The sequence below is a fragment of the Bacillus sp. UMB0728 genome, assembly GCF_002858875.1.
Lineage (GTDB): Bacteria > Bacillota > Bacilli > Bacillales > Cytobacillaceae > Bacillus_AB > Bacillus_AB infantis.
Genome location: NZ_PKLA01000004.1, coordinates 172,123 through 287,465 on the forward strand (window position 1 = coordinate 172,123; position 115,343 = coordinate 287,465).

Below are 115,343 nucleotides of genomic sequence, written 5' to 3' on the forward strand. Positions count from 1 at the left end.
ACGCTCGGCCAGCTTGAAAAACTCGCCGGCAAAATAAACAGCCTGGAGCCGGACATCATCTTCTTTACAGGGGATCTGATGGATGAACCTAATAAATTCATGCAGGCAGAGCAGATTGTCTCAATCCTTGAGCAGCTTAATGCCCCTTTCGGCAAATTTGCCGTCTACGGCAACCATGACCACGGCGGTTACGGGTCCGATATCTATAAAAATATCATTGAAAAAAGCGGCTTCAGACTCCTCCTCAATGAGTCTCATCAAGTGAAGCTTGGAGAGAACAGCATTTATATAGCGGGAGTTGATGATGCCATGCTCGGAAGGCCCGATTTGAAAAAAACGGCAGGAAGCATTCCGGAAGGACACTACAGCATCCTCCTGTCACACGCTCCGGACCTGGCAGACAAGGCATATGAAAATTCCTTCCACTTTCAGCTGAGCGGCCACAGCCACGGAGGACAGGTTAAGATTCCGTTTTTTGGGGCACTGGTCACCCCGCCTTATGGACAAAAATACTATGAAGGCTTTTATACAATCGGCGACACAGACCCTTTGACTCTTTATGTCAATCGAGGGCTCGGCACTACAAGGCTTCCATTCAGATTTTTATCCAAGCCTGAGCTGACACTTTTCACCTTCCATTCCTCCTGAGAGCAGACATCTGCACTCAGGAGGAAAAATACAGCCGCTGGTGCATATGCTGTAATAAACCTGTGAATGGAGTGGCTGCTTATCTACCATACAGTAAGGCAAGGCGAAACCCTGACAAGCATCTCAATGGACTACCGCCGCCCGATTGCCCAGTTATTGGCCGCAAACCCGCAAATCAGCAACCCCAATCAGATTTATCAAGGGCAAAGAGTGATGATTCCCGGACTTCCTGAGCCTTCAGCAATCCCGTATTCAATAAGCATTACGTTATCCACCCGCCGCTTGTCTCTCCTTAAAAATGGAATCCTGCAAAAAACCTATCCTGTCGGCATAGGCAAGATGCTGACACAAACACCGCCAGGCGATTATGTAATTGTTAATCGCGAACCCAATCCTGGCGGTCCTTATGGCATCATGTGGCTTTCTTTATCAAAAGCAGGCTACGGGATCCATGGCACCAATAACCCTGCTTCCATCGGCAAGGCAGTCTCCAAAGGCTGTGTGCGGATGAATAACCAGGATGTACTGGAACTTTCCGGAATTGTACCAAATGGAACACGGGTTATGATTAGAAATTGAAAGAACCCCATCCTGCAAAGATTGGCAGGATGGGGTTTTCCATTTTGATTAGAAATATTGGCTGCCCGTAATCTTTCTATTAGTTTCTTCCTGCCGGATTTTCAAACAAATCAAAAAATAGGCTTTGTTAAACATTGCTGTTGATTTTGGGCTCATCGTGTGAAACTCTCGTTTGCGCGCATTTCTGCAGCCAGATATTCATCCTGCCGCCAAGAAATCTCGCTTTTTTGGCCGCAGGAAGAATATCTGGCTAAAAATGAGCCCAAAACCAACAAGGTACACTAACACAGCCAAAATATAAAAAAGCCTATTGTGATTTTCTTCCATCTAATGTATCATATTGATATATCAAGTCGATATATCAATATGATATGTGGAGGGATTATCTTGTCAACTGAACACAGCTTACTTGCAGTACTAAGCTTTTGGCCCAGCTCTGGCTATGATATTAAATCAGAATTTGAACATAAAGCAGCAGGGCTTTATTGGGGCATGAGCTATGGAAGCATTTATCCGAAGCTGAAAAAGCTGGAGGAAGAGGGCTATGTATACTCAATGGAAAAGGAGGAAAATGGACGGAATAAAAAATTGTATGAACTGACGGAAAAAGGGTGGCAGGAATTTGAAGAGTGGCTGTGCACCCCGCCAGCATACCCGGCAGTCAAAGATGAACTATTCATGAAAATGAGCACCTGGCACAAGGATATGGATACCCGCCATTTAATCAGCCATCTCGAGAAAAGAAAACGCGAATCCGAAGATATCCTTGGTTTCGTGAAAGAATGGCCAAGGAACGGGATTTCCTATGTCAGCAGTATAGGCATGCTGACGATCCGCTATGCAGAGATGCGGCTGGAGACGGAGCTGAGATGGATCGACGAGAGCATATCCATATTAAAAGCCGGGGAATTGCCCGAAGGCCAGGATCCAACCGGGGCAGAGAAAAAATTGCTGTCCAGGCGCAGGGAATCGCTCGGACTGAAATCGGAGGATGAATAAATGAAAAACGGCATTTTCTCCCCGTTGAAAGATAAAGCCTTCCGTTCCCTTTTTGGGGCGCAGGTCTTTTCCGATTTAGGTAATTGGCTGGATTTTGTGGCATTGCAGGTCATTGTTGTCTATTACTGGGGGCTTGGCGAATCTGCCATTGCTGCCGTTATCATCACTCTTGGTATTCCCTGGGTCTTGATCGGGCCGTTTGCAAGTGTGTTTGTTGACAGACTGCCAAAGAAAACTTTGATGATGGTTTGCATGTTTTGCAAAATTGTATTTGTCGCAGGACTTTTCTGGTCGCCAAATTTGTATGTACTGCTGCTGTTTGTCTTTTTAAAAGGGACTGCGGCTGCTCTTTATGACCCGGCAAGGCAAAGCATGATCCGGGCAATTGTGGCCGAAGATAAGCTGCCGGAGGCTGTGACGCTGAGCCAGCTGTCAGTGAATACCATGAAAATTGCCGGCCCTGCGCTTGGGGGCCTCCTCATGGCCGTATTCGGTACCAAGAGCCCGTTTCTGTTTGAAGCGGCCGGTTTTCTGGTCAGCATCCTCTTTTTGGCCTCGCTGCCGGCATCCAAAGGATTGCCTGCCGATGCAGAAACCGCAAAAAGGACCGGTGAGAAAGAGCAAAGCTTTTGGACAGATTTCGCAGCTGGCATCAGGCATATTGCCGGCACACGGCTATTGAAGATTTCTATTCTGCTGTCTTCTGCCGCATTTTTCATCATCTTCCTATATGATGGACTGTTTATCTTTGTCGCAAAAAATCTCGGATTCACGCAAGAAAGTTTCACCTTTTTGATCAGTGCTGTGGGCCTTGGGAGTGTTGCCGGGTCACTGGCGCTTGGAAAATGGACTTTCTGGAAAAAGGGTCCGATCCATTTAATGTCTGCTTCAGCATTTATCAGCGGACTTTTTATTATCCTGGTCGGATTGGGCAGCTTCGGCATCCTTGATCTCCCCCAAATAGTCTGGCTTGCAGGTGCCTTCCTGCTCGGCTTTTTCGGAGCAGGTGAAGCTGTTCCATATGGTTATGTGCTGCAGTCCGAAACACCGCAGAAAATGATGGGCAGGGTATCTGCTGCAGCCATGGGCCTGCAGACCTTCGCGATGCTGATTGCACCTGCTGCGGGAGCCCTTCTGGCCAAATTATGGGGTGTATCTTATGTTATGGCTGGTGCAGGAAGCGCCACTTGCCTAATGGGGGCTCTAGTGCTGCTCTACGTTCTTAAGAAGCTTAAAGCGTCAGCTCCGGAGAAATCAATCAGCCACTCCGTCTGATAATCTTTCCAAAAACCAGAAGGAAGAGGTATAATGAATTATATCTCTTCCTCTGGCAGTTTTATGGAAGACATGACTTTTAATCTGCGGAAAAAGCTGGTACAATGTTTTCTATTATGTTTAAAGATTAGAAAGGAGCCAAAACATTGAATTCGGACAAGAGTCAGACCCCCCGGCTGCATTCAACGGTTGAAAACCTCTCTCAAGCCATCTTCACTGTGAACCGCCATGCGAAAACAGCGACAAACCCTAAATTTTTATATAAACTGAAGCACGAAGCAATCCTGAAGCTGATTAAAAACGGAGATGCCCGTAAAATCGGCCTTCACTATTCCGGCAATCCAAGATACAGCCAGCAGCAATCAGACGTCCTGGTGGAGTGCGGGAGCTATACCTTCCACATCCCTCCTGCCAAAAAGGATTTCGAGGACCTTCCCCACCTCGGGAAGCTTGATTCCGCCGTGCGCAATCCAAAAACCCGGCTTCCACTCGGACAAGCAAAAAAACTCCTGTCTTCTTATACAGGATTAAAGGAAGAATCGGAAAATCAGCAGCATGATAAAAAGAAGAAATACCAAAAACCGGTATTCAAGAAACTGGGAGAAAGCTACTAAGAAAAGCGGAGGGCGCTTGTTCAGCCCCGACAAGCATAAGACGCTTCAGGATAGAAGGCGTTCTTTGCCTTCAATCCTGGAGTGGCTTATGACTCGAGGGGCTAGCGCCCGGAGCTGGACAAATCGAAAAGCGGAGGGCGCTTGTTCAGCCCCGACAAGCATAAGACGCTTCAGGATAGAAGGCGTTCTTTGCCTTCAATCCTGGAGTGGCTTATGACTCGAGGGGCTAGCGCCCGGAGCTGCAGAAAAGCGGAAAAACCTCGCTCAATAAAGGCACGGACCAAAAGCACCAAGTCCTGCACAAACAAAAAAGACATCCGCAGATGTCTTTTTTGTTTCCCATCATAATGCATGTTTATCGATCAATAAAACGAGCTCAGCAATCTCCGGCTTGCTCACCTGGGCATCTGCCCCTACCATTTGCCCCTTATGGCGCAGATCATCCGTAATCAGCGAAGAGAATATAATCACAGGCAGCTCCCCGAAGGACTGGCTTGATTTGATCCGCTTTGTTAAATGATGGCCGTCCATCTGCGGCATCTCTATATCCGTTATGACCAGCTGGACTTCTTCTTTGAGATTCTTTCCATCAATTTCCAGCTTCTGGAGATATTCGAGTACATCCCGCCCATTTTCGAAGAATTCCACGTATTGAAAGCCTGCTTCCGCCAGGGTATCATGCAGAAGCTTCCGGAGAAGGGGAGAATCTTCTGCAACAATAAGCCTCTTGGTGCTGCGCTCCCTATCACCAAGCTTTTGCACCATTTGGACATTGATTCCTGATTCAGGGTTGATATCGACGACTATTTTTTCAAAGTCGAGCAATAATACCATGCCGCCATTTATCTTAACGACCCCGATGATCTGGCTTTCAGCTCCCTGGTACAGTTCTGACGGCTTCTCAATTTTATCCCATGATATCCGATGGATCTGGGTAACATTCTGGACATGGAATACAACCTTCTGCTGGTTGAATTCTGCCACGATATATTTATCGGTTTCCGGACTCCCGCACGCGGCAAGCCCGAGAGCTTCCGCTACATTGATGACTGGAAGCACCTCTCCGCGCAGCTCAATGATTCCCTCTACATTTTTGTGTGAACGCGGAATTTGCACAACAGGAAGAGGATTGATGATTTCCTTCACCTTGATGACATTGATTCCGAATTTATTGCCTCCAACTGTAAACTCGACGATTTCAAGTTCATTTGTGCCGCTTTCCAGCAAAATACCATTATTAGATTCCATTTTAATCTCCTGCCCTCTTCAAAAAAACTGGTCTCATTCTTTATATCGGCAAGAAAACGTCTCAGTTTAGCATTCCGGATATCAACCCTGCTTTACCTCATCTGGCTGCTGGATCTTTGAATGGACAATAAGGCCGATGATAGTAAGAATCATGAGTGATCCAAGAGCCATACGGCTGGCAGTATCTCCCCAGTCCGCGAAAATGAGTGTGATGCTGCCGTACAGGAAAGGGCCGATGATGGAGGAAACCTTCCCGGAAAAAGCAAACAGCCCAAAGAACTGGCCTCTTTTGTCCTCGGGTGTCAGCTCAACAATATAGGTCCTCGTTGTCACCCACATGGCTCCCAGGGAAATGCCAAACATGCTGCCGGCTGCCCAGAACATCGCTTCGTTGACAGCAAAAGTGGCTATGATAAGTGCTGCCAGAAGCAATATGCCGACATATTTGACAGCCTTGTTCGCTCCCTTTGCTTTCGTGATATACCCGAAAACAAATGAACCGATGATGCTTGATAAGGTGGACACCAGATATAGCAGGATGAATTGGCCGGTGGAAAAGCCAATGATTGCCTTTGCATAGATAGCCATCATGGCAATGGTTGTAGCTATCGCATCATTCAAAAAGAAATAAGCAATCATGAAGGTAAAGACCGGTTTATACAGCTTCATCTCTTTAAAAGTCTGATAGATTTCCCTGTATCCCGACAAAAAAGATTCTTTCTTTAATTTAGCCGCAGGCTTCGGATTATCTTTTACAAAAAAGAATAGCGGCAGGGAAAATACAAGGAATAAAATCCCGGTAGGAATGAAGGCTTCATGAAAATTGTCATCTCCTATAAAAGGATAGACAGTGAGCCCTACTAAAGTACCGATATAGCCGACAGCAACACCAAAGCCGGAAATGAGAGGGATATTCTCCTTGGTCCCTATATCCGTAATCATAGAATCATAGAAAACCAGGCTGGAATGGAAGAAGAACTTGGCTATCACAAAGGAAACCACTACAAGCGCCAGGGACATTGGCAGCCCGAATAGGGTACTGTCCATGCTGCTTCCTGCAAAAACTCCCATCAGGATGATGGCCGCCACGGAAATGAGCGTAAATATGACAATGTATTTCTTCTTTCTTCCGGTCCTATCGATCATGACACCGAACAGCGGTGAAAATAAAACTAAAAAGAAACTTGCTACTGCGTTTGAATAAGAGATAAAAGTGCTGGCAATCTGATCGAGCACTTCGCTCGTTCCGACCACTTCATCCAGATAAAACGGAAAGAAAATAGTATTGATATTGGATGAAAATATCGTATTGGCAAAATCGTATAAAGCCCAGGATATAACAGGAAGTGTGAAATACAGCTTCCATGGGCTTATGCCGCTTCCTGCCTTAGCTGTCTGCTTCTTTTCCAGTGCAGGCATCCTTACAACCCCTTTTTTCTTTTTTCATTTCTCTTTTTCTTTTCCCAGTTTCATTGTATACCTGCTTGACTTGCCGGTAAACAGGCTGCAGAGCCTCTTTCTCTTTTATCCCCCTCTCTCCACCCATCATATATTCAATCTCTTAGTACAAAATACCTTTCTTTTTACAATTAATTTACAAGGAAACGCAGCTCATATTAATTTAAGTTTTTCAATAATTATTCAGGACGAATATGGTATAATGACAGGAATTAATTTAAAGGTGGGGAACGATGAGGAGGAAGGAACAAAAAGAACAGACAAAACAGCTTTTATTTGACAGTGCGATCGAATTATTCAAAAAGCAGGGATTTCAAAATACGACCGTTCAGCAAATCAGCAATCATGCAGGGGTTGCCAAAGGGACATTCTTTAATTATTTCACATCCAAAGAAGCGGCGCTGCACGCAATTGGATCACATCAAATAGCTGTGCTGAAGGATTTTAAATCGGAATACGAATCCTGTACAAGCATCGAGGCGGCGTTTATGGCGCTCTTCAGCAAAATGGCAGCCGTCAATGAAGAATACGGCCCGAATCTGCTGCTATCTATTTTTCATATAATGACGGTTCAGAAAGACTTTCAGCATTCTGAGCTCAAAATGACCGGATTTTTCAAGGAGTTCCTGGCCAGCATGATTAAGGAAGGCCAGGAATCCAACGAGTTTTCCAGCTCCATAGATGCGGAGCCCTTTGCGCAGATGATTGTCAACTCTTTCTTCGGAACCCTTTTTCATTGGGTCCATCATTATGAGCAGGAATCACTGGAAGAACTGATGGCCGGCATGGCTGGGCTTTATCTTTTCAGATTGAAGAGCTCACACCATTAGCGAAGGGGCTGATCTCCTTTGGCTATTGGGAGGCTCAGCTGCTTCGGGCATTCAAGAACTGCTCCACCTGCTCTTTATGGTGCAGATCATGTTCAGCAAAATCAATGAAATATTCTCTTGCCGAAAGTTTATTGCCGCCAATGAAGAATTCCTTATCCAGGTCGCTTTCTTCCAGGCCTGCAAGCATTTGAATGATTCTGGCCCTCGTTTCGGCAAACCGGCGGAGAATCTCCTCTTTGGCGGTCCCGCTCAGGGCGTAAGCCTCTGCTTCATCATTGATCTTTTGAAAATCAGGAAAGCCGGGAAGCTTAGCCCCTTCTGCAAAGTACGGAAACCTTTCAGTTAAGGAATATTGATCCCAGAACAGCATATGGCTGACAATAGCAGCCGGCGGCCATTTACCCTCGGCTGTCGGTGCAAGCCATGCCTCATCACCCGCTTCTTCCAGAGAAAGAACCCATTCTGAAATACTTTCATTATGTTCTATCAAATCTTGTTTCTTCACCTGAGCTGCACCTCCTCTTACTAGTTAATACATTCATCAGGTTACTCATAAAATCCTTTTTCCCTAAAAAAAAGGCAGCAGCAATTGCTTGCGCCACCTTTTCCCCAGCATTATCATTCTCAATTTCTTACAACAACCGTGCCGGCAATCATATCATGCAGAGCCTGCTTTCTTTCCGTAAAAGCTGCCAAAATATAGCCAATCAGCAAAATTTGCGATAAAAAGGCTTGTGCCATATATCTGCCAAGCGCTCTCCAGAAAGTAATTCTGTTCCCTTGAAGGTCTGTTACTTTCAGGCCGACAAGCTTCTTCCCTAAAGTCGCCTGCCATTTAGATGCGTGCATTCCTGCAAAATATGCTACCGCGATTACAGTGCCGATCAGTAATGTCAGCAGCAGCGCCCCGAAGTAGCGGCTGATAAAGTCTATAGTCTCTGCCTCTGTCATCTCTCCGGATTCCATATAGGCCGGGTCAGTGAATGAGGACATGACTGAATCTGAGGTGCCGAGAAAGACGACAAAGATGATCGTTGTTATAATGCCGATTGGAATTCCCACTATGATGCCGTCAATCAGGTAGGCCCCGAATCTGAGCCAAAAACCCCCATACTCCTTTGGTTCTGAATAATTCTGTTTTTCAAATGCTGCCTCCACCAAAATACCTCCCTTACCATTATCAATTTCATGTTAAAGGTTTCCCTGCCAATATTCAATAGCTGTTTTTTCCTTAAATAAGCCATAATTGGAATATCGAACCACCACCTTTTACCCCGAAGCTAAATATCTGAAACAGCCTGCATGGTTACAATTCATTAAATCTGATAAAATATTGCTATTGAATACCACAGCTGGGCATCATCTTCTCTCCAGCACTTTCTGTAGGAGGTACATATTTTGGAACATTTGATCAATAAAAACGTGCAGCAAATTGAAATATCAGGCATCAGGAGATTCTTTAATATGGTTGCAGGGACGAAGGACATGATTTCCCTCACCATTGGACAGCCTGATTTCCCTACCCCTCTTCATGTCAGGGATGCTGCAATAAAAGCGATTGACAGCGGCTTTACATCCTACACCCATAATGCCGGTGATATTAGGCTGAGAGAAGCGGCTGCCTCTTTTGTCCGGCAAAAATACAAGATGGATTATAATGCTGAAAATGAAGTGATTGTGACAACTGGCGCCAGCGAAGCGATCGACATTGCGTTCCGAACCATTCTTGAGGAAGGAGCCGAAGTGATCCTCCCCGGGCCGGTCTATCCTGGGTACGAGCCGATTATAAGACTGTGCGGTGCCGTGCCGGTACACGCCGATATAAGGGACAGCCGGTTCCGGTTTACTGCAGAAGTTATCCGCAGGCATCTCAGCCCGAAGACCCGCTGCATTGTTTTGCCTTACCCCTCCAATCCGACCGGCGTCAGCCTCACCGATGAAGAATTGGCAGAAATAGCGGACCTTGTAAAAGGCAGGGACATTTTTATACTGGCCGACGAAATATACAGCGAGCTGAACTATGGCAGGCCTCATACATCGATTTCCTCCCTGCTTCGGGAGCAAACGATCGTCATTAACGGACTCTCTAAATCCCACTCCATGACAGGCTGGAGAATCGGCCTGCTGTTTGCGCCGGAAGCCATAGCAAAGCATATCCTCAAGGTCCACCAGTATAATGTTACCTGTGCTTCTTCCATCTCCCAGATGGCCGCCCTGGAGGCTCTGACAGAGGGAATCGATGATGCTGTTCCTATGAGGGAAGAGTATCTGTCAAGAAGGGATTATGTGTACGGCCGCCTGGTAAACATGGGACTGGACGTTGTCAAACCGGACGGCGCCTTCTACATTTTCGTCAAAATTCCGGAGAAAAATATTACTTCTTTTGATTTTTGCCTGAAGCTTGTAAACGAGGCAGGAGTCGCTTTCGTTCCCGGAAGTTCTTTTTCGGAGTTAGGAGAAGGTTATTTCCGCCTTTCCTTTGCCTATTCGAAGGATACGCTTAAAGAAGGGCTGGATAGGCTTGAAGCCTATCTTGGCAGGCTGGACAGGTAGAATTGGAGAAACCCGCAGTCCTTAGACTGCGGGTTTCTTGCTGCACCATCCTGGCCTTAAGTTTCTTTATTTGTTCCAATGCTTGTACAGGGCCTGTGTTCCGCTGTCTTCTTCCCCTTTTTCAGCAAGCTCCCTGTAGAGCGATTCCGAGAGAGCAAGTCCGGGAGTATCCATGCCCATTTTCCTTGCTTCTTCCAGGGCGATATTCATATCTTTCAGAAAATGCTTTATGTAAAATCCCGGCTCGAAGTTCCCTGCAATCATTCTTGGTGCCAGATTGGACAACGACCAGCTGCCGGCTGCCCCTGCAGAAATGCTTTTCAGCACTGTCTCTGGATCAAGCCCTGCCTTTTCTGCATAGACAATCGCTTCACTGACACCGATCATATTGGATGCAATGGCAATTTGATTGCACATCTTCGTATGCTGGCCCGCTCCAGCCGGTCCCTGGTGGACAATATTGCTTCCAAGCACCTCCAGCAAAGGAAGCAAAGTGTCAAAGTCATCCTTTTCCCCGCCTGCCATGATGGACAGCCTGCCTTCCCGCGCGCCGATATCGCCGCCTGAGACAGGTGCATCAATGGCTCTCAGCCCCTTCTGACGGGCTCTTTCAAAGATTTCTTTGGCTAAAGTCGGAGTAGATGTTGTCATATCAATCAAATATGTATGTTTTTTCCCATGAGCAATCAAGCCTTCTTCCCCAAGAAAAATCTCTTCCACATCCTTCGGGTAGCCGACCATTGTAATGATGATATCAGACGTTTCGGCTATCTTCCGGGGGGATTCTGCCCATTGGGCGCCCAGTTCCAAAAGCTCTTCCGCCTTGGACTTTGTTCTCGTATACACAGCCAGTGAATAGCCTGCCGCAATCAGGTTCTTAGCCATGCTATTCCCCATAACCCCTGTACCAATGAAGCCGATGGCTGTTTTTTCAGGTGACACCATTTTCATTCCCCTCTCTGCTTATATCTGCATTTAGATTGTAGCATATTGGCATAAAATCAGCTTTGCAGAAGCCCTGACACATTCTGTTCTGTTAAATGACAAAAGACCGGGCAATTCCTGCCCGGCCTATCCCCAATTTTATGCGCGTAAAGCTCTTTACCCGCTATATGGGACCGCAAACCCTAAAATTGTGTTGAAAAGTTAGTCAGATATGCTTCCGCAATGACTTTTTGATCATTATACACTTCGACCGATACAGCCTGATCCATGGAGACCATCCTTTCAATATCCGAGGAGAGCAAATCTTGCTTAAGAGGGATTGGTTCCATATAAACCATTTTCTCTTCGCCATTTTCTTCAGCTTCCATATACTCTCCATCATAAACAGATTCTGCGCCGTAAATGATTTCTTTTGTACCGAGCGCCTTTGCAAGCTTTTGGTTATGTATTAATACCTTTACCTTGAACAGCTCTTCCCCGCTTAAGATCTGGCTGTTAAGCTTAAAGCGGAACTGAAGCTCATTCTGGTTCGTCAAATAAGCTTCTGCATGCTTGTTTACAATCGCCTTGTCGTCTGCAGGCATGCAGCCTGGCAAGATGGCCGCAGACAATAGGAAGAGGAGCGGCATCAATAGTTTCATAAACACACCTCCTTGCCATTACCATTTCCTATAGTCTGCTGTCTTAAACGCTAATTTTTAAAAAAGGGAAATTCCGTCATTTCAGACCAATCAAAAAGCCGGGATTCTCTCCCGGCTTTTTCTTTAGATTGATTTAACCATGCCCCCATCCACAAGAAACGAACTTCCTGTCATATAGCTATTTGCATCCGAAGCCAGAAAAACGGCAACTTTTGCAAACTCTTCAGGAGTCCCATAGCGATTGAGCGGGATGGATTTTTCTGATTTCTCCTTCATCTCCTCAGGTGAGACACCCGCTTTTTCCCCATTCACCTGATCCAGATGCTTCACCCTGTCCGTGTCAATTCTCCCCGGAGCCAGTGTATTCACAAGGATGCCGTATGGAGCAAATTCCTGTGCCAAAGTCTTGGAAAGCCCGACTATCCCTGTCCTGAATGTATTGGAAAGCACAAGGCCAGGAATCGGCTCTTTAATGGAGGAAGAGGCAATATTGATGATTTTCCCGCCGTTTTTCTTCAAGTACGGCAGTGCTTCCCTTATATTTCGCACATATGAGAGCAGGTTCAGTTCGAAAGATTGGAACCATTCTTCATCTGAAAGAGTTTCAAAAGAGCCGGAAGGAGGGCCTCCTGCATTATTAACCAGGATATCGATTCCTCCAAAACGTTCAGCTGCAGCTTTCACCATATTCTTTATATCGTTTTCAGAAGTGACGTCTGCACGTATGAACTCTACCTCACCGCCCAGATTCTCAAGCTCTGACTTAACTTCCTTCAGCTTTCCCTCATCCCTGCTTGCCAGCATAACATTCGCGCCTTCTTGCAGAAGCGCCTTTGCGATTGCCTTTCCCAGCCCCTGGCTGGAAGCAGCGACAAGCGCTGTTTTTCCTTTTAGGTTCAATTCCATTAGTCAGCCTCCTGTACATGTAGTTATAGCAATATTATACAGAATATACAGGCAAATTACACAGATTGTGCATCAGGCATCCTGCCGGCACTCTGTCCGGCTCAATGGAGGACCCTGCTTAAAAAGGGGCTTTGTGAAATATACAGTTCATTCCTCTGTTTTTCTTTCAATTGGCGATATCTATCCTGAATAAAAAAGCTGATGATCATGCTAATCATTTTTATCAGCATCCTTCCGTTTCTTATGTTTTAATTATAAAAACCTGGAAACGGATGAGTAACAATCAAGAGGATGGATTTTTCTCATCCTCTGGTCTGAATGCTTTCTCCTCCTATGGCGGAGGTTTATGGACAAAAAAATACCGACTGGCATTGCCAGTCGGTCAGTAAGGGGGGAAAATGAGAATGATCAGCTTACTTACATCTTGCTTAAGTGCTTACTCTGCATATACCCCGTGATTATCCCGTTAAAACCTTTTTTTAAAAAAGTTTTTATTTTTGTGTGGCCTGCTTAACAGCTGCCACTACTTCCTCTGCAGTCCCCATCTGAAGCGCCTTTTCGGCAAGCTCTTTCATTTCTTCCGTTGACAGGCGAAGAATTTGCGAGCGTGCTTTCAGTATGGAAGTGGCACTCATGGAGAACTCGTCCAAACCGAGGCCGAGCAGAAGCGGAATGGCAGTCTCGTCCCCTGCCATCTCACCGCACATGCCAGCCCATTTGCCTTCTTTATGAGCTGCATCGATCACCATTTTTACAAGGCGCAGAATAGCCGGATTATATGGCTGGTATAAATAAGATACCCTTTCATTCATCCTGTCAGCTGCCATTGTATACTGAATCAGATCGTTCGTGCCGATGCTGAAGAAATCAACCTCTTTGGCAAACTGATCGGCAAGGACCGCAGTCGATGGAATTTCGACCATGATGCCAAGCTCAATCTTGTCAGCTGTTTTCACGCCTTCAGATGAAAGCTTTTGCTTTTCCTCTTCAAGGATTGCTTTCCCCTGGCGGAATTCATCCAGAGTGGCGATCATTGGGAACATGATCTTCAGATTGCCGTAAGAGCTCGCTCTAAGCAAGGCTCTCAGCTGCGTACGGAAGATATCCTGTTCTTCGAGGCAAAGGCGGATCGCACGGAAGCCTAGGAAAGGATTCATTTCCTTCGGCAGGTTCAGGTAAGGAAGCTCTTTATCCCCGCCGATATCCAGTGTACGGACAACAACAGGCTTTCCTTCCATCCCTTCAAGGACAGCTTTATAGGCTTCAAACTGCTCTTCCTCTGTCGGAAGCTGGTCCCTGCCCATATAAAGGAATTCTGTACGGTAGAGGCCTACAGCCTCACCGCCATTATTGATGACTCCTTTAAGGTCCTTAGGCGTTCCGATATTGGCTGCCAGTTCTACATGATGTCCGTCGGCAGAAACCGTCTTTTCGTTGACAAGCTTTGCCCATTCAGCTTTCTGAGCTTCAAAGGCAGCGTTTTGCTCTTTGTAGCTTTCAATCGCCTCAGGTGTAGGATTTACATGAACCTGGCCGGTAAGACCATCAACAATCACCATATCGCCATTCTGGATTTCCTCTGTAGCTGTCTTAGTGCCGACAACCGCAGGTATTTCCATTGAACGGGCCATGATGGCTGAATGGGACGTCCTTCCGCCGATATCAGTTGTAAACCCTTTAACAAACTGCCTGTTCAACTGCGCAGTATCAGATGGCGTCAAGTCTTCTGCAATGATGATCACTTCTTCGGCAATCATGCTAGGGTTGACGACCTGGACTCCAAGCAAATGGGAAAGCACACGCTTGGTGACATCGCGGATGTCTGCTGCGCGTTCCTTCATATACTCATTGTCCATTTGTTCGAACATGCTGACGAACATATCAGCTGTTTCCTTCAATGCCTGTTCAGCATTCACTTTTTCTGTCTTGATCTTGTCTTCGATGGGTGATATTAATTCCGGATCGCTGAGTACCAGGAGATGTGCATCAAAGATGGCCGCTTTATCTGCGCCCAGGTCTTTTTCCGCTTTCTCCCTGATGGCCTCAAGCTCTGATTTGGAAGTGGCCAAAGCCTGCTGAAAGCGGCCGACTTCATTGTCTGCATCCTCAACCGTCTTTTTGCTGAAAGACAGATCAGGTTCTACCAAACGGTATGCTTTAGCAATCGCAATGCCGCTTGAAGCTGCAATTCCCTGTAGAAAGCTCATTATTCAGCAAGTCCTTCTTTTGTTAGAGTGTCTTCAAGTGCTTTTACAGCCTCAGCTTCGTCGTTTCCTTCAGCAATGATTTTAATATCAGCGCCCTGGCCGACACCAAGAGACATAACACCCATGATTGACTTTAGGTTAACCTTTTTTTCTTTATATTCTAAATGCACATCAGAATCGAATTTGCTTGCAGTTTGAACCAATAATGTAGCTGGACGAGCATGGATTCCAGTTTCAGCCGTTACTTTGAATTGTTTTTCAACCATTGAGATCAGTCTCCTTTAGAATTAATTAATAATTATAGCAAGATGTATATGAGTTTGTTGCCTACTAACTTAATCTAACCGATTTATGCCAAAACGACTAAGCAGTTGCCGGAAACGCCCATAAAAGCCGCATCCCGTTCTAAATGGAACAGGCCAAAAGCGCCAGTACATATTGCAGTTATTTATCTACGCAATAGTATTTTTTCCATCTATGGTTTATTCATGTATGAAATTAAGTATAGTTTAGTCGCCTTTTTTTCAAGTCATCAGACAACCAACATCTCAAAAAAAAGAATAGCATTTCCTCCCGTCTTAGACAACGTTAATGCCTTATTTTTTAAGGATTTGCAGGTATTTTTTTTATGAAACGCTTTCATTTGCCATTGTTTTCTTTTCTTTACCCAAAAAGAGGATATTATAACTTACTCTCAGCTTATTAATGGCAGCCTCATATTCATATAGGGTGTTCCCTGTCCCATGGGACTGCAGCTTAGCGATTTCTTTTACGCATCTTGCAAGCAGTTCGGCTGCCTGCTTCAAATCCTTCGCCCTGAATTCAGTCCGGTCTTCGACCAGCTGCTCCAGTATTGAATCTGCAAGATCCACGATCCTGTTCAGACGTTCTTGTTTTGTTAATTCCATTCCGCCGCCTCCTCCGTGCTTTTTAGATTTATATGCCGGAGGCTTCTTTAGATGTTAGGATTTACGTCCTTTCAGCTGCTTTTTTTGGAAAATGCCAAGAAACCTCGCTGAAGATAGTTCCCCTTCCTTAACAAGATGCAAATGGATCCGCTTCAGATCTTTTTTCAATAAGGCAATCTCTTTTAGAAAAGCAGCAGCTTCAGCGGCATCAGCCAGCTTTTCTCCGTATCTTACTTTTTCATATATGCTGCTGGTAATGGGGTCAACATGCAGGCCGATCCTGTTCATCCACTCCGGAAAGCTTTCGGACTGCCTTCTGCCGAGCTGCAGTTTATCACTGTATGATTCGAGCTGGTATATCTCCCTCCTGACAGGGTCTAAAGGCGCCTCTGTCCGTTTTTTTCCGCGGTCCATGCCTCCATTACTGCCAGGCTCCCGCTCGACAGTGATATATGATTTCTCTTTATCCTGCATCGCATTTCCGGAAGTTTTCTTTCTTTTTTTATATAGATAGTACATGATAAAAATAAGACTGGCTGCAGCAGCTGCTGCCAGCACCATTTCAAATCCCTGGCCCTGTTCTTCCATTAAAGGCTGTTCCCTGCTCTCACCCAGCTGCTGATCCTGGCTTTCAGGCTCTTCATTTAAAGAAACGCTCCAGTCGCGTTTTTCGGCCCATTGGAAAAATGGGGATGCAGCTGCGCCAAAAAGATAAGCAACGCCCCTCATCATAGAAAAGAACAGCCCGGTGACAGCGGGAATAGCAGCCACAGCCGCCGCTCCAATTGCAAAAACCCCCAGCATGGCAAGTACAAAATCACGAATCAGAAGCCCTTTGTTTTTCCGGGAAGTTCCGGAGGCAGCCAATCTTGAAAAAAATCCTGCTACAATAATAATGGCTTCCTGCAGGACGACCATCCAAACCAACTTGCCAATCCATGTGCGATCCAGGAAAACAGCCGCCAGGATAACGGCAAAGCCTCCCGCGAAAACCAGCAGGAAGAGATTGCTGTCAGAACTTCCTTCAGGGTCTTTATAGGCAGCTTCTGTCCTCCAGAATACAAGTACCCCGAAACATAGCAGTGCGAACCAGGAGAAGCCCAGAAGGGTTCCAGCAATGAATATAAAAGGCAGTACAGCGGCAAAAAACAGCAGGCTCCCTCTGCTGCCGCCGGCATTCAGCAGGAAGAAATACAGCACGGCTGATGATGCCAGGAGAGAAAACGAATATAACACCGGCAGCATGTCGCCTGAGGGCATAAACACTGGGCAGAGCAGCATGCTTGCAAGAGCAGCCTCCGAAATGAGCGTCATATAGGGATGCCATTTGATTCCGGGCAATTAAATCACCTCTTTATGGATAGGTTTCGGAAACGGCTTTATCCAGGCTTTTTGCTCCAGCAGCTGCATTTCGAGCACTGTAAAACCTTTCTGTTCCAATTCTTTAAAATACTTATCTCCAGCCTGCTGCTTTAAGCCTCCATGGATAATATAAGGCTGCAGGGCAAAATGCCTTGTATAATGGGCAGCCATCTTGTCATATGGATACAGGACAGAATGATAGCCTGCAACCGCAAAGCTTTCCAGCACCTTCTGGAGATGCGCCTTTCCGGTCCCGGCGGGAATATATTGAAAAGGGACGGGTCCTGCTGTCCGGATATTCATGCAAACCGCAAAGGGAATCCCTTCTTTTACAGCTGTGTATGCAAGCTCGGCCGAACAGCTCAGAAGCTCCTCAAGCCTCGGAGTAATGGAGTATCCTTCGGAAAGATTCAGAGAAAGCAGCAGGCCTTTTTCAGAAACATTTTCATATACCTTGGTCTGGATGCTCCGGCTCCTTGCCGTTGCTTTCCAATGAATTTGATTGAAGCTGTCGGTGGGCACGTAATTCCTCGTGCCGGCAGGAGACAAAACATCCTGAAATAGTGTATGCCTGGCAGCCTCATTTCCTGGTTTTGCTGATACAAACTGTTCTTTGTTTTCTAAAGGCAGCCTTTTCGGATAGATGAGCGCTTCCTGGGCGATCATTGTCCTGTATTCCAGCACTGTCTCGCCAAAACCGAAGAAATGGGGAATCCGAAGCTCCATGCTGCGGATTTTCGCAAGCCCCCTCCTGCCGGCTGAAAATGGAATCCGGACTGAATATTCCCCTTTTCTTGGAAGAGTGAATGGGATGGATAGCTCGTACTTTGAAAATCTCGGGTGCTGAACCCCTTTCAAGGGGATTACAATATCATCGAAATAGACGTAGAGCCGTGCATTCAAAATGGGAAGTCCGTTATTTACAAAATCCAGCTCCCATTCATGATGCTCTTCAATAAACATCCGTTTCCTGACAGCTTTATTTTCAAATTCGACTCCTTCCCCCATTTTCTTCAAATAATAATTATTGGCAAGGAGGACACAAAAAAACAAACTGGACATCAGGAACAAAATTGCCGAGGTCAGATAAAGGCTAAGCAAAACCAGCAGCAGGGCAAGTGCAGACATAATCTGCAAGGACCTGTTTTCGACCGTATACTTTTTCCACTCCATTCTAGCGGGCACCTGCTTCAACAGGGACTTCAACGGAATCAATAACTTTTTTGATCACTTCTTCCTCTGTGCTTGTAAGGGATGCTTCGGCGGTAAGATAGATTCTATGTGCCAGCACATATGGAGCCATTTCCTTGATATCCTCCGGGACGGCATATTTTCTGCCTTTTATCAGTGCAGCACCGATTGCAGCCCTCAGCAGGGCAAGCGACCCCCTTGGGCTGACCCCAAGTTCGATGGCAGGGGTTTCCCTCGTTTTCCTGACAATTTCGAGCAGATAACCTTCAAGCTCTTCCGATATATGTATCTGTGCTGCTGCCTCCCTCAATAAAGCGAGTTCCTGCCGGCTTACAGCCTGTTTTACGGCAGCTGACTGCCTCCTTTTTCCCTTTATTATCATCCTTTCTTCTTCAAGGCTGGGATAGCCCAGTTTAACCCTCATGAAAAAGCGGTCAAGCTGTGCTGCCGGCAGCGGAAAGGTCCCTTGCTGCGACTCTGCCGGATTCTGCGTCGCAATGACCATAAAGGGTTCTTCCGCCCTGAATGTATGTCCGTCAATCGTTACCTGGCGTTCCTCCATGGCCTCAAGCAGGCTTGACTGTGTCCGCGGGGTAGCCCTGTTTATTTCATCAGCAAGTACAATATTGGCAAGGATGGGCCCTGGGCGGAACTCAAATTCATGGTTTTTCGGATTGAAAAATTGGATTCCTGTAATATCACTCGGAAGTACGTCCGGTGTAAATTGAATCCGCGAGAACTTTCCTCCAAATGTTTCAGCGAATGTTTTTGCCATGAGTGTCTTGCCTGTTCCAGGCACACTTTCAAGAAGCACATGGCCATTGAAGATGAGCGAAATCACCAGCAATTCTGCTTCTTTATCCCGGCCGACAATCACCTTTCCTATTTCTCTTTTCAGTTTTTCTATTTGATCAAGCATTTGCACACCTCTATTATTCTAATATTTTGTCTTTTTAAATATAACATGAAATTATACAAGCATAGCAAGTGATTGGAAGAAATAGACTCAGCAGAGAAAATGGTTGCAAAAAAGGCGGTCTGGTGATTCAATAAACTTACAAGATTTAACAAACAAATATATGAAGGTGATCATATGAGATATAAACGGGATGAGCCGTTCCGGTTTCAATTCCCTAAGCCGCTCCATGGGTCCTTCAGGATTATAAAAATTGACGATAAACCGGTTGAGGCAAGGCCAGGCACAGCGGAGATAATGGATTTGAGCCCGAACGGCCTGCGTTTCAAGGCTTCCATGGACCTTCCGGTAAGAGAAAAAAAGCTGCTGATGGAAATGTCTTTCATCATTAACGATTCTCTTATCACCATGACCGGTGAGCCGGTATGGCAAAAGCACGAATGGAATAGCAGCACCTATGGCTTCGTATCTGCAGAAGGCAGCGAAAAAAGCCTTGAGATTATCCAGCAGCTTAAAGAGTATGCCAGAAAGGCTGCCGGCTCTTACAAATCAAGATAAAAAACTCCAGCGCATTCTGCTGGAGTTTTTTTTACTGGAACTTTACGTTCATGCAACGGAAACATTATGAATCACCTATATGATGGAATAAACCACTTGAGGAGGCTTCATATGTTTTCCCATCTCTTAAGCTGCCTGATTTTCGTTGGGACTATTTTCATTTTCAGCATCCTGCTGCTGCGGAAAAACTAGAAGGAATCCTGCTATTCCTCGTACATCATTTTCCTGGTCATTCCCCCATCGACCACGATGTTTTCGCCCGTTACAAAATCGTTTTCCGGATCACAAAGGTAGAGGCAGCAGCGTGCTATATCAGACGGTTTACCTACTCTTCCTGAAAGATGCTGCTTATGGTCCTTTTCCCGCAATTCATCATAATGCTTTGTTTCAATCCAGCCCGGGCTGATGGAATTAACCCTGATTCCCTTGCCTGCCAAGGTTCTTGCCAAAGCGTGGGTAATGCTCGTGATCCCTCCCTTGGATGCAGAATAAGCCTCTGTGTCAGGCTCAGACATGGACGCCCGGGTCGAAGCCATATTTACGATTGAGCCTCCACTTTTCATCAGCTTCACTGCTTCCCTGCTGCAGAGGAAAACGCTCCGCAAATTAGTCTGGAGGATCTCATCCCATTCATCCAATGTCATCTCCGTAAATGAAATAAACTTTGAAATCCCGGCATTATTGATAAGGATGTCTATAGTTCCAAACTGAGCGGCTGTCTTTTCCATGGCAGTTATAACGCTTCTTTCATCTCTCACATCCGTATACACAAAAAAGGCTTCCCCGCCTTCGGATACCAGCTTCTCCTGAAGCTCAGCCCCTTCCTTTTCGGCTATATCTGCAATAACTACCTTTGCACCTTCTTCAGCAAATGACTTGGCAATGCCCTTGCCAATCCCATTTGCACCACCGGTTATGAACACTGTCCTGTCTTTAAACTTCATTGCTCCATCGACTCCCTTCCTATTTATATTGAGCCTTCAGCTGCGGGGCTCAGATAGATATTGATACAATACATCTCCGCCCCGCTGGCCAATGCCGCGGAAATGCTTAAAGTCCGGGCGGCTGACAAGCACCCTGCGAAACTCAAGGAAGTCTTCCTTTTTTACATAGTACTCCGCAAGTTCACCGTTTTTGAGCTTATCTAGCAATTCATTCACCAAGTTTTGTTCCAAGCCAATACCTCCTTTTCACATACTTACTGTATACCAAATTACTATAAGAATTTCCACGGAAATACTTGCAGAAGCACAGTTATGCAATACCCTTATGTTTCAATCCGAAAAATGGAAGTTTCAGTTAAAAATGTTCAAAATTCTTTACGAAATTCAAAAAGTAGTGCAAAATGTTAATAAGCTTTTAGAGAAGAAACAAACACGGGAGAGGGAGAGGATGTATGAAGAAAGCAGAAGTCGGAAACGTGATTGAATTCAGGGAAGGCTTGAAGGGCATAGTTGAAAAAGTGAACGAAAATTCGGTGATTGTCGATCTTACATACATGGATGACTATCGTGATCTTGAGTTGGAGCAAAGGACTGTTGTTAACCATAAAAACTATAAAGTCATTAAAGAATCGGTATTCTAATCGTAAAATGTAAGCGCTGCTATAATAAAAAGTAAATAAAACTCCGCTGCCAGGCGGAGTTTTTTTATTTGCCTGCAAGGCGGGCTATTTCATCCGAGTCATATATCATTGCAGCCTTGCGGGCTTCCTTATCACGGATTGCGGCCGCTGCCATCCCTTTTGCCACATCTAATGCCTTGATGGATTTATACTTTTGAAGCTTTCCCTTCATAAACGGCCCTGCCGCCCTTAAGAAAACCTCGCCGGCCTTTTCCCCCAGCCTGAACTCCGCCCTATCGCCGACAAGAAGGGACGGCCGGAAAATGTGGAGGCTGAAAGCATTCAGTGTCTTAAGCTGTTCTTCCATCTGTCCTTTTACCTTATTATAAAAAAACTTAGAATCCGGGTCTGCCCCCATTGACGATATAATCAGGAATCTGGCTGCACCTGCTTCTTGTGCAAGATGGGCCGCCTTTAAGGGATACTCTAAATCGGTTTCCCGAAAAGCGTCTTTACTTCCCGCCTTCTTAATCGTTGTGCCAATACAGCAGAAAATATCGTCAGCCATGAAGGCATCCCCCATCTCCTCCAGACTGCTGAAGCCCCCAATGTATACCGTCAGTTTAGGATGTTCTATGCTGAGCGGGCGTCTGCTGATCACTTTTATTTGTGAGTACTGGCCGCTGCCTAGGAGCAGCTCCAAAAGATGGCCCCCTGTCAAGCCGGTAGCGCCTAAAATTAGTGCTTTTCGCATCTTTTTCCCTCCTGTATGCTGTTACAAAACAGTTGTATGAACAAAAGTAGTAGCAGAGTACTTTCATTTTTTGATAAAATAGTGATTGGTTTGTTAGAACACCAATAAATTGTACGAGCCAACAGCTTACTTACTGATTATACAGCAGAAGAAGCATTGCACCGTAAACCCGCATTTATATTTTCCACCTGGCTGAAAGGAGATCATGAATGAAAATTGGCTCAATTGATATAAAACTGATCCTGGGGATCATGATTGCCCATTTGTTACTGTTTTTCACTTTTCAGGACAGGGCAGTATTTTGGTATATATTCACCGCTTCCATGCTGTTTCTGATCAGCTATTCAATTATGGCAGAAGAAGTGGAGGATGAGGCTTCTTTCCGATCTTACCTTTTCTTTGGAGCAGTTTCCGGGGTACTCCTCTATGGATTATTCTGGACAGGCCATTTCCTGATAGAGATTTTGAACCTGCCATTCGCAAGCCAAATCGGGAGATTGTACAGCCGGCTTTCCCCGGAAGTAATCTGGCAATATATCGTTCTGATCCTTGTCATCATTCCGGGCGAAGAAATTTTTTGGCGGGGTTTTGTCCAAAAACGCCTGCAAAGCTACATAAAACCAGGATGGGCAGTGATATCAGCTGCTTTGCTTTACGCCTCCGTCCATTTTTATTCCGGCTATCCGGTCCTTGCCCTTGCAGCATTTGCAGCCGGGCTGTTCTGGGGATATCTGTATGCCTGGAAGAAAAGCCTGCCCCTGGTCATTGTCTCTCATCTCATATTCGATCTATTGATTTTTATTATCTTGCCATTCAACTGATGAAATCAGCAAAATTTGTAACTTTCTGCAGATAACATCGTCTACTCTATTATAAAACTGCATGACATACAGGAGGAATGCCAAAATGAACACACTTCAAAAACTATTGCTGGCTACAGGGATCCTTTCACTTGCACTTGCCGGGTGCGGGACTACAGAGGACACAGGAAGTGAAGACAAGGGAACCAATACAGAAGAAACAGCGGGCACAACAGACGGCACCCAGGAAACCGGTGACAATTCAAATGGTGAAGACATAGTGCAGACGGATGATCAGTCTGAAGGAGAAGAAAACGAGGAGACAGCCAGCTCTGAAATGGAGCAGGAAAAATCCCTGTCATACCAGGTGAATGGAGAAACGATGGAAGAAACTGCAGTCCTTGAAAAAAGCGACAACCAGAATTATTCTATGTATGTCCTTCCTTCATACGCACTGACAGCTGAAGAGCCTAATAAAGATGTACTATATCTGACAGATAATGATCAAGTATTCATGAGGATTGAGCTGCTGCCGGAAGATACAGATTGGGAAATGGCTGAAGAGAACGCAAAATCCCAGCTGACAGCGGTAAGCAGTGAGGTGCAATCTGCGGAGGCTTCTGATGATGAATTCCTGCAGGATGCAATCATTTACGAAGCAGCTTCAGAAGAAGATAAAGCAGCGGTATACCTGATTAAAAACGGTGGACAGCCCCTAAAGCTGAGCATCTACACAAAAAATGATGCTGATCACACTGATGCATTTATTCAAATGGCAAAAACCATTTCAGCAGAGAAATAAGGAAAACAGGCCGATGAAACACCTCATCGGCCTGTTTTTTTTCATGCTTCTTTTTCTTCTGCAGGTTTTATCCAGAGCAGGACAATAAATAGAATGCTGACATATCCGAATATCGGATAAAGATAGGAAAGCAGTGTACTGTATTCTATCATGCTGATTAAACAGGTAATTAGATAAATTCCCCCGACCGACCAGATCGCCGGGATTGAAATATACTGCCTTATCTGCCTCTCCAGCCCGAAAATATTTCCTATTATTGAGGTGAAAATTTCTCCATAAATGACCAGTACAAACAGGCCGTAAAAACCGGATGCAAGATTTTTCATGATGACTGCCATTGGTATTTCATATACTTCCAGGTTAGGGAGCATTACAAGAGTCAGATGGCTTGATAAAAGGATGATGGTCAATGCCGCCCCTCCGATATACCCTCCCATCCTGATGGTCCGGTCATCTTTTATTTCAGCTGCAACAGGCACCAGCACCGCCTGTGCCAGGGCCAGATTGAGCGCGGTATAGGAAAATGGCGCGGCTACAGCTTTCCACCCATCCTCCGCAAACGGAATGAACAGCATCTGCTCCTTAAAGCCCGGGAGCTTTATAGAAATGAACATTAAGATAAAACTGAAGGCAATCATCATAGGCACTACAAACAAATTCACAGCAAACAGCCCTTTAATGCCGAGAATCATTACAACCACCGATAATATGATTGTTGCAAGCACCCCTGAGAGCTTGGACATTCCAAGCTGCTCCTGAAATACAGCTCCTGCGCCTGACAGCATGACAGCACATACGCCAAGGAGCATAATTAATGTCAGCACATTGATCACTTTTCCGAAATATCTGCCGAACAGATAATCATTCAGCTCCTGGTAGGACTTTGCATGTATCCGTGCTGAGATCCTCATCAGCTTTGTTCCCAGCATAATAAATATATATCCGCTCATCAGAATTCCGATCAGCCCGATAAACCCGAACCGGGTAAAAAACTCTACTATCTCCTTGCCTGTTGCAAAACCCGCCCCGACTACTGTACCAACATAGACAGCAGCAATCTGCAAGGCTCCAGTCCAATTTTTCACGAAACCGCCTCCTCCCCTTCATGTATATGACCGGCTTTTCCAACAAAGACGAGCTTTTCAAAACTATTCATTCCTTTGGCTTAAATTTCCAAGTCTTATTGCTTGAAAGTCAAATAAGGTCAAAGTATAATAAAATCAAAGTTAGTCAAAGATAGTCAAAGTCAACATATAGGAGGCATTGATTGATGAACTGTGAAAAATGTCAACAAAACCAGGCAACCATCCAATTAAGGTTTAATATAAATGGAAATAAAATAGAAACACATCTCTGCAGCAGCTGCTATCAGACCGAAAAGCAAAAAATGAACGCTTCCTTCGGTTACCAGAATCCCTTCGAGGCTTCCGGCATGGAAGACTTGTTCAAACAAATGGGCGCCGGTGAAGCTAGTGCCGGCAAGGGAATGAAACAGCAGCCAGGCAAAAAGCCAAACGGCTTTATTGAACAGTTTGGCAAGAACTTGAGCAATGCAGCCAATGCAGGCTTAATAGATCCTGTCATTGGCAGGGATGAAGAAATTGACCGTGTCATTGAAATACTCAATCGGAGAAATAAAAATAATCCAGTACTGATCGGAGAGCCCGGTGTCGGGAAAACTGCCATTGCAGAAGGATTGGCACTGAAAATATCTGAAAAGAAAGCACCCCGCAAACTGCTGAATAAAGAAGTTTATCTTCTTGATGTCGCTTCGCTTGTTGCCAATACCGGCATTCGCGGACAGTTTGAAGAACGGATGAAACAGCTTATCACAGAGCTGCAGGAAAGGAAAAATATTATCCTGTTCATTGATGAAATCCATCTTCTTGTCGGAGCAGGATCCGCCGAAGGCTCCATGGACGCAGGCAACATCCTGAAGCCTGCTCTTGCCCGCGGCGAACTTCAGGTAATCGGTGCGACAACTTTAAAAGAATATCGCCAGATTGAAAAAGACCCTGCGCTTGAAAGGCGTTTCCAGCCTGTTCACATTCAGGAGCCAACACAGGAACAAGCCTTAGAAATCCTGAAAGGCCTCCAGTCCAAATATGAGGACTTCCATGAAGTCACCTATTCGGAAGCGGCGCTGTCGGCATGCGTCACTCTATCAAGCAGATATATACAGGACAGATTTCTTCCGGATAAAGCCATAGATCTGCTGGATGAAGCAGGATCAAAAATCAATCTGACAGCAGAATATACACCAGGGGAAGAAATCGAGCAGAAGCTGGCTGAAATATCAGCTGCCAAAGAAGAAGTCCTGAAGAAAGAAGACTATGAAAAAGCGGCCAAGCTCCGTGAACAGGAAATCAAGCTTGAAATAGCATTGAACAATGATTCGGCAAAGAGGCCGGTAGTGGAAGCGGGACATATCCAGGAGATCATTGAAAGAAAGACCGGCATTCCGGTCGGCAAAATTCAGCAGGATGAACAATCCAAGATGAAGAACCTTGAAAAATCCCTTTCCGAAAAAGTGATCGGCCAGGAAGAAGCTGTTAAAAAGGTCGCAAAGGCAGTACGCAGAAGCAGAGCTGGATTAAAATCCAAAAACCGCCCAATCGGCTCTTTCTTATTTGTCGGACCAACCGGTGTTGGTAAGACCGAACTGACAAAAACACTTGCTGAAGAGCTCTTCGGCTCTAAAGACAGCATGATCAGGCTTGATATGAGCGAATATATGGAAAAACACAGCATTTCAAAAATTATCGGTTCCCCTCCGGGATATGTCGGCCATGATGAAGCAGGCCAGCTGACTGAGAAGGTGCGGAGGAATCCATACAGCATCATTCTGCTGGATGAGATAGAAAAAGCCCACCCTGACGTACAGCATATGTTCCTCCAGATTCTCGAAGACGGCCGCCTGACAGACAGCCAGGGAAGGACCGTCAGCTTTAAGGATTCTGTTATCATCATGACAAGCAACGCCGGTGCAGGACACAGGGAAATCAAGGTCGGTTTCGGCAGCAGCGAAGCTGTCAAGGAATCAGGAATTCTTGATTCTCTGGGCAGTTTCTTCAAGCCTGAGTTCCTGAACAGATTCGACAGCATCATAGAGTTCAAACAGCTTGAAAAAGACAGCCTGCTGAAAATTGTGCAGCTGATGCTGGAAGAGCTGAATACAGCACTCAAAGAACAGGATATGCTGCTGACTTTTACTGATGAAGCAGTTGAAAAACTGGCCGAGCTTGGCTATCATCCGGCGTTTGGAGCCCGTCCGCTTAGAAGGGCAATCCAGGAGCAGCTGGAAGACAAAATTGCGGACTTTATTCTGGAAGATCCATCATGCACACAGCTGCATGCAGACCTTTTGGATGGAAATATTGTGGTTACTGGAAAATAAAGATACAAATCAATTGCGAAAGGCATACAGAAGCTTAATACAGGCTTACTGTATGTCTTTTTCTGTTAGACATGAAAGTCGCTCAACAAAATCTGACAAATTGTGATAAAATTGGTTAATATACTAACCGAAAGGCACCCTAAGCATGAACAAAACAAGCCTGATAGAAAGCCGGAATCTGCTTTTGATACAGCTGCTCTGGCTGTTTTACATAATCGATACAGCTTTTTACACATTGGTCGATCAGCGCTATGATTTGCTGTGGCCGCCTGTCGGCCTTGGCTTTTGCCTGCTGCTCACCGGCCTCTATTATCTTAAGCCAAAGCCTCACTTCATGATGATTGTAATCCTGGCCAGTATATACAGTTATCTGTTTTACCTGAACCTGCAGCTTCCTTATCTGGTCAATTATATTTTTCTGGTGTTCGGGATCATTTTATCAGCCTTTTATCAGAGTTATCTTGCGCTTGGCATTTCCACCTCGCTGGCTGCTGCAGCCCTTATCATCCTGAATGCAGCAAATGGACATTTAATTGCAGAAATGTCCGGCCCTGAGGACCTGCCTTATATCCTCCTTTTTGCCCTGCTCACAAGCATTCTGCTGTTTTTCATGATCAAACACGCGAACAGGCTGTGGGAAAAAGCAGAGAGAAGCGAAATGGCTGCAAGGAAAGACCTGGAATCGACCAGATCCTATATCGACGCTTTTTTTGACAATACCAGCGATTCCATTGTAATTGCAGATGCAGAAAAAAGGATTCTAAGAATGAATAACAGTTTCTCCCTGCTGTTTCACTCCACAGCTCCAGAGCCTGGGGACAGCCTTGAAACCATCATAGCGGATGAAAATGGTAAAATCTCGGATATGCTGGATTCGGCGCTTCTTGGCCGCAGTATTTCCGGAGCTGAACTTTCCTTTCCGGGTGTCAGTGATGAGCCGAGCGTGCTAGAGGCGACCGTATCCCCTGTCTATAATGCTCAGCATAAAATTTTTGCAGTATCGATGGTCATAAGGGATGTTACTGAGAAGAAAAAGCTGGAAGAGTATCTGCGGAATTCTGAAAAACTGAAGGTCACCGGTGAAATGGCAGCGAGCGTCGCCCATGAAATTAAAAATCCATTAACCGTTATATCAGGATTTATACAAATGATTGGTGAAAAGGAGAATGACTATAGGCAATATATTTCAATCATCCATTCAGAACTGGAGCGGATGAACGGAATTATTAATGAATTTCTATATCTGTCCAAACCGCACACACCAAACATGAAGCCTCAGCCGCTGGAACCGCTGCTAAATGAAACAGCGCTCCTGTTTGAATCTGAGGCACATTATAAAAATGTGCACCTTTTGAAGGATATTCTTCCTGGATGCGGAACTGTCCTTTGCGACACCGGCAAGCTGAAGCAGGCATGCATCAATCTTGTCCAAAACAGCATCGACGCTATGCCGGAGGGCGGTGTTGTAAAGATCTCATGCAGACAGACCAGCACTGGTGAAGCAAGAATTTTAATCGAAGACAGCGGATGCGGAATGCCCGAAGAACTTTTGCAAAATATCAAAAAACCTTTTTTTACCACAAAGGAATCAGGTACTGGCCTCGGTCTGATGATTACAGAGCAGATTATCCAGCAGCATAAAGGCAGGCTCTCGATTACAAGCAGGATGGGCTCCGGCACAACAGCCGAAATCCATCTCCCCCTTTTTAAAGAAGATCTGGACAGCAGCCAGTAAAATAGTAATATCTGCAGGACAAAAGCGCAAGAGCCTTGATCACCTTTAGGAACGCAGACTAAGAACGCCAAGTCCTGTGGGCATGGCCAGCTTCCTGGGTGCCTCACGGAAAGGAATTCTTTGACTTTTTGGGAGGTTTGGTTTGTGATCCCGGCGCAGCTGCTGGACATTGATTAGGAATTGAAAATAATCCCCAGGATATACGATTTAAAATTTCCTGAACAGCAAGAAAGAGCCGGGGAATCCCCGGCTCATCTAATTTTACAGGCTTTTGTCATCTACAGAATTCAGCCAGCTTTCAATTTCACCAATCACGGATTCTACACAGCCTTCCTCGAATGGCGAAAGAAGATTGGCTTCCTTGACCAGCTCTGTGAAAGGAAGGCTTCCGCCTAATCCGCACAGCTTGACATAATCACTCCATGCCTCTTCCTGGTTTTCCCTTGAACGCTTCCAGAACTGGAAAGCGCAAATCTGTGCAAGTGTATAATCGATATAATAGAAAGGAGAATTAAAGATATGCCCCTGGCGCTGCCAGAAACCGCCATTCTCCAAATACTCATTTCCTTCATAGTCTTTATGCGGCTGATATTTCCTCTCAATTTCCCTCCAGGCCTGCTTACGTTCCTGCGGAGTAGCAGTGTGGTTTTCGTATATCCAATGCTGGAATTCGTCTACGCTTACGCCATAAGGAAGGAAAAGCAATGCAGAGCTCAGATGGGAAAACTTATACTTATCTGTATCTTCCTTAAAGAAATTTTCCATCCATGGCCATGTAAAGAACTCCATGCTCATGGAATGTATTTCCGCTGCTTCATATGTCGGCCAGTTGTATTCAGGAATTTCAAAATGGCTGCTGGAATATACCTGGAAAGCATGGCCGGCTTCATGTGTCAGCACATCGATATCACCTGAAGTGCCATTGAAATTGGAAAAGATGAAAGGTGCTTTATGGTTTTCAATATAGGTACAGTAGCCGCCTCCTGCTTTCCCCTTCTTCGCCACAAGATCCATCAGCTGATTTTCATTCATAAAAGAAAAGAATCTGCCTGTTTCTTCTGAGAGTTCGTCATACATTTTCTGGCCGTTTTCAATGATCCACTCAGGGCTTCCCTTCGGTGCTGCATTGCCCGTCTTATATTGGAAAGGCTCATCATAGTATTTTAATTCATCAAGTCCGATTCTTTCCTGCTGGCGCTGCTTTAGCTTTGTCGCGATCGGGACTATATGCTCTTTGACCTGTCTGCGGAATTTGGCGACCATTTCTGCATTATAATCCGTCCGGTACATTCTGTAGTAAGCCAGCTCTACAAAGTTATTATAGCCAAGCTTATGTGCGATTTCTGTCCTGACTTTTACAAGGTCGTCATAGATACGGTCAAGCTCCTCTTCATTATCAGCAAGGAATCCGAAACGTGCCTCCTGGGCCCTCTTTCTCATTTCCCTGTCGGTCGACTCAGTAAATGGCTCCATTTGGGCCAGTGTACGCTCTTCCCCTTCAAAATCGATCTTGGCGGAGGCCATCAGCTTCGTATATTCAGAAGATAGCTTATTCTCCTTCTGCATAAGTGGCAGGATTTCCGGCTTGAATACCTTCAGCTGGGCATCTGCCAGCGCAAAAAGCTGCTTACCCCATTTTCCTTCAAGTTCTGAACGAAACTTGGAATCTACCAGTTCTTTATAGTAATCTGTTACAAACCCTTCCAGCTGCGGCTGTACTTCATCCATATAGTCTTGTTCATTTTTATAAAATTCATCATTAGTATCAATTGAATGGCGGATATAGCATAAGTTGAACATTGTTCCGATATCGTTGCGAATCTGATTGATCTCTTTCATCGCTTCATTCTGTTCATCGGCACTTGCTGCCCCCCTGAACCTCTCCAGTGCAGCTTCAAATTTCCTTCCTGCTTCGTCCATGTCTGGACGGACATATGTATATTCACTGAATTTCATTCTTTTCCCCCCGAATAGCTTTATTTTAAAAAACCATACTAAAGATTCGACATCCAGCAGGAAAATCCTCCTAAAAAACAAAAAACACAGCAAGATCACTGTGCTTTGCTTTAAAATCTTCCGACAGATAAGCCGAGCTTCTTTAAAAGATCGATTGCTGTCTGCTTTTCTTCATTAGATAGTTCTGACATCAGTTCATGGATGAACTGCTCATGAGACGGAAAGATCTCCTCAATGAACGCTTTGCCTTTTTCTGTAATCTGGGCAAATGTCACGCGCCGGTCTGTCGGGCAGGCCACCCGGCGGAGGTACCCTTTTTCCTCAAGCTTGTCCACAACATAAGTAATACTGCCGCTTGCGAGCAGGATTTTGCCGCCGATTTGCTGCAGCGGCTGGTCTCCTTTGTGATAGAGCAGCTCAAGCACCGCAAATTCAGTCGGATTCAATCCGTATGTCTGAATCAGCTTATTGACATTCTCATTAACAGCCCTGCAGGCCCTTGATAAAACGATAAAAAGCTTTAATGATTGATTTACCTGTTCATTCCCCATTTTTAAACAGATCCTTTAACACGTTATTTTATCTCAAATTCAGCATTATTATAAGGAAGCTTGCCTCCTGTGTCAATTTTTGGGCTGCAATAAATGAGAATTGGCTGTAACCTTCCAGTTTGCATTCACTTCTGCCTTTACAGGCTGTTCTCTCCTGATATATTCAGCCAGCAGTTCTGTCATGTCCTTATGGATTTCCCGGATAACAGGTTTGTTCTTAAACATCCAGTAGCCGCCTCCTCCACCTGCACGGTAATGGTTCATGACCACCTCAAACACTTCATCCATTTTCATGGCCTCTCCTCTGTGCTCCAAAACAGTGACACGGCTTCCTTCAGGCTGGGATAGATTCAGTTCATATTCGATCCCTTCCCACATATCATAATTATAATGCTGCGGCTTAGGCTTTGAAAATGACGGATTGACGGCAATTTCCCCATCTTCACCGACCCTGAAGTAGGAGGCAGACCTTTCCAGTGCATCTTTAATGTCCTGGCCTGTTATCTGCAATACAGCAAGTGTGTTTGGATAAATATAATTGGTCATGATATCTCTCATGGTCACCGTGCTGCTGAACCCGGGTGCTCCTTCATTGAACAGGGCTGTACAGGATATCTTTGCCCCGGAAGCATCCATCTGGACGCGGTTAACCAGTTCAATCAATGGATGCTCCCTGATCCTGGCTTCCAGTGGATCTGTGATCAGCATACTTTCTGTCAGAGAGCCGATTTCTTCATCAAGCCACTTTTGCGTTTCATTTTCGTAAAAGCTTGCATCGTGGATGATTTCCTTATCACACTCACCTTCATTGCTGATCAAAGATGAGTCGAGGCCGGCGATTGTCCATTCATGACGGACCTTTTCAAAAGTCACTTCTACTTTGCCCAAATGGCTTCCATGGGCTCCCGGCATGATGACCGGCACCCCGTTCACCTCTTTGCCAGACAGCCTCCTATGCTGATGGCCGGTTATCAGCAGATCGATTTCCGGAAATTCCATGCAGATCCTGTAAGCTTCATTTTCTCCTGTTTCCTCCTCCGCTTTGGCGCCTGTTTCCCTATCCCGTTCAAAGCCTCCATGATAAGCGACCGCCAGGAAGTCGGGCTTTTCAGTTTCTTCTACATAAGGAATCCAGCGTGCAAGGGTCTCAATTGCAGAATCGAAGAAAAGTTCCTGGATATAGTCAGGCCTTTCCCAATTCGGGATATGGCTTGTTGTAATCCCCAGGACCGCAATCTTAAGCTCATTCATTTCCTTAATCATATAGGGCACTCCGAAATACGGCTCCTTCGTTGTCCGGTGCAGCACATTGGCGCTCAGCCAGGGGAAATTGGATTCGCTGGCTGCACTCTTGATCATTTCGATGCCATAATTGAATTCATGGTTGCCGATTACAGCAGCATCATACTCCAGCTTATTCAGGACCTGGACCATGGGATTGACACGGTGCTTTAAGAACCGGGAATAATGGTACATAAGCGGCGTGCCCTGGATCAGGTCGCCATTGTCCAGAAGGAGTGTATGGTCTGCCTTCGCCTTCTCCTGCCTGATCACTGATGCCAGTTTGGCAAGCCCCGCTGCTTGTTCTTTTCCCGTGCTGTAATCATAAGGATAGATGCTGCCATGCAAATCAGATGTAATCAGGAACGATACTATCTCTTTATTTTTCATCTAACTCCTCCCTTTAGTACCTATTTATCATTCTTGGCTGCTGTTAAACTTGAATTGTTCATAAGTGGTATAATAACAAATAAGCCCGCCCGGATACGAGGCGCTCTTCTCAATTATACAAATATCTATTGAGGTACATACAAATGAAAAAACCAAAGAACTATATTCTGTATCTCGCAGCCGTTATGATCCCTGCTGTCATTTCCAGCCTCTTTTATATGAACAAAGAGCTGGATCAGAATATCAGCGACCGCCAGGAAGCTGCCAGGTGGACGGCAGCCATCCACCAGCGGCATTGGGATGACTTTATCTCGGAAACCGTTTCTACCCTTGAGGTCCTTTCTATTGCGGCCTCTGCGGAAATGCAGGATCCTGCAAAAATCTCACCGCTGCTTCAGCGCATCCATCTGATGGATTCACGCTATGGGGGATTATATGTAGCCAATGCCGGCGGAGAAGTCATCGCAGGATCAAACTCTCTGTTTGACAACAAAAATATGCTCGAAAAAAATTATATACAGGAAGCGATGGATGCTAAGGATATCGTCATTTCCTCCAGGCAGGAAACGCTCGAAAACGGCCAGAAGGTTATTGGCCTGGCAGCGCCGGTGCTTAAAGAGAACCGGGAGATCGCCGGAATTGCCATAGCACAGATCAGGGTAGACCACATTGAAAATATATTGACCATGCTGACGCCCGATGCCAGGCTGGTCGTCTACAACCAGGAGGATGCGCCGATCATGAGCTTTAATATGGCCGGTTCCGATTCATTTGGCAATAAGCAGACAGTCATGATCCCGATCGAGAGACTCCCCTGGACGATCAAAACAGCAGTCCCTGACAGAGATAACGCAGCAATCTTTAAAGAGGCTGCGGGATTTATTGCAAGACTGCTGATCATCTTCCATATCATCTTCTTTTTTATCAAATATTTCATGCTTAAAAAGCAGGCGGCAGAGGAAAAGAAGAAAAACGAATTGCAGAAGCTTGAGCTGGTCGGCACCCTTGCAGCAAGTACAGCCCACGAAATCCGGAATCCTTTGACCGGAATAAAAGGGCTTGTCCAGCTTCTCAGTGAAAAATACACACATTCCGACGATCAGTACTTCTTTAAAGTGATTGACACGGAGATAAGCAGAATCAATGAAATTGTAAGTGAGTTTCTGATCCTGGGAAAACCTGCTGCCCTGAAATTGGAAAAAATCAATCTGAAAGAAATCATTTCTGACCTGATTCCCCTTTTCGAATCAGAAGCGTCCCTGGCAAATGTACAGTGCACCTACCATCTTCCGGATAACCCGGCGATTGCCGAGGGTACCCAGGATCAGCTGAAGCAGGTACTTCTCAATCTTGCAAAGAACGCTTTTGAAGCAATGCCGGACGGGGGACGGCTCTCCATCTCCCTGCACACCGGCGGCAAATGGCACAGTATCATACTGGAAGACACAGGCTCCGGCATCCGTGAGGAAGACCTTGAGAAGGTATTCACGCCATTTTTCACTTCAAAGGATATGGGAACTGGGCTAGGCCTTGTTGTATGCCAAAGGATCATTGAGTCCTTTGGAGGCAGCATCACCATCTCAAGCAGAGTGAATGAAGGCACAAAAGCTGAGATCCTGCTGCCTGTAAAAGACTAAGGTGTCAGGCCCAATTTATCAACACGTGTAAAGCAGAGCACCATACGGTGCTCTGCTTTACTCATTCAAGGGTGAAAATCGGCTGTTTGTCCTCGATCCTGCCCTTCAAATCAGCCATCATTGAAAGCAGTCCAGTGCTTCTATCCTCAGGCGCAATCTTTTTATGGAGGACAGTATAGAGGACAACATCCCTAAGCTTCAGAAACAGCGGGAGCTGATCAAGCCACCCGGGAGGAAGCTGCCTGATTTCCTCATATCCTGAAGCAAATTCCTTCAGAAATCCTGCTGCAAAAGCATTTTTCTCCTGCTGTGTTCCGTTTTTAAAGCGGTAAAGGACCGAGTAATACACCGGGATGGCTATATCTGAGGCAAACCAGTGATAGGCACAGTCATCAAAGTCAAACGGATAGACCTTTTTTCCATCAAAAAAGAAGTTGCCTGAATGAAGATCTGTATGTACAAGCCCAAAGCTGTCTTTTCCTGCAGGCAGCGTTTTAATCCTGCTGATGAGCTCCCTGCTGTTCGCAATGATTCTTGCATGCCCTTCTGCGGGAACATACCTTTCAGGGAAAAGGACATCTTCCTCATCCCAGCCCGGCCTTGCTCCAATTTCAGCATTTGCCTTATAATTGGCTGTTGCTTCATGCATCTGGGCAATGATCCTGCCCCATGACCTGAAAAGATCTTTGTCAAACTCTCTATCAGTTACTTTGATTGGCCTGCCCGGAGCTTTCGAAAACAGACAGGCGTAGAAACTGCTGCCATCCCTGCACCCGGCGGTTATGATCCTTTCTCCTGAAGCCATCATCACCTCAGGAACTTGAATACCCTCAGAGAATAAATGATTTAGCCAGTCAATCTCGGCTGCAATATTGTGAAAAGACCGATGCGATTGATGAGTCAGCCTGAGAATATAGGGCGTTCCACCCTTATTTACTTCATAAACAAAATTCTCAAAATCCCCAAGAAGTCTGCAATCCTCTTCAAGTCCAAAAGTATTCTTCATGTCTTTAAGGATGGAGCTGCCATCCAGCAATTCCTGAATATATTTTTCCATATTTGCCTCCAAAAATGACATCCTCCCAGATCCATTGTAAATGAATCATGGATAAATCTACTAAAATATATTATGCTATTTTATTATGTGTTATTTCAATCAAGAACTCTATCGGCAAATAAACACCAGGAGGGAATTCAATGGGACACCCTGCAGCAGTCCAAAAGCAAAAATATAACGAAGGTACAGCCTATAAAGTTTTATTCATCATCGGGCTCTGCCATCTGTTGAACGATACGATCCAGGCTGTAGTGCCTGCCATGTTTCCCATCCTCGAAAAGTCAATGGGGCTGACTTATACGGAGCTTGGATTCATTGCTTTTTCCCTTAACATCGTGTCTTCGCTCCTCCAGCCGGTTACTGGCATACTGACTGACCGTAAGCCGATGCCATTCGCTCTTCCAATTGGGCTGGCCATTTCACTGGCCGGGGTGCTCGGCCTCGCTTTGGCCGGGAATTTTCTTTCAATAGTATTGTCTGTTGTGCTGATTGGCCTTGGTTCAGCCATTTTCCATCCTGAAGGATCGCGCGTCGCTTATATGGCTGCAGGGACAAAAAGGGGACTGGCACAGTCAATTTATCAGGTGGGAGGCAATACAGGACAGGCACTTGCACCGCTCATTACAGCCCTCATTCTTGTGCCTCTGGGGCAAAGAGGAGCTTCCTGGTTTACATTGGCTGCAGCCCTCGCTTCCGGCCTTCTTGTTTATATCGCCTTCTGGTATTCAGGAAGACTGAAGGAGGAAAAGCAGCTGGGGCTGAAAAAATCCAGGGCCGGCAAAAATCGGCAAACTGCCCTAAAAAACAAAATAGTACTTTCACTGGCCGTCATCCTTTTCCTGATATTTACTCGTTCCTGGTATATATCAGCCATCACCAATTTCTACGCTTTTTACGCGATAACGGAGTATTCCTTCACGATTACGCAGGCACAAGTATTTTTATTTGCATTCCTGGCAGCAGGCGCTGCAGGAACATTCTTTGGCGGCCCATTATCTGACCGGTTTGGAAAAAAGAGAATCATTTTTGTCTCAATGGCTGCATCTGCACCATTTTCAATTCTGCTGCCGTATATGCCAAAAGAACTTGCTTTTATTTTTTTGCTGTTAACCGGCTTTATTCTGATGGCAAGCTTTTCGGTTACTGTAGTGTATGCGCAGGAGCTGGTGCCTGGAAAAATCGGCACCATGTCCGGTCTCACAGTGGGCCTGGCCTTCGGCATGGGAGCAATCGGTTCGGTTGCGCTCGGATGGCTCGCAGATATGATCGGCCTTCCCCTGACTTTGGCTGTCACTGGCTTCCTTCCTCTATTAGGCCTTTTATCGGCTGTGCTTCCATCAGACCGCCAGCTTGCAGAAATGCAGGCCGAAGATATATAAGATCAGCTATTATGCAGGCTGTCCGAACCCTGGTACCGGTTTGGACAGCCTTTTTCATATTCTTTTCAGCTGCACAATTATTTTACGGGGAACTTTTTTCCTTCTGCTGTATATATTAGTATTGCGCGTTAAGCCCATAAATACGGTTAGACCAGATTGCATGGTGCTCATCATGCTTCAAAGGAAAGGCGGGGAGCTTTATACCATGAGCGAGGTAATTATCGGGAGCGTACTGTCTGCCCTTTCAACAGGACTTGGGGCTTTGATCATACTGTTTATGCACGGGAGCATCACCCACAGCTGGAGAGACATCCTATTGGCTTTCACAGCAGGCATCATGATGGCAGCCTCCATGATGGGGCTTATTCCGGAAGCGCTGGCTGCGGGTGGATTTCTGCCGCTGGCTGCGGGTGTTTTCCTCGGAGTTCTCTCCTTGACGCTGCTGGAGAAGAATATCCCTCATATTGATCTTCAGCATTCGAAGAAAGGGCTCGAATTTGATGAAAAGGCAATGCTGATCATCGCAGCCATCACACTGCATAATATTCCTGAGGGGTTATCCGTAGGGGTCAGCTACGCTTCGAGCACAGAAGATACAGGCAATTTGATCGCCTTTGCCATTGGATTGCAAAATGCCCCTGAAGGATTCCTTGTGGCTTTATTTCTGGTAAACCAGAAAATAAACAAATTCAAGGCATTTATTATTGCCACCCTGACAGGTGCGATAGAGATCGTCACCGGGCTTCTCGGATTCTATCTTACATCATTTATCAGCATTCTTGTTCCCTATGGCCTTGCTTTCGCCGCAGGCGCCATGCTCTTCATTATTTATAAAGAGCTGATCCCTGAGAGCCATGGAGACGGAAACGAACGCACTGCCACTTATTCCTTCATCATAGGCTTGCTCTTCATGATCTTTCTGATCAATATTTTTTAACTGCAGGATAAAAATGAAGAGGGGCCCTTATAAAACAGGCCCCTCTTCAACGGATTTTGATCAGCCCCGGGAGATCCCGCCGCAGAGCCTATGCTTTTCCAAATGTTTATGCTGTGCTGTTTTCTTCTATGAGGAGAATAGCTGTGAAGTGTAATTTGCGAGTATTTTGGCTGAAGTAATAAGATACGCAATAATGTTTGGGCAGAACCCGGATAATCCTTTTTAGAGCTGACAACTGTCAAATCTGCCGCTTAGACTTTAGCAAGCTCCCTCGGCCAAAGGATCATCTCTTTATAGGGTCCCTTAACAGTTTCATGATTTCTGCTCTCTTTCTTCATGCTTTGCTGAAACTCCAGAATCAGCTTGTCAAGCTCCTGGCTGCAGCGGATCGTCGCCGCACTTGAAATTCCTTCTCTCTCTGCAATCTTAATCATCGCTTCCCTTTTCACCTGGATTTCTTTCATTAAATATTCATTTGACTGGCACAACTTTCTTTTCCTCCTAATCCGTGTCCCATTCCTTTTTTTATAATCCAATCATTCTATCTTCCCTCTTTAATTATGTCTCTCTTTATATAATAATAAAAACAGAGGCGATTTCCCCAGCTTCCCTTCTCTATTTGACATCATCTGCGGAATGCCAAGGAATAATAGGCCACTTGAAGCATTATTACAAGAATTTCTATAAAAGTAAATAGATTCGCAATATTAGACAAATTCTTCAAGAAAAAATGTTGTTTCACAATCCGAAATATATTGTTTCGACAAATTTCTTTTTATTTTGCAGATTTTATTCTGACGGTAAAGTAAAGAAAGCGGGAAAAGGAATGCAGCTAATTAACCATTTTTGTTTTTCTGTTTCAAATCTTGAGAGATCCATTTCTTTCTATCAGGAAGCATTCAACGCAAAATTGCTGATTTCCGGCAGGACAACTGCCTACTTTGATTTAGATGGGCTGTGGATAGCTTTAAATGAAGAAAAAGATATACCAAGAGGAGAAATAAAGGATTCTTATACTCACATTGCATTTCATGCAGAAGAAGGAGAATTGGCAGGGCTGGAAAAAAGGCTTATAAAAGCCGGGGCTGTCATTCTTTCAGGCAGAAGCAGGCATGAAAAAGACGGCCGGTCGATCTATTTTGAGGATCCGGATGGGCATAAATTCGAATATCACACCGGAACCCTGCAGGATCGTCTTGATTATTACCGCAAGGAAAAACCCTATATGACTTTTTATTGAGGGAACTCAAGAGACCATAATTACGATTAGCATTTAGTTTCGTACATAGTTTTTATTCTTGAATGGGGCGGTTGATTTCCGTTCCAGGCACTTCGCTTTCCGCGGGGCGGCGCTAAGCCTCCTCGTCGTGCCTCCTGCGGGGTCTCAGCTCTGCCGCTGCAATCCCGCAGGAGTCTACGTGCCTTCCACTCCAATCAACAGGGTTTATTAATTTTTTTGGATCTTCCCATTCTGATTTTAAACAGTTCTTTGATGAATTACCTGGATACTTCCTCAAACTGAGTATGTTGATTTCCGTTCCAGGCACTTCGCTTTCCGCGGGGCGGCGCTAAGCCTCCTCGTCGTGCCTCCTGCGGGGTCTCAGCTCTGCCGCTGCAATCAACAGGGTTTCAAACTTTTGGAGCAAATATTCTTAATCACATAGATATCATCTTCCCAAAAAGACAAAAAGGGACCGGTATTTTTCCCGATCCCTTTTTAACAGGCAGAACAGCTGCCTCTATTCTCTTTAATTAAGCTTCTGCGCCTTCTTTTTCATAGATTGGAACCCAGCCTTCAGAGGTAACAAAGATGCGTACGGCGACAACCTTGCGATCTTCCTGGAGGGTGAAATAATGCCTGATGTTTTCCGGCACAGAAATCAGGTCGCCCGGATCCAGGAATACTTCAAAAAAGCCGCCGTCTTTCCCCTGTATAATGAAAACGCCGTGCCCGCTGACAATAAAACGGACCTCATCGTCTGTGTGATGGTGCTCCTGCTGGAAATTCTTCAGCAGCTGGTCAAGATTCGGCGTGCTTTCAGACAGCGAAATAACGTCCTGCGCCTGGTAGCCCCTTCGTTCAGAGATATCCTTGATTTCAGCGGCAAAACTCTCAAGGATCCTTTCCTTCTCTTCATCTGAAAGATTATACTTTTCTCTCAGATCCACAGGCAGCTTTTGAATATCCCAGTTTTCATAAATGACTTCCTGGCTGTCAAGGAAAGAGGCCACCTCTTCCTGGTTCCTGATTTCTTCTCTTGTTTCCTGCAATACGATATAAGCCATCTTTATAGTCTCCCTTCAACTTTTATATAGCGGTTTGAATCTGCTTCAGCTGCAGCAGCTTCAGCTGATAACGGAATAAAAACTCTGAAGCCTCCAAAAGCTTTTTCGCTTCAAAAGGTGTTCGGCCCCATACTGTAATGCCATGGTTGCGGATCAGGACAGCACCCGAGTCGGCCAGTATATGCTCTGAAAAAGACTCAGCAAGCTTCGGTATATGGGCGTGATTAGGAATGATCGGGATCGTCAGGACTGCATCCTCATCCCACCTATCAAAAGCTTTGATAAGCTCCTGGCCTTTAAAAGCAACAGATCCTGCATCCCCGTACAATTCAGAAATCACATTATTGTCAACCGTATGGACGTGCAGGCTGCATCCCGCTTTGGTCCTTTTATAAATTTCTACATGGAGAAGCGTTTCTGCAGAGGGCTTCAGGCCGGTTTCATCTGCCGGCTTCCCATCATGGCCGACCAGCAGGAAATCCTCTTCTGTCCGCTTCCGCTTATCTTTCCCGCTTGCCGTAACGAGGAATTGCAGCGGTTCGGCAGCAACCTTAATCGCAAGGTTCCCGCTTGTTCCCATAAACCAGTCACGGCCTGCAAGTTCTTCCTTTATATCTGCCAGCTGGTCCCATTTTTCCTGGATGAGGCTCATAGTTTCACCCCTATCAATCTCTTTAATTCTGTAATGCAATCAAAAAAGTCGGTAAACGGCCTGTGATCCAGGCCAAACTCTCTGCTCTTCTGCAGCAGCAGATCTCTTGCCAGTACAAAATCTGCCTGCTTCGCGGCCTGCAGATCTGTAATGCTGTCGCCGATGACAATTTTATATAACCCTTCTTCGTCCCGCGATCTCATGATCGAAGGCTTGCAGCAGCCGCATCCGTTGTCACATTCTTCATCACATTCATGCGGCCAGTTGATTTTAATCATCTCCCCGCTGAAATCAGAATGATTGCAGTAGATGGCTTCAAAAGGGCCGAACTGTTCAAGCAGCGGGTGAATGAAAAAGTCGATGCCCCCGCTGACGATGTATAAAGGGATTTTTTCTGTTTTCAGATACGCAATGAACTCTTCAAATCCGTTTCTGATCTTTGCCTGACTGAGGACATCGGAAGTGATTTCCTCTTTCAGGCTGCTCGGTAAAAGCGCAAACATCTGACCGACGCCATCCTGAATGGAAATTTCTTCAGCAAGGACCTTGTCCTTCAGCGATTCCCACTCAGGCGGGGCGAAGTGCTTCATGATGCTGATGATATTATCTGATTCTGTTATCGTCCCGTCAAAGTCGCAGAACACTGCAATCCTATCCATGCTGCGCCACCTCTTTGCTTCCCCAGAGCGCTATTGCTTTTGCCAGCTCTGGAAACTCCTGCTGAGGCTGGTGCAAGGTTTTTCCTTCCAGCACAAGGCTGATTGCCTGCCGGAACGCTGCTCCCCCGCCTCTAGCACCATCAGGGTGGCCATGGACGCCGCCTCCGGCATTTATGACGCTGTCCATCCCGAAGTCCCTGACAAGCAAAGGGACCAGGCCAGGGTGAATCCCGGCTGAAGGAACAGGAAAGCTTTTTTTATAAATATCATCCTCTGTCAGCGCGGAACTGATGGATAATGCCTGGTTCCGCTCCAATGCCACCGAGCCATATGGCGACGGAAACAGGGATAAGTCTGCACCTGCCATCCTGGCCAGCTTTCCAAGCAGTAAGCTGTGGCTCAAGCCGTAAACAGGAGAAGAAGTCATTGCACCGCTCACTGCCGGGTGAGCCATGATCGGAAGGGCGATATCTCCATCCTCCCTTAATGCCTGAAGAACATCCAGTCCATAGGCAAAGGCATTGAACAGCAGCAAATCAGCGCCAAGCTCAGCCGCTTTTTTTGCTTTTTCCTTCAGCTCAAACGTACGGCCCGTAAGATTCACTGCGTAAAGTGTTCTGTGCCCTGTTTCTTCAAAAGCTTCCCTAAGAACCCTTTTGCCTTCTGTAATCCTCTCTGAGAAAGGGGCAAGCTCATTATCAAAGAAAATTTCATCGTCCTTAACGATATCAATTCCCCCGCGTGCCTGTTCCTTCAGCTGCTTCAGAAGATAATTGAGATCTCTCCCAATCACGCCTTTGAAGATGCTCATTAACAGCGGCCGTCCGTGAACACCAAGCTTATTGCGGATTCCTTCAATGCCAAAAAGCGGGCCCGGGAAATTCCGCTTGAAGCTCTCTGCTGCATCCAGGTCGAGAAGCTTAATTTTTCCATCGAGCGAAAGCTTTCCAAATACAGTTGTCAGAACAGCAGGCAGGTCGGCGCTGAAGTTTGCGGCCGGGTAGGCAATTTTAATCAGCGCAGCCCCATCATTTCCATCCTGCTCCCCATTTTCAACAGAAACGACTCTCCCTTTATGCTTCTTAAGCTGGTCCTTTTCTAAATCCGGCAGATCTGTCCACGATCCCACCGTCAATCCCAAGGCAATTTCCTCTGCCTTTTTCTCCAGATCACCGCTGGAACCATTCAGTAAATATGACGCGATAATTTCACTCATAATCCTGTTCCCCCTGCATTTATGTATGGTCATGCTGATCGCGGTTCTCTCACCTGCGAATAGTTACGATAATAAAATAGAATCAATAAAAAAGACCCCTTCAGAAAGAAGAGGTCAGAGCTGTGTCCAACATCTTCTCATCTATCAGCTCAAACGCTGCAAGAATTAGCACCGTGCTTTTTACAAAGTCGGTTGCCGGGCTTCATAGGGCTAGTCCCTCCGCCTGCTCTTGATAAGAAAACGAAATCTATGTGGAATTTAAAGTTTTCAGATAATCAATAATTCATTTGGATTATGACATGATTATTAAAACATGTCAATTGATTTTTCAAAAAATATTCAACTTTCCGATCCTTGCTGCTGCCTCTTTAAGCCTCTCTTCATCTGCAAGCAGACCTGCGCGGACATATCCTTCTCCATATTCGCCAAATCCGATGCCGGGAGCCACAACTACTTGCGCTTTTTCGAGCAGAACATCGGCAAATTGCTCAGACGTCCAGCCTTCCGGAACTTTCAGCCAGGCAAAAAATGATCCTTGCGGTGCTTTAACATCCCAGCCTATCTCCCTAAGGCCTTCAATAAAAGCTTTCCGCCTGGAAGCATAGACCTGCACCAGTTCATCCACACATGCCTGCGGCCCGGACAAAGCCTCTGCTGCCGCTTCCTGCACAGCACCAAAAAGGCTGACATACAGATGATCCTGCATAAGATTGATGGCTTCAATCACACTTTCATTCCCAGCCGCAAACCCCACTCTCCAGCCTGCCATATTGTAAGTTTTAGAGAGTGTATAAATTTCAATGCCTGTTTCCTTTGCCCCTTCCGTCTGCAGGAAGCTGACTGGCTTTTTGCTGTCAAAGCCAATTGCACCGTAGGCGAAATCATGAACAACGCAAATTTCATTTTCCGCTGCAAAGCGGACCGTTTCTTCGAAAAATTCCTTCGTAGCCGTGGCTCCGGTCGGATTATTCGGATAATTGAGGAACATCATCCTGGCTGATTCGATGTCCTGCTCAGAAAGCTCACCATAATCCGGCAGAAAATGATTCTCTTCTTTCAGGGGCATGACAGCCATAGAAGCTTTCGCAAGGGCCACTCCTGACCAATAATCAGGATACCCCGGGTCAGGAACAAGGATCGTTTCCCCTGGATTGAGAATACATTGAGGAATTTCAACCAGGCCAGCCTTCCCGCCGAATAAAATAGCTATTTCCTTTTCCGGATCAAGGTCCACACCGTATTCCCTTTTGTAAAATTCAGCTGCTGCAGCTTTCAGGCTGTGCTGACCGCGAAAAGGGGAATATTTATGATTAAGGGGATTTTCGGCTGCTTCCTGAAGTTTCCTGACGATATGCGGCGGTGTGGGCCTGTCAGGGTTTCCCTGGCCAAGATTGATGACATCATGCCCCTGCCCGGCATACCTGGCTGCTTTTTGCACCAATGTTGCAAAGAACTGCTTTGGCAGACTTTGCAACAGTTCAGATTGAGGAAATATTTTCATCACATAGTCACCTGCTTTACATGTGGATTAAATTTTTATTTGAAAAACCAATGACAAAGATATAACGTAAAAGGCAGGAAGTAAAGAAATATTCTAAAATTTTATCATTTTATCCTTTGCATACGGAGGTTTACCCTATGAAAATATCCTGCATCCAAATGGACATCTCCTTTGGCAGCCCTGAGAAAAATTACGAAAAAGCTGAAACGCTGATCGAGCGCGCAAGCAAAGACAATCCCGATATCATCGTGCTGCCTGAGCTGTGGACAACGGGCTATGATTTAACCCGACTGGAAGAAATCGGGGACAGGAACGCAGAATCAAGCATCCGGTTTTTGCAGACTATGGCCCATAAGCATCATGCTGCCTTCATTGGAGGAAGCATCGCAAATAAAACAGAGGATGGTGTTTTCAACACCCTGCTTGCAGTCAGCAGCACAGGTGAACTGCTGCACCAATACAGCAAGCTGCACCTTTTTCAACTGATGGATGAACATCTCCACCTGTCACCCGGGAGCGGGGATGCTTCTTTCAATCTGAATGGCCATCCCATGGCCGGCTTTATCTGCTACGATATCCGTTTTCCTGAATGGATCCGCAAGCATGCACTTGAAGGAGCAGAAGCCATTTTCGTCGTGGCTGAATGGCCCCTGCCCCGCCTCGCCCATTGGCGCGCGCTGCTGATTGCAAGAGCCATTGAAAATCAATGCTATGTGGTTGCCTGCAACAGGGCCGGATCTGATCCGGCCAATCAATTTGCCGGCCACTCCATCATCATCAATCCATGGGGCGAAGTCGTTGCAGAGGCTTCAGAGCACGAAGAAATCCTTTCAGCAGATCTCGACCTCAGGCTTGTAGAGGAAGTGAGGGCACGCATCCCGGTTTTTACTGACCGCAAACCGGAATTCTATTAGAATTTTTTAAATTTTTATTGACAGAAAACATATGCCGCTGTTACTATTTTTTCAAATGGCTGGCGGCAGCCGTTTATACAAACTTATATTCTCTTATCAAGAGCAGGCAGAGGGACTTGGCCCGATGATGCCCAGCAACCGACCGTAATTCCATCGTGAGATGGGGCGCAATCCTTGCGCCGGAGAATTCCTCCATAAGGCACGGTGCTAATTCCAGCAGAAAGCTTGGCTTTCTGGCAGATAAGAGGTGCGAAGCTCAATACTTCAAGCCTCTTTCAGCATGAGAAAGAGGCTTTTTTATGTCCTGATGGATAAATAAAGCCTCCAAATTCAGGAGGGAAAAATGATGACACTCGTAAAAAATAAATATGCTCCGCTGACAGAAAAAACAGCCGCGGAACTCGCTGTAAGCCTTGGCCAGTTTCCCGGAAATGCATCTTTAGCCACGGAAGAAATAGGCGACGGAAATCTTAACCTTGTCTTTAGGATCAAGGAAAACGGGACAGGAAAAAGCCTGATTATCAAGCAGGCTCTCCCTTTTGCCAAGGTAGTAGGCGAAAGCTGGCCGCTGACCTTGAAAAGGGCTGCTATTGAAGCAGAAGCGCTTAAACTTTTTAAAAAGCTTGCTCCGGATTTTGTGCCGGAAGTTTTCTACAATGATGAAGAGCTCGCGGTGACTGTGATGGAAGATCTTTCACACCTGGAGATCAGCCGTACAGGGCTGATCTCTGGAAAAGAATATCCGCTGCTTTCCGGCCATCTTGGAAACTACCTGGCAAGAACTTTGTTCTATACCTCGGACTACGGCCTTCTTCAGGCTGATAAGAAAAAGCTTGCCAAAGATTTTTACAACCCGGAGCTGTGCAAAATTACGGAAGACCTGATATTTGCAGATCCTTATTTCAATAGCCCGACCAATGATTTTGAAGAAGAGCTGAAAGGCGATGCAGAAGCCTTATGGGCTGATTCAGCATTGAAACTCGAGGCAGCGCGCCTCAGGAAAATTTTCTTAAATGAAGCGGAGGCGCTGCTTCACGGTGATTTGCATACAGGAAGCATCTTTGCTTCCGATGCGGAGACAAAAGTCATCGACCCGGAATTTGCTTTCTACGGCCCTGCAGGTTTTGATATCGGACAGGTGATTGCCAATCTGTTATTCCAGTCTATCGCCAATCCTGAGAAAACGAGACTTATAGATCATCATATTGAAACATTCTGGGGAACTTTCTCAGATGATTTCTCTCTTTTATGGCAGAAGGATAATAAAGATCCTTTTGCTGGAACAGAAGGTTTTCTATCCGCTGTGCTTCAGAAATATTGGGAAGATGCGGTTGGTTTTGCAGGCTGTGAGCTGATAAGAAGGACAATCGGACTGGCCCATGTTGCTGACCTTGACGGGATAGAAGACAAAAAGGCGCGCCTGGCTGCCAAGAGAGCTGCACTGGCTGCAGGGAGAAACCTGATCCTTCAGCGCAGGGAAATCGCAGATGCAAAGGATTTATGCAGGATTGTCAGCCTTGTTTCGGCAGGGTGAAAACAAGGTATTCCGCAGGTTCAGAAAAACCCAGTTTTTCTGCAAGCTTCTTACTTGCCAGATTGGCCGCGCTGCAATCCCAGCGCGGCTGCAGATTTTTTCCCAGGGCAGTTTTAATGAATCTCGCAGCAAGCATGGCTCCCAGCCCCTTTCCCCTGGCACTTTCTGCTATATGGATATCCATTTCGGCAAATTCATTGCTCCTGAATATAGAAACACATTCACCGGCTGCCTGCTCTCCCATCAGCACCCTGATGCCGAATCCGGATCTCAGAAAATGCTCAATGGATCCCCAGTATGTGCTGAAATAATCCATTCGGAACTCAGGATATTCACCTGCTGACTCCCTATCCAGCGGAAAAAAGGAGACTTCGCTGCTTTTGGTAGACAGTTTAGGAACCGGCGAAAAATTTTGAAAGGAATGGCGGTGATGCTTATTGAGCCTCTCTCCAAACTGGCCGGATATGAATTGATCCAGTTCGGCAGAGCCGGAAAAAAGTGTGAACCGCCTCCCATTTTTCTCTGCTTCATCCAATTTTCCTGCCAGCAGGTCAAATGACCCTTCTCCCGCTCGTCCCGCGGCATAGTGGATGCCGCTAGTGAGGGATATCAGCAGACTTCCTTGCCTCTCCTGTACCTCACCTGGTATAAGGCCATCAAGAACAGCCGAAGCAAAGACTGGGACAAAATCAGTTCCAGGTATATGCTCATACATATAGGCCATATCAAGCTACTCCGGCTTAGCCCACATTTCACGGGGGTTCAACTCATAAACGCTGTTTTCCCTGTACATGAAATGATTGACGATAAATTCTCTCCTGATCGTCGCATAGTCTTCATGGAATTTCTTTATATACTCATTAAGCTCTTTTTCAGGATATTTCTTTCCCATTTTCAGACCTGAAGCAATATGCTCAAAGATAAACAGCTTTTTCTTGCGCTGTGCCGGTATATTCTTGAGCTTCCCTTCTTTTGTGATGAAATTTTCGATAACCTTTTGTTTCTCATTATGCATTTCCAGCATTTCTTCCATCTCTCCTTCCTTTTTATCAAACAGGTTAATGAGAACCTCTGCCTGCTGTTTGATAACCGATTCATTCACGTAATAATAGATGGTGTTCTTATCACGGCGCTGATAGATGCTATTAATAGCTTTTAGCTTGTTTAAATGATGGGTGATCGTCGGGGGAGTAAGGCCCAATTTGCCTGCAATTGCCTGGCCATGCAGAGGCCCATTCGATAATAGTGCTATAATCCGTATTCTGGCAGGGTCGCCCATCGTTTTATGAAATGCCACCAGTCTGTCTAACTGCATGAGATCAGCCTCCAAATTTGATGTATGTCTAATTAGATTTATATCAAATTAGATTACAACAGTCAATTCTTTTGCAAAAAAAATGCATCATTCTGCTGAATGATACAAATTTGAACAATCGGTATTTCTTTTTTGCTATAAAGTAAAAATGCCGCCTGGATCCTGGTACCCGCCCCGCTTTATGGGGAGATCGATATGAAAAACGGTTCCTTCCCCCATTTTGCTTTCCACTTCAATATTACCTTCATGCTCTTCAATTATTTTATATGTGACCATTAAGCCCAGCCCGGTCCCCCGTTCTTTCGTTGTATAAAACGGCTCTCCCAGCTTTCGCAATTTTTCCGGCGGAATGCCGGATCCCTCATCCCTTATGGAAATCCGGATGCTGCCTGTCCTGTTTTTTTGAATGCAAATGGTAATGATTCCGCCCTTTGGCATCACTTCAATCGCATTCTTAATAATATTTATGAACACTTTCTTCAATTGGTTCGGCTCACAGAAGACCAGGGGAAGGTTCTTGGCATAATCTGTCCTGAACTGGACATTATGGAGAACTGCCTGGGCAGTCAGGAACTCAACTGTCTCTTTCATCAGCTGGATAATATCTTTCTCGACATACTGAATGGCCTGTGGCTTCGCCAGAATCAGGAATTCATTTATAATGGAGTCGATTCTCTGCAGTTCAGAGGTAATAATATTGAAGTACATGGAATTTCCGCTCCCTGCACTGTCTTCCAGAAGCTGAATGAACCCTTTCAAAGCTGTCATTGGATTTCTGATCTCATGGGCGATTCCCGCTGCTAATTGCCCAATCACATTCAGTGTATCAGACTTCTTCAGCTGGTCCTCCATCTCCAGCTTCTCTGTAATATCCTTAAAAGTCGTCAGGCTGAGCCCTGAGAAGACATTTTGCTTCAAAGAGAACTCAAAATGCATTTTTCTGCCGGATTTCAAAATATAAGAAATCGTCCCGTTGGATTGGCCGCTGCCTGACAGTTCCTCCAGATGCATGCGCAGCTCCTCTTCTGTTATATTACAATCATTCAGCAGCGCAAGCAGGGACTGTCCCACAATTTCATGCTGACTCATCTGCAGCATTCTTTCTCCTGAAGCATTGATATCGACAATGGTAAAGTTTTCATCCCACAGTATCAGCCCCTCCAGGGCACCTTCAAAAATGCTGCGGAATTTCCTTTCGCTTTCCCGCAGTTCTTCTTCCATTTTATGCCGCTCACTGACATTCCTGAAAATCGTCATATGATAGCCTTCAACGGCGTTCAGCTTAACGGTGAATTCCAGCAGCTTCTTTTGCCCATTTGGCATGAGAAAAAACAGCTCATTCCTTACCTGTCCCTCTTTGTACAGCTCCTCGAGAATTTGGAAATAGCTTTCATCCTTGTGAAGAACAAAATCATCCACCTTCCCGGCAAGAAGTTCATCATGGGTGCTTTCAAATATTCTGCATGCTGCCTGGTTTGCATTGATGATTGTCCCTTTATCCTTCCAGTAAACGATCCCATCGAGCGCTTCCACAAACAGGTCTTTATACAAGTCTTCATGTTTGCGGATTTTCTGCTCCAGCCGTCTCTTCTCTGTAACATCCCTGAATATGGACAAAAGGAGGCGGCTATCAGGAAGGCGGCTCGTTGTAAATTCAAAGTAGGCAAGGCTGCCGTTATTGGCCATCGGCAGAACACCTTTGACTTTTTCCTGGGACTGCAGCAGCTTTTTCTGCTTTTCCAGCTTAAAATGATAATCGACGGGAACCAGGTCATCCAGCCTAAGTCCCTCGAACTGTCCCTTCTCAGTACCTAAAAACCGAGACATGGCAGGATTAACCGCAATAATCTCCCGCTGTTCAGTATAGATGATCATTCCATCTGCTGCGGAATCAAAAACATGATTGGCTACTACAGACTTTCCCATTTGCTCTGCCGCCTGTTTCAGCCTTTCATTTTCCAGTTCAAGCACGGCTATCCTTTCCTCCATTTGTTTTCTTGCTATATCAGATAAAGCCCCCACCTATTTTCCTCCTCGAAGACATAGACTTGCCTGACATCTATCTTATACCTTTCCAACTGTGCTGGAAAATTCTATCGGCTTTTATGGCTTGTATACTACAACACTTACATTTTATTACTGTTGGGGTTAAAAAAAAACAATTTTTAGACAATTACCAGCAATTTTTTCCCTTTTCTGTTGAGACGAAACAGCTTAGACTCTATGAAAAACAGGCTGCGGCAAAAATGAGTTTTGCCTGCAGCCTGTTTTGTTCATTTATAGCCTGAATTTAGAAATCATCTCGTTCAGCTGATCTGCGAGCTCGGACAATGACTGGGCATTATCAGAAATTTCCTCCATCGAATGATTTGTCTGGCTGATGGAGGCACTCGTCTGTTCAATCCCTGCTGCAGATTCCTCGGAAACGGATGCAATATTTTCAATTGAGTCATTCATTACCGCAGAACTGCTTGAAATTTGTTCGAGGCTCCTGGAAATTTCATTGATGTTTTCAGACATCCTGTTGACAGACTGATAGATATTTTGGAATGTCTGGCCTGTATGCTCAATCTGGCCGGTCCCCTCTTCTACCTGCTCATATCCATGCTTAAGGGAAAGGACGACGTCATTGGATTCTGCCTGAATCCCTTTAACAATCCTGGTAATGTCTGACACAGAGAAAGATACCTGTTCAGCCAGTTTCCTTACCTCATCCGCCACCACGGCAAAGCCTCGACCATGCTCACCAGCCCTTGCAGCTTCAATGGCAGCATTAAGGGCAAGCAGATTGGTTTGGTTTGCTATATCATGGATAACCTGCACAAGCTTAGAGATTTGCTTAGTCTGCTCATCCAGTCCCTGCACCTTTTGTACAGAAGATTTCATGATCTCGTTGATGCGCAGCATTTGCTGCTGTGATTCTTTCATAAGCTCATCGCCATTTTTCGTCATATTCAGAACTTCGCCTGAATCTTTCCTGATGGCAGCGCCGCTCTTATTGGCATACTCAACTTTACCCAGATAATCTTCCATCATTTCAGCAAGGCTTGTTGCAGAATTGGCCTGCTCTTCTGCTCCACCTGAAAGCTCCTGCATGGTGGATGCTGCCTGCTGGCTTGCCGATCTGACTTCATTCGCCGAGATATTCAACTCCCCGCTTCTGTCAGTCACATAAGTGGACACGGCTGAAATCTCCTGTATCATAGCCTGAAGCTTTTCTTTCATGGAGTTAGAGGCACGGCTCAGCTCTGCGAGTTCATCCTCCCCTTCCATTTCCACCGATTCTACATTAAGATTTCCTGCTGCAACCTCATTCGATAAGGTGACAATCTGGCTCAGCTTGCCCGAGATCAGTCGCCCGATAAGGAGGATGCTCGCCACTCCCAGAACAGAAGAAACAACGACGGAGACAGCCAATACAATCATCGTCAGAATGGTTCCGGCTTTGGCTGATGCAACAGCACTTTTTTGGTCTTCCTTGAGAATGCTTCGCAGCTCGTCCAACTGGCCGACTGTTTCTGTGATAATATTATCCACCTGTAATTTGCCCAGGCGGTAGCCCCTGACATTCTGAAGCTTTACTTCAGGGATGATGACATCATTGAAAATCTTTGTTATCTGCTTGTCATTTTGATCAATCCGCTTATAGAGGCTTTTTGTCTCCTCATTCCTGAGTGAAGGCTGCACCTGTTTTTTGAGCTTGTCCATGCTTTCTTCAAGATCTTTGAAACTATTGAGGTGTTTAGGATTGGAATCAATGATGAAATTTCCGATAGTGCTTCCTTTATTATTGAACAGGGCTGCGATTTCTGTTGTCTGGATCGTCTTATCCCCTGTTTCTTCAACTGTATTCATCTTTACATTAACCATCGTCAGCAATACAAACGTAATGATGGTTGAAACGGCAAAAAGACCAATAGTAATGAATAGAGCCGCTCCATATTTCTGTCCCAGCTTAAGCTTTCTCCAGAACTTAGTATTCATCAGCTTTGCAGCCAAGGCGGGCCATTTCCTGCCTCTTTCTTTTTTTATCTTCGGCTTTTTGGCTTTAGCCTTTTTAACCCTTGCCTTTTTTTCCCCTTTCACATCTATTCCCCCTATTTCTTCTTCGCTGAACCAAACTATTGTCCTAATAAGCAGAAATAAAACTATGTAACTTTTAGACTATTAACATTCATTATAATATATAGATTTTTGATTTTGAAGAAATACTTTCCAAAGTTTCAGAAAAAACCGGCAGATTCCGTTTTAGAATTTACTGGTATGCCATCCTCTAATTAACACGGCACAACTGTTTAGCTGCATGTTAGGCTGGGTATTATAGATAAAAGTTTTATGGGGGTCTTTAATCAAGGAGGAGTTATGAAACAGCGAGACTATTACTTTGACAACGCCAAGTTCATTTTGATCTTTTTTGTTGTCTTTGGGCATTTGCTACGTTCCTTTATTGAAGATAATGAAACAATCTACACCCTGTACAAGGTCATCTATACCTTCCATATGCCGGCTTTCATTCTGGTTTCAGGATTTTTTGCAAGAGGGATATGGAAACAGGGATATGTGAAGAAAATTGCCAAAAAGCTGATTCTGCCTTATTTAATTTTCCAGGCAATTTATTCTGTGTTCTATTATTATCTTTATAACAAATCAACAATCTCTCTCGATCCTTTTACGCCGCACTGGTCACTATGGTTTCTGCTGAGCTTGTTCTGCTGGAATATCATGCTGCTTTTGTTCGCAAAATTCAAGCCTGCTTATTCCATCGGAGCTGCTATATTGATTGGGCTGCTGATCGGCTATGCTGACACGGTATCCAATTATTTAAGCTTATCCAGGACGTTTGTGTTCTTCCCGCTTTTCCTGATCGGATACTTTTTACGGAAAGAACAGCTATATATGCTATTCAGGCCAAAATTCAGGTTTGCTGCATTAGGCATCTTTGCGATCGTGTTCATCGGCTTCTATTTTTATCCGGATATCAATTATAAATGGCTGCTTGGATCAAAGCCATACGCTGAAATGGGCGCAGCTTCTTTTAAAGCATTGCTGACCAGGCTGTCCTTTTACATTCTCAGCCTCATCATGGTGTTTTCGTTCCTGGCTTTCGTACCAAGAAAAAAATATTTCTTTACGAATCTCGGCAAGAACACTTTATATGTCTATCTTCTGCATGGGTTCTTTGTGAGAATTTTCCGGGAGAGCGTGGTTCAGGATTACTTCCATGAGCCCGAGAATTTCCTGCTTTTAGCAGGGATATCCCTGATCCTTACGCTTATCCTTTCAAGCAGGATTGCAACTTCTTTTGCCCAGCCGCTTATAGAGCTTAACACCTCCAGGCTGAAGCAGCTTCAGCTGCGGGGAAAAACATGGCTGGAGTTTTATAGGAGAAAACTGTTAAGCTGATTGAAAGCCCGCCGGACGGCGGGCTTTTTACTTTGGGCAGCCCGGGGATCGGGAATCCCCGGGCTGGAAAAAAGAAGATTGCCTAAGCGGGTCAGATGATTTACAGCTACTTTTTTTGTCAACAATAACGTATAATAATAAGTTGTTCTGAACTGCACTACTCTTAAAGGAGTTCTACTATTATGAATATCGTTTGCACCACATTGAACGCTAAATATATCCATACCAATATTGCCATCAGGTATTTAAAATCTTACGCCGAGCCTGAGTATGACATTCAGCTGGCAGAGTACACCATTAAGGATCCTGTCATGAATATCGTGACCGATCTGATTAGAAAAAAACCGGATATTATCGGATTCAGCTGTTATATATGGAATATTGAAGAAACAATCAAGGTCATTAATATCATCAAAAAAATCGATCCTGCCATCCAGATTATTGCCGGAGGCCCTGAGGTTTCCTACGATGTGCCGGAATGGATGGGAAAGGTAGAAGCATTTGACTATATCGTCATCGGTGAAGGAGAAGAAACGTTTAAGCAGCTTCTTGCAGAGCTTGATGGTGATAAAAAAATGGAAAATGTCCATGGTATTGCCTACAGGGAAAATGGCCAGGTGAAGTTCAACCCGCAGCGAAATAAGCTGAATTTGCGCGAACTTCCATCCCCTTTCCGATTTGAAGAAGACAAAGCGCATCTTTCCAAACGCGTCACTTATATAGAAACGAGCAGAGGCTGCCCTTTCTCCTGCCAGTTCTGCCTTTCCTCCATTGAAGTTGGCGTCCGTTATTTTGACAGAGAGAAAATTAAAGAAGATATCAGATATTTAATGGATAATGGAGCTAAAACGATTAAGTTTGTGGACCGTACCTTCAATATCAGCAGAAGCTATGCGCTGGAGATGTTCCGTTTTCTGATTGATGAGCATCGGCCGGGGACTGTCTTTCAATTTGAGATCACTGCTGATATCATGAGGCCGGAAGTCATTGATTTTCTCAACAAGGAAGCCCCTCCTGGACTATTCCGTTTTGAGATCGGCGTCCAGTCGACAAATGATGCAACAAATGAATTGGTCATGAGAAAACAGAACTTTGCCAAATTGACAAGGACGGTTACAATGGTCAAAGACGGCGGAAAAATCGATCAGCATCTTGATTTGATTGCGGGTCTGCCTGAGGAAGATTATGAATCGTTTAAGAAGACCTTTAACGATGTGTTCGCCATGAGGCCAGAAGAGCTTCAGCTTGGTTTCCTAAAAATGCTGCGCGGAACAGGCCTGAGGCTGAGTGCAGAAAAGCACGGATACACTTATATGGATCATTCGCCATATGAAATCCTCGGCAATAATGTACTGCCATTTGAAGATATTATCAGGATCAAACAGGTTGAAGATGTTTTGGAAAAATACTGGAATGACCATCGCATGGACCATACTATTGAGTATTTGACTACCCGTTCGTTCCCGACCCCTTTTGACTTTTTCCAGGAGTTTGGAGGTTATTGGGAAGAGATGGGCTGGTCCAGGATCGGTCATCAGCTCGAAGATCTATTCCGCAGGCTGCAGCAATTCCTCGAATATAAGCAGCTGGAAGATCTAAGGGTCATTGAAGGCCTTATGAAATTGGACTATCTTGCAAACCAGAAGTATAAGCCTAGAAAACCATGGTGGGAAGCCGGCTATGAAAAGAGCGATCGATCCGCTATCTATCAGGAAATTGCAAGGAACCCAGCTTCATTGGGCAGCCAATTTGAAAATCTGCGCCTGAGCGAGAAGGACCTTCACAAACATACTCTTCTTGACCAGGTTGAATTTAATATCAGCGCGTATCTGGAAACGGGAGAAATTATACGGGAAGCTTCCAGTATCATCGCCTTTTTCGATGCTTCAAATGAACAGACACAAATTTTTTCTTGCACCAAAAATACACTTAAACCAGCTTAATTTCTGAAAAAAAGCCTGAAACTGCTGCAGTTTCAGGCTTTTTTGTTCAGAATGACCGTTTCAAGCCGTGTGCTGTGCTCATAGCCGGCTGAATTTAGGTTTTGTAACTGGCGCGGATCTATTATTTACCAATTGAAGCCTTTATTTGTTTAAAGATAAAGTTTTTTTAGTTATTTCCCGGATATTTTAATCATTTCCTGAATTTTTCTACCAAATCCTAAAAACCGGTCCAAATCGGCCGCACGGTCATCTCTTATTTACTGTTTCTTTCCTTCTGGTTCTTCTCCCTGAAGGCATCTGGATGTTCGTAGAATTTGCTTGCGTTCATGTCCCCAAATTCCAGGCCGAACTCAACATTGGAGGTCTCCTGCTTCAAGTCACCCTCAGGTTTCCTTTTCATCAGCCCCTCCCCTTTCTTCCCTGCTTGGAATTCCGGTTGGCTCCTTTAGCAGTCTCTTCCCCATGTGTAAACTCTGCGGAGAATTCTGATTCTGCAACATTTTTCTTCGGCGTTTTAGAATATTTTTCTACCGCATCATGTTCAGCTTTTCGCTTCGCCATATTGATTCCTCCTAAGTCATTGTTTCTCCTATATTTTCTTCGTTCCACCCCGAAAGAATTCTTTCTTGCTCTTTCCTTTATTTGCAGGTCCTGCTTCTTTATAAAATAGAAGCCAGCTTGAAAAAATAATACTTGTCCAGCTCTGTAGCCTAACCTCTTCGCATTAAAGAAAGGATGTGCACATAACAGATGAAAAAAGGGAAGCAGATTGGCATTGATGGCACACTGCCCCACCAAATATCCGCTCCCAGCTTAAAAGGGACGCATCTGAAGCTGGAAGAGCCATTCAAAAACTCTTTTGGGGTTACAATTGGCGACAGCTTCTACGCTTCAGAAAACTCCCCGCTGGAACAATGGACCGATGAAACCGACCCTGCTGTCATGTCAGGGGAACAATGGATCCACCCGACAAACGACATCGGCTGGAATACAGACGAAAACAGAGAACTACTCGAAAAAAAACAAAAACCCCAAAGCTCCCCCTTCATGCACCCAGAAAAAGACGTGAGCAGGGGAACGGACTAAACGAAGTGCGGAAGCGGCTTGCCCACTAAGGAACGCAGACTAAAAACCACGTACTGCGGCAACGTCTGCATAACCCACATCCCGTGGCTTATGATGACTCGAGGCCCGGGTTTTGGGGCTTTTGCCCAGATAAAAAAGCATATAACCATGGTTATATGCTTTTACCCAATGATGACTCTTTCCTTTGGATAATGATAGATTGACTTCTTTTCTTTTCCTCCAATGATGAATAAGAAGGAAGTCAGCCCAATTCTTCCAATGAACATCAGTATGATGATCACGCACTTCCCGACCGCTGACAGATCGGGGGTTATCCCCATCGACAATCCTGTCGTTCCGAAGGCCGAACACACTTCAAAAATAATAGCTGTCACGCTATGGGCCTCAGTCAGACTGAGCACAATAACTGCAAAGAAACACATGCCGACAGCTAAAATGGTGATGACCAGGGATTTTAATACATCATCCTGATGGACTTCCCTTTTAAATACTTTAATATCCCTGTTCCCATGGGCAAACTGATAAAGAAAGAGGACATTCAGGGCGAAAGTCGTGGTCCTGATCCCTCCACCGACCGAGCTTGGGGAAGCTCCGATGAACATTAGCCCGCTCAGAAGCAGCTGGGTAGACTCCGCAAAATCATTGACATTCAAAGTCGAAAGGCCTCCGCTCCTGGTTGTGGCAGATTGGAAGAAAGCATAAAAGAACGTTTTATGCCAGCTCATTCCGCTGAAGTAATGCCTTCCTTCCAGGAGGAGGATTAGAACCGTCCCAACCACCAGCAGCACGGCAAAGGTGGCGCTCGTCAGCTTTGTGAATAAGGAAAAGCGGAAGTTTTTATAATCTCTCCGGTCAAAAAGGTAATGCTTTACTTCTATCAGAACAGGAAAGCCGATTGCCCCAAGTGTGATCAGGATTATATGTATAAGCTGTACAAAATAATCATCCGCATAAGGGATCAAGGAAGCACCGGTAATATCAAAGCCTCCGTTTGTCGTAGCACTGACCGAAGCGAACAGGCCGTGCAGCATGGCTTCCTGGAATGTATCATAATAACTGAGGAAGTGCACACCCAGTATAAGTGCCCCCGCCGCTTCAATAATCAGGATCAGCTTCAGGATTTCCCTGATCAAATTGACCAGGCCCGACAGGTTCGACTGGTTATGGTCGACCATGATGAGCCGCCTTCCCCTTAAACCGATTTTCTTGCCTAGCAAGATCCAGAAAAAAGTACCCAGCGTCATGATGCCGATTCCCCCGAATTGCAGGACGAACATCAGCATAAAGACCCCGAAGGTACTGTATGTTTCAGATATATTTATAACTGAAAGCCCCGTTACACTAACGGCACTGACAGCCGTGAAGGCCGAATCGAGCCAGGAAACCTCAACACCGGGCTGATGGACTGCAGGAATGCGCAGCAGCAGCACCGAAATGGTGACAGCAAGCAAATAGTAGCCGGTGATAACCTGGGCAGGGGATAATTTATCCAGCCTTTCTTTTATTTCATCCCACATTATGATCTTTCCCTCCTAAATTGCCTATCCCCTATCATAAAGAAAAACAGAAGGGTTTAAAAGGATTATGAGGCTATTAGCGTGATTTTTTTTATTTTTATATAATTAAGTATAAAGATAATAATTATATCAACAAAATCAGGAGGCTCGATCATGCTTTTGCCAGCACTTGCCGAAAAGATCCTTCGCGAGGTCCGGGGGGTCTTGAAAGAAGAAATCATCGTGGTCAATACAGATGGAATAATCGTTTCAAGCACATCTCCAGATAGAGTTGGAGCCTTCCATGAAGGAGCACTCCAGTCTGTTAAAAAACGGGATAAAAGAATCATCACAGCAGATGATGAAAAAAAGCTGAAAGGCGTCAAAGCCGGGATCAATCTTCCTGTTTTCTTTCAAAAAGAAGTTGCCGCAGTGATTGGGATCACAGGCGACCCGGAAAAGGTAGCTCCTTACGGAGAAATTATTAGGAAAATGACAGAGCTTTTAATCAGCGAAAATTTCTACAGCGAACAGATTGACTGGCAGTCAAGGGCCCTTGAAGGCTTTGTCTTTGATTGGCTGCAGGAGCGGGGGCACGGCAGTTCTTTTATAGACAGGGCGCTTATGCTTAAGGTCGATACCAGGCTTGACCGGCTGGTGTTTATAGCAGAATTCCTCGAACCTGAAAAGATTCCTTCAAGGGAAATCTGGCAAAGGCTCCTATCCTGGCCAGAAAAAAACAGTAATGACCTTTTCATACGCTGGGGTCATGATCGAATTGTTGCGCTCTTCGCACATCATTCAGAAGAGCACATCCAAAGGCTTGAGGACAGAGTATCCAGGTATTACTGGTATCTCGACAGAAGTTCCGGTTCTCCGCTTTCTGGAGGGGCTGGGCAGCCGGCCGCTTCCTCTGCACTCTCCCGTTCCTTCAGGCAGGCGGAACGGGCTGTGAAGGCTGCAAAGAAAGCCAGGGGCCTGAGATTTGATAAAAATCTTACCTTGGAGATGCTGATGGATGAAATCAAGCCTGAAACCAAATTGGATTATATTAAAAGGACCATCGGACCCCTGCAGCAGCACCCCGACGTACTTGCAACACTGAAAGAGCTGTTCAGGCAGAACCATTCATTGAAAAAGACTGCTGAAAGCATGCATATACATATCAATACACTTCACTATCGCCTTAGGAAGATTGAGGATCTGACTGGGCTGGGCACGGGAAATGCACAGCAGCTGTTCATCCTTTATATGGCATGCCTGCTATTGGATGAACATACAAATGATCACTAATTAAGCGGATAATATTCGTATTAATATCTATAGAAATTCTAAATATCCTTCCATATAATGAAGCTAAAAGTACTGCCGGCAGAAGCCGGCTGCAACTGGAGGCTCCTGTTATGATACCGAAAGCTGCTAAAGAGAAATTGACAGCGATTGCAGGCATAGACCAATATGATGACTCTAATGCGGTGCGCCTGGTTTATTCCTATGATGCCACCCCGAATTTTCAATCCCTCCCTGATGCGGTCATTAGCCCGCGAAATACAGGCGAAGTATCTGAAATTGTAAAAGTATGCAGCGAGTATTCCATTCCCATCGTCCCAAGAGGCTCGGGCACAAATTTGTGCGCCGGCACATGCCCGACCGAGGGCGGGCTTGTTATTCTGTTCAAGCATATGAACAGAATTCTTGACCTTGATGAAGAGAATCTCGCCATTACTGTTCAGCCCGGGCTTGTCACACTTGACTTGATACGCGAAGCAGAAGCAAAAGGACTTTTTTATCCTCCTGATCCAAGTTCCATGAAAATATCTACAATCGGAGGAAATATAAATGAAAACTCCGGCGGATTGCGAGGCCTTAAATATGGTGTGACCAGAGATTATGTCATGGGCCTTGAAGTGGTCCTGGCCAATGGGGATGTCATCAGGACGGGAGGCAAGCTCGCAAAGGATGTGGCGGGCTATGACTTCACCCGTCTTTTCACAGGCTCTGAGGGTACACTTGGGATTATAACCGAAGCGACTTTGAAGCTGATCCCGATGCCGGAAACTAAAAAGACGATGCTTGCCCTTTACCAGGACCTTGAAGCAGCCGCGAAGACGGTTTCAAAAATCATAGCCAATAAAATCATCCCTGCAACATTAGAATTCCTGGATCAGCCGACACTCGAAGTTGTGGAAGAGTTCGCACAGATCGGACTGCCTACAGATGTCAAAGCAGTTTTGCTGATTGAGCAGGATGGACCTCGTGAAGTTGTCGAGCGTGACATGGCAAAGATGGAGAACATTTGCCGGGAAGAGAGTGCTGTTTCTGTCCAGGTGGCCAAAACGGCCTCCGAGGCAGAGGCGCTGACGGCTGCGAGAAGAGCCGCCCTTTCAGCCCTTGCAAGGCTCAAGCCCACCACCATTCTTGAAGATGCTACGGTCCCCCGCTCTGAAATTGCCAATATGGTAAGGAGCATCAATGAGATTGCCAGTAAATATGACCTGAAAATCTGTACTTTCGGCCATGCCGGAGATGGAAATCTCCATCCTACCTGTCCGACGGATGCAAGAAATAAAGAAGAGATGGAAAGGGTGGAAAATGCTTTTGCCGAGATTTTTGCAAAAGCCATCGAGCTTGGAGGAACTATAACGGGCGAGCATGGCGTGGGAGTCATGAAAGCCCCTTATCTTGAACTTAAATTGGGAAGCGAAGGCATTGCTGCCATGCAGGCCGTCAAAGCAGCCCTTGATCCGAAGAATATCATGAACCCGGGGAAAATATTTGCCAAAGACAGCAGGAAACGTGTGGTGGTATCTAAATGAGTACAGCAATTGAACGGCAAAAGATCCAAAGTGAGTTCAGCAGCAGGATGGATGAGGATGAAATGCTGAACTGCATGCGATGTGGTTTCTGCCTCCCCTCCTGCCCCACTTACATCACTTCAGGCTTTAAGGAGGAGCATTCTCCAAGAGGCCGAATCGCACTGATGAAAGCTGTAGCGGACGGGCTGATCGAGCCGGACAGCGATGTTGAGCGATCCCTGGATTTATGTCTTGGCTGCAGGGCATGTGAGCCAGTTTGTCCCTCAGGTGTTAATTATGGGCACCTTCTCGAGGAAGCAAGGGATATTATCAGCCAGAATAAAAAGTACTCACTCCCTGTCAAGGCGATCAGGAAGACTGTTTTCCATGGGCTGTTCCCGCATCAGGAAAGAATGACGGCAGCGGCCGGCCTCCTTTCCGTGTATCAGCGGACCGGCCTGCAAACCGCTGTTAGGAAAATCGGTTTTATGAAGCTCTTCCCTGACAGTCTTGCAGCAATGGAAAAAGTACTCCCTGCTGTCCCTTCCTACAAGGATATGAAGAAGCGTCCCGAAAAGCTGCCAGCTCATGGGAAGCCAGTGAAAAAGGCAGCATTTTTCTCCGGCTGCCTGATGGACACCATTTTCATGGGGACAAATGACGCGACCATGAAGCTGCTGCAGATGGCCGGCTGTGAAATCGTCATACCCAAATCACAGGCCTGCTGCGGGGCCCTTCATGGACACAGCGGGGAAAAAGAAAAAGCCAGGGAGCTGGCAAAACGGAACATCGCTGCCTTTGAGGATACGGGAGCAGATTATATCATAACCAATGCAGGCGGCTGCGGAGCTTTCCTTGTAGATTACGATCATCTCCTGAAAGATGAACCGGAATGGAAAATCCGCGCTGAGAGCTTTAGAAATAAGATCAAGGACATTTCCCAGATCCTATTTGAATTGGATTTCCATAAAAACCATAAGTTGACCCTTCCCCATCAGATTCTTACGTACCAGGATTCCTGCCACCTCCGCAATGTGATGAAAACGGCAGCTGCACCGCGCATGCTCCTGGGCTCTATCACCGGGGCAGAGTACCGGGAAATGAAAGATGCGGACAGGTGCTGCGGCTCAGCGGGAATTTATAATATTGTTGAATCGGAAATGTCCATGCAGATTCTTGATTACAAAATGAACCAGGCCAGAACAACAGAAGCGGCAGTCATTGTCACTTCAAATCCTGGCTGCCTTCTTCAGATGAAGCTTGGGATTGAGCGTGAAGGGGCGGCAGGCCATGTCAAGGCAGTCCATATTGCAGACCTGCTTTTAGAAGCAGCAGAATATGCCGCAGCCGGGGCACAGACAGCAAGATAACATTACCAAACATGAAAAAACTCCACAGCTCCATACTACTGATACAGGGCCTTAAGCTCTGCATCAATATGGAAGGAGCTGAAACTCAATATGGCAAGAAGCAGCAATAAACTGCTCGTTCCCGGCATTGAGCAGTATCTTGATCAAGTCAAATACGAAATTGCTCAGGAATTTGGCGTTAATCTGGGTTCAGATACAGTTTCCCGTTCAAACGGTTCTGTTGGCGGAGAGATTACAAAGCGCCTTGTACAACAAGCCCAATCCCAGCTTGCTGGACGGAACGAACAATAATAATAAAATATAAATGGCAAAAAATCCGGCTGCCTTCAGCCGGATTTTCCATTATTCCCTTTTTGCCCCTTATCATGTCCGTTATTGCCATTCCCCTGTCCATCTTTGCCGGGCGGAGGGGAACCTTTTTTATTGCCACTATTCTCCGGCTTTTCGTGCTTTTCATGCTTGTCATGTTCCTGTTTTCTTTGTTCTTCCTTTTTTTGTTTGTCCCGCTCCTTGTTTTCGTCCTGCCTTTTTTCAGGCTTTGCTTTGCGGGCATCATCTTTCCTGTCTGCTCCCTTATTCTTTCCTTCCGGCTTGGAAACAGGACGTTTTGGAACGTGAGACGAAGGCTTTATATCGCCTGCCCCCTTCTTATCTTTCGCCTTATCGGCGCTCCCGCTATTCTGCTGCTCTTGTTTCCTTTTAATACTTTCAGCTTTCTCCCTTGCAGCTTCTTCTTTTTCCCGTTCCCTTTCCTCCAGCTGCTGCTTCCTTTCTATTTCCTCTTCTTTAAATTTGCCGGCAGTCAGCCCTTTTTCTTTGGCCTTCTCCCGTTCACCTTCAGTTGCTTCGACCACTTTGACTTCAAGATTTTCTGCTTCTGCAGTTTCTTTGATGCTTTCAACCTGACTGTTCAGCTTCTTGCTTTCAGTGGAATCCTTGCTGACTTCTTTCTTCAGTACAGAAGCGATAATCATTTCTTCGTGCTCTCTCAGATATCCCTGCTGCTGGGCCAGACTAAGGATCTTCCGTGTTACATAGCCGGCGCTTTTTCCCTTCCAATCCTCCAAGAGACTAAGCAATTTCCTGCCCTCCTGATTATAAGATTGAAGCTCCACTACAGACAGTTCCTTGTCGACACCCAACTCGATGCTCGGGTTTACATCAATTGTCATATAGGCGTATACTTCGCTGTTGTTATTAAAAGGAATGACAAGAGATAGAACAAGAAGGCAGGCCATGGCGGCAGCGGCAATCAGTTTCTTTCTTGCCGCCAGGCGTGAAAAGAGCCCTTTCCCGTCTTTTTCTGCATTTCCAACAGGGCAGAAGTAGATTTCTTCCCCTATCTGATGATGTCCTTCTGTATTAAGGGCACGAAGAAATTCGCCTTCGGGAGTAAGCATCGTCATAAAACGTCCCTCAATTTCAAGGATGACCCCTTTTTTCACGTTTTCAGCACCCCTTTTATATACTCCTGTAAATACACATAATCTCCCATTAAAATAAGGGAAACAGCAATGATATACTTCCTGTTCCTTTCAATCGTTTTTCTGCTCACTGCTGCAGTGCCTTCCAGCTGCTTGATGGGAAGGCGCTTTTTTTCCTGCAAATAGGAAGCCAGCTCTTTGTCCCTGACAAGTGCCGATGCTATTTCCATCGCATTTTTCCGCGCATCTGCATGTTTTGGGGACTGATCTGCAATTTCAGCAAAAGTTAATCCATATTCTTTGAGAAGAGCTGTAAAGTGAATGATTTCATCCCGTCTAAGCTCTTGCTCTGTTTTTTTCACGAACTCTTCAATCGACAGCCTGTCTTCCACAAGACTGGCTGAAGCTTGTTCATCAGCACTTCCACTGCTGCCTTCAAAGCTGACATTCATATGCCTTGCCTGCTGCCTGATATAATCAATGACCCTTCGCTTGATTATGATTTCGGCAAATCCCAGGAGGGAACTGCCCTTCTCGGGACTGTATTTACGGACCGCTTCATCAAAGGCAATCAGCCCGATGCTGTACTCATCATCAGACTCATGGATATAGCGTCTGCAGACGGAGGATACGGTTTTTGCAATAAAAGGTTTGTATGACTCTATCAGTTCATTAAGCAGCCGGCTGTCGCCCTGCTGGATTTTTATTACGGTTTTTTCTAGTGTCTGTTTTTTCTTAGTGATGAATAAATAACCGAGCATATCCTCACCTCTCCACCAGCACATTATATCATATGCCAAATAACAGCCAGCAAGGGGAAGGATTGAAGAAAGAAATAAGGAATATTTTCACTGCTAACATAAAGCTTCGCCCGGAAAGAGGAGCTTTTGGGGGTGGTTTGGTGATTGCTCATGAACGGCGAAAACCTTTGCTGATTCAGCAAAGGTTTTTTATTGGCCCCCCTGTATGCATTTCACGCTGCTTTTCTTCGCAGGAACAATAGCAGGGCCCTTAGCGCAAAGCCCGCCACAAGCCCGGGAATAAGGAAAATCATCGGCAAAAAGACCGGGCCAAACAAGATGCCAAAAAGCTTGAGCCTCACCGAATACATAAGACCGACAGTTACAAAATAGGCTCCGAAGACAAAGGGGAGAAAAGACAATTCTTCCTGTGCAGGCATAGCTTCTTTATAAGCATCCCACATGGCAAACATATACAGACAAGGGTAAAACATCAGCCACTGATAATCAAGGACTGCAGCCGCCTTATCAATTTCCCACAGGAAACTGTGCATGATAGCCAGATTAAAGTTGCTGAAAACGTTGATGAGAACTTCAAGTGCCACAAAGAGAACACCTTTTACATAGTGACCCGTCAGCAGCTGGCTGAAACCGGGCAAAGCAATGCTCCAAAAAATGGCTTCTAGTTTTCCGACTTTTTTCATTCATTATCACCAGCTATATTTCTATAGTGGTATCATACACCAAAGATCTCTCTTTTATCACAAATACCTGAACTTGCTTCAAAATGCCTGCTAGGAGTACAGCTTATGCACCTGGAAACGCGGATCAGATTTATGCAGCCTGTAAAAAGAAACCATCGACGGGATGCCTTCCTTCAGATCAGGGCAGCGAATTCCTGATCCCTCCAGATCGGTCTGTGCTATTGAACAATCAAAGCGTCCCTGCCAGGTAAAGTAGTCAAGCGCTTCCTGCTCCACACCAAGGTAATTCCTCAGCTTTTTGATGCGCAGCGCCCCTCTGGCAGCACTCAGAGGGAAGCTGCCAGCCGGTCTTTTCCCGCAAAGCTCCACCATCAGCATTTCGTACAGATCGGAAACTTGATATGGATTCGGATCTGTAAGGTGGTAGGTCTTATCCCTCCCAACAGCTGATGTCCCAAGGAATACGGCTGCTTTAATGATATAATCCACCGGCACCAGATTGATAAAAGCTTCCCCTTTCCCGAGCATGGGCAGGAATGGCAGCCTGCTCAGGCGGTCCATAAAATTCAGAATAAAATACGGCCCGTCGAACTTGATGGTTTCCCCTGTTACAGAATGCCCCTTTACAATCCCGGGCCTTAAGATGGTAATCGGTATTTCACCTTTAGCTTTTTCAACAATGACTTCGGCAAGATATTTTGTTTCTTCATAATGGTTTTTGAACCCGGGCGGCTCTGTCAGCTCATCCTCCATCAGCAGCCCATCCCTTTTTCCAGCCACATAGGCAGTACTGAAATAGACGTATCTTTCAAGCATCTCCAACGTTCCTGCAAATTCTGTTACATGCCTCGTCCCTTCAACATTTACCTTATAAGCAATATCCTTAGGCACCGCCAAATCATAAATGGCGGCCAGATGAAAAAGATGGGTGATGCTTTCCCTGAGGAATGCTAAGTCCTGCTGGCCGATACCAAGACCAGCCCTGGTAATATCTCCAGTAATGATTGAAAAGCACTCGCGCCCTGCACCGGTCTCGCCGCAGATCTTCCTGATTTCATCCTTTGCGGCCGCTTCCATTTCCCACAGGCTTAAAACGCTGATATGTACATTCCCTTGCTCTTTATTAAGTACCTCCCTGACTAGCCGGGAGCATATAAAACCAGGAAACCCCGTGAAAAAATAATGCCTCTCCTTCATTGGACCGCCTCTTTCTATCATAGATTTACTCAAATTGTAACCGGTCATACCAGCTTCAAACAATATTTTTCTGATAATTCAAATATCTAACCCTGCAAAAAAGCCTCTCTCCAAAGAGAAAGGCTTTTCAGCGTTATGGAGTTTTTAAAAATTATTTGTCCTTTTGATCCTGGTCCTGCTGTTTTCTTTCGTCATCTTTTACTGCCCTCAGCAAATCCTCAAGCATGGCAGCCATATCTTCGCGGCTGTAATTTTTATTGCTTTCTGCAGGAACCTGCGGAACGTCACTTTGCCCTTTTGGATCTTCGTACCTTTCTTCAAGGAGATAGGCAGGAATCAAGTGGCCGTCAGGTGTGGCATACATCTTGTTGAGCTTCCTTGTATCTTTATCAAAGAAGCTGTAGACGACAGGGATGACGAACAGCGTCAGGAAGGTGCTGCTGATCAGGCCGCCGATTACCGTGATGCCCATCGGCTGGTTAATCTCAGCCCCCTCGCCAATCCCCAGCGCAAGCGGGATCAGTCCGAGGATCGTCGTAAGTGCTGTCATGAGGATAGGTCTTGCCCTGTCTTTTACAGAAACGACAATGCTGTCATAGGTTTTCATGCCGCTTGCCTTTTTCTGATTGATATAGTCAACAATGACTATCGCATTATTGACCACTATGCCGGAAAGGACTATGATGCCGATGATGGCAGTCAGGCTGACAGGAGTGCGTGTCGCGGTCAATGCAATCGCTACGCCAATGACCATCAGCGGAACTGTGAACATAATGACGAACGGATATTTCAGTGATTCGAATTGGGCCGCCATCACCAGATAGATAAAGACAACCGCCAGGATGAATGCCAGGAGCATATCATCAATGGAAGATTCCAGGAGCTCCCGGTCACCGCCGAAGACAATTTCTGTTTCTTCCGGCAAATCCAGATCAGCAATCTCATCATCAACCAGATTAGAAATAGCCCCGAGGTTTGTTGAGGTCTTATATTTCAGGGTAAACTGGACAGCGTCCTGCTGGTTGATCCGCTGTATATTGACCGGCCCTTCGCCTCTTTCAATAGCCGCTACCTGGTCCAGGGTTGTATAGCTTCCATCAGGCTTACGCAGCAGGAGTTTTTTTAAATTATCAAGATTTTGGGTAACTTCAGGATCATATTCTACGAAAACGCCATAAATATTGGAGCTCTCATCAATGATCTGGGTTGCCTGGTTTCCTCGTGTCACATCATTGACAATCATGGCAACCTGGGCAGGCGCCAGCCCTGCTGCCCTTGCCTTTTCCCGGTCGACCGTGATTTGGATTTCTTCTACCGTTTCCATCAGGTCTGTGGAAAGTTCGTTCACGTCATCAAGGTCTTTGAGTGAATTGTAAATTTTGTCTACCGATTCATTCAGCCGCTTTTCGTTTGTATCACGAACGCTGAACGAGAGAGTATTCGGCGCGGATCCTGCGGAAGACTGCAGATTGAATGAGACCTCTGCCGTGCTGTTGGCCTTCTCTGCCGCTCTCTCCAAGTCCCTCTTCACATCGTCGACAAATTCAAATGTAGAGCGGTCCCTCTCCTCCAGATCCTTCATTTTTACATAAAGCTCAGCCACATTCGGATTGCCGGAGCCTCTGAAAGAAGATTCCTGGGTTGTACCGATCAGGCTGACATATGTCTCAACATCGTCTTCTTCCTTCAGCTGCTCCTCAAGTGCAGCCATGACCTTTTCTGTTTCTGTAAGAGCTGAGCCATTTTCAAGATTGACCCTGACGCTGAAGAAACCTTCGTCCGAATTAGGAAGGAACTGTGTGCCGACCGTCGTGATCCCATATCCGCCTCCGGCGAGCAGGACCAGCATGATAATCAGGACAGCAAGCCTGTTGCGCAGAGCCCATTTGACAGAACGCTCAAGCCCCTTCATAATGGCCGACTCCTGGCGCTTTTCTTCCAGATTGGTTTTCGGCGCCTTCAGCAGCCTGCTGGCAAGCATCGGCACAACAGTCAAAGCAACGACAAGCGAAGCAAAAAGACTGAATGAAATGGTCAAAGCAAATTCAGTGAAAAGCTGGCCGATGATTCCTGTAATAAAAACGACAGGCAGGAACACTGCCACAGTGGTGAGGGTGGAGGCTGTAATTGCAGCACCTACTTCTCCTGCACCGTCTCTTGCCGCTTCTTTTGGATCTTTCCCCATCGATAGATGCCTGTAGATATTCTCAATCACAACGATTGAGTTATCAACGAGCATTCCGATCCCCAGCGCCAATCCGCCAAGGGTCATGATATTCAGGGTGAAATTTGAAAAGTACATCAGCACGAATGTGAAGATAACAGAATACGGGATGGCAATCCCGATGATCAGCGGGCTTTTGACATTTTTCAAAAAGAAAAACAGAACAAGCATCGCGAACAGGCCGCCTAAGAGAAGGGAAGTTGAGATATTACCGATCGCCTGCTGGATATAATCTCCCTGATCAAACAGAATATCAGACTCAATCCCCTCATATTGATCTTTTTCAAGCAGTTCGTCGAGCTGGCTGATGAACTCCTTCGACACCTCTGCAGTGTTTGAATCAGACTGCTGCAGGACGCTTAAGAGGACGGAAGGCTCCTGATTCGTCCTTGTTATCGTACGGTCGTCCTGGTTGACAAGCTGGACACTGGCCACATCCTGAAGGAGAACTTCATTTCCATTGGACGGATTTGCGGCTACCACAAGTTTTTTTAAGATATCAACTGAATCAATGCTGCTGATTACCCTGGTAGTCAGCTCCTTGCCGCCTGTTAAAATCGTATCCCCCGGAAGGGAAATATCGTTTGCCTGAATGGTATCTACGATATCAGACTGGCTGAGCCGGTATTCCCTCAGCTTGTCCTGGTCCAGTTCAACCCTTACTTCCTTAATACTGGTGCCGGAAAGGTTGACGCTGGCCACACCGTCTACCTTTGTGAGCTCCAGCTCCAGCTGTTCGGCAATGCTCCTTAATGATTCCTCATCGCTGTCAGAGCTCAAAGAAAGCTGGATGATCGGAAACTGGGAAGGATCAAATTTCAGGAAGCGCGGTTTATCTACATCGTCCGGCAGCGGAGTCTGATCCAGCCGCTGGATGATTTCCGACTGCACTTCGTCAATATCAGTCGTCCAGGAAAATTCCAGGAGTACAAGATTGGCGCTTTCCTGTGACGTTGCGGTCATTGTTTTTAAACCAGGAAGTGTAGCAAGACTCTGCTCCAAAGGTTTTGTCACCTTTTCAGATACCTCTTCCGGGCTTGCTCCCTGATAATTGGTCACTACAACACCGACAGGCGGATTTATGTCCGGTATCAGTTTCAAAGGAATGTTCAAAAGGGACACCACCCCTAAAACGAGAACCAGAACCATCGTAACAAGTGTAAAAATCGGCCTTCGGATCGAAAAATTGCTTATCTTCACTTATGCTGCTCCTTTCGTCTGCAGAGCCGGACACGGGCCGGCATTCAATATTGTGCAATAGTTTAACTATATAAGAGGGAAAAACGGGATGCAAGTATGGAGGAGCCTGTGAATATGTTGCCTCCACATAGGCTGTGTGACTGCCATTTTTCACGCCTGGTTATGTATCCAGATGCCCGGCGGGATACATGACTTCTTCTTTTCTCAGCCGTGTTATGTATCTCAGATGCTTGGTGGGATACATGACTTCTCTTTTCTAAGCCTGGTTATGTATCCCGGGTGCCCGGTGGGATACATGACTCCACTTTTCTCAGCCGTGTTATGTATCCCGGATCCTTGTTGGGATACATGACTCCACTTTTCTCAGCCGTGTTATGTATCCCGGATGCTTGTTGGGATACATGACTTCTCTTTTCTCAGCTGTGTTATGTATCCCGGATGCCTGTCGGGATACATGACTTCTCTTTTCTCAGCCTGGTTATGTATCCCGGATGCCCGGCGGGATACATGACTTCTCTTTTCTCAGCCGTGTTATGTATCCCGGATGCCTGTCGGGATACATGACTTCTCTTTTCTCAGCTGTGTTATGTATCCCGGATGCCTGTCGGGATACATGACTTCTCTTTTCTCAGCCGTGTTATGTATCCGAGATGCTTGGTGGGATACATGACTTTACTTTTTTCCGCCTGGCTATGTATCCCGGATGTCCGGTGGGATACATGACTTCTATTTTCTCAGCCGTGTTATGTATCCCGGATGCTTGTTGGGATACATGACTCGACTTTTCTCAGCCGTGTTATGTATCCCGGATGCTTGTTGAGATACATGACTCCACTTTTCTCAGCCGTGTTATGTATCCCAGATGCCTGTCGGGATACCATCTTTACCTTTTTCAAAGTCGAACCCTGTACCAGGGTTCAGCTAACGACATCGGGGATGTATGTTGGTTCTCCCAATAATGTTATGATAAAAAAAAAGAGAATGGATTGGAGGCTTAGATGATGGAATTTGATAATGGCCATTATTTTAAAAGCATTATACTCAGAAGAAATGATATTCCTTCATATTCCAGATATCCCTTTAGCCTTCCTGCCGTGAAAAACCTTGACAACCTGCCCCTTCATCCTGATGTAACCTTTATAGTCGGCGAGAATGGGATGGGAAAGTCCACTCTCCTGGAAGCTATTGCAATCGCAGCAGGCTTTAATCCGGAAGGAGGGTCGCTTAATTTCAGTTTTTCTACACATAACTCCCATTCGGAGCTCGAGCAGTACATCAGGCTTTCAAGGGGATCGGAGCGTCCTGAGGATGGTTTTTTTCTAAGAGCCGAGAGCTTTTACAATGTGGCTTCTTATATTGATGATCTTGATAAAGAGGACAATATGGATCGTCCGCCATTAAGAGACTCCTTTGGGGGTCTATCTCTTCATGAACAGTCGCACGGCGAGGCCTTTTTTGCCACCTTTCTGAATCGCTTCCGCGGAAAAGGGATTTATATTCTTGACGAGCCTGAAGCAGCCCTGTCTCCGCTCAGGCAGCTTTCGATGGTTTCGCGCATCCACGAACTGGCCAAAGACCGTTCTCAATTCATCATCGCAACCCACTCCCCCATCATCATGTCGTATCCTTCTGCCAAAATTATTGAGCTGACAGAAGAAGGGGTCCAGGAGGTCCGGCTTGAGGATACCGGCCACTATCAATTTATGAAGCAGTTTTTTGAAAACCGGGAGAGGATGCTGCACCATTTGCTGGAAGAATGAAAAGGGAAAAAGTAAGAGGAGCGGCGATTGCCGCTCCTCTTATTTTAAATCATTTGCCTGAAGCTTTCGTGATAGTTAACCCTGTCCATCCAAACAGCAAAGTGATGATTGGCGATAGCAGACAGAAAAAGGCGAAGGGCATATATTCGGCAGTCGGCACATTCAGCGCCCCTGTCAGGAATACCCCGCAAACACTCCAGGGAACAAGGGGATTGATGACTGTCCCTGCATCCTCAAGGACTCTGGAAAGATTCTTCAGATGCAGCCCGGCCTTTTTATAAGACTCTGTGAATGCATTTCCGGTGAGCAGGATGGACAGATACTGTTCGCCAAGGAGGAAGTTGATTCCGATGGCTGATGCAGCTGTGGCACTTATAAGCGCAGGTGCCTTTACAATCAGTCCTTTGATGCCTTCAAGAAGTGCCGGCAATATGCCGAGCTTGAATAGCAGTCCGCCCATTGAGAGGGCAAGGAGGACCAGTGATACCGAAAACAGCATGCTTTCAATTCCGCCCCTAGTCAGCAGCGAGTCGAGCTCCTCCATCCCGGTATTCGACTTGTAGCCGGAGTACAGTATATTCACCATGTCACTGAAACTGAAGCTTCCCTGAATAAATGGAGCCAGGATCAAGGCGGACAATGTACTGGCAGACAGGGTGAGAATAGCTGGAACCTTACTCACAGCCAGGACAGCGAGCACTGCAAAAGGGATTATAGACTGCCAGCTGACGAGATTAAGCTCCTCAAGGCTATTCTTGATTGCAGCGATTTTTCGGAAATCGGTCTCTGCTGCTGCCGGCGAAATGATAGCAAAGAGAATAATGGATATGACAAATGCCGGGATGGTCGTCCATGCCATATTTTTAATATGGTCAAACAGATCTACTTTTACTGTCATAGAAGCGAGATTGGTTGTATCTGATAAAGGTGACATTTTGTCTCCGAAGAACGCCCCTGATATAACGGCGCCTGCAGCAGCTGCTGTGCTAAGGTCGAGTGCAGCAGCCGCGCTGACAAAGGCCGCTCCAAGCGTTGCCGCTGTCGTCAGCGAGCTGCCGATGCTGATTCCGATGACTGCTGTCACCGCAAAGGCAATGGCAAAAAAATACTTCCCGCTTACTGCCGATAGCGCCAAATGGATAAAAGTCGGAATCGTACCGCTGGCCATCCAGCTGCTGATAAGCATTCCGATAAAAAAGAAGATAAACACAGCGCCCAATCCTGACCTTGCACCCTCAGCCATACCTTCCTCCAAATCTTTCATCCGAACCTTTTTTAAAAGTCCGTATATGAGCAGGGCAATGATTGCCCCTATAATCGGCACATGGGGAACCGCCCCTGCGCCTATAATTGAGAAACTGATTACTCCGAGCAAAAGCAGGGATATTACCACAGCCTCCGCTGTACTGATTTTGATAACCGCTTGATCCTGATGCATGGTACTTCCTCCTGTTGTATGACTGGCTCCGGTCGGCAGAATTTCATTATTGCGCTGAAGACAGCAAAAAAGCCCTCTCGCCGGCTAGGGACGGAGGAGCTCCGCGGTACCACCCTAATTGAAAGGCACATCGGCCTTCCCTCTCTTCACACATAATGCCTTTGAATCGATAGCTGTACTTCAAATCGGCGCCGCCCGGGCTTTCACCAGCCGCCCAGTCTCTATTTGCTGCATCCGGCGATTCTACTATTGTCTATCCGGCAAAACTATTATACTTAAACGCTTTTTAGCGTTAAAGCGTCTATTTGTAATACTACTATAATCTCAATCAGAAATTTTGTCAAATTTTCTTTTAGAAGCATGTGGCGGGGGAAGAAGTTGCTAATATAATTTGGGAGTTGCTAATATATCCAGAAAGTTGCTAGTATAATTGAAAACTTGCTAATAAAAGGAAAAATTTGCTAATATCCCGGAAAAGTTGCTAACAACCGAAAATTCATGCTGTCACAGCCCGCCAAAGCAGCCCCCTTGTTCAACAAATTCCTTCAGTATGAGCACAAACCTCCCAAATAATCCGGATCAGCAGCAGACATGATCGTCGTTACCATAAAAAAACAGGCCCTGAATCCCCAGGACCTGCCGCAAATCAAATTTCTTTTTCCAGAATCAGTTCATCCCTGAGCGGAATCCCGTCAATACCAAACACAGGAATCTCCGGTTTAATTTTTCGGGCTTCTTCCACGGCGTTCCGAAGCACCTTCATTAACTGATATCCCCTTTTCTGATAAAATCTCAAAGCATTCAAATTATCGTTGGTTGTTATCAGCGCCATTCTGCTGATGCCTTTTTGTTTTGCATCAGCTTCAGCAGCTTTCAGAAGTCCTGATCCGATCCCCTGTCCTTCCATGCCGGCATCCAGGGAGATGATTTCCCGACCCTCCGCACTGTCTGCAAAAGTAATAAGGCCCATGATATTATAAGCACTGTCTATGGCTGCGAACCCGGGGAGCTCATCACAATGATAGATGCCAGTGGAAATAACCATCTGAGGACTCCCCCAGTTTTCCTGGAAAAAGGCTGCTGCCTTTTCTTTATCAAGCTGGTCTGCGGGGATGATCCTCATTATGAATTCACCTGCAATGCGGACTCTATTTCCTTTGCAGGGCGCCCAATATAATAGCCCTGTGCAAGATCGGCGCCAATTGATCTGCAGAACTCCAGCTCTTCTTTCCTCTCGATTCCTTCTGCAAGGACAATGATACCAAGACCGTCTGCAATATTCATGACCTTGGACAGAAATTGCTGGCTTTCAGGCCTTTGGTCGCAGCGGTCGATGAAGCTTCTGTCTATTTTCAAATAGTCGGGCTGGAGTGCTTCAAGCATTTCGAGGGTTGAAAATCCGGCCCCGACATCATCGAGCGCCACTTTCATGCCTCTTTTTTTGTATGTATTCAACACCTTTTTTAAATGGTCAATATCACTGATTTTCTCAGTCTCCACTACTTCAAAAACAAGATCTGCCGGATCGATTTCATATTTCTCGACAATCTGGAATGTGTGCTGAAGACAGAAATCCGGATTGTAAATTGTAGAAGGAAGGAAATTGATAAAGCTCTTGATTCCCGGCGGGATGATATTTTTTCTTGCTTTGATTGCGGCTTCCCTCGCCTTTTGGTCAAGCATGGACATCAGGCCAGTTTCCTCGGCTGTCTTGAAAAGGATGCCAGGCGGTATTTGCTTGCTCCCTGCCGTTCTCAGCAAGGATTCATAGCCATAAATCCTGTCTCCCTCTTTCAGGTTTATAATCGGCTGCTGATAGCTGTGAAACTCACCATGCTGGATGGTATGGACCATTTCCCGATGGCTGACCCTGGAGAATAGTTCAGATGCATTCAGGAGCTGGGCAGGCTTAGTGCCATATTGTGAAATGCCCGCTTTTAATTTTTTGGCGCTATCCCCCAGTTGCCTGCATATGGCTTCAAGCTTCGTTTCAAGTTCATCAAGGCTTTGATAAGGAGCTTTGATCCAGCTCTCCTGTTTTTGCACGCCATTAACATTCTGGTGAAAGAGGAAGCCCTCTTCTGCCAGCTGGAAAGGCAGGCCGCACTGTGCGCATAGGTGTCGAATAACAGATCCCTTCTTCCTCGTCTTTTTACCTATTTTAGCAAACTATAACAGTTTCGTCATTTAATACGCTAGTCTCTTATACCCAGTAATAATGTAAAAAACGATTCCAGCACAGGAATCGTTTTTTTTTACATTATTGCTCCATATCCATCGGATTGTAAAGTTTTACATCCGGGTTTTTGTCCTGGAACCATCTCAGGGCAAAGTCATTTTCAAATAAGAACACTTTTTTGTCATATCGGTCTGTAACCAGAAGGCTCCGTGAACTGGAAAGACTCTCGTCCACATCTCCCTCAATCCATCGGGCAATCTTGCTTCCCTGCCCTTCCATCCTGACTTCCGCATTGTACTCATTTTTCATGCGGTGCTCAAAGACCTCGAATTGGAGCTGGCCGACTGCACCAAGAAGGTATTCATCTGTTTTAACTGTCTTGTACAGCTGAATGGCACCCTCCTGGACGAGCTGCTGGATCCCTTTGTGGAAGTGCTTCTGCTTCATCACATTCTTTGCAGTGACTCTTACAAACAGCTCAGGTGTGAACTGAGGCAGCTTTTCATATTGAAACTTGTTTTTTCCCACTGTCAGGGTATCGCCTATTTGGTACAGGCCTGGATCATACAATCCGATTATATCCCCGCTCACTGCCTCATCGACCGTACTGCGGTCATCTGCCATAAATTGTGTCGACTGGCTCAGCTTCAGCTGCTTGCCTGTACGAGGGATATTGATGGTCATCCCGCGCTCGAATTTGCCGGAGCAGATCCTGAGGAATGCTATCCGGTCACGGTGGGCAGGATTCATGTTTGCCTGGATCTTGAAGATAAAGCCTGAGAAATCCTCTGATAGCGGATCAATCTTACCTTCAGTGGAGTTGCGGGCCTGCGGAGACGGCGCAAAGTCCAGATAAGATTCAAGGAAGGTCTGTACACCGAAATTGGCCAGGGCGCTGCCGAAGAATACAGGCGTCAGCGTTCCATTTGCCACCTTCTCACGTGAAAATTCATTTCCTGCTTCATTCAGGAGCATGATTTCCTCAAGCGTCTGGTCGTAAAGGGAAGACTGCTTCATCGGGTGGTCCCCATCAATTTCACCATCTGCATTCAGGTCAAGGAAACGCTCAGACTCATCTACACGGAACTGTTCGATCCGGTTATGATGGCGGTCGTAGATACCGAGGAATTCCTTGCCCATCCCGATCGGCCAATTCATCGGATATGATTCGATTTCCATTACTTCTTCCAGCTCTGCAAGAAGCTCCAAAGGACTTTTCCCCTGGCGGTCAAGCTTGTTCATGAATGTAAAGATCGGTATGCCCCTCATCCGGCAGACTTTGAATAGTTTCAATGTCTGGGCTTCTATACCTTTGGCCGAATCAATGATCATGACGGCGCTGTCCACAGCCGTTAAGGTGCGGTATGTGTCTTCACTGAAATCCTGGTGCCCAGGAGTGTCCAGGATATTTACCCGGGCATCTTTATAGTCAAATTGCATCACACTTGATGTAACGGAGATGCCGCGCTGCTTTTCGATTTCCATCCAGTCGCTTGTGGCAAATTTGCCGGTTTTCTTTCCTTTAACGGTACCGGCATCGCGTATCGCTCCGCCAAACAGGAGCAGTTTTTCTGTTAACGTAGTCTTTCCGGCATCCGGGTGGGAAATGATCGCAAACGTGCGCCGTGAAAGAACTTCATCTGAAAAATTGTTAGACATGTTGTATTCCTCTCTTAATTAACTTCGTTTATTATCATAACATCTATCTTATCTTCCTGCAGGAAAGTTTGCAATCTGGGAAATCAACTTCCAGCATTCAGAATGGCTCTTCTGAACAAATTTTGCTACGATTTATTGAAAAGCACAAGCTGCCAGGCTGGACTGCAGACAGCCGGGACAGAAACGGGGGAAAAATGGATACCATTACACATACATTATTCGGGCTTGCCCTTTATGCTTCAGTTGATAAAAGCAGGCTTGAGAAAAAAGAAAAGGCCGCCTATTTGACAGCTGCTGTTGCGGCGAGCCAAATACCTGATATCGATGTGATTTCACAGCTATGGGATACACAGGGACTTTATCAGATGTGGCACAGGGGCATCACTCATTCTGTTTTCCTTACGCCGCTTTGGGCACTGCTGATTTACATGGCATGCCGCTGGATTTTCAAGGTAAAAGATCCCAAACTCTTTTTCCTGAGCTGGATAGCCGTCTTTATACATGATACGAGTGACCTGTTCAATGCATGGGGAACCGGTTATCTTGAGCCGTTTTCTGACAGAAGGATCACGTTCGGAACCATCCCGATTGTCGATCTTGTCTTCTGGGCAATTATCCTTGCGGCTTTTCTCCTCTCTGTCCGGAAAAGAAAAAAATGGAGGAAGCATATTTATTTCAGGGCGGCATGGGTGCTGATGCTCCTTCATCTGGCCAGCCAAAGCATCCAGGGATATATACTTTATGAGGAATACAGCAGCCAGGACAGCGAGGTTGCACTTTCAGCCGATTTTGTGCCATGGCAGTTTACCGTTATAACCAAAAATGGCCCGGAAGTCTCTCTTTATAAAGATGGATTATTTACCAGCAGGGAAAAGACTTATAGCCTTGTGTCTGCAGAGGATGCAGATATGGACAGGCTTTTCCAAGAAAACCCGAAAGCAAAGACTCTTTACGAATGGTCTCCATTTGTTGTGATAGTAGATGATGACGAACAGCTGGGGCTTTACGATCCCCGATTCTACATCAATGGCCAATCCTTCTTATTCGAAGCGATAAAAAAAGAAGCAGGGCAATAAAGAACAAAAGCGCAAGCGCCTTGATCACTTTAAGGAACGAAGACTAAGAACGCCGCGTCCTGTTGCAACATCTGCATGACCAGCTTCCTGGGGGCCTCAAGACGAACCTCCCGGAAAGGCGTTCTTTGCCTTTTTGGGAGGTTTGGCTTGTGACCTCGGCGCAGCTGCTGGACGTTGATCAAGAATTGATAGTTATCCACAAGACTTACCATTTATAATTTCGTTAACAACGAAAAAGTATGGGCAGAGAAAATAGAGCCCATACTTTTTTTAATGTCGGGCAAAATAGCACTAACTTGGATTCGTCTATTAACATAGAATGGAGTGCTATTATGAATTTCATCTGGGGAATTGCCGGAATACTGACCGTACTGGTCATCGCTTTGCTGCTTTCCAACAACAGGCGGGCAATCAATCCGCGTACAATCCTGGGAGGCCTTGCCATTCAGATCCTGTTTGCATTTGCGGTCCTCAAATGGGAAGCCGGACGCAAGGCACTTAACTGGCTGACTATGGGAGTCAACAGCATCATCAATTATGCCAATGAAGGCATTAACTTTCTATTTGGCGGCCTCTTTGCAGAAGGATCAGGCGTTACATATGTTTTCGCTTTTCAAGTATTGCCGATTGTTATTTTTTTCTCCGCCCTTATATCGGTCCTGTACTACTTGAAGATCATGCAGTTCATCATTAAAATCCTTGGCGGGGGATTATCCTGGCTTCTCGGCACCCGAAAGGCGGAATCCATGTCAGCAGCGGCAAATATTTTTGTAGGCCAGACAGAGGCGCCTCTCGTTATCCGCCCCTATATTGGCCAAATGACAAACTCTGAGCTGTTTGCCGTCATGACAGGAGGGCTCGCTTCTGTAGCTGGCTCAGTTCTTGTCGGCTATTCACTTTTGGGCGTACCGCTTGAATACCTTCTCGCGGCGAGCTTTATGGCTGCTCCGGCAGGGCTGATCATGGCTAAGATCATTTTTCCAGAAACAGAGAAGAAGGAAGAGCCAAAAGAATTGGAAATGGAAAATGACAGCGATTCGACGAATGTTATTGATGCAGCCGCAAAAGGTGCCAGTGTCGGCCTGCAGCTGGCTCTCAATATCGGTGCCATGCTTCTTGCGTTCATCGCACTCGTTGCACTGCTGAATGGTTTGCTTGGCTGGATCGGCAGCTGGTTCGGATTTGGGGAACTGACGCTTCAGCTCATTCTCGGCTATATCTTCTCCCCTCTTGCTTTTGCCATAGGAGTTCCATGGGCTGAGGCTGTGGAGGCAGGAAACTTCATCGGTCAAAAGCTGATCCTGAATGAATTTGTTGCTTATTCCTCCTTCGCTCCGGAAATTCCGGAGCTTACGGACAAGACCGTTGCCATCATCAGCTTTGCTCTCTGCGGTTTTGCCAATATCTCATCCCTTGCCATCCTTCTTGGCGGCCTGGGCAATCTTGCCCCAAACCGGAGGGCCGATATCGCCCGGCTTGGGATAAGATCCGTCATCGCAGGAGCGCTTGCATCGCTCCTCAGCGCTGCTATTGCAGGGATGCTCTTTTAATCCAATAAGGAAAAAGACAGGCCGGCAGCCTGTCTTTTTCTTATTTAGTCAAATGGAAAATGATCGATTCATATGGCCTTAATGTGATTTCCCTGATGTCGGAGGGTCCATCACCATAATTTGAAAGCAGCAGCTCTGCTGTATATTCATCAGCTATTTTCCTGTCAGGAAGTGTAAAGGCTGTCTCACTTCCATAGAAATTGTTAAGTACAAGGAGTTTTTCGTCCCTGCCATTCCGGAGGTACGCAAAAATTTCAGGATGGTCCTCCAGCAGCAGCTCATAATTCCCGTAAGTGATAATATCATATTCTTTGCGGAGGCCGATCAGCTTTTTATAATGATGGAAAATGGAATCAGGATCTTTTACCGCTTTTTCGGCGTTGATCTCCTGGTAATTGCCGGCAATGCCGATCCATGGAGTTCCATCCGTAAAGCCTGCATTTCTGCTGTCATTCCATTGGACAGGCGTCCTTGAGTTATCCCTCGATTTACTTTGGAGTATTTTAAGGATTTCTTCCTCAGGCACTCCTTCTTTTCTTTTAATTTCAAAGATATTCAAGGATTCTACATCCCGGTATTGGCTGATATTTTCAAAATAAGGATTGGTCATCCCAAACTCTTCGCCCTGATAGATATAAGGGGTTCCTTGCATCATATGAATGGCAGATGCAAGCATCTTGGCTGATTTATTGTGATATTCCCCATCATCTCCGTACCTTGATACAACACGGGGCTGATCATGGTTGCACCAGAACAGGGCATTCCAGCCGCCGCCTTTGTTCATCTCCACCTGCCATTTGGAGAGGATATTCTTCAGAGCAGAAAAATCGAAGTCTGCAAGCGCCCACTTCTCTCCGCCGGGATAATCTACCTTCAAGTGATGAAAATTGAAGGTCATGCTGAGCTCTTCCCGTTCCGAATTCGAATATTTCACGCAATGATCGATGCTTGTAGAAGACATTTCCCCTACAGTCATGCTGTCATGCTTTGAAAACACCTCGCGGTTCATTTCATGCATGTATTCATGGACTCGCGGCCCATCTGTATAGAACTTCCTGCCGTCCCCGGGCGGGAGCGATCCGTCGTCATCCGGGAACCGCTGATCTTTGGATATCAAGTTGATGACATCAAGGCGGAAGCCGTCCACTCCTTTGTCAAACCAGAAGTCCATCATATCGTACACTTCCTGGCGGAGCTTTTCATTTTCCCAATTCAGATCTGCCTGGGTTACATCGAACAGATGGAGATAGTACTGCCCTGTCTCCTCATCGAACTCCCACGCATTGCCGCCAAACTTGGATTCCCAGTTCGTCGGGGCGCTTCCATCCTCTTTAGGCTCCTTCCAGATATAAAAATCCCGGTAAGGATTATCTCTTGATTTCTTTGCTTCCTTGAACCAGTGATGATCTGTTGAGGTATGGTTTACAACGATATCCATGATGACTTTGATACCTCTGCTGTGCGCTTCGTTTAGCAGTGAATCAAACTCCTCCATAGTCCCGTATTCCTCGTGGATGCTGAAATAATCACTGATATCATAGCCGTTATCCCGCTGTGGAGACCGGTAGATCGGCGTAAGCCAGATAACATCAATGCCAAGCTCTTTTAAGTAATCCAGCTTTTCAATAATGCCCTGCAGATCACCCACGCCGCTGCCGGTTGTATCATTGAAGCTTTTCGGATAAATTTGATATACTGTCGCTTTCTTCCACCAAGGTTGTTTCATCTTCGCCACCTGCCATTTTATTTTTCGTTTAGTCTGCTTATTTTTCACCAATCAAGACAATCGCCTCATAAGGCTTAAGCTGCTGAGGCACTATGTCTTCCCTGCCTTCACTGCCATAGTTACCTGTCAGCCAGGAATATTTGATCTCTTTAAGCTCTTCAGGCAATGCCAGTTTCCGTGTATTTCCATAAAAATTACACAGCACTACAAGCACCTGACTGCCCAGGGTACGTGTGTATGCAAAAATCGCCGGATCTTCTTCCAATATCAGTTCATATTTTCCGTAGACTATAATGTCACGCTCTTTTCTGAGCCTGATCAGGTCCTGATAATAATAAAAGATGGAATTCTTATCTTCCAGGGCTTCCGCCGCATTTATATCACTGAAGTTCGGGTTAATGCCAATCCATGGAGTACCGGTTGTAAAACCGGCATTTTCCGAAGAATTCCATTGCATAGGGGTTCTGGCGTTGTCCCTTCCTTTTGCGTATATGCTTTCCATCGCTTTCCCTGCCGGCACTCCCGCTTCTGTCGATTCACGGAAATAATTAAGGGTTTCAATGTCCCGGTAATCTCCTATACCCGGAAATTCAACATTTGTCATCCCGATTTCTTCGCCCTGATACACATACGGGGTGCCCTTCATCATATGGAGCAGGGTAGCCAGCATCTTCGCCGATTCTTTGCGGTATTCCCCATCATTGCCGAATCTTGAAACAGATCTCGGCTGGTCATGGTTATTGAAATATAAAGAATTCCAGCCCGTTTCTTCAAGCTCGGTCTGCCATTTTGTCAGGCTTTTCTTCAGGTCTGAAAGGTCTAGCGGTTTAAGATCCCACTTTCCGCCCGGACCATTGTCGAGGCTTACATGCTCAAATTGGAATACCATATTCAGTTCATTCCTGTCTTCCCCTGTATAATCACGGGCCATTTCGGGCTTGACCCCAGGCATCTCTCCGACAGTCATAACATCATAATGCGAAAGGACTTTTTCGTTCATTTCCTGAAGATACTCATGGATTCTTGGCCCATTTCTATAATATTTGCTTCCTGATGCATATTTCTTGCCGGGTTTCACTTCATCATCCGGGAGGCCATCCTCCTTTGAGATGAAATTGATCACATCCATCCTGAAGCCATCAATCCCTTTATCGAGCCACCACTGCATCATATCATATACTTCCTGCCTCAGAGCCGGATTCTCCCAGTTCAAATCAGGCTGCTTCTTTGAGAACAAATGGAGGAAGTATTCTCCGGAGTTTTCGTCATATTCCCATGCAGATCCGCCGAAATTGGAACCCCAATTGTTCGGCTCCCTGCCGTTTTCCCCTTTGCGCCAAATATAATAATCCCTGTAAGGAGTTTCTTTGCATTTCTTCGCTTCAATGAACCAGGCATGCTCATCAGAGCTGTGGTTGACGACAAGGTCCATGATCAGCTTCATATCGCGGAGGTGCAACTCACTGAGCAGCTCTTCCCAATCATCCATGGTCCCGAACTCGTCCATGATATTTTTATAATCACTAATATCATAGCCATTATCATCATTGGGTGATTGATAAACAGGCGACAGCCAGATGACATCTATCCCCAGTTTTTTAAGATAGTCCAGCTTGGAAATGATGCCCTGCAAATCGCCTATGCCATCACCATTGCTGTCCATGAAGCTCCTCGGATATATCTGGTAAACAGTGCTTTCTTTCCACCATTGCCCTTTCATTTTAAAACCTCCCATTATTTCTCAGTACGTTATGTAAATAGCGATACCATGGATAGGCTTTTATCCATGGTACCAGAATAATCATTCAGCTTTTCTGAATTTGCCGAACAGGAATGTCAGCACAAACGGCACAACCAGCACGATCGCCATCCCGATAAAGAAGGACCCCCAGTTTTCGGATAAGATTGAGAAGAAGGCAGGCAGTCCGCCGACTCCGATCGATGGAGCAATGACCCCTTTAATGGTAATGAACATGCCGCCCAGGGCAGAGCCGATGACCGCTGCGATGAACGGATATTTGAAGCGCAGGTTCACACCGAACATGGCTGGCTCTGTAACTCCGAGGAAAGCTGAAAGCGAAGAAGTTGCAGCAAGTCCCTTTACTTTTTCATTTTTATTTAAGAAGAACATCGCAAGCGATGCTGAACCTTGAGCAATATTTGATAATGCCACCATCGGCCAGAGGAATGTTCCGCCGATTGATCCGATCAGCTGCAGATCGACAGCCAGGAATGTATGGTGCATCCCTGTTATAACGAGCGGTGCATAAAGGCCGCCGTAAATCAATCCTCCAAGAGCAGGAACCGCATCAAAAATGGATACAACACCGTCAGTGATCCAGCCTCCGATCGTAAACGTAACAGGCCCGATCGCAATGAAAGACAGAAAGCCTGTGATCAGCAGCGCAATCGGCGCGACTGTCAGCAGCTGGATTGAATCCGGAATCCTCTTTCTTAAAAATATCTCAATCCTTGCCAAAACATAGGACGCCGCCAGTACCGGCAGCACCTGACCCTGATAGCCGACTTTCTCTATCTCCAGTCCAAACAGATTCCATACAGGAACCTTATCAGTAGAACCATAACCCCAAGCATTAAGCAAGTCGGGGTGGACAAGCATCAGGCCGAGCACCATGCCAAGAAGCGGACTTCCGCCGAAACGATTGACCGCACTCCATCCAATCAGCCCCGGCAGGAATACAAACGCGGTATTGGCTATCATATTGATGATATTAGCGAGATCAGCCCATCCTGGATGAACGTCTATGAATGATTTGCCTGTATAAAAGATATCAGGTGCTGTCATGATATTGTTGATTCCCATCAGCAGGCCGGCTGTAACAATAGCCGGAAGAATAGGAATGAAAATGTCGGCCAGCGTTTTGATTGCTCTTTGAAGCGGATTCATTTTTTCAGAAGCAGCTGCTTTCACTTCTTCTTTTGACACTTCACCGATTCCTGTAGCCGCTGCCATTTCCTTGTATACCTTATCAACAAGGCCTTGGCCGATGACCACCTGGAATTGGCCGTTTGTAGAAAATGATCCTTTAACACTATCTATATTTTCCAATGCTTCTTTATCAACTTTGCTTTCATCCTTCAAAGCAAACCGCAGACGGGTTACGCAGTGCGTAGCTGCTGCAATATTTTCTTTTCCGCCAACTGCTTCTACAATACGCTCGGCAGATTCTCTGTAATTGCTCATGCTTCTCTCCTCCTGTTACCGTTTTCAACAGCAAGCAAAAAAAAATGCGGCCGGGAGCTCATATACTTCATATTATCTGCCCCTCTTGCAAATTTATCCTTTGCTGCAAAGTCAGCTCATTAAGTATTCACTCCAAAGAAAACTTGTATATACATGGTGTTTGCGTTTTCATTATATCTTGTATATACATGACAGTCAATCATTTATTATACTAGAAAAATTTTAAAATAAAAAAAGCCTCCAATGTAATGGAAGGCTTCACATTTTTCCTATTTCTGCATCAAGCTCTTTCAGCAATTCTCCCGCTTTTTCTCCGTTAATGACTTCGTCCGAGTAAAGGTCCAAATCAGTAGGATCCATATTAATGATAACCAGTTTTGCACCACACTGCTTGGCAATGAGCGGAAACTGATTGGCAGGAGTGACAGAGAGGGATGAGCCAAGGACAATGAAAAGATCAGCTTTCTCTGACTCTGCAGCAGCAAAATCAATAGCTTCCTCGGGGAGCATCTCCCCAAAAAGGACGATGGACGGCCGCAAAATCCCCCCGCAATCACTGCACCGGAAATGCTCATCTATGTATTCATCATTCGGAAATATTTTCCCGCATGTCTGGCAATGGACCTGCTGCAGTGTACCATGCAGTTCAGCCACATTTCTGCTTCCTGCCGCCTGATGAAAACCGTCTACATTCTGTGTAATGATGCTTTGGACAATTCCCCTCCTTTCCCAGTCTGCCAATATATAATGCCCTGCATGGGGACTGCATTCCTTCAGCCCCATAACTCTGCGGCGATAAAATTCAATGAATTCGCTGACATGATGGTTGAGAGCTTCTGTACTGGCAATTTTCCCATAATCCACTGTATTCGTTAACCCGCTTCCTGCAGACCGGAAATCAGGCAGCCCGCTTTCTGTTGACATGCCTGCACCAGTCAATATAACCGTATAGCTTGACTCTTTCAGCCACTCTAAAAGCATAAGGACACCTCGCTTTTTTCTCTATTATAAACTTTTCCGGGGTTCAACCATCCGAAAATGGGATAAAAGTATAAAAAAGAATCTTTTAACCGGAAGGATGTTATATATGAAGACTTTCAAAAAGGAAGATTACGAAAAGGAGTATAAAAAATATGAGAGCCGCGCTGCAAAATACTTAAATGATCCGGGCAAAACAAGCGGGCTTCTTTCCAAAGCAAGCAAAAAAGCCGATTCCAGGAAAAATTCCCTATCTGAAGTATGGGACAAGCTTCAGCTCCTGTTTGAACTCATTAAAGCCTACTCAAAGGGACAGTATAGGGACATTTCTGCAAAAACAGCTGTTACGGTCATTGCTGGCATTCTCTATTTTGTGTCTCCCCTGGATCTTGTCCCCGACTTTCTTGCCGGAATCGGCATATTGGATGATGCCGCAATCATCGGCTTTATCATCAAGCAAATCGCCAATGAGCTTGAAAGATTTAAGCTATGGAGAGAAACACAGCCAGACAATATTATAGATATGGAAGAAGACAGCAAAAAAACTCTTGTATAGCAACAAGAGTTTTTTCTTTATTCTATTTCGCAAACCGGTGGTTGCCGATTTCTTTTGTAACGGCCCTTGTGCGGAGCCATTTGCTGTTAGTCTGGTCAGGATTAAAGAAAAACAGGGACTCACCGTCTTTTCTTTCTTCAGTCAGTGCCTCCTGGACTGCTTTCTGTGAATCCTTCCCTGCCGGTTTATTGATCATCCCATTGTCCACAGGCTCAAATTGCCTGTCTTCGTAAATAACTTCTTTGACTGTGTCCGGAAATTTTTCGTCCTTCATTCTATTGAGGACCACTTCAGCCACAGCGACTTTTCCGGCATGCGGCTCACCTTTTGCCTCCGCATGCACAAGCCTTGCCAAAAGATCTTTTTCTCCTTTAGATAAGCTGACCTTTTGTTCTGTTATCCGCTTCTTTTTCTTTGGAGCAGACGGAATGATGAGCTTATCTCCGGCAAATATCTTTTCATCCTTTTTATAATTAGCCTTCTGTATATCCTCTGCAGCCACACCAAATCGCCTGCTGAGCTTCGAAAGGCTATCCTCTTCTTTTACAGTATATATATCGACATTATCAATCGTCTTGGCAAATGCTTGTTTTCCGGGATTTTGGACAATCTGGAATGAGATCAGCATGAATGCAGCAATCATTAAGGCAAGATATTTCATGTCTTCTCCTCCATTCAATCTTTTTTCAACATTCCTTACCCTATCACAGATAAAGATTCAGTTCCAAACTTAATTCTTTCCATGGCAGCACAGGGATATATAGGGATAACTCCGAATTTTCCGGAAGAAAGCTGTTTCAATGCCATTGCAGAGAATATCTGTTATAATGGACCATGATTCCCGGATGAATGCGGGAGCTCTGAACGGACCGGCTGCTTTATGCGGCTGTAAATAGGAGAGAATTGTGGGGGAACCGGGCACGGTTGAGACTTTATTTTTACAATAAAGGACCCTTTGAACCTGATCTGGAGAGATGCCAGCGTAGGAAACATATTCTTAATTGATGAATGTTTTTTATTGCGCACGGGTTCTGAAATCCGGGCGCTTTTTTGTTTGCATCGGGATATAAAGGAACAGCACCTCCGCCCGCGGTTGTCCAGAATTAGTTTATGCCATTAACCGGCGGTCTTTTTGGAATAATATCAGAAACAGCATGGAGGATTGATCATGAAGAAATGGCTCAGCGCATTGTGCACTGTCTGGCTGCTTGCCGGCTGCACCGGAGGACAGACTGGTCAGGAAGAAAGACAAGCTGATAAAGGGCAGGACCTGGAAAAGATAACGGTTGTCCTTGACTGGACACCAAATACTAATCACACTGGACTTTACGCTGCCAAAGCAAAGAATTTTTTTAAAGAAAATGGCCTTGATGCAGAAATCATCATGCCTGGTGACGCTGGAGCAGACCAGCTGGTTGCTTCCGGTAAGGCCGACTTTGGCGTCAGCTATCAGGAAAGTATTACACAGGCACGGGTTCAGGGTGTCCCGCTTGTGTCGGTAGCCGCCGTCATACAGCATAATACGTCCGGCTTTGCTTCTCCTGCAGCAAAAAATATCGACTCGCCAAAGGATTTTGCCGGGAAAAAATATGGAGGCTGGGGATCGCCTGTTGAGGAATCTGTTATCGCCTCATTAATGAAGCAGGAAAATGCAGATGTCTCTGATGTTTCCTTTGTTAACATGGGGGATGCCGATTTCTTTACAGCTGTTAAAAGGGATATCGATTTTGCCTGGATTTATTATGGGTGGACTGGCGTCGAGGCGGAGCTTCGCGGAGAAGATCTGAATATGGTCTACCTTACCGACTATTCCGATAAACTCGATTATTATACACCTGTTCTGGCTACAAATGAGAAAATGATCAAAAATAGTCCTGATACTGTCAGAGCCTTTGTAAAAGCAGCATCACAGGGCTATCAGTTTGCAATCAAGAATCCGGAAGAAGCTGCTGATATCCTGCTTGAGGCTGCACCTGATTTAGACGCCGAGCTGGTCAAGAAAAGCCAGGAATGGCTGTCTCCAAAATATCAGGATGATGCAGAACAATGGGGAGAACAGAGTATAGAGGTTTGGGAAAACTATGCCCAATGGATGTATGAAAATAAACTGCTGGACAGCGAGCTGGACGCTGAAAAAGCTTTTACCAATGAATTTTTGCCAGAATAGGAGGAACCATAATGGCCAGTACACTGATCAGCATTCAGATTATACCTAAAACAAAAAACGGGGAAGATGTTATTCCATATGTAGATGAAGCAATTAAAATCATTGCAGAATCCGGAGTGAAATACGAGGTCCATCCACTGGAGACAACGATGGAAGGCGAGCTTGAAGAGCTATTCCGGATCATCGCAAGGATGAATGAAAGAATGATTGCAATGGGAAGCAAAAATGTGATTTCTCAAGTCAAAATTCTGTTTCAGCCTGATGGGATCACGATGGATGACCTGACGGATAAATACAAATGAAGAAAGTGGCTGTAAAAGGATGGAAGCCGGCAGCGGTTCTCCTCCTTTTGTTCATTCTCTGGGAAGCAGCAGTAAGGCTGGCAGAAGTCCCTGCCTGGCTCCTGCCGCCGCCCTCTGACATCATGGCTGAATCTGTGGAAAGCTGGGCCCGTTTTTCCGGCCACCTGGCGTCAACGGTGCTATTATCACTGGCCGGCTTTGCACTGGGGACTGTTTTCGGGCTCACCGCGGCCATCATCCTTCACCGTCTGCCGGCTGTAAGGGAATCTGTTTACCCGCTGCTGATACTATCCCAGAATGTCCCTGTCATCGTCCTTGCCCCTCTCCTTGTCATCTGGTTCGGGTTTGGGCTGCTGCCGAAATTCATTGTCATTATTCTTGTCTGTTTTTTTCCAATCACTGTGGCAGCTTTGGACGGTTTCAGGCAGGTTCCAGCCGAGCTTAAGCACTATATGGCCATGTCAGGAGCCACCAAAAGGCAGCTGTTCTGGAAGCTGGAATGGCCCGGCTCCCTGCCCTCGCTATTTTCAGGGCTGAAAATCTCGGCCACCTACAGTGTTATGGGCGCTGTCATCTCAGAATGGCTAGGTTCGGAAAAAGGGATAGGCGTTTTTATGACTCTCGCCTCCTCCTCCTTCCGGACAGACCGTGTTTTTGTAGCCATATTTGCCATTATGATACTAAGCCTGACTTTCTTCGGAGCAATCCTTTTGGCAGAGAGCCTGCTTTTAAAATGGAATAAAAAGGAGCAGATAAAATGAATCTCCTGCACCTGGATAATATATCAAAATCTTTTGGGGAACAGATGGTCCTTAATAACTTAAGCCTTGAAGTTAATGAAGGTGAATTCGTCTCCCTTCTCGGGCCTTCGGGAAGCGGAAAAAGCACCATTTTCAATCTGATTGGGGGACTGCTTCTACCCGATGAAGGAAGCATCCAGATGAACGGCCAATCGATCAATGGCCAAAAAGGATTCATGAGTTATATGCCGCAGACCCCTTCCCTTCTTCCGTGGAGGACAGTTTTGCAAAATGTCCTTCTGGGACAGGAACTGACAGGCAGAACAGATAAGGAAAAAGCCATGGAAATGATACATAAAGCAGGGCTCGGGCAGTATGCGCATGCCTATCCGCATGAATTATCCGGCGGAATGAAGCAGCGCGCTTCCTTCATCAGGGCGCTGCTCAGCCCGCAGGAGCTTCTTTGCCTGGATGAGCCCTTTTCAGCGCTGGATGAACTGACGCGGCTTGATATGCAGAAGTGGCTCCTGACCATTTGGGAAGAGCAGCGGCCGGCCATCATCTTTATCACTCATAATATAGAAGAAGCTCTTTTTCTGTCAGATCGCATCATCGTCTTATCAGAAAAGCCGGCCCATACAGCAGCGGAATTTACGGTGCCTTTTTCCCGGCCAAGAAGAGAAGAACTGTTCCTGGAGGAGGAATTTCTGGAATGGAAAAGAAAGGTCCATCATTCGCTGCGGCCAAAGAGGGAAAAAGGATGAACAAGATTATTGACAGCCATATCCACCTGGACCGCTATGCTGATCAGGATATTTCTAATATTTGCAGCATACCGGAGCTCGAATCACTCGTAACTGTCTCGTGGGATCTCAGCTCCTGCAAAAAGAACCTGCTCCTTGCAGAGAGGTTTTCAAAGGTAAAGCCGGCTTTTGGGTACCATCCGGAACAGGTCCTCCCTCCTGAAGCAGAACTTGCTGATCTGATAGGCTGGATGGGGGATCATAAAGAAAATATGATAGCCATCGGAGAGGTCGGCCTTCCATACTATTTAAGACAAGAACAGGGTGCTTCCTTTATAGGCCTGGAACCTTATCTTGAAATACTGGAGCTGTTTGTCCAGAAAGCAAAGGAGTGGCAGCTCCCCGTCATCCTCCATAGCATCTATGAAGATGCAGAGATAGTATGCAGCCTGCTTGAAAAGTATTCTATTGAAAAAGCCCATTTTCATTGGTTCAAAGGCTCAGCTCTTACGGCTGAACGAATGGCCGCCAATGGCTATTTCATCTCAGTGACTCCTGATGTATTGTACGAAGGGGAAATTCAATCTCTGGTAAAAGACTATCCAATCAGGCAGGTGATGGCAGAAACAGACGGTCCCTGGCCATTCGAAGGGCCTTTCAATAAACAAATGACTTCACCACTCATGATCCATCGTTCAGCAGCTAAAATCGCTGAAATCAAAAAAATGGCATTGCCGGAGGTATATACGCTCCTGCTGACTAATACCAGGAATTTTTATAGAATATGAGAAGCACTCTGTTTACGCAGGGTGCTTTTTGTTGGTAAAACAGGAATGGGATATTAAAAGACACATCTGATCTCTTTAGTAGTATAGAACCATTTTTCCTTTAATAAATTTTCCCCATATCTCCAAATGGAAATATAAGGTACAGTAAAAGAAAAACTTATTGGAGGACTGCTGAATGAAAAAATATGGTCTGATTCTGCTTATCATCCTGTTTTCTTTTTCCACCTCTGCTTTTGCCCAGCCGGAAACTGCCAGCCTGATTCCCTCTGAAGAACAATTTCTTAAGCTCGTAAAGAAGACAGAAGAGTATAAGGACTTTAAAGATGACTTTCTCTCAAACGATCCTTATATCCTGAATCCGCTTAAAGACGAAAAAGACCAGCAGTATGGCTGGATTGTCCAGTATGAGATTAAATATAAGGAAGAAGCTTCACTTGCCGCAGGCGGTGCAGCCACTGTCAGTTTCTCCTCCATCCTTACGTTTGCTTATGACAGCATCAATGATGATATGCAGGCTTATATTATCGACTATAGCAGCATTCTCAAAGATCAAGCTATCTATCTTGAAGAACTCTCCACCGGCACCACCACTGCAATTGATGTGTCTGAGACAGATTTATACGCAGAACTTGCCGTGCAGACGGAGGAAAAAGCAGAAAGCATGGTCAGTTCAGCGGGGCTGCAAAGCGGGAATCCTGCAGGTGAAGAAGGTGTGAACGGAAGCAACTATCTTTGCTGGCAATGTACAAGCTATACCAATGGGAGCGTTTCTCTTCCATGTGCCAATTTGGTCGGCAGCTACTGTTCATCGGGCTCACAATATTCAGTCGGCAGGCTGCTGTGCGCCGGCAAAACAATCATTGATTGCTATGTGCCCAAGGATAAGGTTTGTGTAAAAGGCGTCTGGAAAACCACCTGTCCGGCACCGGCTTAATTGATTATAAAGAAAGAAGGCTTGCCATCCGCGTTAAGTAGCAGTGGCTATATATGCCAGCAGATAAGAAAGTTGGGAAGATGAAGAGTCAGTAACCGGTGACAGAAATATAAGGGGAGTATTTACTGTTAAATTCAGATTAATAGTGTTTTTGGAGAAAATAAGGGAAGTTTTTCCCTCTATGCAAAGTAAAACTACCTGTTTTCACGTCCTTCAAGTCAAATAAGAGGAATTTATCCCTCTATTAAAGCTGTTTTCAGTACTATATGCAAAATAAGGGGAATTTGTCCCTCTATAATTTTCAAATAGCAGGGAACCTAGTTTCACTGTTTAAGCATGCAAAAGTATAACTGGAAATCCTCGGTTTTTATACTATTCAGCGTTGGCATAAATTAAATTAGAATAACATATTAAATAGAAAAAGCTTGGGATATCCCAAGCTTTTTCGGTTTGTTAATTCCCCTGTTATTTACGTTACGAAAACGTATCTTATTAGGCCTGTGATTTAAGATTTGTTCCACATTATCTGAACTGCTAATATCCACGGCATGGCTTCTTTCTTTTTGAGCATCTATTCGGCTATTTTACAGCCTGAGACATAGGATGCTGGTCATCCATACCTTTCCACCGAACGTGGCGTTATTAGTCTGAGGACCTTTTGGGGGCAAACCGTTTCTGCTTTTCTATTTGTAGAGCTCATCCAGCTATAGAGCCTGCCTTTTCTTACCCCTTACTCCCCGATGCTATATTTGAGCCTTCGATGAAGTGTTTTTGGAAGAAAAAGAACAGCAGGACGACCGGCAGAAGAACGGTTACTGACATGGCCATCAGGTAGTGCCACTGGGTGGATACTGTTCCTTTGAATGTCTGCAGTCCAATCTGCAGAGTATACAGGCTTTCATCATTTATATACAGCAGCGGGCCCAGCAGGTCATTCCATGCTCCATTAAAGGAGAACAGCGCGACTGTAATAAGTGCGGGTTTGGTAAGCGGGAGCATGATATTCCACCAGATCTGCAGATGGCTCGCACCGTCAAGAACCGCCGCTTCAATCAATTCATTCGGGATGCCCATCATGAACTGCCTTAACAGGAAGATGAAAAATGCACTTCCCAGGAAGGCAGGAACGATCAAGGGAAGATAAGTGTTGATCCATCCCAGCTTAGAAAACAGGATGTATTGCGGAACCATAGTGACAAAACCCGGTATCAGCATGGTAGATAATACGATGACGAAAAGAGCATTTCTGCCTTTGAAACGAATTTTTGCGAATGCATAGGCAACGAGAGAATTAACAAGCACGCTCCCAATCATGCCGGCAAGGGCAATAAATAAGGTGTTAAACGCCCATCTTGTAAATGGCGCTGTCTGCCATGCCTCCAGATAATTCGAGAAATGGAATTCGGTCGGAATGAAGGTTGGCGGGTATTGGGCGATTTCCTGCGGTGATTTCAGGGAAGTTGAAATCATCCACCACAGCGGCGATAGTATCAGTATGCTTCCAGCCAGAAGCAGGAAAGCAACAAAGAGATGCTTTGTCCGCTGCCTGAATTTTTTTGTCTCATAGAACCTCGGTGCTTCAGCAGCTGCCTGCTTCATTTGTTGTCTCCTCCTTCATAGTGAACCCATTTTTTTCCGAGTGTCAGATTGATGACTGTCAGTACCATGACAATCAGGAACAGCAGCCAAGCCATCGCTGAGGCGTAGCCCATATCAAAAATTTCAAACGCATTGTTCCACATATGAAGGTTGTAGAACAGCAGGGAATTCCCCGGACCTCCGTCTCCGTTCTCGGTCATCACATACGCTTCCTGGAAAATTTGAAAAGATCCAATAGTGCTTGTAATGACATCAAAGAAGATGATCGGTGAAATCATCGGCAGAGTGATATGGAAAAATTTCTGGAATGAACTTGCCCCATCCAGGTCTGCTGCTTCATACATCTGGGCCGAAACTCCCTGCAGGCTGGCAAGATACAGGAGCATGCCTCCGCCGACGCTCCACATCTTCATTAGCAGCAGGGCAGGCTTTGTCCATTCAGGATCAAACAGCCATGCCGGGCCTTCTATGCCAAACCAGGCAAGGAAAGTGTTGACAAGGCCTGTCGAAGGACTTAATAGCTGCATCCATAAAAAATAGACAGCGACACCAGAAAGAATGGCAGGCAGATAATAGACTGTCCTGAAAAATTTCATCCCTTTTACTCTCTGATTCAGCAGCACAGCCAGAAGGATAGCGCCAGCCGTGGTCAATGGTACGGAAAATAATACATAATAGATTGTATTCCAGAGCGATGTTTTGAAAAGATCATCAATCGTAAACATCCTTTTAAAATTATCCAGCCCGATGAAGTTCATTCTTGACGTTATATTATAATCTGTAAAACTTGCAAATAATGAAAATAAGAGCGGTCCGAGAGTCAGTCCCAGAAAGCCGATGATCCAGGGACTAATGAATAAATAGCCAAATAAATTATCTTTCGCTTTTCGCGAAAGCCGCTTCGGCTCAGACTTAGCCTTCTCTTTGCCCATGCTGTTCGCTTCGTTTTGAGCAATTGTAGAGTCATACGATTTCATACCCCTTCACCCTTTCCCAGAAATGATTGCATTCGAAGAAGAGAAGGAGATCCCTTCTCTTCTTCCAGAATGTATTATCTTTTTAGTTTTTCAACGTCTTTTTCCGCTTTCTCCAGTGCCTCTTCAGGCGACTGCTTCCCAAGCAGGGCATTGTCGATCTGTGGATTTACCCTGCTCAAATAATCAGGATATTCAACCGGGATTGGGAAAAGCTGAGTATCTTCAAGATTTTTTATGGTCGCTTCATAGACCTCTTTATCTTTTCCTTCAAGCTCTTCTGCTGCAGCGTCTGCACCTTCAATGCTGGCAACATTGTCAAAGTTCTCCATAGCCCAGTATTTCTGAGCTTCAGGTCCGGTCAGATACTTAATGAAGTCCATTGCTTCTTCCGGATTGCTGGAGCCTTTTGGCACCTCGGCAACAAAACCGCCTCCATCACTCCAGTTTTCAGCTCCTTCTTCATAAGCCGGGATTGGAGCTACTCCAAAATCCATATCCTGCCCATAGTCCCTGATCTGAGTATAAAAAGTTCCTACATCCACCCACATGGCCACTTTTCCGGCAATGAAAGGATTGGACTGTTCACTTCCAAATTCGGCCTTCAGCGCCTGAACATTTGACTCGCCAAGGCGGTCCTGCCATTTGAGAACCCATTCCAGTGCTTCTACTTTTTTAGGCGTAATGATTTTCAGCTCACCATTGTCGATGAAGTTCTTTCCTCCATCAGCACTGATCATCCAGCTGCCTGCCCCAATGCTTCCCCAAAGCGGATAGAATCCGACCCTGTCATAGGTTTTGCCGTTTTTCACATCAAGCTTTTCGGCATATTCTTCAAGCTCTGCCCATGTAGAAGGCGGCTTATTTGGATCAAGGCCGGCTTCTTTGAACGCTGTTTTGTTATAGAATAGAAGTCTGGTATCAGTATTGAATGGAACTGCATAAGGCTTGTCTTCATAAAGGACTGTGTCCCAAAGATGAGGATAAAACTGATCCTTGAAGCCTTCATCCATATATTTGCTTAAATCTTCAACCTGTTTGGCTTCCGCCCGCTGCCCGACTGTATTGATATCATTGATGATGACATCTGCCGGGTTCCCGGCAGCTACTGAAGCAAGGTTCTTTGTCCAAATATCTCCCCAAGGCAAATATGTATGCTTAACAAAAACCTTATCCTGTGACCCATTGTAATCGTCTATGATTTTTTCAATGATTGGCCTTCTTGTTTCTGATCCCCAGAATGTCCAGAAATCAATGACTACTTTTCCATCCTTCGTTTTTTCCGCCTGGGCAGACTCTCCGCCTGAGCATCCGGCCAGAACGCCAAGAAGCAGAAAGACAGAAATTAATAAGGCTATCCCCTTTTTCATATGTATCCCCCTAATATTTGTCTAATTTTTTTCTCCCTAAATAACACCCAGCTGCCTTTGCGCAAAGGATCCATAACGGTGCTGAACTCCGAGAAGGAATTTACTGTAAAACTACCCGCTTCTTCTGCTTCTAAACCTGCTTGTCAAAAAAATATCGAAAATTGTCTAAATATTTTTTTCTAAATTTGGATTCACGTACCAGTCCTGCTATTTTGCAGTATGAATATTCTGCATGCACAAACAAAAAAGGCGCATGGGCATTTCCAACCCATGTGCCTTTTCCTATTGTTTATTTAAATTGGCCTCTTTCTGCCGGCCTCTTCAATTCCCCATCTATACTGCTTTTTCATCATCCGGCTTTCTTCCAGCTGAACCCTTCCTTTTTCAGGGTTTTGAAAATGCTTCTGGATAACTTATCAGGAGCCTTAAAGAATTCTTTACTGCTTTCCTCCCGGAAGTAAATGACCTCATTGACATTCCAGAGTTTCAGCTGAAGCGTGTCGCCTCCTTTAAACCTTATAAGAGCGTCATATGAAGGCTTTTCTGCCGGAGTATAATTGGTTGGGGCCGATTCATGCAGCATGGACCTGATCATTGCTTTCATGAAAGGGTTTTCGGCATAGCTGGATTCATTAAGCTCTATATTGACGCCGTTGGTAATGTAGCTGTATTCTGAATCTGTTTCTGCTGTAATGACATCCGCTATCGGCAGCTCCTTCAGTTCAGCGAAAGTGCTGTCCTGATCCGGAATGCTGAATTGGGAGTAAAAATAGACAGCCGCAACAAAAAACGCTGCTGCAGTCAAAAGAGGTCCCTTCACCCAAGGGAACTGCCTGACCTGTTTTTTCCCAAGCCTCCCGGGTTCTGCAGCTTCCATAATCTTTTTGAAGGAACGGTCCTTTTGCATTTTGGAACGGGGAATATCATCAAGCTTTTCAAATGATATCGTATCTTCAAATAACTCCTTCAAGGGTATCCCCCCTTTTTTCCATCTCTTTTTTCAGGGCAGCCATTGCCCTGGATGTGGTTATTTTCACTTTGTTCTCATTCCATCCCAGGACCTGTGCTGTTTCCTTGATTGAAAACTCCTTGATTTTCCGGAGGATAAGGACTTCCTGGTAGCTCAGCTTCAGTGCATGGATGGCAGCATAGAGCCTGGCTGTTTTTTCCCCTTTTACCATAATTTCCACTGGTGTTTCATGACCTGAATCAAATTGATATTTTTCAATGGAAAAGAACTTGAAGCGGTTCCTCTTCCGGATATAATCAATGGCTACATTTCTTGAAATCCTCACAAGCCAGGTGAAGATATGGGATTCGCCATTGAATTGGTGGAAATGCTTATAAGCTTTTATAAACGTATCCTGAGTCAGATCTTCTGCTATTTCTTTATTGTTTACATACATGAAGATATATCCGTAGATTTTGTCGCTGTATTCGTAATAGATGTTCTCAAACGTTTCTGCAGAAACTTTATTCATTGTAGGCGCCCCCTCTTGCACATAGTTAGACGATTGACAGCAGAAAAGGAAACAGCTTCCATTCATATTTTTTATTTTTTATTGGAGGATAGGCCGTACCTGCATCTTTCCTCCTGCCCTGGACAGGAAAAGTAGAGACAAAGCATCATTTTCAAACATTTTTATAAAATGATGCAATATGTCTGCAACTTTTTCAGATTCTGTATGGTTACGTAAAATGTCTCCAAGGCTGCAGGCAGCTTTTCTTATTTTTTCTACAATTTCTTCTATATTCCTCCCTTCCTCTTTTAAAATCCCGCGATCTATTTAGCTGGAGCTTCTTTCAATTTTTCTTGGCAAACCTGACTTATATAATCTTATTCTCTTATTTTTTCAGCATCAGCCTCTCTTTTTAGCAACATATGGATATAATTCCCTGCTTTTGTACAGCAGAATGGATTGAAAAAGGCCTATGAATCGTCCATGCGCGTTTTAACTGCTGGGATGATTGAATGATTTCATGGAGAAGAGTACTTTTTCCATCATATTTCGACAACTTGATTCTTTTATTTCCGATACAGTAAGTGTCACAGCAGGAAATGCCATAACTGGAAAATTTATAGAAAGGAGGGCTGTAAGCTGCTGTAATGAAAAATGAATAGAAAAGAGGAGGAATAGTTCATGAAGAACAAGAAGCATTTTCGCTGGCTTTATCTCTTGCTCACGGCACTCTTGATCATTCCGCTGCTTAGTCCTTATCAAGCACAGGCGGATGCCGGCAAGTCTCCGCATGTTTCGATGAAGAAAGCTTCCCCCGGGTCTTCAAAAAACAAAATCTCGGGCAGGCTCCTTGATCAATTTGATGGAAAAGACAAGGTCACCTTCCTTATAAAAATGAAAGAGCAGGCGGACACAAAAAAAGCCGCTCAAGAAGCAGCTAAAAAAGCTTCAGCTGATAAAGCAACTTCCTCCAAGGCAAAATTCATGAAAAGATCTGCAGTAGTTTCCTCTTTAAGAGCCGTCGCAGCCGAAACACAGGCCGGAGTACTAAAATATATTGAGCAGCAGGAAAAAGCCGGCAAAGCGAAAGATAGCAAATCCTTCTATATTGTGAACAGCATTGCCGTCACAGCCACTAAAGATGTCATGGAAAAGCTCGCAAGCTTTCCAGAAGTAGACAAAATCCTTCCTAATGAGACCAGACAGCTTCATAAGCCTGTAAAAGAAGCCTCTAAGCCTTCCATCCAGATGGAACAAACAGCAGACAATAAAACCAGCTCCATTGAATGGAACATAGACAGGGTCGGTGCCCCAGCCGCCTGGGACATGGGCATAGACGGGTCCGGGACTGTTGTCGCCTCAATTGATACAGGCGTCCAGTGGAACCATCCCGCGCTCAAGGAAAAATACCGCGGCTATGATCCTTCAAACCCTGATCAGCCTTCACATACTTACAACTGGTTTGATGCAGTAGGAGGACAATCCTCCCCATATGACGACGATGGCCATGGCACTCACGTTACCGGCACCATGGTCGGTTCCGATCCTGGCGGTGCAAACCAGATTGGAGTTGCACCAGGAGCCAAATTTATTTCTGTAAAAGCTTTCAGTCCAAGCGGGGGCTCAGATGTCGACCTTCTGGAGGCTGGGGAATGGATCCTTGCTCCTAAAGATGCCAATGGCACTCCACACCCTGAACAGGCTCCGGATGTTGTAAATAACAGCTGGGGCGGCGGACCCGGACTTGATGAATGGTACCGTCCGATGGTCCAGTCATGGCGCGCAGCCGAAATCTTCCCGGAATTTTCAGCAGGAAATACAACACTGACCAATCCAGGCGGACCTGGTTCAGTCGCCTCTCCAGGCAATTATCCAGAGTCTTTTACTACCGGGGCAACAGACATCAATAACCGGCTGGGCTCTTTCTCTCTTCAAGGGCCTTCGCCATATGAAGAAATAAAGCCTGACATTGCAGCACCAGGGGTAAATATCCGTTCGTCAGTTCCGGGTTCAGGTTATGAAGGAGGCTGGAACGGAACTTCCATGGCTGGCCCTCACGTAGCTGCGGCTGCAGCTTTGCTGAGGCAGGCAGATTCAAGCCTGACAGTAGATGAAATTGAAGAAATCCTGTCAGCAACTGCTGTACCGCTTACAGACTCCACATTCCCGAATGTACCGAATAACGGCTATGGCCATGGACTTGTCAATGTGTTCGATGCCGTCTCTTCCGTCGTTTCCGGCCTGGGCAAATTAAAGGGCCAGGTTTCCAAAGAAGGAGATGACGAAGAAGCGCCATCCATTTCACATGACGCACAGACTGAAACATATGCCGGTATGGACCTTGCTGTTCAGGCTGATGTTTCAGATAATATCAGTGTTACAAATGCCGTGCTTGAATATGTGAAGCCTGACGGAAGTACGGCAGCAGTTAGAGCCGAAAGAGTATCCGGCAGCTATACTGATGGAACCTATGAGGCTGTCATCCCTGGGGAGGATATCCAGGAACCCTCTCTTTCCTATCAGTGGAAAGCCGTAGACTTCGGCGGAAACAGCGCCGAGTCTGCTACATTTGAAGTTAATGTCATCCCGGGGATCAGCACGGGATACAGCCAGGATTTTGAGTCCCAGCCTGCAGGCTGGACTTCATATGGAACAAATGACAGCTGGGAATGGGGAGCGCCGGCATCCGGCCCGGGAAATGCCGCATCAGGTGAGAAAGTCTATGCGACCGCTCTTGGAGGAAATTATGCCAACTCAGCTAATATGACGCTTCTCATGCCGCCCGTTGACCTGGGCGAAGGCAATGCCTATCTGCAATTCAAACAATGGCACGAGCTGGAGAACCGCTATGATTATGGCCATGTTTTTGTGTCAACAGATATGGAGAATTGGACCCAAAAGCTGAGGGTGAACGGCAATACAGCCGGATGGATTGACGGCGAAGTCGATCTGAGCGAATATGCCGGCCAGCGCATCTATATTGCCTTCAATGTTACAACTGACAGCTCAGTCCAAAAACAAGGCTGGTATTTGGACGATGTGTCCCTGTCAGATACACCTAACGCACCATCCAAGAAAGCCCAGCTTGGAAAAACCGGTCCAGCCGGGCCATCCGGGCCGGCAGTGTCTGCTAAAAAGCAAATCGACCCTGCCAAAATTGTTCCTGAAAAAGAGCAAGGGAAAAAAGAGCAGGAAAATGGTTCTGCCCCATCCCCTGCATTACTTCCTGTAAATGCGGAAGTCACCGTATTGGAGACAGGGCGTTCAGTCTTTACAGATCCGCAGGATGGCTCCTATGAAATGACCCACGCATCCGGCACTTATACGGTGCAGGCAGAGGCTTACGGGTTCCGGTCAGAATCACAAAGCGTCAATATCCCTGAAGACGGAGAGGCATCAGCAAACTTTGTACTGGAAGAAATTCCGGAAGGAACTGTTACAGGTTCGGTTACTAACGAATTGACCGGCGAGCCTGTACCGGGAGCCATGGTTATGCTTATGGAAGATGCAGCTGTTGAACCAGTCTACGCGGATGAGAATGGACAATATACGCTAACAGCCTATGAAGGGACATACACCTTAAAGGTTGTTGCTCCATCCTACTATAGCGAAGAAGCCGAAATAACAATCGAAGGCAGTTCAAGTGCCGAACAAAATATCCAGCTGAAGCCATTCATTGGCTATCCTGGTGAGATCGGCTATGACGACGGATCAGCAGAAAATGCAAGAGCATTTTATGATGCCGGTAACGGCTGGGCTGTGAAAATGTCACTTGAAAATGGCCAGAACAGCGCAATGGTCACCGGCGGTATATTCCGCTTCTGGGACACAGAATGGCCGGTGCCAGGAGGAACGGAATTCCAGGTTGCAGTCTTTGACGCAAGCGGTCCTGACGGTGCCCCGGGGAAAAAACTTGCCGGGCCATTTGAAGCATCTGCTTTAAGAAACGGTGAATGGACCCGTGTTGATTTAAGAGACAAAGGCATCATGGTCAATGGCGATTTTTACATGGTCTATATCCAATCAGCTCCAAATCCAAATACCCCGGGCCTTGCTACTGATGAAGACGGTCCAAATGCAGGGCGGAGCTGGCAGCTGGTCGGCGGTGCCTGGTCACCAGTTCCGGCAGAAGAAGGCAACTATATGATACGGGCTGCAGTGGACTACGAAGTGAATGCACCAGTTATCACATCGCCTGCCGACGGGACCATCACAAAGCAAAAACAGACAGTGATTGAAGGAAATTCTGCCCCATCCACAGCGGTCCACCTGTACATTAACGGTGAAAAGGCTGCGGAAACAACAGCAGACGACTCCGGGAAATTTACTGTAGAAGCGGAATTGAACGAGGGAGAAAATATCCTGACTGCCAAAGCCGCCACTGACAGCGGGACAACTGACTCTTCCGCCCCTGTAAAAGTCATTGTGGATACGGAAAAACCGGAACTGACAATTACCTCCCCTGCTGACGGCTTAAAAACAAATAAGGAAACAGTTACTGTCGAAGGTACTGTTGCAGATGCGAACCTTGATTGGGTAAAAGTCAATGGAAAAAAAGCTTCAGTCCAGGACGGAGCCTATTCATTAAGAATCCTTTTAAATGAAGGTGAAAATATCATCACTGTCACTGCTCAGGACAAGGCAAAAAACAAGTTAAACAAAAAAGTGACAGTGTTTGCTAAATACACCGCGCCTGTCATTGAGAACCTGCTGCCGGAAGAAAATAAAGATCTGAAATCCGGCGAAAGCGTCAAGATTGAATTTGACAGTGAACCAGGCCTGAAAGCTGTATTCTCCATCAGAATGCCGCTGACAAATACCGGCGGACAGCTGACAAATGCTCTGGAGCTTCCGATGATGGAAACGTCGGAGGGCCATTATGTGGGCTACTATACAGCAACGAAGAACGTCAAAGCCCCTGGCGCAGAAATTGAAGTCAAGGTGACGGACGATTATGGAAATGAAACAAGAGAGACAGCTGGAGGCAAGCTGAACATCAACGCTAAATAATCAGGCACAGAAGAAGCCCGCCGGGAAACCGGCGGGCTTTCTTGTTGTTCATTTTGCCTCTAGGCCTGGCTTCCCCCTGCTTCCAAAGCTTCAAGGACCTTTATGCCTTCTTCAAGAGCTTGAATGTAAAAGTTTTTCTCCTCAGCATCTGTCTCATTCATCTCTTCAATCAGCCATTTAAAATTCAGTACCAGATAAAAAGAATCGAGTCCCCTGGAAGTGAGTATATCCTGGAGCCACTTGCTGTAATCAGTGAAAATTTGGATGCTTTCCAGCTTATAGGCAGTTTCCAAATATTGAAAGTGATAATTTATATCTTCTTCTGTCCTCCTCTTTCCTGATTCCCCGAACTTCTCAAGGGATGGAAACTCTTCATAGAAGCGCTCAAAAAGCTTTTTGACGATTCTATCTTTATCATGTTTTTCCATCTTGGGCCCTCCTCTATAATTTTGCCATGAACGCGATTTCTATTCTCATATATAGTATACTATTAATAAGAGATTGTTTTTGGGACATCGGTCACAATTATTTTATCAGGAGTTGATATCATTGTATTCAGCAGCAGCCAAGGAGCTTGCCAGTTACCTGTTGAAAGGCGATATTTACGGAAGCTGGGCCATTATCCAGGAATATGATTATAAGGACTATCAATCCTGCTATATATTTGAAAGTTTGCTGAGCGAGAGTATGCATTATATTGGAGAGCTATGGCAAAAGGACCTCATTACTGTGGCGGATGAACATCTTGCGACTGGAATATGTGATTACATTCTAACCAAGTACTCTTTTGAAAAAGGCCAGAAAGCAGCACAGGGAAGAAAAGCCCTCCTCTTTTGTCCGGAGGGCGAACAGCATTATCTCGGACTAAAGATGACAGCTTCCATATTCAAAGAAAATGGCTGGGAGGTAAAAAATCTAGGTGCCAGCCTGCCATTGGAATATGCCTTGAACAGTGCGGAAAAATGGAAGCCGGATGTTATCGGCATCTCATTGTCACTGACCCACCATCTTCCTTTATTGAAGAAATATATAGAAGAGCTTGAACAGCTGTCGTTCCGTCCAAAGATTCTGGTAGGCAGCAGACTGATCAACCGCTATGATTTTACACCCTTCTGCAGCAAAGAAACCGTTCTAATTAAGAAATTGGAAGATCTTGAGCCCTGGATTTTAAGCCAATCTAAAGAGATTGCTATATAATACAGTTATCAGCCTGCAGGTCCTGCAGGCTGTCATTTTACCAAAAAGGAGGCATTATACATGAAAACGGATTTAAACTTGCTGCCTATCCCTTTTTTCATATTGGATATTGACTTGAAAATTGTGTTCGCTTCTGAAGCAGCCGAGGACAGATTTCCCTATTGCATCAGCTTTATCCAGCTTGCTGACCAGGACAGCCTTGAAAAAGTATTCAGCATGCCTGAGAAAAAAAGCGGAGAAATGATTGAAATTAATCTGCGCACCTCTGGAAATGCAGTTGAACTTTTTAATATCTATTATTCACGCATCCCTGAAAAGAAGCTTATCTATGTATGCTGTGCCCCCATTTCTTCAAATCTTTTGGAGGTTCAGCATCATCTGGCCATGCTCCGAAACAGGCTTTCATCCCTGCAGCCGGCAGAATTGAAGCCGCGAGGCCTGCATAATCCCCTCCTTTTTGAAGTAAGCAGCAATGCGCATGAAAAACTAATGGCAATCGAACATAAAAAGAAGCTGAAAAGCATAAGCCATTCAGCTTCTGAATCAATCGATCTGATAAACATTCTTCAGCCCCTTGCCATCGAACATGGAAAAGCGGAGTATTTGGAGCGGATCCAGAAAAATCTATTGAATATGATGTCAGCGGCAGACTCTTTAATAGACTGAGAGCCTGCCTTTATTGAATGCAGGGAATACGGATTTCTGCTGTCGTCCCTTTCCCTTCAATACTTGCATAATTGAGAGTGCCTTTGTGGTTCTCAATGATCCTGAAGCTGACCATGACTCCCAGGCCTGTCCCTTTTTCTTTTGTAGTGTAAAACGGCTCTCCCATTTTATTAAGCTGCTTCTCGGGTATCCCTTTTCCCTGATCGGATATTTTGACGAGCAGATTTTTTCCTTCCATCCCCGTCTCAATCAGGATTGTCCCTCCGTTTTCCATTGCTTCAATCGCGTTTTTCACCATATTGATGAAAACTTGCTTCAGCTCTTTTTCATTTCCCCTGATCTTTGGCAGTGCATCCTGATGGACTGCTGTGATGCTTATATTCTGCATAATGGCCTGTGTATCAAGAAGGACACAAACATCCTGGATGACTTTGGAAACATTGACCAGGTCATAAACAGCTGCTTTAGGCTTTGCAAGGACAAGGAACTCGTCAATGATGGCTTCCAGCCTGCCGAATTCAGACATCATGACTTCAGTGTATTCCTTGTTATAGCTGCCAGTCTGCATCATCAGCTGCAAAAATCCTTTCAGGGAAGTCAGCGGATTGCGGATCTCATGGACAATTCCTGCAGCAAGCTGCCCTACTGCAGACAGCATTTCTGATTTCTGCAGCATAGCCTCGGATGCCTTATGGACTGTAATATCTTCTATGATGCCAAGATAGCTGCTGACATCTCCGGACTGGTCCTCGATTGGCAAAAAGCAGACGTTCTCCCACCTGGCGATTCCGCCATCAAGCGGATAGGACATGCTGCCTTTCCACACTTCCTTCGCAATGATGGCATTTTCAATTTCTTCAAAATCAGCTGTATCCATTTGATCTCTGTAAAGGTCTTTAATATTCCTTCCCACAAAGCTGTCAGGCTTTCCCTCATGCTCGGCAAATTCTCTATTATGGTATTCAATATTGCCAGATTTATCAATGATCAAGATCCTGGATGGACTCTGATCAAGGGCATTGGAGGTCAGTTTGAGCTTCTGGTTGAATCGTTTTATTTCGGTAATATCATTGAAGGTAAAGACAACCCCGTCCATCACATTCTCACTTGTACGATACGGAAATGCCTGCATCAGATACCATTTATGATCCTTGGACATGAGCTCTTTCTCAATTTTACTAAATGATTTGACGACTCTTTCAGCATCCTCCACAAGTGATGCCTGTTCAAAATTATGCGAGATGTGGAAAAACGGCCTGCCGACATCCATATCAATGACATTGATGACCTTTTTGGCTTCCGGTGTAAAAAGGCGGATATTCAGTTCAGCATCCAGAAATACCGCTGCTATATTTGTGCTGATGAGCAGATTATCCATATCATCGGCAAGGGCGGTCACTTCTTTGATCTTTTGTTCATACTCATTGTTTACATTCACAAGCTCTTCATTGATCGAATGCATCTCTTCATTGGCGCTCTGCATTTCTTCATTGGCTGCAATAAGCTCTTCATTTGCAGACTGGAGTTCTTCATTGGATGTCTCAAGCTCCTCAATGGTTGTCTGGAGTGTCTGCTGAGTATAGTACAGCTCCTGCTCCAGGTCTGCTATCCTCTCGGCCACCGTGCTGTGCGGATCGAAGTAAAGTGGCATCGTTTTCTTTTCCTTCGTATTCTGGTCTTCATCAAAAAGGATGATGACCAGCGATTCGTTGGCTGCAAATTTCTTTACGATCAGATCAAAATACCGGTTCTCGCCATCTACGTCAAAATGGACGTTTTTATATCGTACCTCACTCCGCTCACCATCTAACTTCTTCAGGGCAGTCCAAATCATGACAGACAGGTGGACAGGGACCATTTTGTAAATGCTTTTGCTCGCGGATTCATTCAGGAAATTCAGATACTTATTCGCCCGGCGGGACGTGAATATTACCTCATTGACTTCATTCAGGACGATGCACGGAAGCACATAATTATCCATAAGGGTTTGATGGATAGCCGCCCTCCTGCGTGCAGAGAGTGAATCTGCCGCAATGCTCCTATTTTCAGCTTGATCTGCCGAAACCGGCATTTTTGAAACTCTCCCTTCTGACTGCACCACCCAGTTCTCAGAAATCGCATTTTTATAGATATTCCATTTGCTGTTGACAGGACGGAAGAAATGGGACATTTTCCCGGTTGTTTCGCTGTGTCCGAGAACAAGTGTGCCCTTTTCTGTTAAAGCAAAATTAAAGAGCGACAGCAGTTTTCGCTGCAGGTCCGGCTGAAAGTAAATCATGACGTTCCTGCAGCTGATTAAATCCATGTTGACAAAAGGAGAGTCTTTTATCAAATTATGTGGAGCAAAGACGACATGGCTGCGGATGCGCTTGATGATTTCCCAGCTGTCTCCTTTTTTCACAAAATAATTCTTCAGCAGTTCCTTTGGTATGCCTTCTGTCTGATGGCCGGGATAAATCCCCCGTCTGGCAAACTCTATTGCATCTTTATTTATATCTGTTGCAAAGACCCTAATGTTAAGGTCTAAGCCCATCCTCTGCACATAGCGGTCGAACAAAATTGCGTAGGAGTATGCTTCCTGACCTGTGGAACAGCCGGCAATCCAGATTCTGAGCTCTTCCTTTGCAGCCGCCTTCCGGTGGACGGCTTCCGGTACGATCACATCCTCAATGATCTTGAAAGCTTCCTCATCCCTGAAAAAGTGGGTAACGCCGATCAGCAGGTCTTTTTGAAGATGTTCAACCTCTCCGCTGTTTGCCTGCAGATAATCCAGATATTGTTCAACGCTTTGATGCTTGGATTCAAGCTGCAGGATCCGCCGTTCAATTCTTCTTATAATGCTGTTTTTCTTATAGCATGCGAAGTCCAATCCAGTTTTCTTTTTTATCAGGCCAAAAATTTCTTCTAAGGTTTCCTGGCTGTAGCGGGGCAGGACACTTTCATTGAAGGAACTAAGAATAGAGGGCATGTTGGAAGGGGCCTCAATATAATCTGCATAGCCTGAAAGAATTGCACTTTCCGGCATATCATTGAATTTAGCTGACTGTCCATCCTGGACTATAACCGTTCCGCCATTATCTTTAATCGCTTTAACTCCAGCCGTTCCATCATTTCCTTTTCCTGAAAAGATTATGGAAACCGCCTTGTCCTTTTTGCTCGCAGCGAGGGATATCAGAAAGGCATCTATCGGAAAATGCAGCTGTTTGTCTTTTTCGTATCCGCTCACCTTGAATGTACCGTCTTCAATGGACGTATAGGAATCCGGGGGATTCAGATAGATGGTGTCAGGCTGGATCTGCATCCCTTCCTTGATCCGCAATATTTTCATTTTGGTCTTCTTTGCCAAAAGTTCCGGCATAAAGCTTTTATATTTGGAGGATAAATGCTGAACAACTATATACGCCATTCCGGAATCGGCAGGTACTTTCGAAAAGAACTGTTCAATGGCATCCAGTCCCCCGGCAGACGCGCCAATTCCTACAATATAAAATTCTTTTCCCAAAGATTTTTTTCCGGCAGTGTTAATTGATTGTTTCATAGACATATATTTTTATTGATTCCTCCTGATTAATGCCGAAATGAGCCAGCCTCCACTGTGGCCGAACGCTGGATATTCAATAACGATGACAGGACTTCAAGGGAAAAAATTGATAATAGCAGAGTCCGTCAAAGCCTCTGAAACAGATAGGGGAATACGGGCATTGATTCCACTTATAGGAAATTCGTTTATACTCCGATTATAGAGGTTCTTTAACAGCCAATCAAGATTTGTCATTAAATCATTTGCATGTGGCATTTCCGCCAAGTTCCCTCCATTTCTGGCCCGGAAGGATTTCTTCTCTGTACATAGAAAAAAGCCTTCTCAAATGAAGGCTCCCCGCTCAATCTATCCGTTTATGCTTATTCAGCAGCTCTTTGAACATATTCAGTACAACGATCCTATCCTCTTTATCAAAAGAAGCAATCCACTTTGATACAATGCCGTTTTCCTTTGGGTTAAGCTCCCGCTGAAGCCCGCTTTCCAGAAGGCCGTGAATCTCATCGAGCGTGTATGCCCTGTCCTCAGTCTGATGCTCCATCATTCTCTCCTCCATTAACTGTTTTTGTTTACATTCCCTTTAGGCAGGGGGATAAAACACTTAAATTTATGTGGAGGGGACTTGTACAGAACCCGGTATACAAAGGAGAGACAGGATGCCCTGTCCCCCCCTTTCACTTTATTACCATTTAAAGCAGGCTGCACCAACGATGATCAGAAGGATGAATAGTACAACAATCAGCGCAAACCCGCCGCCGTAGCCGCCGCCTCCGTAGCCGCAGCCGCCATAGCCGCCGTATCCGTATCCGTATGCCATTGGAAGATCTCCTCCTTTTATTCTTTGTCAGTACCGTTTAGTAGCCGTAGCCGCCTCCGCCATAACCCCAAGAAGCACCGATGATAATCAATAAAATGAACAATACTACCAGCAGGGCAAAACCTCCGCCGTATCCGCATCCGTCTGACATTTGTAAAACCTCCTTTAGTTGATTCAATATATCCTATTCAGCAATGAGCTATTGTGCGAATAGACTAACGCACAATTTTTAGGTCATTTCCTCAGAGGCAAACAAACAGGGAGGCAGAAACAGCCAAATAAAAAAACTGGCGGCATTAGTCACCAAAGCCGGCAATTGAAAAAAATTAAAATGAAAGGCGCAGGAATCGCTCTTCCTGCGCCTGAAACCTTATGGTGTGCTGATGGTCCCTTTTTCCCCTTCTTTCTTCTGGGCCGCCTCCTTCAGCTCATATGTGAGTTCATCCAGGCTCTGGCGTACATTATGCTTGCCTGAGAGGTTTTCGAGCAGTTCTTTCACATCGATGCCTGAAGAAGCTTTCAGCGTTTCCTGCATGGTGCTCATTAGATTTGTTGCATAGCCAGCAACCCTGTTGGCCCCGCTGCTTTTGCCATCGCCGCCTGTATCGACGACCGTGATTTTATCAATATTGGATAACGGGCTCGCAACCTGTTTGGCATATTCAGGAAGCATTTTGAGGACCATATCGAGAACTGCAGCCTCTCCGAATTGCTCAAACGCCTCAGCAATTTTCCGCTTGGCCTCTCCTTCTGCAAGTCCTTTCAGGCGGATAATTTCGGCTTCAGATTCCCCTTGGGCCCTTAAGGCATCCGCCTTGGCAAGGCCGTCAACCCTGACCCGCTCGGCTTCTGCCTTTGCTTGCGATTCAATGCGGTACTGATTGGCATCAGCTGCTGTAATCTGTTTACGCTTCTCTGCTTCTGCAGCCTGCTCCACAGCATAACGGTCTGCATCTGCCTTCTTTTTAACCTCGGAATCGTATTGCTTTTCACGCCTCAGGATTTCTTTTTCCTCCAGCTCGATCTGTTTCTGCCTTTCAATGATCCTGATCTGCATTTCATGCTCAGTAACTTCCTGTTTGGCCCTGGCTGTTTCCAGATCATAAGCCTGGTCGGCACGTGCCTTGGCGATATCCTGATCCCTGCGGTAATCTGCCATTTTCATCTTATTTTCCTTTTCGGCCTCAGCTATCTCGGTTGCCCTCTCCAGCTCTGCCTTTTTGGCGTCTTTATCAGCTTCTGCCTTTTTGATCCTCGTTTCTTTATCGGCTTCGGCTGTTGCAATATCCGCATCCCTTTTGACCTGAGCAATTCTTGGCTTGCCCAAAGAATCCAGATAGCCGTTTTTGTCCCTTACATCTTTGATCGTCAACGAAACGATCACAAGGCCCATCTTAGCCAGATCCTGGGAGGCTACTCTTTGGACCTCCTGGGAGAATTTATCTCTGTTTTTGTAAATTTCTTCGACAGTCATTGAACCAAGGATGGAACGCAGGTGTCCTTCGAGCACTTCCTTTGCCTCGTTCTCCCTGTCTTCCTTTGATTTTCCAAGGAACTGTTCTGCTGCAGTGGCGATCTCGCTGATGGAGCCGCCTATTTTAATGATGGCAGTGCCATCGGCCATCACTGGAACACCTTGTTCGGTGTATACCTCTGGCGTTGATACCTCAAGCTTGCTTGAAAGCAGGCTCAATGGCTCTGCCTGCTGAAATACCGGAAGGACGAAGGTCCCTCCTCCCCTGATGATCTTAATTTTATTGCCGGACTCATCCACGTGGACCCGCTTGTTTCCAAGATAGCTGCCTGTCACGATCAGAGCCTCGTCAGGTCCTGCCGTCTTATACTTAGTAACAAATACACCGAGCAGAGCAATTAAAAGAAAAGCTGCAACACCAACTACCACCCAAATCATTGCCATTCTGTTCCCTCCTGTTTATAATCCTTCATGCCTGACAACCTGAAGGACATTTTCATTAACTTCTATAATGAGTACTTCCTGGCCTTCTTCAATTGGCCCTCCTTTAAAACTCTGGGCTGACTTGGCAATCCTCCCGCTGACACTTTCAATCAGCACTTCACCGAAACCGTCATCAGGTATCGGGATAATGACCTTCCCAACCCTGCCTCTTAAGGATTCATCTGTATAGACAAGTGATTCTTCCGCTTGGGATAAAGGGATCAGCACAAAAAGATATAAAACGGCATCCAAAACAAAAGCGATTGGCGCCGAGATGGCTATGATAAAGATGCTGTCCATCCCGGTTGTATATTCCATCAGGAAGCCGGCTGCCGAAAAAATCGTCATAAAAGCAAAAATCAGTATGGGGTCCAGGAAAGGGCTGATATCACCGGCTCCCTCCAAAACATCTCCGAACAAAATATATAAAACTATTATTCCGCCTGAAAAACACAAAATGTACAAGTATAGAGTCTGGATCGGCAACCCGAAGATCTCCATATCAATATCAAACCTCCCTCCCGCTTCTCGCACACAACATACAACGGCCTAAAAACTTAGCACAATTATAGATGATTTGCTTTTCCTCCCCCTCTGACTATCCAACTGGAAGCTTCTGTATTATTTACGAATGGGCATGGCAAAAGTTTCAATTTTCTCAAAATTACCCATAAAAAAAAGCATGGTTTCCCATGCTATCATGCAGCAAGCTCATAAGCTCCGTTGCCTTTAGTTAGCTGGCAGGACTATGCTGGCTGGTTTCTTTTATATTTTCAAATGAAAATTGATATATAACATTTTCTTCAACAGGAATTTCCAGCCATCTTCTGACCCCATATTTCGTCATCATTTCTTTGTATGATGGCCTGCAGTTTTCCAGGAGTGCCACTTTCAATGTTTCAAATCCATCTGAGTGCAGGACAGCCTCTTCAATCTGTCTTCTGATTTCAGCAGCAGTGGGTTCATCTGATTTTTTCAGCGGCAGTGTAACGACCAGAACATCATTCAGAACTTTTTCTTCCAGCGTCAGCTTAGAAGCAGAAAGCTTCTTGAAATACCTGCTCAGTTTCCATATATTAATTCCATCTACGGTTTCCCAAATCATAATTCTTCCTCCGGCTAATCTGATTGGATCCATTTAAAAATTATGTAATCCTGCTCCGTACCTACCATATCATACTATCAGCTAAAACAGAAATAGACTAATCTACCAAAATTGATTCCATTCCCTATAGCTGTGCCTGGTTCAAACTGAGGCAGAGTAGTCAATCCGGCCTAAGATCCCACATCAGGCGGCCGCCTGGCAGACAGCCTCTTTTTGTCATCGGCCCTGCCGCTGCTGCATACGCTAGTAAAGGCTTTACTTAGAATCAATTTACTCGCTTGGCAAGCATTATATTTTAGCGGAGGTTGCAGATACCATGAGATCAGACCGATATACCGGCAGGCGGACAATCAGATGGAAGATTCCTTTCCTCATCCTGTTGACGGCTGCAGCAGTTCTTCTGATTTTCTACTATTCTACCAGTCTTATTAAGATAGAATCACCGAAAAAAGATCTGGGTCAAAAGGTAGTCATTGAACTGCCTGCAGGCAAGAATATTTACACTTATGAAAAACTGCTGATCAAAGAAAATGGAAAGCTTTACTATAAAGGTGAACGAAACGAAATAGATTTGACTGGCGGCAGGATCATATATGAAGATTGGGATTAAGTTTTCATTTGCCGAAACAGGAGCAGTTCATTATGATAGATTGTCAGGGTAAAAGAAAACAGGAGGTTACAATTCCCCAGTAAAAGGAGATGAAAAGCTTGGGCAGCTACCGGAATGGATTAACACTGCTTTTAGCCAGGCTGAAAGTCCATCGAAAAGTACAGGAGGCACATGGCAGCCTGCCAGCAAAGCTCAAAATCGGACACCGTGGAGCGGCAGGATCCAGGCCGGAAAATACCTTCTCATCATTTGACTATGCGCTTCAAATGGGAGCAGATTTTCTTGAATTTGATGTCCAGCGGACCAAGGACGGTAGACTTGCGGTTATTCATGATTCGACTGTCGACCGGACAACAGACGGCAAGGGAAAAGTTTCTTCCCTGACATGGAAAGAGCTGAGAAGCCTGGATGCGGGCAGCTGGCATTCAACGGAATATGCGGGGGAAATCATCCCGTCATTCACTGAAATGCTGGACAAATATGCCGGTAAAGCCGGGCTCCTGATTGAACTGAAGAAGCCGGCCCTTTACCCGGGTATAGAAGAACAGATTGCAGAAGAGCTAAAGAGCCGGGAGCTGGACAAGGGCCCTGGATCCCGCATTATCATCCAATCTTTTGACAGGAGCTCAATGAAAAAGATTCGTAGCCTGCTCCCTTCCATCCCGGTCGGGATTCTCCTGAATTACAAAACGAAAAGGATGACCGCAAGGGAGCTTGAACAGATTGCAAAGTATGCCTGCTATATAAATCCAAAGCATACTATCGCAAGCAGACAGCTTCTGGACCGGATACATCAAAAAGGGATGAAGGCCATTATCTGGACCATCAGAACAGAAAAAGAAGCAGGAAAAGCATTGAAGCTTCCTGCTGACGGCATCGTAACAGATTTTATCGAGCTCCTTGATTGACTGAAGTGCACTCGATGCCTGATTTTAAGGCAAACTCCCTGCCTAAAACCCCTGGATCCTTTTAGCAAATTGAAATAAATAACGGAAATTGATCCTGCTATGCTGGGAGATAAGGAATGCTGATCTGGTGGCATTTGGTTTCCTGAGTGTATTGAGGGCAGCAACCATTTCCTGCTCTGACTTGATGCCAATTCCATGCCCAAAATAAGCATCATTGCCCAGATAGACCGCATTCTCCCCCGTCCAGACCGGATGCCGGAAATCGGGATTATAAAAATAGACAATGTCGCCTGGAATAAAGTTTGATCCTATTTTTGTAACAATGCCCAGATCTCTGTCATAATTCCAATCCCATACGAGCAGATTTTGGAACAGCTGATTGAAGTAGCGGACAGAAATAGACTCAAGCACTGCCTTGTATAAGATAAGCACGATGGCCGTTGAACATTCAAAAGCATATTTGCTGCCATTGGAAAAAACATCGTTGACCGCTTCAGAAGGGCGGACGTCCGGCCTTAAGGCATATCCCGCCCTTGTTTTTATCCAATATGCCGGATTGAAGAATGAGTCTTGAAAGGCGGCAAATACAGCGCCGCTTTCACTCAGCTTCCTCGAGTAGTACAGGATCTTTTCCCTCGTTTCCAGCTCAAACAATAGCTCACCGGCATTTGAATAATAAAATGTCTCCGGGCTTCTATCTAAAGCTTGCCATATAGCCCTTTGGGTTTCTGGCAGCATATCGGCGGACAGGCCTGGAAATACGGGCAGCTGTATCATAGAAAACTCCTTTCCAAGTACGGCTTCCCTATACCTTATGGCAGAGTGCTCTTTAAAATGCCCTGAGTTTTGGCCTCTTTCCGCAGAAAAGCCTGCCATCTTTAAGATGGCAGGCCACTCTGTCCTGTCAATCCCCCTGCAGGGCTTGTTCATGTTTCTTAAGATCTTCAATAAAAGAGGACGCCACCTCAAAGTCTTCATATAAAAACAGGAGTGTATCTCCCTCCTGGGACAATGACCAGGCTTTCTGGTAAGCTTCCAGTTCATCAGGGTGTACGAACACTGACTGGCTGTCAATAACCGTGGAAGCAGCTGCTTTCAAAAGAGAGGCAGTTTCAAGGGGCAGTCTTCCTCTCAGGTCTTTATCTTCCTTTATGATGATTAAATCTGAATATCCCGCTGAAATTTCTGCCATCCTGGCAATATCGGAATCCGACCGGTCTCCCGGGGCTGAAAGGATGGTAATCAGCCTTTTATTTTTTGTATCTGCGGCCGTACCAAAAACAGCAGACAGCCCTGCAGCATTATGGGCATAATCAATGATGATTTCCCGCCCTTGAACAAGGAAAGCATTGAACCTTCCACGGGAATTCCTGGAGTCAGGTGTAAACGATAAAGCCTTTTCCTTGAGTGTTTCAAGACTTACTCCTTGCGCAGCCGCCGCAGCCAGTGCCTGAAGCAGATTGGCTATATTGTGCTTCGCCCTGCCATTGATTGTAACAGGTACATCAGCTGCAGGCAGGAATTCCGCTTTGATGCCTGCTTCCGCGTATACAATCTGTCCCATGCTGTCCAGATACCAAAGAGGCTCGCCCTTCTCCAGAGCCCTTTGGGAACCCTCGCTCTCTTCATTCAGTGATGTATAAATGACTTTCCCTTTCGTGTAAGACGCCATTTTTAAAGTCTCCGGATCATCGGCATTCAAGATGCAATAGCCCCCTTCAATGACTACTTCCGGTATAAGCCTCTTTAATTTTACCAGCTGGGCGAAATCCTCAATCCCATCAAGTCCGAGGTGATCTTCAGAAACATTGGTGACAATGCCTATATCACAATGGCGGAAGGCAAGCCCTTCTCTAAGGATTCCTCCCCTGGCAGACTCAAGCACTGCTATATCGACTTTAGGATGGCTTAATATCTTCCTTGCCGAAATCGGCCCTGAGCAGTCCCCTGTATCGATGCACTTTTCACCGACATAGACGCCATCTGAGCTGGTAAGGCCGACAGTCGTACCTTCCTTTTCGATGAAATGCTTGACGAGCCTTGAGGTTGTGGTTTTCCCGTTCGTTCCTGTTACAGCGATTACCGGGATCGCTGCTTCTTCCCTGCTGGAAAACAAATAGTCAACAATGTCAGCACCGGCGTTTCTGCTCTTTCCTTTTCCAGGGTAAAGATGCATCCGGATCCCAGGGGCAGCATTGACCTCCAGTACACAGGTATCACGCGGATCCAATGGCTTTGCGATATCCTGTGAAATGATATCGACTCCGGCGACATCAAGGCCAATCGAAGCTGCAGCCGCTTCAGCCATTTTCCTGACGGATGGATGTACTTCATCGGTAACATCGATCGCCTGTCCTCCGGTGGAAAGGTTTGCATTTCCTGCTACCGGCAGAACCCTTCCTTTTTCAAGTACATAGCTCTTATTCAAATCCATTTTTTCAAGGAAGCAGTCCAGCGCCTCAGCCATTGGAATTTTGGTCATAGGCTTTTCATGGCCGTTTCCTCTCAGCGGATTTTCATTCTCTTTATCGATCAGCTGCTGAATCGTATCTTTGCCGTTTCCGATGATAAAAGGAGGCACTCTTAAACTTGCA

The 115,343-nt window shown here is 45.7% G+C and carries 104 protein-coding genes, 1 pseudogene and 3 riboswitches (2 of these 108 only partly in view); of the genes and pseudogenes, 41 read left to right on the top strand and 64 right to left on the bottom strand.

Annotated elements, in window-relative coordinates; all coding sequences use genetic code 11:
* From CYJ37_RS16715 to CYJ37_RS16735, 5 genes are all read left to right on the top strand, one after another.
* Positions 1–648, top strand: the 3' portion of a protein-coding gene (locus CYJ37_RS16715) for a metallophosphoesterase (protein WP_094768868.1). It extends 219 nt beyond the left edge of the window; the window shows 648 of its 867 coding nt (coding positions 220–867); its start codon lies off the left edge, out of view; the stop codon is at positions 646–648.
* A 66-nt stretch (positions 649–714) separates the two neighbouring features.
* Positions 715–1,227: a L,D-transpeptidase family protein gene (locus CYJ37_RS16720; RefSeq protein ID WP_180827372.1), complete on the top strand. Its 513-nt coding sequence runs from the start codon at positions 715–717 to the stop codon at positions 1,225–1,227.
* A 387-nt stretch (positions 1,228–1,614) separates the two neighbouring features.
* Positions 1,615–2,226, top strand: coding sequence for a PadR family transcriptional regulator (locus tag CYJ37_RS16725; protein WP_022543658.1), 612 nt, complete (start codon positions 1,615–1,617; stop codon positions 2,224–2,226).
* Positions 2,227–3,501, top strand: a complete 1,275-nt coding sequence (locus CYJ37_RS16730; protein ID WP_009794303.1) for an MFS transporter — start codon at positions 2,227–2,229, stop codon at positions 3,499–3,501.
* 146 nt (positions 3,502–3,647) lie between these two features.
* A complete protein-coding gene (locus CYJ37_RS16735) occupies positions 3,648–4,115 on the top strand; it encodes a YkyB family protein (RefSeq protein ID WP_009794302.1) in 468 nt (155 codons plus the stop codon).
* Positions 4,116–4,457: 342 nt separating this feature from the next.
* Here the strand turns inward: CYJ37_RS16735 and CYJ37_RS16740 are convergent, their stop codons facing one another.
* Positions 4,458–5,363 (bottom strand): chemotaxis protein, encoded by a 906-nt coding sequence (locus CYJ37_RS16740; RefSeq protein WP_101550730.1) that lies wholly within the window; start codon positions 5,361–5,363, stop codon positions 4,458–4,460.
* 81 nt (positions 5,364–5,444) lie between these two features.
* A complete protein-coding gene (locus CYJ37_RS16745; RefSeq protein WP_094768864.1) occupies positions 5,445–6,782 on the bottom strand; it encodes an MFS transporter in 1,338 nt (445 codons plus the stop codon).
* A gap of 272 nt (positions 6,783–7,054) precedes the next feature.
* On the opposite strand from CYJ37_RS16745, the gene CYJ37_RS16750 reads away from it, so the two are divergent.
* Entirely contained in the window at positions 7,055–7,651 is a 597-nt protein-coding gene (locus tag CYJ37_RS16750; RefSeq protein WP_009794298.1) for a TetR/AcrR family transcriptional regulator, read from the top strand.
* A gap of 34 nt (positions 7,652–7,685) precedes the next feature.
* Here the strand turns inward: CYJ37_RS16750 and CYJ37_RS16755 are convergent, their stop codons facing one another.
* Together CYJ37_RS16755 and CYJ37_RS16760 are read right to left on the bottom strand one after the other, a co-directional pair.
* A complete protein-coding gene (locus CYJ37_RS16755; protein ID WP_009794297.1) occupies positions 7,686–8,156 on the bottom strand; it encodes a DinB family protein in 471 nt (156 codons plus the stop codon).
* Positions 8,157–8,275: 119 nt separating this feature from the next.
* Entirely contained in the window at positions 8,276–8,809 is a 534-nt protein-coding gene (locus tag CYJ37_RS16760) for an RDD family protein (protein ID WP_022543656.1), read from the bottom strand.
* Between the two features lie 240 nt (positions 8,810–9,049).
* Here CYJ37_RS16760 and CYJ37_RS16765 point away from each other — a divergent pair, with 240 nt between their 5' ends.
* The gene (locus CYJ37_RS16765; RefSeq protein WP_009794295.1) at positions 9,050–10,204 is read left to right on the top strand and encodes an aminotransferase A; all 1,155 of its coding nucleotides are present in this window, start codon (positions 9,050–9,052) and stop codon (positions 10,202–10,204) included.
* Between the two features lie 66 nt (positions 10,205–10,270).
* On the opposite strand, the gene CYJ37_RS16770 is transcribed toward CYJ37_RS16765, so the two are convergent.
* From CYJ37_RS16770 to CYJ37_RS16810, 9 genes are all read right to left on the bottom strand, one after another.
* Positions 10,271–11,149: an NAD(P)-dependent oxidoreductase gene (locus CYJ37_RS16770; RefSeq protein ID WP_094768861.1), complete on the bottom strand. Its 879-nt coding sequence runs from the start codon at positions 11,147–11,149 to the stop codon at positions 10,271–10,273.
* A 182-nt stretch (positions 11,150–11,331) separates the two neighbouring features.
* Entirely contained in the window at positions 11,332–11,790 is a 459-nt protein-coding gene (locus tag CYJ37_RS16775) for a hypothetical protein (RefSeq protein ID WP_022543654.1), read from the bottom strand.
* Between the two features lie 123 nt (positions 11,791–11,913).
* Positions 11,914–12,696 (bottom strand): SDR family oxidoreductase, encoded by a 783-nt coding sequence (locus CYJ37_RS16780; RefSeq protein ID WP_009794292.1) that lies wholly within the window; start codon positions 12,694–12,696, stop codon positions 11,914–11,916.
* Between the two features lie 491 nt (positions 12,697–13,187).
* Complete coding sequence (gene ptsP, locus CYJ37_RS16785) at positions 13,188–14,903, bottom strand: phosphoenolpyruvate--protein phosphotransferase (protein ID WP_009794290.1); 1,716 nt, start codon at positions 14,901–14,903, stop codon at positions 13,188–13,190.
* Positions 14,903–15,169: a phosphocarrier protein HPr gene (locus tag CYJ37_RS16790; protein WP_009794289.1), complete on the bottom strand. Its 267-nt coding sequence runs from the start codon at positions 15,167–15,169 to the stop codon at positions 14,903–14,905. Before CYJ37_RS16790 ends, ptsP begins: the two co-directional genes overlap by 1 nt.
* Before the next feature lie 360 nt (positions 15,170–15,529).
* Entirely contained in the window at positions 15,530–15,811 is a 282-nt protein-coding gene (locus tag CYJ37_RS16795; protein WP_009794287.1) for a hypothetical protein, read from the bottom strand.
* 54 nt (positions 15,812–15,865) lie between these two features.
* A complete protein-coding gene (locus CYJ37_RS16800; protein ID WP_101550735.1) occupies positions 15,866–17,152 on the bottom strand; it encodes a hypothetical protein in 1,287 nt (428 codons plus the stop codon).
* On the bottom strand, positions 17,153–18,346 hold the full coding sequence (locus tag CYJ37_RS16805; RefSeq protein WP_101550737.1) for a DUF58 domain-containing protein: 1,194 nt from the start codon (positions 18,344–18,346) through the stop codon (positions 17,153–17,155).
* Position 18,347: 1 nt separating this feature from the next.
* Positions 18,348–19,283 (bottom strand): AAA family ATPase, encoded by a 936-nt coding sequence (locus CYJ37_RS16810; RefSeq protein ID WP_009794284.1) that lies wholly within the window; start codon positions 19,281–19,283, stop codon positions 18,348–18,350.
* Between the two features lie 174 nt (positions 19,284–19,457).
* Here CYJ37_RS16810 and CYJ37_RS16815 point away from each other — a divergent pair, with 174 nt between their 5' ends.
* Positions 19,458–19,838, top strand: a complete 381-nt coding sequence (locus CYJ37_RS16815; RefSeq protein WP_094768857.1) for a PilZ domain-containing protein — start codon at positions 19,458–19,460, stop codon at positions 19,836–19,838.
* Positions 19,839–20,041: 203 nt separating this feature from the next.
* On the opposite strand, the gene CYJ37_RS16820 is transcribed toward CYJ37_RS16815, so the two are convergent.
* The gene (locus tag CYJ37_RS16820) at positions 20,042–20,782 is read right to left on the bottom strand and encodes an SDR family NAD(P)-dependent oxidoreductase (RefSeq protein ID WP_094768856.1); all 741 of its coding nucleotides are present in this window, start codon (positions 20,780–20,782) and stop codon (positions 20,042–20,044) included.
* A gap of 36 nt (positions 20,783–20,818) precedes the next feature.
* Positions 20,819–21,013: a hypothetical protein gene (locus CYJ37_RS16825; protein WP_094768855.1), complete on the bottom strand. Its 195-nt coding sequence runs from the start codon at positions 21,011–21,013 to the stop codon at positions 20,819–20,821.
* A 221-nt stretch (positions 21,014–21,234) separates the two neighbouring features.
* Here CYJ37_RS16825 and CYJ37_RS16830 point away from each other — a divergent pair, with 221 nt between their 5' ends.
* A complete protein-coding gene (locus CYJ37_RS16830) occupies positions 21,235–21,423 on the top strand; it encodes a YkvS family protein (RefSeq protein ID WP_009794279.1) in 189 nt (62 codons plus the stop codon).
* A 64-nt stretch (positions 21,424–21,487) separates the two neighbouring features.
* Here CYJ37_RS16830 and CYJ37_RS16835 read toward each other — a convergent pair whose 3' ends face one another.
* Positions 21,488–22,156: an NAD(P)H-binding protein gene (locus CYJ37_RS16835; protein WP_101550738.1), complete on the bottom strand. Its 669-nt coding sequence runs from the start codon at positions 22,154–22,156 to the stop codon at positions 21,488–21,490.
* A 209-nt stretch (positions 22,157–22,365) separates the two neighbouring features.
* On the opposite strand from CYJ37_RS16835, the gene CYJ37_RS16840 reads away from it, so the two are divergent.
* On the top strand, positions 22,366–22,977 hold the full coding sequence (locus CYJ37_RS16840) for a CPBP family intramembrane glutamic endopeptidase (protein ID WP_009794277.1): 612 nt from the start codon (positions 22,366–22,368) through the stop codon (positions 22,975–22,977).
* Between the two features lie 85 nt (positions 22,978–23,062).
* A complete protein-coding gene (locus tag CYJ37_RS16845) occupies positions 23,063–23,758 on the top strand; it encodes a hypothetical protein (protein WP_101550740.1) in 696 nt (231 codons plus the stop codon).
* A gap of 41 nt (positions 23,759–23,799) precedes the next feature.
* Here CYJ37_RS16845 and CYJ37_RS16850 read toward each other — a convergent pair whose 3' ends face one another.
* Positions 23,800–24,843 carry a YkvI family membrane protein gene (locus CYJ37_RS16850; protein ID WP_101550742.1) on the bottom strand — a complete coding sequence of 348 codons (1,044 nt, stop codon included), beginning with the start codon at positions 24,841–24,843 and terminating at the stop codon, positions 23,800–23,802.
* A gap of 185 nt (positions 24,844–25,028) precedes the next feature.
* On the opposite strand from CYJ37_RS16850, the gene CYJ37_RS16855 reads away from it, so the two are divergent.
* Both CYJ37_RS16855 and CYJ37_RS16860 read left to right on the top strand, forming a co-directional pair.
* Positions 25,029–27,155: an ATP-dependent Clp protease ATP-binding subunit gene (locus tag CYJ37_RS16855; protein ID WP_101550744.1), complete on the top strand. Its 2,127-nt coding sequence runs from the start codon at positions 25,029–25,031 to the stop codon at positions 27,153–27,155.
* 145 nt (positions 27,156–27,300) lie between these two features.
* Complete coding sequence (locus CYJ37_RS16860; protein ID WP_101550746.1) at positions 27,301–28,890, top strand: two-component system sensor histidine kinase NtrB; 1,590 nt, start codon at positions 27,301–27,303, stop codon at positions 28,888–28,890.
* 261 nt (positions 28,891–29,151) lie between these two features.
* Here CYJ37_RS16860 and CYJ37_RS16865 read toward each other — a convergent pair whose 3' ends face one another.
* From CYJ37_RS16865 to CYJ37_RS16875, 3 genes are all read right to left on the bottom strand, one after another.
* Positions 29,152–30,846 (bottom strand): M3 family oligoendopeptidase, encoded by a 1,695-nt coding sequence (locus tag CYJ37_RS16865; RefSeq protein ID WP_101550748.1) that lies wholly within the window; start codon positions 30,844–30,846, stop codon positions 29,152–29,154.
* Between the two features lie 110 nt (positions 30,847–30,956).
* On the bottom strand, positions 30,957–31,397 hold the full coding sequence (locus tag CYJ37_RS16870) for a MarR family winged helix-turn-helix transcriptional regulator (RefSeq protein ID WP_009794271.1): 441 nt from the start codon (positions 31,395–31,397) through the stop codon (positions 30,957–30,959).
* A gap of 72 nt (positions 31,398–31,469) precedes the next feature.
* Complete coding sequence (locus CYJ37_RS16875) at positions 31,470–33,068, bottom strand: bifunctional metallophosphatase/5'-nucleotidase (protein ID WP_101550750.1); 1,599 nt, start codon at positions 33,066–33,068, stop codon at positions 31,470–31,472.
* A 143-nt stretch (positions 33,069–33,211) separates the two neighbouring features.
* Between CYJ37_RS16875 and CYJ37_RS16880 the strand changes: the two genes are divergently transcribed.
* A complete protein-coding gene (locus CYJ37_RS16880) occupies positions 33,212–34,705 on the top strand; it encodes an ATP-binding protein (RefSeq protein ID WP_101550752.1) in 1,494 nt (497 codons plus the stop codon).
* Positions 34,706–34,766: 61 nt separating this feature from the next.
* Here CYJ37_RS16880 and CYJ37_RS16885 read toward each other — a convergent pair whose 3' ends face one another.
* Positions 34,767–35,762 (bottom strand): phosphotransferase enzyme family protein, encoded by a 996-nt coding sequence (locus tag CYJ37_RS16885; RefSeq protein ID WP_180827373.1) that lies wholly within the window; start codon positions 35,760–35,762, stop codon positions 34,767–34,769.
* 140 nt (positions 35,763–35,902) lie between these two features.
* Between CYJ37_RS16885 and CYJ37_RS16890 the strand changes: the two genes are divergently transcribed.
* Complete coding sequence (locus tag CYJ37_RS16890) at positions 35,903–37,141, top strand: MFS transporter (protein ID WP_101550756.1); 1,239 nt, start codon at positions 35,903–35,905, stop codon at positions 37,139–37,141.
* A 205-nt stretch (positions 37,142–37,346) separates the two neighbouring features.
* Entirely contained in the window at positions 37,347–38,078 is a 732-nt protein-coding gene (locus CYJ37_RS16895) for a ZIP family metal transporter (protein WP_009794266.1), read from the top strand.
* A gap of 251 nt (positions 38,079–38,329) precedes the next feature.
* Here CYJ37_RS16895 and CYJ37_RS16900 read toward each other — a convergent pair whose 3' ends face one another.
* Entirely contained in the window at positions 38,330–38,566 is a 237-nt protein-coding gene (locus tag CYJ37_RS16900; protein ID WP_022543649.1) for an aspartyl-phosphate phosphatase Spo0E family protein, read from the bottom strand.
* 338 nt (positions 38,567–38,904) lie between these two features.
* Here CYJ37_RS16900 and fosB point away from each other — a divergent pair, with 338 nt between their 5' ends.
* On the top strand, positions 38,905–39,318 hold the full coding sequence (gene fosB, locus CYJ37_RS16905) for a metallothiol transferase FosB (protein WP_022543648.1): 414 nt from the start codon (positions 38,905–38,907) through the stop codon (positions 39,316–39,318).
* Between the two features lie 512 nt (positions 39,319–39,830).
* Here fosB and CYJ37_RS16910 read toward each other — a convergent pair.
* The 5 genes from CYJ37_RS16910 to CYJ37_RS16930 form a co-directional block, all read right to left on the bottom strand.
* Positions 39,831–40,364, bottom strand: coding sequence for a cupin domain-containing protein (locus CYJ37_RS16910; protein WP_009794263.1), 534 nt, complete (start codon positions 40,362–40,364; stop codon positions 39,831–39,833).
* A gap of 22 nt (positions 40,365–40,386) precedes the next feature.
* Positions 40,387–41,016, bottom strand: a complete 630-nt coding sequence (locus CYJ37_RS16915) for a methylthioribulose 1-phosphate dehydratase (RefSeq protein ID WP_009794262.1) — start codon at positions 41,014–41,016, stop codon at positions 40,387–40,389.
* Positions 41,013–41,675, bottom strand: coding sequence for a 2-hydroxy-3-keto-5-methylthiopentenyl-1-phosphate phosphatase (locus tag CYJ37_RS16920; protein ID WP_101550758.1), 663 nt, complete (start codon positions 41,673–41,675; stop codon positions 41,013–41,015). Before CYJ37_RS16920 ends, CYJ37_RS16915 begins: the two co-directional genes overlap by 4 nt.
* Positions 41,668–42,891 (bottom strand): 2,3-diketo-5-methylthiopentyl-1-phosphate enolase, encoded by a 1,224-nt coding sequence (gene mtnW / locus CYJ37_RS16925; RefSeq protein ID WP_101550760.1) that lies wholly within the window; start codon positions 42,889–42,891, stop codon positions 41,668–41,670. The genes CYJ37_RS16920 and mtnW overlap by 8 nt, the downstream gene beginning before the upstream one ends.
* Positions 42,892–43,025: 134 nt before the next feature.
* Positions 43,026–43,130: riboswitch (SAM riboswitch) on the bottom strand.
* An 89-nt stretch (positions 43,131–43,219) separates the two neighbouring features.
* Positions 43,220–44,392 (bottom strand): pyridoxal phosphate-dependent aminotransferase, encoded by a 1,173-nt coding sequence (locus CYJ37_RS16930; RefSeq protein WP_101550763.1) that lies wholly within the window; start codon positions 44,390–44,392, stop codon positions 43,220–43,222.
* A gap of 137 nt (positions 44,393–44,529) precedes the next feature.
* Here CYJ37_RS16930 and CYJ37_RS16935 point away from each other — a divergent pair, with 137 nt between their 5' ends.
* Both CYJ37_RS16935 and mtnK read left to right on the top strand, forming a co-directional pair.
* The gene (locus tag CYJ37_RS16935; protein ID WP_101550765.1) at positions 44,530–45,306 is read left to right on the top strand and encodes a carbon-nitrogen family hydrolase; all 777 of its coding nucleotides are present in this window, start codon (positions 44,530–44,532) and stop codon (positions 45,304–45,306) included.
* A gap of 90 nt (positions 45,307–45,396) precedes the next feature.
* Positions 45,397–45,553: riboswitch (SAM riboswitch) on the top strand.
* A gap of 96 nt (positions 45,554–45,649) precedes the next feature.
* On the top strand, positions 45,650–46,840 hold the full coding sequence (gene mtnK, locus CYJ37_RS16940; RefSeq protein WP_101550767.1) for an S-methyl-5-thioribose kinase: 1,191 nt from the start codon (positions 45,650–45,652) through the stop codon (positions 46,838–46,840).
* On the opposite strand, the gene CYJ37_RS16945 is transcribed toward mtnK, so the two are convergent.
* The 5 genes and pseudogenes from CYJ37_RS16945 to CYJ37_RS28065 form a co-directional block, all read right to left on the bottom strand.
* The gene (locus CYJ37_RS16945; RefSeq protein WP_009794255.1) at positions 46,818–47,564 is read right to left on the bottom strand and encodes a GNAT family N-acetyltransferase; all 747 of its coding nucleotides are present in this window, start codon (positions 47,562–47,564) and stop codon (positions 46,818–46,820) included. The genes mtnK and CYJ37_RS16945 overlap by 23 nt on opposite strands.
* Positions 47,565–47,570: 6 nt before the next feature.
* Complete coding sequence (locus tag CYJ37_RS16950) at positions 47,571–48,155, bottom strand: DUF2087 domain-containing protein (protein ID WP_094768838.1); 585 nt, start codon at positions 48,153–48,155, stop codon at positions 47,571–47,573.
* Positions 48,156–48,290: 135 nt separating this feature from the next.
* Positions 48,291–50,177 (bottom strand): PAS domain-containing sensor histidine kinase, encoded by a 1,887-nt coding sequence (locus CYJ37_RS16955; protein ID WP_224950112.1) that lies wholly within the window; start codon positions 50,175–50,177, stop codon positions 48,291–48,293.
* Positions 50,178–50,432: 255 nt separating this feature from the next.
* Positions 50,433–51,380, bottom strand: coding sequence for a methyl-accepting chemotaxis protein (locus tag CYJ37_RS28060; protein WP_371931617.1), 948 nt, complete (start codon positions 51,378–51,380; stop codon positions 50,433–50,435).
* A pseudogene (locus tag CYJ37_RS28065) lies at positions 51,372–52,139 on the bottom strand (HAMP domain-containing protein); the annotation flags it as partial. The gene CYJ37_RS28060 and the pseudogene CYJ37_RS28065, both read right to left, overlap by 9 nt.
* Before the next feature lie 378 nt (positions 52,140–52,517).
* Between CYJ37_RS28065 and CYJ37_RS16970 the strand changes: the two are divergent.
* Entirely contained in the window at positions 52,518–53,558 is a 1,041-nt protein-coding gene (locus CYJ37_RS16970) for an acyltransferase family protein (protein ID WP_022543642.1), read from the top strand.
* Positions 53,559–53,740: 182 nt separating this feature from the next.
* Positions 53,741–55,501 carry a B12-binding domain-containing radical SAM protein gene (locus CYJ37_RS16975; RefSeq protein WP_101550768.1) on the top strand — a complete coding sequence of 587 codons (1,761 nt, stop codon included), beginning with the start codon at positions 53,741–53,743 and terminating at the stop codon, positions 55,499–55,501.
* 253 nt (positions 55,502–55,754) lie between these two features.
* Here the strand turns inward: CYJ37_RS16975 and CYJ37_RS27340 are convergent, their stop codons facing one another.
* Positions 55,755–55,901, bottom strand: coding sequence for a hypothetical protein (locus tag CYJ37_RS27340; protein WP_009794248.1), 147 nt, complete (start codon positions 55,899–55,901; stop codon positions 55,755–55,757).
* Entirely contained in the window at positions 55,901–56,062 is a 162-nt protein-coding gene (locus CYJ37_RS27345; RefSeq protein WP_022543641.1) for a hypothetical protein, read from the bottom strand. Before CYJ37_RS27345 ends, CYJ37_RS27340 begins: the two co-directional genes overlap by 1 nt.
* A gap of 189 nt (positions 56,063–56,251) precedes the next feature.
* Between CYJ37_RS27345 and CYJ37_RS16980 the strand changes: the two genes are divergently transcribed.
* On the top strand, positions 56,252–56,587 hold the full coding sequence (locus tag CYJ37_RS16980; RefSeq protein WP_009794246.1) for a DUF3905 domain-containing protein: 336 nt from the start codon (positions 56,252–56,254) through the stop codon (positions 56,585–56,587).
* Positions 56,588–56,748: 161 nt separating this feature from the next.
* Here CYJ37_RS16980 and CYJ37_RS16985 read toward each other — a convergent pair whose 3' ends face one another.
* Positions 56,749–58,104: a TrkH family potassium uptake protein gene (locus CYJ37_RS16985; RefSeq protein WP_009794245.1), complete on the bottom strand. Its 1,356-nt coding sequence runs from the start codon at positions 58,102–58,104 to the stop codon at positions 56,749–56,751.
* Between the two features lie 153 nt (positions 58,105–58,257).
* Here CYJ37_RS16985 and CYJ37_RS16990 point away from each other — a divergent pair, with 153 nt between their 5' ends.
* The 4 genes from CYJ37_RS16990 to CYJ37_RS17005 all read left to right on the top strand — a co-directional run bounded on the left by CYJ37_RS16990 (position 58,258) and on the right by CYJ37_RS17005 (position 62,539).
* Complete coding sequence (locus tag CYJ37_RS16990) at positions 58,258–59,376, top strand: CdaR family transcriptional regulator (RefSeq protein WP_101550770.1); 1,119 nt, start codon at positions 58,258–58,260, stop codon at positions 59,374–59,376.
* A gap of 110 nt (positions 59,377–59,486) precedes the next feature.
* Complete coding sequence (glcD, locus tag CYJ37_RS16995; RefSeq protein ID WP_009794243.1) at positions 59,487–60,899, top strand: glycolate oxidase subunit GlcD; 1,413 nt, start codon at positions 59,487–59,489, stop codon at positions 60,897–60,899.
* Positions 60,896–62,248, top strand: a complete 1,353-nt coding sequence (locus CYJ37_RS17000; protein WP_101550772.1) for a (Fe-S)-binding protein — start codon at positions 60,896–60,898, stop codon at positions 62,246–62,248. The genes glcD and CYJ37_RS17000 overlap by 4 nt, the downstream gene beginning before the upstream one ends.
* 90 nt (positions 62,249–62,338) lie before the next feature.
* Positions 62,339–62,539 (top strand): alpha/beta-type small acid-soluble spore protein, encoded by a 201-nt coding sequence (locus CYJ37_RS17005; protein WP_009794241.1) that lies wholly within the window; start codon positions 62,339–62,341, stop codon positions 62,537–62,539.
* Positions 62,540–62,574: 35 nt separating this feature from the next.
* Here CYJ37_RS17005 and CYJ37_RS17010 read toward each other — a convergent pair whose 3' ends face one another.
* The 5 genes from CYJ37_RS17010 to CYJ37_RS17030 form a co-directional block, all read right to left on the bottom strand.
* Positions 62,575–63,693, bottom strand: coding sequence for an anti-sigma factor domain-containing protein (locus tag CYJ37_RS17010; RefSeq protein WP_101550774.1), 1,119 nt, complete (start codon positions 63,691–63,693; stop codon positions 62,575–62,577).
* The gene (gene sigI / locus CYJ37_RS17015) at positions 63,690–64,433 is read right to left on the bottom strand and encodes an RNA polymerase sigma factor SigI (protein WP_009794239.1); all 744 of its coding nucleotides are present in this window, start codon (positions 64,431–64,433) and stop codon (positions 63,690–63,692) included. The genes CYJ37_RS17010 and sigI overlap by 4 nt, the downstream gene beginning before the upstream one ends.
* Positions 64,434–64,645: 212 nt before the next feature.
* On the bottom strand, positions 64,646–65,116 hold the full coding sequence (locus CYJ37_RS17020; RefSeq protein ID WP_009794238.1) for a hypothetical protein: 471 nt from the start codon (positions 65,114–65,116) through the stop codon (positions 64,646–64,648).
* A 90-nt stretch (positions 65,117–65,206) separates the two neighbouring features.
* Complete coding sequence (locus tag CYJ37_RS17025; protein ID WP_224950102.1) at positions 65,207–66,313, bottom strand: SDR family oxidoreductase; 1,107 nt, start codon at positions 66,311–66,313, stop codon at positions 65,207–65,209.
* A gap of 151 nt (positions 66,314–66,464) precedes the next feature.
* Positions 66,465–69,737 carry an efflux RND transporter permease subunit gene (locus CYJ37_RS17030; protein ID WP_101550778.1) on the bottom strand — a complete coding sequence of 1,091 codons (3,273 nt, stop codon included), beginning with the start codon at positions 69,735–69,737 and terminating at the stop codon, positions 66,465–66,467.
* A gap of 998 nt (positions 69,738–70,735) precedes the next feature.
* Between CYJ37_RS17030 and CYJ37_RS17035 the strand changes: the two genes are divergently transcribed.
* The gene (locus CYJ37_RS17035) at positions 70,736–71,497 is read left to right on the top strand and encodes an AAA family ATPase (RefSeq protein ID WP_101550780.1); all 762 of its coding nucleotides are present in this window, start codon (positions 70,736–70,738) and stop codon (positions 71,495–71,497) included.
* A 49-nt stretch (positions 71,498–71,546) separates the two neighbouring features.
* On the opposite strand, the gene nhaC is transcribed toward CYJ37_RS17035, so the two are convergent.
* The 4 genes from nhaC to CYJ37_RS17055 form a co-directional block, all read right to left on the bottom strand.
* Complete coding sequence (gene nhaC, locus CYJ37_RS17040; protein ID WP_101550782.1) at positions 71,547–72,935, bottom strand: Na+/H+ antiporter NhaC; 1,389 nt, start codon at positions 72,933–72,935, stop codon at positions 71,547–71,549.
* Between the two features lie 646 nt (positions 72,936–73,581).
* Positions 73,582–74,058, bottom strand: a complete 477-nt coding sequence (locus tag CYJ37_RS17045) for a GNAT family N-acetyltransferase (RefSeq protein WP_101550784.1) — start codon at positions 74,056–74,058, stop codon at positions 73,582–73,584.
* Positions 74,058–74,981: an EAL domain-containing protein gene (locus CYJ37_RS17050; RefSeq protein WP_009794231.1), complete on the bottom strand. Its 924-nt coding sequence runs from the start codon at positions 74,979–74,981 to the stop codon at positions 74,058–74,060. The genes CYJ37_RS17045 and CYJ37_RS17050 overlap by 1 nt, the downstream gene beginning before the upstream one ends.
* A gap of 214 nt (positions 74,982–75,195) precedes the next feature.
* Complete coding sequence (locus CYJ37_RS17055) at positions 75,196–76,773, bottom strand: peptide chain release factor 3 (protein WP_009794230.1); 1,578 nt, start codon at positions 76,771–76,773, stop codon at positions 75,196–75,198.
* A 194-nt stretch (positions 76,774–76,967) separates the two neighbouring features.
* Here CYJ37_RS17055 and CYJ37_RS17060 point away from each other — a divergent pair, with 194 nt between their 5' ends.
* Complete coding sequence (locus CYJ37_RS17060; protein ID WP_035402782.1) at positions 76,968–77,849, top strand: metal-dependent hydrolase; 882 nt, start codon at positions 76,968–76,970, stop codon at positions 77,847–77,849.
* 332 nt (positions 77,850–78,181) lie between these two features.
* Positions 78,182–79,399, top strand: a complete 1,218-nt coding sequence (locus CYJ37_RS17065; RefSeq protein ID WP_009794227.1) for a NupC/NupG family nucleoside CNT transporter — start codon at positions 78,182–78,184, stop codon at positions 79,397–79,399.
* Positions 79,400–79,439: 40 nt separating this feature from the next.
* Here CYJ37_RS17065 and treC read toward each other — a convergent pair whose 3' ends face one another.
* From treC to CYJ37_RS17085, 4 genes are all read right to left on the bottom strand, one after another.
* Positions 79,440–81,125, bottom strand: coding sequence for an alpha,alpha-phosphotrehalase (gene treC, locus CYJ37_RS17070; RefSeq protein ID WP_101550786.1), 1,686 nt, complete (start codon positions 81,123–81,125; stop codon positions 79,440–79,442).
* A gap of 37 nt (positions 81,126–81,162) precedes the next feature.
* Positions 81,163–82,845, bottom strand: coding sequence for a glycoside hydrolase family 13 protein (locus tag CYJ37_RS17075; protein WP_101550787.1), 1,683 nt, complete (start codon positions 82,843–82,845; stop codon positions 81,163–81,165).
* Between the two features lie 81 nt (positions 82,846–82,926).
* Positions 82,927–84,330, bottom strand: a complete 1,404-nt coding sequence (gene treP, locus CYJ37_RS17080; RefSeq protein ID WP_101550791.1) for a PTS system trehalose-specific EIIBC component — start codon at positions 84,328–84,330, stop codon at positions 82,927–82,929.
* A gap of 258 nt (positions 84,331–84,588) precedes the next feature.
* Positions 84,589–85,311 (bottom strand): NAD-dependent deacylase, encoded by a 723-nt coding sequence (locus CYJ37_RS17085; protein WP_101550793.1) that lies wholly within the window; start codon positions 85,309–85,311, stop codon positions 84,589–84,591.
* A 106-nt stretch (positions 85,312–85,417) separates the two neighbouring features.
* On the opposite strand from CYJ37_RS17085, the gene CYJ37_RS17090 reads away from it, so the two are divergent.
* Complete coding sequence (locus CYJ37_RS17090; protein ID WP_022543634.1) at positions 85,418–85,864, top strand: YkvA family protein; 447 nt, start codon at positions 85,418–85,420, stop codon at positions 85,862–85,864.
* A 22-nt stretch (positions 85,865–85,886) separates the two neighbouring features.
* Here the strand turns inward: CYJ37_RS17090 and CYJ37_RS17095 are convergent, their stop codons facing one another.
* Positions 85,887–86,525 carry a cell wall hydrolase gene (locus CYJ37_RS17095; protein ID WP_253616582.1) on the bottom strand — a complete coding sequence of 213 codons (639 nt, stop codon included), beginning with the start codon at positions 86,523–86,525 and terminating at the stop codon, positions 85,887–85,889.
* A gap of 236 nt (positions 86,526–86,761) precedes the next feature.
* Positions 86,762–86,870: riboswitch (TPP riboswitch) on the top strand.
* Between the two features lie 162 nt (positions 86,871–87,032).
* Here CYJ37_RS17095 and CYJ37_RS17100 point away from each other — a divergent pair.
* The 6 genes from CYJ37_RS17100 to CYJ37_RS17125 all read left to right on the top strand — a co-directional run bounded on the left by CYJ37_RS17100 (position 87,033) and on the right by CYJ37_RS17125 (position 91,538).
* Positions 87,033–88,031: an ABC transporter substrate-binding protein gene (locus CYJ37_RS17100; protein WP_101550796.1), complete on the top strand. Its 999-nt coding sequence runs from the start codon at positions 87,033–87,035 to the stop codon at positions 88,029–88,031.
* An 11-nt stretch (positions 88,032–88,042) separates the two neighbouring features.
* Positions 88,043–88,333, top strand: a complete 291-nt coding sequence (locus CYJ37_RS17105; protein ID WP_009794217.1) for a thiamine-binding protein — start codon at positions 88,043–88,045, stop codon at positions 88,331–88,333.
* The gene (locus tag CYJ37_RS17110; protein ID WP_101550797.1) at positions 88,330–89,094 is read left to right on the top strand and encodes an ABC transporter permease; all 765 of its coding nucleotides are present in this window, start codon (positions 88,330–88,332) and stop codon (positions 89,092–89,094) included. The genes CYJ37_RS17105 and CYJ37_RS17110 overlap by 4 nt, the downstream gene beginning before the upstream one ends.
* Positions 89,091–89,837 carry an ABC transporter ATP-binding protein gene (locus tag CYJ37_RS17115; protein WP_009794215.1) on the top strand — a complete coding sequence of 249 codons (747 nt, stop codon included), beginning with the start codon at positions 89,091–89,093 and terminating at the stop codon, positions 89,835–89,837. The genes CYJ37_RS17110 and CYJ37_RS17115 overlap by 4 nt, the downstream gene beginning before the upstream one ends.
* Positions 89,786–90,604 carry a TatD family hydrolase gene (locus tag CYJ37_RS17120; protein WP_257964242.1) on the top strand — a complete coding sequence of 273 codons (819 nt, stop codon included), beginning with the start codon at positions 89,786–89,788 and terminating at the stop codon, positions 90,602–90,604. Before CYJ37_RS17115 ends, CYJ37_RS17120 begins: the two co-directional genes overlap by 52 nt.
* 175 nt (positions 90,605–90,779) lie before the next feature.
* A complete protein-coding gene (locus CYJ37_RS17125) occupies positions 90,780–91,538 on the top strand; it encodes a hypothetical protein (RefSeq protein WP_009794213.1) in 759 nt (252 codons plus the stop codon).
* Between the two features lie 723 nt (positions 91,539–92,261).
* Here CYJ37_RS17125 and CYJ37_RS17130 read toward each other — a convergent pair.
* From CYJ37_RS17130 to CYJ37_RS17150, 5 genes are all read right to left on the bottom strand, one after another.
* Positions 92,262–93,137 (bottom strand): carbohydrate ABC transporter permease, encoded by an 876-nt coding sequence (locus tag CYJ37_RS17130; RefSeq protein WP_009794212.1) that lies wholly within the window; start codon positions 93,135–93,137, stop codon positions 92,262–92,264.
* Complete coding sequence (locus tag CYJ37_RS17135) at positions 93,134–94,114, bottom strand: carbohydrate ABC transporter permease (protein WP_094768190.1); 981 nt, start codon at positions 94,112–94,114, stop codon at positions 93,134–93,136. Before CYJ37_RS17135 ends, CYJ37_RS17130 begins: the two co-directional genes overlap by 4 nt.
* A gap of 74 nt (positions 94,115–94,188) precedes the next feature.
* Complete coding sequence (locus CYJ37_RS17140) at positions 94,189–95,481, bottom strand: ABC transporter substrate-binding protein (protein ID WP_101550800.1); 1,293 nt, start codon at positions 95,479–95,481, stop codon at positions 94,189–94,191.
* A gap of 349 nt (positions 95,482–95,830) precedes the next feature.
* Positions 95,831–96,451 (bottom strand): hypothetical protein, encoded by a 621-nt coding sequence (locus CYJ37_RS17145; protein WP_101550802.1) that lies wholly within the window; start codon positions 96,449–96,451, stop codon positions 95,831–95,833.
* On the bottom strand, positions 96,435–96,962 hold the full coding sequence (locus CYJ37_RS17150) for an RNA polymerase sigma factor (protein ID WP_101550804.1): 528 nt from the start codon (positions 96,960–96,962) through the stop codon (positions 96,435–96,437). Before CYJ37_RS17150 ends, CYJ37_RS17145 begins: the two co-directional genes overlap by 17 nt.
* A 660-nt stretch (positions 96,963–97,622) precedes the next feature.
* Between CYJ37_RS17150 and CYJ37_RS17155 the strand changes: the two genes are divergently transcribed.
* A complete protein-coding gene (locus CYJ37_RS17155) occupies positions 97,623–101,951 on the top strand; it encodes a S8 family peptidase (RefSeq protein ID WP_101550806.1) in 4,329 nt (1,442 codons plus the stop codon).
* A gap of 59 nt (positions 101,952–102,010) precedes the next feature.
* Here CYJ37_RS17155 and CYJ37_RS17160 read toward each other — a convergent pair whose 3' ends face one another.
* Entirely contained in the window at positions 102,011–102,379 is a 369-nt protein-coding gene (locus CYJ37_RS17160) for a hypothetical protein (RefSeq protein WP_101550808.1), read from the bottom strand.
* Between the two features lie 121 nt (positions 102,380–102,500).
* Here CYJ37_RS17160 and CYJ37_RS17165 point away from each other — a divergent pair, with 121 nt between their 5' ends.
* Complete coding sequence (locus tag CYJ37_RS17165) at positions 102,501–103,148, top strand: cobalamin B12-binding domain-containing protein (RefSeq protein ID WP_009794204.1); 648 nt, start codon at positions 102,501–102,503, stop codon at positions 103,146–103,148.
* 60 nt (positions 103,149–103,208) lie between these two features.
* Positions 103,209–103,814, top strand: coding sequence for a hypothetical protein (locus CYJ37_RS17170; protein ID WP_009794203.1), 606 nt, complete (start codon positions 103,209–103,211; stop codon positions 103,812–103,814).
* A gap of 10 nt (positions 103,815–103,824) precedes the next feature.
* Here the strand turns inward: CYJ37_RS17170 and CYJ37_RS17175 are convergent, their stop codons facing one another.
* The 7 genes from CYJ37_RS17175 to CYJ37_RS17205 all read right to left on the bottom strand — a co-directional run bounded on the left by CYJ37_RS17175 (position 103,825) and on the right by CYJ37_RS17205 (position 111,231).
* A complete protein-coding gene (locus CYJ37_RS17175; RefSeq protein ID WP_257964243.1) occupies positions 103,825–107,316 on the bottom strand; it encodes a CheR family methyltransferase in 3,492 nt (1,163 codons plus the stop codon).
* 379 nt (positions 107,317–107,695) lie between these two features.
* Positions 107,696–107,896: a hypothetical protein gene (locus tag CYJ37_RS17180; protein ID WP_035402699.1), complete on the bottom strand. Its 201-nt coding sequence runs from the start codon at positions 107,894–107,896 to the stop codon at positions 107,696–107,698.
* 138 nt (positions 107,897–108,034) lie between these two features.
* Positions 108,035–108,169, bottom strand: coding sequence for a YjcZ family sporulation protein (locus CYJ37_RS17185; protein ID WP_009794199.1), 135 nt, complete (start codon positions 108,167–108,169; stop codon positions 108,035–108,037).
* Between the two features lie 37 nt (positions 108,170–108,206).
* Positions 108,207–108,320 carry a YjcZ family sporulation protein gene (locus CYJ37_RS17190; RefSeq protein WP_009794198.1) on the bottom strand — a complete coding sequence of 38 codons (114 nt, stop codon included), beginning with the start codon at positions 108,318–108,320 and terminating at the stop codon, positions 108,207–108,209.
* A gap of 219 nt (positions 108,321–108,539) precedes the next feature.
* A complete protein-coding gene (locus CYJ37_RS17195) occupies positions 108,540–110,087 on the bottom strand; it encodes a flotillin family protein (protein WP_009794197.1) in 1,548 nt (515 codons plus the stop codon).
* 15 nt (positions 110,088–110,102) lie between these two features.
* Positions 110,103–110,627, bottom strand: a complete 525-nt coding sequence (locus CYJ37_RS17200) for an NfeD family protein (RefSeq protein ID WP_101550811.1) — start codon at positions 110,625–110,627, stop codon at positions 110,103–110,105.
* A 232-nt stretch (positions 110,628–110,859) separates the two neighbouring features.
* Positions 110,860–111,231: a hypothetical protein gene (locus CYJ37_RS17205; protein ID WP_022543629.1), complete on the bottom strand. Its 372-nt coding sequence runs from the start codon at positions 111,229–111,231 to the stop codon at positions 110,860–110,862.
* 316 nt (positions 111,232–111,547) lie between these two features.
* On the opposite strand from CYJ37_RS17205, the gene CYJ37_RS17210 reads away from it, so the two are divergent.
* Both CYJ37_RS17210 and CYJ37_RS17215 read left to right on the top strand, forming a co-directional pair.
* A complete protein-coding gene (locus CYJ37_RS17210; RefSeq protein ID WP_009794193.1) occupies positions 111,548–111,841 on the top strand; it encodes a hypothetical protein in 294 nt (97 codons plus the stop codon).
* Between the two features lie 89 nt (positions 111,842–111,930).
* Positions 111,931–112,749, top strand: a complete 819-nt coding sequence (locus CYJ37_RS17215; protein WP_009794192.1) for a glycerophosphodiester phosphodiesterase — start codon at positions 111,931–111,933, stop codon at positions 112,747–112,749.
* A gap of 42 nt (positions 112,750–112,791) precedes the next feature.
* Here CYJ37_RS17215 and CYJ37_RS17220 read toward each other — a convergent pair whose 3' ends face one another.
* Positions 112,792–113,526 carry a protein-glutamine gamma-glutamyltransferase gene (locus CYJ37_RS17220; RefSeq protein WP_094768303.1) on the bottom strand — a complete coding sequence of 245 codons (735 nt, stop codon included), beginning with the start codon at positions 113,524–113,526 and terminating at the stop codon, positions 112,792–112,794.
* 127 nt (positions 113,527–113,653) lie between these two features.
* A protein-coding gene (gene cphA / locus CYJ37_RS17225; protein ID WP_101550813.1) for a cyanophycin synthetase crosses the window boundary here: on the bottom strand, positions 113,654–115,343 show its 3' portion. It continues 935 nt past the right edge of the window; 1,690 of the gene's 2,625 nt are visible here — the last part of the coding sequence; its start codon lies off the right edge, out of view — the gene reads right to left on this strand; it ends in the stop codon at positions 113,654–113,656.

What these genes read in the sequence shown, in the direction of transcription:
- fosB (WP_022543648.1), top strand. Translation starts at nt 38,905, where the DNA reads ATGCAGCTAATTAACCATTTTTGTTTTTCTGTTTCAAATCTTGAGAGA.
- CYJ37_RS17160 (WP_101550808.1), bottom strand. Translation starts at nt 102,379, where the DNA reads ATGGAAAAACATGATAAAGATAGAATCGTCAAAAAGCTTTTTGAGCGC.
- CYJ37_RS16790 (WP_009794289.1), bottom strand. Translation starts at nt 15,169, where the DNA reads ATGGTTGAAAAACAATTCAAAGTAACGGCTGAAACTGGAATCCATGCT.
- CYJ37_RS17095 (WP_253616582.1), bottom strand. Translation starts at nt 86,525, where the DNA reads ATGAAATATCTTGCCTTAATGATTGCTGCATTCATGCTGATCTCATTC.
- CYJ37_RS16865 (WP_101550748.1), bottom strand. Translation starts at nt 30,846, where the DNA reads ATGAAATTCAGTGAATATACATATGTCCGTCCAGACATGGACGAAGCA.
- CYJ37_RS17090 (WP_022543634.1), top strand. Translation starts at nt 85,418, where the DNA reads ATGAAGACTTTCAAAAAGGAAGATTACGAAAAGGAGTATAAAAAATAT.
- CYJ37_RS17135 (WP_094768190.1), bottom strand. Translation starts at nt 94,114, where the DNA reads ATGAAATCGTATGACTCTACAATTGCTCAAAACGAAGCGAACAGCATG.
- CYJ37_RS16935 (WP_101550765.1), top strand. Translation starts at nt 44,530, where the DNA reads ATGAAAATATCCTGCATCCAAATGGACATCTCCTTTGGCAGCCCTGAG.
- CYJ37_RS16950 (WP_094768838.1), bottom strand. Translation starts at nt 48,155, where the DNA reads ATGCAGTTAGACAGACTGGTGGCATTTCATAAAACGATGGGCGACCCT.
- CYJ37_RS16855 (WP_101550744.1), top strand. Translation starts at nt 25,029, where the DNA reads ATGAACTGTGAAAAATGTCAACAAAACCAGGCAACCATCCAATTAAGG.
- CYJ37_RS16770 (WP_094768861.1), bottom strand. Translation starts at nt 11,149, where the DNA reads ATGGTGTCACCTGAAAAAACAGCCATCGGCTTCATTGGTACAGGGGTT.
- CYJ37_RS17155 (WP_101550806.1), top strand. Translation starts at nt 97,623, where the DNA reads ATGAAGAACAAGAAGCATTTTCGCTGGCTTTATCTCTTGCTCACGGCA.
- CYJ37_RS16990 (WP_101550770.1), top strand. Translation starts at nt 58,258, where the DNA reads ATGCTTTTGCCAGCACTTGCCGAAAAGATCCTTCGCGAGGTCCGGGGG.
- mtnK (WP_101550767.1), top strand. Translation starts at nt 45,650, where the DNA reads ATGATGACACTCGTAAAAAATAAATATGCTCCGCTGACAGAAAAAACA.
- CYJ37_RS16870 (WP_009794271.1), bottom strand. Translation starts at nt 31,397, where the DNA reads ATGGGGAATGAACAGGTAAATCAATCATTAAAGCTTTTTATCGTTTTA.
- CYJ37_RS17185 (WP_009794199.1), bottom strand. Translation starts at nt 108,169, where the DNA reads ATGGCATACGGATACGGATACGGCGGCTATGGCGGCTGCGGCTACGGA.
- CYJ37_RS17130 (WP_009794212.1), bottom strand. Translation starts at nt 93,137, where the DNA reads ATGAAGCAGGCAGCTGCTGAAGCACCGAGGTTCTATGAGACAAAAAAA.
- CYJ37_RS17115 (WP_009794215.1), top strand. Translation starts at nt 89,091, where the DNA reads ATGAATCTCCTGCACCTGGATAATATATCAAAATCTTTTGGGGAACAG.
- CYJ37_RS16840 (WP_009794277.1), top strand. Translation starts at nt 22,366, where the DNA reads ATGAAAATTGGCTCAATTGATATAAAACTGATCCTGGGGATCATGATT.
- CYJ37_RS17215 (WP_009794192.1), top strand. Translation starts at nt 111,931, where the DNA reads ATGAAAAGCTTGGGCAGCTACCGGAATGGATTAACACTGCTTTTAGCC.
- CYJ37_RS16930 (WP_101550763.1), bottom strand. Translation starts at nt 44,392, where the DNA reads ATGAAAATATTTCCTCAATCTGAACTGTTGCAAAGTCTGCCAAAGCAG.
- CYJ37_RS16745 (WP_094768864.1), bottom strand. Translation starts at nt 6,782, where the DNA reads ATGCCTGCACTGGAAAAGAAGCAGACAGCTAAGGCAGGAAGCGGCATA.
- CYJ37_RS16810 (WP_009794284.1), bottom strand. Translation starts at nt 19,283, where the DNA reads ATGCTTGATCAAATAGAAAAACTGAAAAGAGAAATAGGAAAGGTGATT.
- CYJ37_RS16945 (WP_009794255.1), bottom strand. Translation starts at nt 47,564, where the DNA reads ATGGCCTATATGTATGAGCATATACCTGGAACTGATTTTGTCCCAGTC.
- CYJ37_RS17005 (WP_009794241.1), top strand. Translation starts at nt 62,339, where the DNA reads ATGGCAAGAAGCAGCAATAAACTGCTCGTTCCCGGCATTGAGCAGTAT.
- CYJ37_RS16895 (WP_009794266.1), top strand. Translation starts at nt 37,347, where the DNA reads ATGAGCGAGGTAATTATCGGGAGCGTACTGTCTGCCCTTTCAACAGGA.
- CYJ37_RS17200 (WP_101550811.1), bottom strand. Translation starts at nt 110,627, where the DNA reads ATGGAGATCTTCGGGTTGCCGATCCAGACTCTATACTTGTACATTTTG.
- CYJ37_RS16830 (WP_009794279.1), top strand. Translation starts at nt 21,235, where the DNA reads ATGAAGAAAGCAGAAGTCGGAAACGTGATTGAATTCAGGGAAGGCTTG.
- CYJ37_RS17220 (WP_094768303.1), bottom strand. Translation starts at nt 113,526, where the DNA reads ATGATACAGCTGCCCGTATTTCCAGGCCTGTCCGCCGATATGCTGCCA.
- glcD (WP_009794243.1), top strand. Translation starts at nt 59,487, where the DNA reads ATGATACCGAAAGCTGCTAAAGAGAAATTGACAGCGATTGCAGGCATA.
- CYJ37_RS16820 (WP_094768856.1), bottom strand. Translation starts at nt 20,782, where the DNA reads ATGAAGTTTAAAGACAGGACAGTGTTCATAACCGGTGGTGCAAATGGG.
- CYJ37_RS17065 (WP_009794227.1), top strand. Translation starts at nt 78,182, where the DNA reads ATGAATTTCATCTGGGGAATTGCCGGAATACTGACCGTACTGGTCATC.
- sigI (WP_009794239.1), bottom strand. Translation starts at nt 64,433, where the DNA reads ATGCTCGGTTATTTATTCATCACTAAGAAAAAACAGACACTAGAAAAA.
- CYJ37_RS17045 (WP_101550784.1), bottom strand. Translation starts at nt 74,058, where the DNA reads ATGAGGATCATCCCCGCAGACCAGCTTGATAAAGAAAAGGCAGCAGCC.
- CYJ37_RS17120 (WP_257964242.1), top strand. Translation starts at nt 89,786, where the DNA reads ATGGAAAAGAAAGGTCCATCATTCGCTGCGGCCAAAGAGGGAAAAAGG.
- CYJ37_RS16730 (WP_009794303.1), top strand. Translation starts at nt 2,227, where the DNA reads ATGAAAAACGGCATTTTCTCCCCGTTGAAAGATAAAGCCTTCCGTTCC.
- CYJ37_RS16860 (WP_101550746.1), top strand. Translation starts at nt 27,301, where the DNA reads ATGAACAAAACAAGCCTGATAGAAAGCCGGAATCTGCTTTTGATACAG.
- CYJ37_RS17000 (WP_101550772.1), top strand. Translation starts at nt 60,896, where the DNA reads ATGAGTACAGCAATTGAACGGCAAAAGATCCAAAGTGAGTTCAGCAGC.
- CYJ37_RS17055 (WP_009794230.1), bottom strand. Translation starts at nt 76,773, where the DNA reads ATGTCTAACAATTTTTCAGATGAAGTTCTTTCACGGCGCACGTTTGCG.
- CYJ37_RS16875 (WP_101550750.1), bottom strand. Translation starts at nt 33,068, where the DNA reads ATGAAAAATAAAGAGATAGTATCGTTCCTGATTACATCTGATTTGCAT.
- CYJ37_RS17150 (WP_101550804.1), bottom strand. Translation starts at nt 96,962, where the DNA reads ATGAATAAAGTTTCTGCAGAAACGTTTGAGAACATCTATTACGAATAC.
- CYJ37_RS17100 (WP_101550796.1), top strand. Translation starts at nt 87,033, where the DNA reads ATGAAGAAATGGCTCAGCGCATTGTGCACTGTCTGGCTGCTTGCCGGC.
- CYJ37_RS16920 (WP_101550758.1), bottom strand. Translation starts at nt 41,675, where the DNA reads ATGGATAGGATTGCAGTGTTCTGCGACTTTGACGGGACGATAACAGAA.
- CYJ37_RS27345 (WP_022543641.1), bottom strand. Translation starts at nt 56,062, where the DNA reads ATGGCGAAGCGAAAAGCTGAACATGATGCGGTAGAAAAATATTCTAAA.
- CYJ37_RS16980 (WP_009794246.1), top strand. Translation starts at nt 56,252, where the DNA reads ATGAAAAAAGGGAAGCAGATTGGCATTGATGGCACACTGCCCCACCAA.
- CYJ37_RS16815 (WP_094768857.1), top strand. Translation starts at nt 19,458, where the DNA reads ATGAGATATAAACGGGATGAGCCGTTCCGGTTTCAATTCCCTAAGCCG.
- CYJ37_RS16775 (WP_022543654.1), bottom strand. Translation starts at nt 11,790, where the DNA reads ATGAAACTATTGATGCCGCTCCTCTTCCTATTGTCTGCGGCCATCTTG.
- CYJ37_RS16780 (WP_009794292.1), bottom strand. Translation starts at nt 12,696, where the DNA reads ATGGAATTGAACCTAAAAGGAAAAACAGCGCTTGTCGCTGCTTCCAGC.
- CYJ37_RS17025 (WP_224950102.1), bottom strand. Translation starts at nt 66,313, where the DNA reads ATGAAGGAGAGGCATTATTTTTTCACGGGGTTTCCTGGTTTTATATGC.
- CYJ37_RS16795 (WP_009794287.1), bottom strand. Translation starts at nt 15,811, where the DNA reads ATGGAATTAACAAAACAAGAACGTCTGAACAGGATCGTGGATCTTGCA.
- CYJ37_RS16910 (WP_009794263.1), bottom strand. Translation starts at nt 40,364, where the DNA reads ATGGCTTATATCGTATTGCAGGAAACAAGAGAAGAAATCAGGAACCAG.
- CYJ37_RS17140 (WP_101550800.1), bottom strand. Translation starts at nt 95,481, where the DNA reads ATGAAAAAGGGGATAGCCTTATTAATTTCTGTCTTTCTGCTTCTTGGC.
- mtnW (WP_101550760.1), bottom strand. Translation starts at nt 42,891, where the DNA reads ATGAGTGAAATTATCGCGTCATATTTACTGAATGGTTCCAGCGGTGAT.
- CYJ37_RS17060 (WP_035402782.1), top strand. Translation starts at nt 76,968, where the DNA reads ATGGATACCATTACACATACATTATTCGGGCTTGCCCTTTATGCTTCA.
- CYJ37_RS17125 (WP_009794213.1), top strand. Translation starts at nt 90,780, where the DNA reads ATGAAAAAATATGGTCTGATTCTGCTTATCATCCTGTTTTCTTTTTCC.
- CYJ37_RS28060 (WP_371931617.1), bottom strand. Translation starts at nt 51,380, where the DNA reads ATGAAAGAAAAGCTTCAGGCTATGATACAGGAGATTTCAGCCGTGTCC.
- CYJ37_RS16890 (WP_101550756.1), top strand. Translation starts at nt 35,903, where the DNA reads ATGGGACACCCTGCAGCAGTCCAAAAGCAAAAATATAACGAAGGTACA.
- CYJ37_RS16805 (WP_101550737.1), bottom strand. Translation starts at nt 18,346, where the DNA reads ATGGAGTGGAAAAAGTATACGGTCGAAAACAGGTCCTTGCAGATTATG.
- CYJ37_RS16985 (WP_009794245.1), bottom strand. Translation starts at nt 58,104, where the DNA reads ATGTGGGATGAAATAAAAGAAAGGCTGGATAAATTATCCCCTGCCCAG.
- nhaC (WP_101550782.1), bottom strand. Translation starts at nt 72,935, where the DNA reads ATGCATCAGGATCAAGCGGTTATCAAAATCAGTACAGCGGAGGCTGTG.
- treP (WP_101550791.1), bottom strand. Translation starts at nt 84,330, where the DNA reads ATGAGCAATTACAGAGAATCTGCCGAGCGTATTGTAGAAGCAGTTGGC.
- CYJ37_RS17105 (WP_009794217.1), top strand. Translation starts at nt 88,043, where the DNA reads ATGGCCAGTACACTGATCAGCATTCAGATTATACCTAAAACAAAAAAC.
- CYJ37_RS16835 (WP_101550738.1), bottom strand. Translation starts at nt 22,156, where the DNA reads ATGCGAAAAGCACTAATTTTAGGCGCTACCGGCTTGACAGGGGGCCAT.
- CYJ37_RS17085 (WP_101550793.1), bottom strand. Translation starts at nt 85,311, where the DNA reads ATGCTTTTAGAGTGGCTGAAAGAGTCAAGCTATACGGTTATATTGACT.
- CYJ37_RS17180 (WP_035402699.1), bottom strand. Translation starts at nt 107,896, where the DNA reads ATGATGGAGCATCAGACTGAGGACAGGGCATACACGCTCGATGAGATT.
- CYJ37_RS17020 (WP_009794238.1), bottom strand. Translation starts at nt 65,116, where the DNA reads ATGAAAAAAGTCGGAAAACTAGAAGCCATTTTTTGGAGCATTGCTTTG.
- CYJ37_RS16845 (WP_101550740.1), top strand. Translation starts at nt 23,063, where the DNA reads ATGAACACACTTCAAAAACTATTGCTGGCTACAGGGATCCTTTCACTT.
- CYJ37_RS17075 (WP_101550787.1), bottom strand. Translation starts at nt 82,845, where the DNA reads ATGAAAGGGCAATGGTGGAAAGAAAGCACTGTTTACCAGATATATCCG.
- CYJ37_RS16885 (WP_180827373.1), bottom strand. Translation starts at nt 35,762, where the DNA reads ATGGAAAAATATATTCAGGAATTGCTGGATGGCAGCTCCATCCTTAAA.
- CYJ37_RS16740 (WP_101550730.1), bottom strand. Translation starts at nt 5,363, where the DNA reads ATGGAATCTAATAATGGTATTTTGCTGGAAAGCGGCACAAATGAACTT.
- CYJ37_RS17170 (WP_009794203.1), top strand. Translation starts at nt 103,209, where the DNA reads ATGAAAACGGATTTAAACTTGCTGCCTATCCCTTTTTTCATATTGGAT.
- ptsP (WP_009794290.1), bottom strand. Translation starts at nt 14,903, where the DNA reads ATGAGCTTTCTACAGGGAATTGCAGCTTCAAGCGGCATTGCGATTGCT.
- CYJ37_RS17205 (WP_022543629.1), bottom strand. Translation starts at nt 111,231, where the DNA reads ATGATTTGGGAAACCGTAGATGGAATTAATATATGGAAACTGAGCAGG.
- CYJ37_RS17195 (WP_009794197.1), bottom strand. Translation starts at nt 110,087, where the DNA reads ATGGCAATGATTTGGGTGGTAGTTGGTGTTGCAGCTTTTCTTTTAATT.
- treC (WP_101550786.1), bottom strand. Translation starts at nt 81,125, where the DNA reads ATGAAACAACCTTGGTGGAAGAAAGCGACAGTATATCAAATTTATCCG.
- CYJ37_RS16750 (WP_009794298.1), top strand. Translation starts at nt 7,055, where the DNA reads ATGAGGAGGAAGGAACAAAAAGAACAGACAAAACAGCTTTTATTTGAC.
- CYJ37_RS17110 (WP_101550797.1), top strand. Translation starts at nt 88,330, where the DNA reads ATGAAGAAAGTGGCTGTAAAAGGATGGAAGCCGGCAGCGGTTCTCCTC.
- CYJ37_RS16975 (WP_101550768.1), top strand. Translation starts at nt 53,741, where the DNA reads ATGAATATCGTTTGCACCACATTGAACGCTAAATATATCCATACCAAT.
- CYJ37_RS16915 (WP_009794262.1), bottom strand. Translation starts at nt 41,016, where the DNA reads ATGAGCCTCATCCAGGAAAAATGGGACCAGCTGGCAGATATAAAGGAA.
- CYJ37_RS27340 (WP_009794248.1), bottom strand. Translation starts at nt 55,901, where the DNA reads ATGAAAAGGAAACCTGAGGGTGACTTGAAGCAGGAGACCTCCAATGTT.
- CYJ37_RS17190 (WP_009794198.1), bottom strand. Translation starts at nt 108,320, where the DNA reads ATGTCAGACGGATGCGGATACGGCGGAGGTTTTGCCCTGCTGGTAGTA.
- CYJ37_RS16970 (WP_022543642.1), top strand. Translation starts at nt 52,518, where the DNA reads ATGAAACAGCGAGACTATTACTTTGACAACGCCAAGTTCATTTTGATC.
- CYJ37_RS17035 (WP_101550780.1), top strand. Translation starts at nt 70,736, where the DNA reads ATGATGGAATTTGATAATGGCCATTATTTTAAAAGCATTATACTCAGA.
- CYJ37_RS17210 (WP_009794193.1), top strand. Translation starts at nt 111,548, where the DNA reads ATGAGATCAGACCGATATACCGGCAGGCGGACAATCAGATGGAAGATT.
- CYJ37_RS16720 (WP_180827372.1), top strand. Translation starts at nt 715, where the DNA reads ATGGAGTGGCTGCTTATCTACCATACAGTAAGGCAAGGCGAAACCCTG.
- CYJ37_RS16880 (WP_101550752.1), top strand. Translation starts at nt 33,212, where the DNA reads ATGAAAAAACCAAAGAACTATATTCTGTATCTCGCAGCCGTTATGATC.